Source organism: Novipirellula rosea, from assembly GCF_039541335.1.
In the GTDB taxonomy this organism is placed as follows: Bacteria; Planctomycetota; Planctomycetia; order Pirellulales; family Pirellulaceae; genus Novipirellula; species Novipirellula rosea.
On sequence record NZ_BAABGA010000050.1, the window covers coordinates 57,672 to 173,014 of the forward strand.

At 54.5% G+C, this 115,343-nt stretch carries 89 protein-coding genes (2 of these 89 cut by a window edge); 45 read left to right on the forward strand and 44 right to left on the reverse strand.

What is annotated here, in order from left to right:
• The 3 genes from ABD971_RS20510 to ABD971_RS20520 form a co-directional block, all read right to left on the reverse strand.
• On the reverse strand, nt 1–385 hold the beginning of the coding sequence (locus ABD971_RS20510) for an FAD/NAD(P)-binding protein (protein WP_345325134.1). 530 nt of this gene lie to the left of the window's left edge; 385 of the gene's 915 nt are visible here — the first part of the coding sequence; the start codon lies at nt 383–385; its stop codon lies beyond the left edge, outside the window.
• A gap of 201 nt (nt 386–586) precedes the next feature.
• Entirely contained in the window at nt 587–1,720 is a 1,134-nt protein-coding gene (locus tag ABD971_RS20515; protein WP_339942558.1) for a two-component system sensor histidine kinase NtrB, read from the reverse strand.
• Nucleotides 1,721–1,844: 124 nt separating this feature from the next.
• Nucleotides 1,845–3,359, reverse strand: coding sequence for an ATP-binding protein (locus ABD971_RS20520; RefSeq protein WP_339942557.1), 1,515 nt, complete (start codon nt 3,357–3,359; stop codon nt 1,845–1,847).
• Between the two features lie 302 nt (nt 3,360–3,661).
• On the opposite strand from ABD971_RS20520, the gene ABD971_RS20525 reads away from it, so the two are divergent.
• From ABD971_RS20525 to ABD971_RS20535, 3 genes are all read left to right on the forward strand, one after another.
• Nucleotides 3,662–4,759, forward strand: coding sequence for a sensor histidine kinase (locus ABD971_RS20525; RefSeq protein ID WP_345325137.1), 1,098 nt, complete (start codon nt 3,662–3,664; stop codon nt 4,757–4,759).
• Nucleotides 4,760–4,981: 222 nt separating this feature from the next.
• A complete protein-coding gene (locus tag ABD971_RS20530) occupies nt 4,982–6,415 on the forward strand; it encodes a sigma-54-dependent transcriptional regulator (protein ID WP_345325139.1) in 1,434 nt (477 codons plus the stop codon).
• A gap of 240 nt (nt 6,416–6,655) precedes the next feature.
• Nucleotides 6,656–7,609 (forward strand): universal stress protein, encoded by a 954-nt coding sequence (locus ABD971_RS20535; RefSeq protein WP_345325141.1) that lies wholly within the window; start codon nt 6,656–6,658, stop codon nt 7,607–7,609.
• Here ABD971_RS20535 and ABD971_RS20540 read toward each other — a convergent pair.
• The gene (locus ABD971_RS20540; RefSeq protein WP_339942553.1) at nt 7,544–8,032 is read right to left on the reverse strand and encodes a CBS domain-containing protein; all 489 of its coding nucleotides are present in this window, start codon (nt 8,030–8,032) and stop codon (nt 7,544–7,546) included. The two genes, ABD971_RS20535 and ABD971_RS20540, sit on opposite strands and share 66 nt — an antisense overlap.
• Before the next feature lie 483 nt (nt 8,033–8,515).
• Here ABD971_RS20540 and ABD971_RS20545 point away from each other — a divergent pair, with 483 nt between their 5' ends.
• Both ABD971_RS20545 and ABD971_RS20550 read left to right on the forward strand, forming a co-directional pair.
• Nucleotides 8,516–8,983: a cyclic nucleotide-binding domain-containing protein gene (locus tag ABD971_RS20545; protein WP_339942552.1), complete on the forward strand. Its 468-nt coding sequence runs from the start codon at nt 8,516–8,518 to the stop codon at nt 8,981–8,983.
• Nucleotides 8,980–10,119 (forward strand): 4Fe-4S dicluster domain-containing protein, encoded by a 1,140-nt coding sequence (locus ABD971_RS20550; protein ID WP_345325143.1) that lies wholly within the window; start codon nt 8,980–8,982, stop codon nt 10,117–10,119. The genes ABD971_RS20545 and ABD971_RS20550 overlap by 4 nt, the downstream gene beginning before the upstream one ends.
• Before the next feature lie 22 nt (nt 10,120–10,141).
• On the opposite strand, the gene ABD971_RS20555 is transcribed toward ABD971_RS20550, so the two are convergent.
• The 5 genes from ABD971_RS20555 to ABD971_RS20575 form a co-directional block, all read right to left on the reverse strand.
• A complete protein-coding gene (locus tag ABD971_RS20555; RefSeq protein ID WP_339942550.1) occupies nt 10,142–11,149 on the reverse strand; it encodes a beta/alpha barrel domain-containing protein in 1,008 nt (335 codons plus the stop codon).
• 122 nt (nt 11,150–11,271) lie between these two features.
• Nucleotides 11,272–12,213 (reverse strand): universal stress protein, encoded by a 942-nt coding sequence (locus tag ABD971_RS20560; protein WP_345325146.1) that lies wholly within the window; start codon nt 12,211–12,213, stop codon nt 11,272–11,274.
• Between the two features lie 38 nt (nt 12,214–12,251).
• Complete coding sequence (locus ABD971_RS20565) at nt 12,252–13,169, reverse strand: universal stress protein (RefSeq protein WP_345325148.1); 918 nt, start codon at nt 13,167–13,169, stop codon at nt 12,252–12,254.
• A gap of 210 nt (nt 13,170–13,379) precedes the next feature.
• Entirely contained in the window at nt 13,380–15,095 is a 1,716-nt protein-coding gene (locus ABD971_RS20570; protein ID WP_345325150.1) for an HDOD domain-containing protein, read from the reverse strand.
• 64 nt (nt 15,096–15,159) lie between these two features.
• Nucleotides 15,160–19,284, reverse strand: coding sequence for a PAS domain S-box protein (locus ABD971_RS20575; protein ID WP_345325152.1), 4,125 nt, complete (start codon nt 19,282–19,284; stop codon nt 15,160–15,162).
• Between the two features lie 884 nt (nt 19,285–20,168).
• On the opposite strand from ABD971_RS20575, the gene ABD971_RS20580 reads away from it, so the two are divergent.
• Entirely contained in the window at nt 20,169–21,251 is a 1,083-nt protein-coding gene (locus ABD971_RS20580) for a GGDEF domain-containing protein (RefSeq protein WP_339942545.1), read from the forward strand.
• A 32-nt stretch (nt 21,252–21,283) separates the two neighbouring features.
• Here the strand turns inward: ABD971_RS20580 and ABD971_RS20585 are convergent, their stop codons facing one another.
• Nucleotides 21,284–22,258, reverse strand: coding sequence for a PP2C family protein-serine/threonine phosphatase (locus ABD971_RS20585; RefSeq protein WP_345325154.1), 975 nt, complete (start codon nt 22,256–22,258; stop codon nt 21,284–21,286).
• A 256-nt stretch (nt 22,259–22,514) separates the two neighbouring features.
• Between ABD971_RS20585 and ABD971_RS20590 the strand changes: the two genes are divergently transcribed.
• Complete coding sequence (locus tag ABD971_RS20590; protein WP_345325156.1) at nt 22,515–22,775, forward strand: hypothetical protein; 261 nt, start codon at nt 22,515–22,517, stop codon at nt 22,773–22,775.
• A 42-nt stretch (nt 22,776–22,817) separates the two neighbouring features.
• Here the strand turns inward: ABD971_RS20590 and ABD971_RS20595 are convergent, their stop codons facing one another.
• The 18 genes from ABD971_RS20595 to ABD971_RS20680 form a co-directional block, all read right to left on the reverse strand.
• Nucleotides 22,818–24,176 (reverse strand): dihydrolipoyl dehydrogenase family protein, encoded by a 1,359-nt coding sequence (locus ABD971_RS20595; protein WP_345325158.1) that lies wholly within the window; start codon nt 24,174–24,176, stop codon nt 22,818–22,820.
• Nucleotides 24,173–24,688, reverse strand: coding sequence for a carboxymuconolactone decarboxylase family protein (locus ABD971_RS20600; protein ID WP_345325160.1), 516 nt, complete (start codon nt 24,686–24,688; stop codon nt 24,173–24,175). The genes ABD971_RS20595 and ABD971_RS20600 overlap by 4 nt, the downstream gene beginning before the upstream one ends.
• A gap of 327 nt (nt 24,689–25,015) precedes the next feature.
• On the reverse strand, nt 25,016–25,717 hold the full coding sequence (gene hypB / locus ABD971_RS20605; RefSeq protein WP_345325162.1) for a hydrogenase nickel incorporation protein HypB: 702 nt from the start codon (nt 25,715–25,717) through the stop codon (nt 25,016–25,018).
• Nucleotides 25,714–26,076 carry a hydrogenase maturation nickel metallochaperone HypA/HybF gene (locus tag ABD971_RS20610; RefSeq protein WP_339942539.1) on the reverse strand — a complete coding sequence of 121 codons (363 nt, stop codon included), beginning with the start codon at nt 26,074–26,076 and terminating at the stop codon, nt 25,714–25,716. Before ABD971_RS20610 ends, hypB begins: the two co-directional genes overlap by 4 nt.
• Nucleotides 26,077–26,152: 76 nt before the next feature.
• The gene (locus tag ABD971_RS20615; protein ID WP_345325164.1) at nt 26,153–26,458 is read right to left on the reverse strand and encodes a hypothetical protein; all 306 of its coding nucleotides are present in this window, start codon (nt 26,456–26,458) and stop codon (nt 26,153–26,155) included.
• 85 nt (nt 26,459–26,543) lie between these two features.
• Nucleotides 26,544–27,566: a hypothetical protein gene (locus ABD971_RS20620; RefSeq protein WP_345325166.1), complete on the reverse strand. Its 1,023-nt coding sequence runs from the start codon at nt 27,564–27,566 to the stop codon at nt 26,544–26,546.
• Nucleotides 27,567–27,836: 270 nt separating this feature from the next.
• Nucleotides 27,837–28,928 carry a hydrogenase expression/formation protein HypE gene (gene hypE / locus ABD971_RS20625; protein WP_345325168.1) on the reverse strand — a complete coding sequence of 364 codons (1,092 nt, stop codon included), beginning with the start codon at nt 28,926–28,928 and terminating at the stop codon, nt 27,837–27,839.
• Between the two features lie 6 nt (nt 28,929–28,934).
• Nucleotides 28,935–30,107 carry a hydrogenase formation protein HypD gene (gene hypD / locus ABD971_RS20630; protein ID WP_345325170.1) on the reverse strand — a complete coding sequence of 391 codons (1,173 nt, stop codon included), beginning with the start codon at nt 30,105–30,107 and terminating at the stop codon, nt 28,935–28,937.
• Nucleotides 30,104–30,397, reverse strand: coding sequence for a HypC/HybG/HupF family hydrogenase formation chaperone (locus ABD971_RS20635; RefSeq protein WP_345325172.1), 294 nt, complete (start codon nt 30,395–30,397; stop codon nt 30,104–30,106). Before ABD971_RS20635 ends, hypD begins: the two co-directional genes overlap by 4 nt.
• A gap of 102 nt (nt 30,398–30,499) precedes the next feature.
• Nucleotides 30,500–32,797, reverse strand: coding sequence for a carbamoyltransferase HypF (gene hypF, locus ABD971_RS20640; RefSeq protein WP_345325174.1), 2,298 nt, complete (start codon nt 32,795–32,797; stop codon nt 30,500–30,502).
• Nucleotides 32,798–32,824: 27 nt separating this feature from the next.
• Nucleotides 32,825–33,337 (reverse strand): ferritin, encoded by a 513-nt coding sequence (locus ABD971_RS20645; protein ID WP_339942531.1) that lies wholly within the window; start codon nt 33,335–33,337, stop codon nt 32,825–32,827.
• A 116-nt stretch (nt 33,338–33,453) separates the two neighbouring features.
• The gene (locus tag ABD971_RS20650; protein ID WP_345325177.1) at nt 33,454–33,663 is read right to left on the reverse strand and encodes a dodecin; all 210 of its coding nucleotides are present in this window, start codon (nt 33,661–33,663) and stop codon (nt 33,454–33,456) included.
• A 161-nt stretch (nt 33,664–33,824) separates the two neighbouring features.
• Nucleotides 33,825–34,193 carry a hypothetical protein gene (locus tag ABD971_RS20655; RefSeq protein ID WP_339942529.1) on the reverse strand — a complete coding sequence of 123 codons (369 nt, stop codon included), beginning with the start codon at nt 34,191–34,193 and terminating at the stop codon, nt 33,825–33,827.
• Between the two features lie 217 nt (nt 34,194–34,410).
• Nucleotides 34,411–34,614 (reverse strand): CsbD family protein, encoded by a 204-nt coding sequence (locus ABD971_RS20660; RefSeq protein ID WP_339942528.1) that lies wholly within the window; start codon nt 34,612–34,614, stop codon nt 34,411–34,413.
• Nucleotides 34,615–34,971: 357 nt separating this feature from the next.
• Nucleotides 34,972–35,151, reverse strand: a complete 180-nt coding sequence (locus ABD971_RS20665) for a hypothetical protein (RefSeq protein ID WP_339942527.1) — start codon at nt 35,149–35,151, stop codon at nt 34,972–34,974.
• Between the two features lie 64 nt (nt 35,152–35,215).
• Complete coding sequence (locus ABD971_RS20670) at nt 35,216–35,368, reverse strand: DUF3309 family protein (protein ID WP_339942526.1); 153 nt, start codon at nt 35,366–35,368, stop codon at nt 35,216–35,218.
• 121 nt (nt 35,369–35,489) lie between these two features.
• Complete coding sequence (locus tag ABD971_RS20675; protein WP_345325181.1) at nt 35,490–35,960, reverse strand: PA2169 family four-helix-bundle protein; 471 nt, start codon at nt 35,958–35,960, stop codon at nt 35,490–35,492.
• Nucleotides 35,929–36,240, reverse strand: a complete 312-nt coding sequence (locus ABD971_RS20680) for a hypothetical protein (protein WP_345325183.1) — start codon at nt 36,238–36,240, stop codon at nt 35,929–35,931. Before ABD971_RS20680 ends, ABD971_RS20675 begins: the two co-directional genes overlap by 32 nt.
• A 159-nt stretch (nt 36,241–36,399) precedes the next feature.
• Here ABD971_RS20680 and ABD971_RS20685 point away from each other — a divergent pair, with 159 nt between their 5' ends.
• The 6 genes from ABD971_RS20685 (at nt 36,400) to ABD971_RS20710 (ending at nt 49,876) form a co-directional block, all read left to right on the forward strand.
• Entirely contained in the window at nt 36,400–37,185 is a 786-nt protein-coding gene (locus ABD971_RS20685) for an N-formylglutamate amidohydrolase (RefSeq protein ID WP_345325185.1), read from the forward strand.
• Nucleotides 37,182–39,140, forward strand: coding sequence for a flavohemoglobin expression-modulating QEGLA motif protein (locus ABD971_RS20690; protein WP_345325187.1), 1,959 nt, complete (start codon nt 37,182–37,184; stop codon nt 39,138–39,140). Before ABD971_RS20685 ends, ABD971_RS20690 begins: the two co-directional genes overlap by 4 nt.
• A complete protein-coding gene (locus ABD971_RS20695) occupies nt 39,137–40,183 on the forward strand; it encodes a glutathione synthetase (protein ID WP_339942522.1) in 1,047 nt (348 codons plus the stop codon). The genes ABD971_RS20690 and ABD971_RS20695 overlap by 4 nt, the downstream gene beginning before the upstream one ends.
• 279 nt (nt 40,184–40,462) lie before the next feature.
• Nucleotides 40,463–40,678, forward strand: a complete 216-nt coding sequence (locus ABD971_RS20700) for a MerR family transcriptional regulator (RefSeq protein WP_339942521.1) — start codon at nt 40,463–40,465, stop codon at nt 40,676–40,678.
• Between the two features lie 139 nt (nt 40,679–40,817).
• On the forward strand, nt 40,818–49,409 hold the full coding sequence (locus ABD971_RS20705) for a PAS domain S-box protein (protein WP_345325191.1): 8,592 nt from the start codon (nt 40,818–40,820) through the stop codon (nt 49,407–49,409).
• A gap of 113 nt (nt 49,410–49,522) precedes the next feature.
• Complete coding sequence (locus ABD971_RS20710; RefSeq protein ID WP_339942519.1) at nt 49,523–49,876, forward strand: hypothetical protein; 354 nt, start codon at nt 49,523–49,525, stop codon at nt 49,874–49,876.
• On the opposite strand, the gene ABD971_RS20715 is transcribed toward ABD971_RS20710, so the two are convergent.
• The 3 genes from ABD971_RS20715 to ABD971_RS20725 form a co-directional block, all read right to left on the reverse strand.
• Nucleotides 49,877–51,040: a diadenylate cyclase gene (locus tag ABD971_RS20715; protein WP_345325193.1), complete on the reverse strand. Its 1,164-nt coding sequence runs from the start codon at nt 51,038–51,040 to the stop codon at nt 49,877–49,879.
• Between the two features lie 190 nt (nt 51,041–51,230).
• On the reverse strand, nt 51,231–51,527 hold the full coding sequence (locus ABD971_RS20720; protein WP_339942517.1) for a Rho termination factor N-terminal domain-containing protein: 297 nt from the start codon (nt 51,525–51,527) through the stop codon (nt 51,231–51,233).
• A 162-nt stretch (nt 51,528–51,689) separates the two neighbouring features.
• Nucleotides 51,690–51,857, reverse strand: a complete 168-nt coding sequence (locus ABD971_RS20725; RefSeq protein ID WP_339942516.1) for a DUF1328 domain-containing protein — start codon at nt 51,855–51,857, stop codon at nt 51,690–51,692.
• 585 nt (nt 51,858–52,442) lie between these two features.
• Between ABD971_RS20725 and ABD971_RS20730 the strand changes: the two genes are divergently transcribed.
• From ABD971_RS20730 to ABD971_RS20740, 3 genes are all read left to right on the forward strand, one after another.
• A complete protein-coding gene (locus ABD971_RS20730; RefSeq protein WP_339942515.1) occupies nt 52,443–52,664 on the forward strand; it encodes a carbon storage regulator in 222 nt (73 codons plus the stop codon).
• A 71-nt stretch (nt 52,665–52,735) separates the two neighbouring features.
• Nucleotides 52,736–53,311 carry a TIGR03067 domain-containing protein gene (locus ABD971_RS20735; RefSeq protein WP_345325197.1) on the forward strand — a complete coding sequence of 192 codons (576 nt, stop codon included), beginning with the start codon at nt 52,736–52,738 and terminating at the stop codon, nt 53,309–53,311.
• A gap of 320 nt (nt 53,312–53,631) precedes the next feature.
• On the forward strand, nt 53,632–54,123 hold the full coding sequence (locus ABD971_RS20740; protein ID WP_339942513.1) for a Dps family protein: 492 nt from the start codon (nt 53,632–53,634) through the stop codon (nt 54,121–54,123).
• 348 nt (nt 54,124–54,471) lie between these two features.
• Here ABD971_RS20740 and mdoH read toward each other — a convergent pair whose 3' ends face one another.
• Nucleotides 54,472–56,532 carry a glucans biosynthesis glucosyltransferase MdoH gene (mdoH, locus tag ABD971_RS20745; protein ID WP_345325199.1) on the reverse strand — a complete coding sequence of 687 codons (2,061 nt, stop codon included), beginning with the start codon at nt 56,530–56,532 and terminating at the stop codon, nt 54,472–54,474.
• Nucleotides 56,533–56,684: 152 nt separating this feature from the next.
• Nucleotides 56,685–57,143: a hypothetical protein gene (locus tag ABD971_RS20750; protein ID WP_345325201.1), complete on the reverse strand. Its 459-nt coding sequence runs from the start codon at nt 57,141–57,143 to the stop codon at nt 56,685–56,687.
• A gap of 459 nt (nt 57,144–57,602) precedes the next feature.
• Between ABD971_RS20750 and ABD971_RS20755 the strand changes: the two genes are divergently transcribed.
• The 4 genes from ABD971_RS20755 to ABD971_RS20770 all read left to right on the forward strand — a co-directional run bounded on the left by ABD971_RS20755 (nt 57,603) and on the right by ABD971_RS20770 (nt 61,776).
• Nucleotides 57,603–58,940, forward strand: a complete 1,338-nt coding sequence (locus ABD971_RS20755; RefSeq protein WP_345325203.1) for a glucoamylase family protein — start codon at nt 57,603–57,605, stop codon at nt 58,938–58,940.
• Nucleotides 58,941–59,026: 86 nt separating this feature from the next.
• The gene (locus ABD971_RS20760; protein WP_345325205.1) at nt 59,027–60,622 is read left to right on the forward strand and encodes a glucan biosynthesis protein; all 1,596 of its coding nucleotides are present in this window, start codon (nt 59,027–59,029) and stop codon (nt 60,620–60,622) included.
• A gap of 131 nt (nt 60,623–60,753) precedes the next feature.
• Nucleotides 60,754–61,236 (forward strand): hypothetical protein, encoded by a 483-nt coding sequence (locus tag ABD971_RS20765; RefSeq protein WP_339942508.1) that lies wholly within the window; start codon nt 60,754–60,756, stop codon nt 61,234–61,236.
• A gap of 36 nt (nt 61,237–61,272) precedes the next feature.
• Entirely contained in the window at nt 61,273–61,776 is a 504-nt protein-coding gene (locus ABD971_RS20770; RefSeq protein ID WP_345325207.1) for a hypothetical protein, read from the forward strand.
• A gap of 147 nt (nt 61,777–61,923) precedes the next feature.
• On the opposite strand, the gene ABD971_RS20775 is transcribed toward ABD971_RS20770, so the two are convergent.
• On the reverse strand, nt 61,924–62,826 hold the full coding sequence (locus ABD971_RS20775) for a diacylglycerol/lipid kinase family protein (protein WP_345325209.1): 903 nt from the start codon (nt 62,824–62,826) through the stop codon (nt 61,924–61,926).
• Between the two features lie 250 nt (nt 62,827–63,076).
• On the opposite strand from ABD971_RS20775, the gene tal reads away from it, so the two are divergent.
• Nucleotides 63,077–64,048, forward strand: a complete 972-nt coding sequence (tal, locus tag ABD971_RS20780) for a transaldolase (protein WP_345325212.1) — start codon at nt 63,077–63,079, stop codon at nt 64,046–64,048.
• A gap of 83 nt (nt 64,049–64,131) precedes the next feature.
• Nucleotides 64,132–64,827, forward strand: coding sequence for a hypothetical protein (locus ABD971_RS20785; RefSeq protein WP_345325214.1), 696 nt, complete (start codon nt 64,132–64,134; stop codon nt 64,825–64,827).
• Between the two features lie 124 nt (nt 64,828–64,951).
• Here ABD971_RS20785 and ABD971_RS20790 read toward each other — a convergent pair whose 3' ends face one another.
• On the reverse strand, nt 64,952–65,875 hold the full coding sequence (locus ABD971_RS20790) for a LysR family transcriptional regulator (protein ID WP_345325216.1): 924 nt from the start codon (nt 65,873–65,875) through the stop codon (nt 64,952–64,954).
• Between the two features lie 132 nt (nt 65,876–66,007).
• Between ABD971_RS20790 and ABD971_RS20795 the strand changes: the two genes are divergently transcribed.
• From ABD971_RS20795 to ABD971_RS20865, 15 genes are all read left to right on the forward strand, one after another.
• Nucleotides 66,008–67,393 (forward strand): MFS transporter, encoded by a 1,386-nt coding sequence (locus tag ABD971_RS20795; protein ID WP_345325218.1) that lies wholly within the window; start codon nt 66,008–66,010, stop codon nt 67,391–67,393.
• Nucleotides 67,394–67,399: 6 nt separating this feature from the next.
• Nucleotides 67,400–68,467 (forward strand): Gfo/Idh/MocA family protein, encoded by a 1,068-nt coding sequence (locus tag ABD971_RS20800; RefSeq protein WP_345325220.1) that lies wholly within the window; start codon nt 67,400–67,402, stop codon nt 68,465–68,467.
• Entirely contained in the window at nt 68,454–69,086 is a 633-nt protein-coding gene (locus ABD971_RS20805; protein ID WP_345325222.1) for a cyclase family protein, read from the forward strand. The genes ABD971_RS20800 and ABD971_RS20805 overlap by 14 nt, the downstream gene beginning before the upstream one ends.
• 3 nt (nt 69,087–69,089) lie before the next feature.
• A complete protein-coding gene (gene otnK / locus ABD971_RS20810; protein WP_345325224.1) occupies nt 69,090–70,391 on the forward strand; it encodes a 3-oxo-tetronate kinase in 1,302 nt (433 codons plus the stop codon).
• On the forward strand, nt 70,388–71,020 hold the full coding sequence (otnC, locus tag ABD971_RS20815) for a 3-oxo-tetronate 4-phosphate decarboxylase (protein ID WP_345325226.1): 633 nt from the start codon (nt 70,388–70,390) through the stop codon (nt 71,018–71,020). The genes otnK and otnC overlap by 4 nt, the downstream gene beginning before the upstream one ends.
• Before the next feature lie 16 nt (nt 71,021–71,036).
• Nucleotides 71,037–71,324, forward strand: a complete 288-nt coding sequence (locus ABD971_RS20820) for a putative quinol monooxygenase (RefSeq protein ID WP_345325228.1) — start codon at nt 71,037–71,039, stop codon at nt 71,322–71,324.
• A 48-nt stretch (nt 71,325–71,372) separates the two neighbouring features.
• On the forward strand, nt 71,373–72,485 hold the full coding sequence (locus ABD971_RS20825) for an isocitrate/isopropylmalate dehydrogenase family protein (protein ID WP_345325230.1): 1,113 nt from the start codon (nt 71,373–71,375) through the stop codon (nt 72,483–72,485).
• Nucleotides 72,486–72,619: 134 nt separating this feature from the next.
• A complete protein-coding gene (locus tag ABD971_RS20830; RefSeq protein WP_425571340.1) occupies nt 72,620–75,730 on the forward strand; it encodes a DUF5060 domain-containing protein in 3,111 nt (1,036 codons plus the stop codon).
• 222 nt (nt 75,731–75,952) lie between these two features.
• Entirely contained in the window at nt 75,953–76,114 is a 162-nt protein-coding gene (locus ABD971_RS20835) for a hypothetical protein (protein WP_345325232.1), read from the forward strand.
• A complete protein-coding gene (locus ABD971_RS20840) occupies nt 76,083–76,463 on the forward strand; it encodes a Kelch repeat-containing protein (protein WP_345325234.1) in 381 nt (126 codons plus the stop codon). The genes ABD971_RS20835 and ABD971_RS20840 overlap by 32 nt, the downstream gene beginning before the upstream one ends.
• Nucleotides 76,464–77,458: 995 nt before the next feature.
• On the forward strand, nt 77,459–78,613 hold the full coding sequence (locus ABD971_RS20845; RefSeq protein ID WP_345325236.1) for an ABC transporter permease: 1,155 nt from the start codon (nt 77,459–77,461) through the stop codon (nt 78,611–78,613).
• A gap of 38 nt (nt 78,614–78,651) precedes the next feature.
• The gene (locus ABD971_RS20850) at nt 78,652–79,164 is read left to right on the forward strand and encodes a hypothetical protein (protein ID WP_345325238.1); all 513 of its coding nucleotides are present in this window, start codon (nt 78,652–78,654) and stop codon (nt 79,162–79,164) included.
• Between the two features lie 57 nt (nt 79,165–79,221).
• The gene (locus ABD971_RS20855; protein ID WP_345325240.1) at nt 79,222–80,778 is read left to right on the forward strand and encodes an efflux RND transporter periplasmic adaptor subunit; all 1,557 of its coding nucleotides are present in this window, start codon (nt 79,222–79,224) and stop codon (nt 80,776–80,778) included.
• 34 nt (nt 80,779–80,812) lie between these two features.
• A complete protein-coding gene (locus ABD971_RS20860; RefSeq protein WP_339942489.1) occupies nt 80,813–81,502 on the forward strand; it encodes an ABC transporter ATP-binding protein in 690 nt (229 codons plus the stop codon).
• A gap of 14 nt (nt 81,503–81,516) precedes the next feature.
• Nucleotides 81,517–82,650, forward strand: coding sequence for an ABC transporter permease (locus ABD971_RS20865; RefSeq protein ID WP_345325243.1), 1,134 nt, complete (start codon nt 81,517–81,519; stop codon nt 82,648–82,650).
• A gap of 259 nt (nt 82,651–82,909) precedes the next feature.
• Here the strand turns inward: ABD971_RS20865 and ABD971_RS20870 are convergent, their stop codons facing one another.
• Together ABD971_RS20870 and ABD971_RS20875 are read right to left on the reverse strand one after the other, a co-directional pair.
• Entirely contained in the window at nt 82,910–84,055 is a 1,146-nt protein-coding gene (locus ABD971_RS20870; protein WP_345325245.1) for a hypothetical protein, read from the reverse strand.
• A gap of 130 nt (nt 84,056–84,185) precedes the next feature.
• Nucleotides 84,186–85,280 carry a hypothetical protein gene (locus ABD971_RS20875; RefSeq protein ID WP_345325247.1) on the reverse strand — a complete coding sequence of 365 codons (1,095 nt, stop codon included), beginning with the start codon at nt 85,278–85,280 and terminating at the stop codon, nt 84,186–84,188.
• Nucleotides 85,281–85,679: 399 nt separating this feature from the next.
• Between ABD971_RS20875 and ABD971_RS20880 the strand changes: the two genes are divergently transcribed.
• The 4 genes from ABD971_RS20880 to ABD971_RS20895 all read left to right on the forward strand — a co-directional run bounded on the left by ABD971_RS20880 (nt 85,680) and on the right by ABD971_RS20895 (nt 92,725).
• Nucleotides 85,680–88,100 (forward strand): protein kinase domain-containing protein, encoded by a 2,421-nt coding sequence (locus ABD971_RS20880; protein ID WP_345325249.1) that lies wholly within the window; start codon nt 85,680–85,682, stop codon nt 88,098–88,100.
• 63 nt (nt 88,101–88,163) lie between these two features.
• Nucleotides 88,164–89,258: a tetratricopeptide repeat protein gene (locus tag ABD971_RS20885; RefSeq protein WP_345325250.1), complete on the forward strand. Its 1,095-nt coding sequence runs from the start codon at nt 88,164–88,166 to the stop codon at nt 89,256–89,258.
• Nucleotides 89,255–92,347 (forward strand): CHAT domain-containing tetratricopeptide repeat protein, encoded by a 3,093-nt coding sequence (locus tag ABD971_RS20890; RefSeq protein WP_345325252.1) that lies wholly within the window; start codon nt 89,255–89,257, stop codon nt 92,345–92,347. Before ABD971_RS20885 ends, ABD971_RS20890 begins: the two co-directional genes overlap by 4 nt.
• 84 nt (nt 92,348–92,431) lie before the next feature.
• Nucleotides 92,432–92,725, forward strand: a complete 294-nt coding sequence (locus tag ABD971_RS20895; protein WP_339942482.1) for a hypothetical protein — start codon at nt 92,432–92,434, stop codon at nt 92,723–92,725.
• 151 nt (nt 92,726–92,876) lie between these two features.
• Here ABD971_RS20895 and ABD971_RS20900 read toward each other — a convergent pair whose 3' ends face one another.
• The gene (locus ABD971_RS20900) at nt 92,877–94,685 is read right to left on the reverse strand and encodes a FecR family protein (RefSeq protein WP_345325254.1); all 1,809 of its coding nucleotides are present in this window, start codon (nt 94,683–94,685) and stop codon (nt 92,877–92,879) included.
• A gap of 98 nt (nt 94,686–94,783) precedes the next feature.
• Nucleotides 94,784–96,433, reverse strand: a complete 1,650-nt coding sequence (locus ABD971_RS20905) for a hypothetical protein (protein ID WP_345325256.1) — start codon at nt 96,431–96,433, stop codon at nt 94,784–94,786.
• Between the two features lie 352 nt (nt 96,434–96,785).
• On the opposite strand from ABD971_RS20905, the gene ABD971_RS20910 reads away from it, so the two are divergent.
• On the forward strand, nt 96,786–102,167 hold the full coding sequence (locus tag ABD971_RS20910; RefSeq protein ID WP_345325258.1) for a dockerin type I domain-containing protein: 5,382 nt from the start codon (nt 96,786–96,788) through the stop codon (nt 102,165–102,167).
• Here ABD971_RS20910 and ABD971_RS20915 read toward each other — a convergent pair.
• Genes ABD971_RS20915 through ABD971_RS20935 form a run of 5 tightly spaced genes read right to left on the reverse strand, consistent with a single transcriptional unit; the run spans nt 102,164 to nt 110,301 of the window.
• Complete coding sequence (locus tag ABD971_RS20915; protein ID WP_345325260.1) at nt 102,164–104,692, reverse strand: cyclic nucleotide-binding domain-containing protein; 2,529 nt, start codon at nt 104,690–104,692, stop codon at nt 102,164–102,166. The genes ABD971_RS20910 and ABD971_RS20915 overlap by 4 nt on opposite strands.
• A complete protein-coding gene (locus tag ABD971_RS20920; protein WP_345325262.1) occupies nt 104,689–106,476 on the reverse strand; it encodes an NAD(P)H-dependent oxidoreductase subunit E in 1,788 nt (595 codons plus the stop codon). Before ABD971_RS20920 ends, ABD971_RS20915 begins: the two co-directional genes overlap by 4 nt.
• Before the next feature lie 9 nt (nt 106,477–106,485).
• Nucleotides 106,486–107,865 (reverse strand): multiheme c-type cytochrome, encoded by a 1,380-nt coding sequence (locus ABD971_RS20925; RefSeq protein ID WP_345325264.1) that lies wholly within the window; start codon nt 107,863–107,865, stop codon nt 106,486–106,488.
• Nucleotides 107,862–109,358, reverse strand: a complete 1,497-nt coding sequence (locus ABD971_RS20930) for a cytochrome c3 family protein (protein WP_345325266.1) — start codon at nt 109,356–109,358, stop codon at nt 107,862–107,864. Before ABD971_RS20930 ends, ABD971_RS20925 begins: the two co-directional genes overlap by 4 nt.
• A 10-nt stretch (nt 109,359–109,368) precedes the next feature.
• The gene (locus ABD971_RS20935; RefSeq protein WP_339942474.1) at nt 109,369–110,301 is read right to left on the reverse strand and encodes a hypothetical protein; all 933 of its coding nucleotides are present in this window, start codon (nt 110,299–110,301) and stop codon (nt 109,369–109,371) included.
• 326 nt (nt 110,302–110,627) lie between these two features.
• Here ABD971_RS20935 and ABD971_RS20940 point away from each other — a divergent pair, with 326 nt between their 5' ends.
• The 3 genes from ABD971_RS20940 to gdhA all read left to right on the forward strand — a co-directional run.
• Nucleotides 110,628–112,460 carry a hypothetical protein gene (locus ABD971_RS20940; protein ID WP_345325269.1) on the forward strand — a complete coding sequence of 611 codons (1,833 nt, stop codon included), beginning with the start codon at nt 110,628–110,630 and terminating at the stop codon, nt 112,458–112,460.
• A gap of 26 nt (nt 112,461–112,486) precedes the next feature.
• A complete protein-coding gene (locus ABD971_RS20945) occupies nt 112,487–114,271 on the forward strand; it encodes a multiheme c-type cytochrome (protein ID WP_345325271.1) in 1,785 nt (594 codons plus the stop codon).
• Between the two features lie 184 nt (nt 114,272–114,455).
• Nucleotides 114,456–115,343, forward strand: partial view of an NADP-specific glutamate dehydrogenase gene (gene gdhA / locus ABD971_RS20950; protein WP_339942471.1) — the 5' portion only. 465 nt of this gene lie beyond the right edge of the window; only the first 888 of its 1,353 coding nucleotides appear in the window; the start codon lies at nt 114,456–114,458; the stop codon falls past the right edge of the window.

Consider the following 115,343-nt stretch of genomic DNA (forward strand, 5'->3'; position numbering starts at 1 on the left):
CGGATCCAAACGGGCCTCGGACTCCGATCGTATCGCCCACCGCCAAGCGAAACATCGCGCCGGTCACATTGCCAACCTCGCGTATGGTGTGCACGACTTGGTCCGCTCGGATTTGCGAGTCGCTGACCGAGATTGCCACCTCACCGAGACCCGGCATATACAGCATGTTAAATTGGCCTGGCTGCGCTGCGACTCGCGAAGTCACGTTTTTGTCCACCCAAGCGAACTGAAACGTCGCCACGCCGGGCGTCTCGTCACGAATTTCAGTCACCACCGCCGCATCGACCTGCCATGGATTTCCACGGTTTTCCGGAACCGGAGCCTGAGTGACAGCCTTGGCTTGCTGCTTGATCGCAGACACGTCGTCAGACCCCGGTTCGCTCATCCGTCGTCCTTTAATCGATTTGTTTCGATGCGTTGACTCGTCGGATCGGGCGGATGTCAATCGAGTCGGTGCCACGGTTGGCAACCACGTTACTGCATCTGTGATGCCAAACCGACTTAAGATATCGATCTCATCAGATTGGCCTGAACGATTGGCTCAGGCGTGCTGTCGTGCTCATCACAAGTGTGCAGCCAGGAGCATTTAGGAGCGAAAATGCCGGGGCAAGTGAACGGCAAAGGTCGTCCCCACCCCAAGTTGGCTCTCGACTTCCATGTGCCCATGATTTTTATCAAGAATCGCCGCTGAGACGGCCAAGCCTAACCCCATGCCTTGCGCCTTGGTGGAATACAAGGGCTCGGTGATCCGTCGAATATGTTCGTCTCCGATCCCAACTCCGGTATCAATCACTTCAATGATTATCTGGCTTTCAATCACATTGGATGCAAGAGTGATCGTGCCTCCTTGGGGCATCGCGTCGCTGGCATTGCGTATCAGATTGTGGAACACGATCGAAATCTGATTGGGATCCACCATCGCGGTAGGCAGATCCGATGCGACGTCGTTTTGCATACGCACGTTATCTGCAATCGAGACTTCCGAGATAATGTCGTTAATCAATTCGCTGACATTGCATTTGCTCAGCCTTGGTTCGGGCAGCCGGACAAAATCGGAAAGTGCCTTAATGACTTTTTCGATCAACAAAACTTGGCGATCGATACGTTCAAGATGCTCGCTTGTCTTTTCAGGAGTCAGTTTTTTGGCGTTGCGAAGATAATAGGCTGACGTACGCACGGCATTAAGCGGATTACGAATTTCGTGGGCGATTCCTCCTGCGACCTGACCGAGCGTGGCTAATTTTCCGGCCTTTAACAATTCCGCTTGCGTCGCGTGCAATTCGCTGGTCCGTTCGCGGACGCGTTGTTCGAGTTGATCATTGATTTCGCTCAGTTGTTGCTGCGCATTTTTCAAGTCACTGATATCGCGAACGATCCCGGCAAACAATTTTTTATCGCCCAGTGGCACCTCACTGACGGCTAAGTGCATCGGGAAGGTGGTTTCATCTTTCCGTTTGCCCGTGACTTCGCGGCCAATGCCAATGATCTTGGCTCGTCCTGTTTCGTGATAGCTACGAAGATAGCCGTCATGCTCTTCACGATACGGCGTTGGCATTAGCAATTTCACGTTTTCCCCCACCATTTCGTCTTCGCTATAGCCGAACAATTTGGTGGTAGCGGGATTGACCGACTGCATGATCCCCCGATCATTGATCACGATGATCGCATCCACAGCAGTCCTCAACAACGCAGCGAGAAGGACTTGGTCTTGGTTGTGCATGGGTGAAAACCTGACATCGTTTATCGTCGAGAATCAAGCAATTGCGCAGCAAGGCTCAACGCAGAGCAAAAAGGGAAGTTCGCAGCCACACGTCTCTGCGCAGCGGCGACGGAGTGCCGCATGCTTATTCAAGCGAAGCGAGTTGAGAAGGGTGTGACATGTCATTGCAGGCACGACGTGGCATACGAATCACCACACATGCCCCTGAAGAACAGGGCTCCACCAGAATCGTCCCCCCATGAGCTTCGACAATGCGTTGGCAAATGGACATCCCCAGTCCCGTCCCCGTTCGCTTGGTTGTGTAGAACGGCTCGAACAACTTTTGCTCTTGTTCAACGTTAAAACCGGGACCGTTGTCAGTGATTTTGACTTCGACCTCGTCGTCCTCGCTACAGAAATCGATCTGGATTCGCACGGGATCCGAACAGGCGGCGAGCGAGTTTTCGAACAAGTTACGAAACACCTGTTCCATGCGGACCGTATCGATCTCGACCTCCAAATTCTCGGAATCACACGACGCGATCAACTCGGCGTCCCGACCTTTGCGAGTCGCGGCGATGTCGCCCCAGGCACGTTGCCAAACATGACCTAGCGAGGTGGTGTGATGATGCACCTGAATGGGTGCTGCAAAGGAACGTACCTCTTCGAGCAAACATTGCAAATCGCTGCTCGCGCGTTGAATGGCGTGCAGGTCGTCTTCGGCGTTTTTATTTCCAGCCACTTCCAACGAAAGCACGTCGGATGCGGCTTTGATTCGCTGCAACGCATTGCGACTTTCGTGACTCAGTGCCGTCATCGTTTGCCCGATCGCGGCAAGTCGCTCCGACTGCAGGGCGCGTGATTGAGCTTCGACCAGATCACTGACGTCCACCCCGACCGCTAAGACAGCCTCGGCCTCTCCATCGCCGTCTTTCAGTGTCGTATTGGACCAACGAATGCGGTGACGTCGCCCATCTTTGCCCGAGACATCGTTCACCACGCCACGGGTGTGTTCGTGATGTGACGTGGCAATAAAGACCTCTTTGACGCGAACTCGCTCGTGTTCAGGGATACAGCGTTCGAACCAATCCCGCCCCTTCAACTCGTCCTGCGTCCAGCCGGTCAGCTGGTGAAAAAAGGGGTTAAAGCGAATCACATGACCATCAAGATCAAGCACCAACACGATCGCTTCGACGGTCTTGAGCACCTCGTTGGTGAAATAATGCTCTTCGGCTAATTCTGCCTGGAGGAGTTTTTTTTCCGCAATTCGCTTGACGATCGAGCGGATGTCATCGGGGATGATCGGTTTGATCACATAGTCGGTCACTCCCAAACGCAGCGCCGCGATGGTGCTATGCATGTCGCCGAAACCGGTGACCACGATGATGTCGGCGTCTGCCGAGTTTTCTTTCACCTCGGGCAGAAACTCTTCGATCATTCCCTCCGGCAAACGTCGGTCGGTGATCACCAACCCAATCTTGGCCGTCTTGGCAATCTCCTTGGATTCACTGAACGAAGCCGCCACCACCACCTCGTGCCCGTCGAGCTCAAGAATGTCACGCAAATTGGCCCGCGTATCAGGATTGTCCTCGATGATGAGGATTCGAAACGGATGGTCCATCAAACGACGATCAAGCAATAGCGAAAAGGAGGCCGACACGCTGTCATTGCCTTTGGCACAATCATACCGAATCGCCGCGGCAAGGGTCTAGCCTTTCCCCCCCATGCCAAGGGAGAGGCAAAGAAAATTGTCACTTTTGGGGTCTCCGGGTGATTTCGACCTCTTTTGATGCAGATCTCGCTGACGACGCAGGCTCCGATTTAACGTTCTGCAATCTGCTCAACGCGAATCAGACGATGTCTCAAGGGGAGATTTGCCGAAAGAACTTTGCCCTGGCATCGCAACTCGGCATCACGGTTGCTGGTGAATACGGCTGTCCACTTACGAGGCGAGAGCAATTGATGACGAAAACCATATCCCAGCTGCTGACCGACGCACCGCTGGTTCGTCGGCTATTACAGACAACACCTGTCGCTGCTGCTGTGATCGATTGCGACGGAACGGTGCTTTTCGCAAACGAAAAACTGACGCAATTGCTGGGGTACCCCGATCATGCATTGGTGGGACAGTCTGCGAATACCCTTTTCGATGATGCGACATATTGCCTGTCTCGAGCACGCCCGGCGCGCTATGTGGCACAATCCGAGCATGAAACGCAGCACCATGAACAACCGGTCCTTGTCAAACGCAAGAATAATCAGGATCTACCCGTGAAATTAACACTCCAACAAATCACCGGTTCCAACGATTCCCCTTTTCTCGCGCACTTTGTCCAGGCTGACAAGACATCGGTGCCTGCTGACTTGCTGCAATCCGAACGACTCGCGGCAATCGCTCAAATGGCGAGTGGATTGGCTCATGAGAGCCGCAATGCGCTGCAACGTGCGATGGCATGCTTGGACCTGCTCGAACTCGACCTGCAAAACGATCCCGAGCAAATGAATCTGTCCCAAGGCATCCGCGATTCGCTCGCCGATCTGATGGGAAACTACGAAGAGGTCCGTCGCTACGCCGAACCGATCCGGCTGAACTCGCAACGCGTTCGACTGCTCCACCTTTGCCAGGTTGCGTTTGACGAAATCGCGGTCCAGCATGACGACTTTCGCCATCGCCTGCGATTCTCGCGTGACACCGAACAATCCGATGTGATCTATCTCGATCGTGAAAAAATGAAACTCGTTTGTCATCACCTGATCGAAAACGCACTCGATGCGTGCCACGATGTCGCAGAAATCGATGTCCACTGTGAACGGCTTCGACGACACGACAACGACGCGGTCCAAGTGACCATCCACGATCACGGTCATGGGTTCGCCCCTGAATCGTTACCCCTCGTTTTTGAACCCTTCTACACGACGAAACAGCATGGAACAGGGTTGGGGCTAGCGATTTGTCGACGTATCGTCGAAGCTCATCACGGCGAAATCGAGGCATTTAATCATGACGATGGGGGCGCGGTGATCCAGATGACGATCGCGGCCGCTGAGCATGCCGCCTAGCCGTATTCGGCATCGATTTTCTTGACGGCTTTCCAAGGGGCCTCTTCCCGAAAAAGCCAAAGCGCGACATAACGCACGACAATTGCGCGACGATTCGCACACTCTGTTGGTTCGAGATGCGGTTTTCTTCGTGAAACAGCAATTGGAACAATGTTCGCATGAATGACAGCGATGGATTTCCGCTTCCCGCTCGTTTCACCGCATTCTCTTGGGTATCAGATGATGTCGCACCCACCAATCAAGCTGCTATTGGTCGATGACGAAGATGATTATCGCCGTAGTTGTATGAAGTACATGGAGCGAAAGGGGCACATCGTTCAAGAGGCCGCCAGCGGGGCCCAGGCGATGATGTTGCTCGAGCGAGACACGTTTGACGTCGCGGTTTTAGATATCGACATGCCAGGGATGAACGGTCTGGAGTTGATGCAGCGAATTTGCGAAGCGAAAATTAATCTCGAGGTGGTCTTTCTAACGGGTCACGGCAGCATCGAGACAGCGGTTTCGGCGATGAAACTGGGGGCCTGTGATTATTTAACGAAACCTTGCTCGCTTGGCGATCTGGAGCACCGTTGTCTGCTCGCCCGTGATCGCAACCATCTTCGCAAAGAGAATATCCAGCTCAAAGAACTCGTGTCACGTTCGACGCCTAAACAGACCTTGGTTGGCGAATCGGCTGCGATGCGAGAAGTGGTGCGAATGGTTGAAAAAGTTGCACCAACGGGAAAGCCGGTATTGATCGAAGGCGAGAGCGGCACGGGCAAAGAGGTGGTTGCACGTTCGATTCAAGAGCGCAGCCTACTCGCGGACAAACCGTTTGTTACCATCAACTGTGCAGCCTTGCCAGAGAATCTTGTCGAGAGCGAACTGTTTGGCCATCAAAAAGGCTCGTTTACCGGCGCCTCATCCGAGAAACTCGGACTCTTTGAAATCGCTGACGGGGGCACGTTATTCATTGACGAAGTCGGCGAATTGCCACTGTCGTTGCAACCCAAACTACTGCGTGTTCTCGAAGATGGATCGCTGCGACGCATTGGATCCCATCGCGAACGAAAGGTCAAAGTTCGGCTGATTGCTGCGACCAATCGCGATCTAACGCAAGCGGTGAAAGAGGGTTCGTTTCGTGAAGATCTGTTCTACCGTATCAACGTGCTGTCACTCACCCTACCACCGCTACGCCAACGCGAAGGGGACGTGGGGCTGTTGGTCGACCACTTATTACCGCACGGATGGTCGATCGACTCGGATGCTCGCGATGTCTTGCTTCACTATTCATGGCCCGGCAATGTGCGTCAACTGATTAATGTGATCGAACGAGCCACGATCCTGGCCGACCACCATGAGATCACGCTTGATGATCTACCCAGTGAAATCACGCACCCCACAGGTCTGCAACAAGGCGCCTATGACGAACACGGTGGTGACACCAACGGATCGGGGCACACTCATTTTGTTGTCGGGTCACCGGACGTGAAAGTCGATGATTTGGTTAAAACCCATGTGCTGGAGGTGCTATCCAAAGAGAAAGGAAACAAGGCGCGGACGGCAAGAAAGCTGGGTATCCACCGCCGCAAACTGTATCGTTTGCTCGAGCGTTATACACACCCCACGGGTGCCGACGAAACGGAACCTTCCGAGAGCGAATCGATATTGAACTAGATTCCCGCAACGCGTGTCGCGAACACAAGAATCGAGAGAAGCGCGACCGCGATCACGACACTCCAGAAAATTTTTTCGTGCGGTGTGTCTTTCCATTTAATGCGGCGCATCGGACAGGCTCCGTCGGATTGAGCAAAAGGTTTGTTTGAATCCAACCAAAATGCACGTTATGTGCCAACGCATCCCGCAAGGGTTCCACGATCCACAACTAATTCCTTTTCAAACCGGGGAGAAGATTCGATGCGAGTTTTAGCGGCAGTGGACCGATCCGCTTATTCCAGCTACGCATTGGATTGTTTGAAGCGGATGCCTTGTCATGACGAAGTCGATTTGACGCTCGTGACGGTATCGCCCCGAGTCCCCGAGTACGATCTCAGCGGTACGATGTTTGCCATGGATGCGGCCAGTGTGATGCAACGGGAAATCGAGGCAATCCGGGAATCGTTGAACGAGATGGCCGCGTTTGCTCGCAGCGAATTCCGCTCGATCGAAACGCTATCGCCGATCGGTCCGCCGGGGCATGAAATCGTTCGCTTGGCGAATGAGAAACGTGTCGATTTGGTGTTAATGGGAGCCACTGGTCATTCCGCACTCGCCCGCGTGTTGTTGGGCAGCGTGTCGGACTACGTGGCAACGCACGCCGACTGTTCGACGCTGGTCGTTCGGCCACAGGGGAATCAAAAACCCGATCCCAACATCGCCTCGCCGGCGCCGTCACGTATTTTGCTCGCGATTAGCAATGCGGATAGCGACGTCGATTTAGCGACATGGATTAGCCGATTAGGTTTTTCGACGACGACCGAAATTCACTTGGTCTATGTCGAGCAAATCCTACATTTTTATGACCAAGAATTGTTCCATCAAGCATCGAAGTATCGCCAAGATCTGCAACCCATCGCCATCGAAACGATCGAAAAGATCAAGACGCAATTGCAATCACATGGCTTCACGACTCACTCGAAAACGCTCGAGTCGAATCATATCGGACACGGCATCGTGGAATATGCGGAACAGCAAAAGTGCGATTTGATCATTACCGGCGATCAGCGTGAAACGTTAATCCAGCGACTGTTTCTGGGCAGCAATTCACGTCACGTGCTAAGACATGCTCATTGCAGTGTGTTGATTTCACGGACGAGCGTTGCCGCTTCCACTGCCGTTGGCGACCAAGCGGACAAAGTCGCTAGCGGATAACATCCCCAGCAATTTTTTGTCCTTGGTCACCGCCAAGTGGTGGAAACCGTCGTCGACCATTTGTTTGGCCGCATCGTACATGGTGGTTTCCGGTTGTACCGACGCCACATTTTCACTCATCACCTCGGTGACTTTATCGGTGCCAAATCGTCGCTGGATCAACTCGACGGCCCACAAGCAGTCTTCGAAATGCGGGTAGTCGCTGTCGAGTAATTGATCGGTCGAAAGGACCACGCCAGCAAGGTCACTACGAGTGACGATCCCGACAACGTTTCCAGCAGCATCGACCACAGGGATCGAAGAAAAGTTTCCGGTTTTCATCAACTCTAAAACGTCGCGGACCGTCGAATCACGTTTAACGGACGAGATCGATTTTGACATCCAATCGCTCACCGCTTCGTCACAATTTGCGAATTTGGTCATCGCATGTTCCTTAGTTAAAGGGAATTCAACGGAGTGCGTCTGTAAGAGCGGGCCACAGTACAGCGAAAAGTCATTAAGCAAACCATTAGGCAAAGCCCGTACCATCACAGCAAAAGCGACTCGCGGATGAGTGCTCTGCGACACCTATCGGACGATCCAACGAGGTTCGTTGCCGCCGCGATGATTTCTTTGGCAAGACGGTTTGGGCATGACGATCTGGCACGACGTTGTGACGAAGTGCACACTCATCGCATCGGTCTGGAATCGAGAATCCCCGAGCCAACGGAATGAACCGATTGAATGAGCCGATCTACCGATCCGCCTTGTCGGCGAGTAATAGCTCTATTGTACAGTGGCGAGATCTTGAACGTTTGCATTTTAGCCTTCGCTTGCCCTTAGCGACCTGACTTGGCATTCGCTTTGCGTTGCCCCAACTTGTTGAGTTCCATTTCGCGAATCGCCGACTCACGGGGCCTTTATTCGATGAGCCAGAAACACCTCGACACGATCGGACTCGACAGCGGAGGCTCGCCTTTTTTAATTCAGCCGTTGGCAGATCTAGCATCGCTGGAGACGTACCCCGCTCAGCGGTTGCTCTTTCGTGAAGGCGAAGTCCACGCCAAGATCTACTGGATCAAAGAGGGCCGAGTGCGGTTGGAGATGTCAGGAACGCGAGCCGGCGCAAAGGCGATGTTAACAGCTGGCCCTGGCGATTTGTTGGGATGGTCCGCCGTGCTGGGCGATCAACGGATGACCGCCACGGCAATGGCCACGCTCGAAACAACTTTGATTTCATTTGATGCGGCCGCGCTTTCACAGCTTTGCGAACAAAACCACGACATTGGTTACAAGGTGATGTACACGATCGCCAAATCACTTTCAAAACGATTGGTGGCGACTCGCCTGCAACTACTCGACTTGTTCTACCAACCGCAAGGTACTTCGGAATGAACCAGCCCGCCCAACGCGAAATGTGGTGGTTGCCGCGAGGCGAGTTACAACAACTGATCGATGCATTGCATCGCCGGGGATACCGAGTGGTCGGTCCCACGGTGCGAAACGGTGCAATAATTTACGACACCCTGACCCAAGTCGACCAGTTGCCCACGGGATGGACCGACACCCAATCGCCCGCCACCTACCAGATTCAAAACACGCATCACCAGCGGCAATTCTATTTTAACGCGAGTCCCGATTCGTGGAAAAAATTCCTTTACCCCGCTCGCCAAGAACTCAGCGGTGCGAAGCTGACTGCTGACGGCTGGCAATTTACCGATAAGGTCGAGGATCCCGAGAGTGTCGCGTTGTTCGGCGTACGGGGTTGCGATCTGAGGGCGATTGAAATCCAGGACCGTGTGTTTCTGCGTGGAGAGTTCGTGGATCCGATTTATTTGCGGCGACGCGAATCGGCACTGATCATCGCGGTGCAATGTTCCACTGCTGCTGCGACATGCTTTTGCACCTCGATGAACAGTGGCCCAGACTGCACGAGCGGATTCGACATCGCCCTTACCGAAACTGAAGCGGGGTACTGTGTCGAAACGGGAAGTGAAAGGGGCGAAAATATCGTTGCCGAACTCGGACTGAACACGGCGGACGCAGCGCAAAGAAAACTTGCCGCTGCCGAGCTAGAAAATGCGAAGCAAGCGATCACGAAACGACTCGACACCACGAACCTTCATGACGATCTACTCGACAACCTGGAACACTCGCACTGGGATGAAGTTTCCCGCCGTTGTTTGTCATGCGCCAACTGCACCATGGTTTGCCCGACTTGTTTTTGCTCAACCGTCAACGAAGTCAGCGACTTGGACCAGAGCGATGTGACACGCGTCCGCCAATGGGATTCGTGTTTCAATCTCGACTTCAGCTACACCGCCGGCGGCACGGTTCGCAACGACGTTCGCAGCCGTTATCGGCAATGGCTGACGCACAAGCTTGCGACTTGGCAAGATCAATTTGACACGACCGGCTGCACGGGCTGCGGACGATGCATCACGTGGTGCCCGGTGGGCATTGATTTGACCGCAGAAGTCGCCGCGATTCGCGAACCTCAATCGGAGAACACCGACACAGCACTGCAATGAACGATGCGATCAAATGCGGACATTAGTCACCGACCGGAGGGACGATATTGAGTCTTGCCGAGAGCGCAGCGACGTAGTGAACACGTTCTTCCTCGTGAGCGAATTCGATCGGTCGACGCATCTGAAGATCCGTGAGCGAATCGAATTGATGCTGTTTTAGAAACTCAGCCAGCCCGTCCAGTAGTTTCCCAATCACATCGGGTCCTGACCGATACAACTCACTTGTCACCATCGCAACATCGGCTCCCGCCAATAGTACCTTGATCACATCCTCGCTGCTGGCGACTCCACCACTCGCGGCAATCGACATCGCGGGGCAATGAGAATGGACTCGCATGATCGGATCGATCAATTGGATTGCGGATCCCGGCGAGGTCAGACTCCAAGTCGATTTCAGCTTCAAACTGTCGAGACAGATATCGGTATCGGGCCCGCGGCCGTACAATACGAAACCACTTGCCCCCGAACAGACGCGTCGAGCAAGGTGAGGCAAGCTGACGCCAACACGCTCGATCTTGATAAACAACGGGATCGAAATTGCTTGATCAATCTCTTCGATGGCGGCGACAATCGACTCTTCGATTTCACCTGATCCAGCGTGCTCATTCAAAGGTGGGTGATGAACGTTCAATTCGATGGCCGCCGCATCCGCTTCTTGCAATTCGCCCGCGTAGTCGAGCCAACCGTTAGCCGCGTAACCGTTCATACTGGCGATCACAGGTATGTCCAACTGCGAACTTGCTCGTTTCAGCAACGCCAAATAACTCTCTGCATCTCTGCAAGCAGACCGGATTCGCAACCGCTCGCTGCGTGCGAGTAACGCTTTTTCACGGTAGGTGATCGGACGTCCCATTTTCTGAGTCCATTCGATCACCTGTTCTTCAAAAACGGAGGGTAACACGATGGCGCCGGCCCCCGCCGTTTGCAGCCTCGCCCGCATGTGATCATCGGTCAACAACGGGCATGCCCCCACGACAATCGGAGTCCGTAACATAAGCCCGCCATAGTGGGTCGATAGATCAATACTCATGGAAGCACTCGATTGATAAACAGGGAAAGGATAAACAGAGGGAAGAGAATGATTAGAGGAAGAGAAAGCTGATTAGAGGGCCCCGCCCACGACCGTCGCGTGCGGCAGGGGTGCAAGCGTTTTCAAACACGGGCAGCTACCTGGACCGGCGAAACGAATCCCGAAGGTTTGATGGCAAGCATCGAACAGCTGAGTTCGGAAAAGATAGAATCCGCCGTACTACCGACTAAGGCTCCCGATACTCCGGTACGACACACCGTTCCCATCACCATCAAATCGGCTTCGATCGTATCGGCTACACTGCGAATGACTTCGGACGGATCGCCGCGATGCAAATGGATTTGAATGCGATTATTGTCCGACGATCCGGCTGGCAGCAATTCATCGAGCGCACGACGCACCTTGACCTGCTGAAGTTCCACCATTTGATCGATGGTTTCGTCGCCCATTCGCTTTCGCAATGGACCTTCCATCCACAAGCCCCAAGCGGCGACAAGATGCAATTGAGCTTGCTCGGCTCGTGCGATCGACAAAGCGAGTTCGAGAATATTGCGATTGAGTTGCTGATGGATATCGTCGTCGGCATCTAAATCAACCGCAGCCAGGACGCGATCAAATTGCCCATGTATTTCAGGTTTAAGGAGCCATACTGGACACGGACACATCCGCAGCAACGACCGTGCGACACTTCCAAACGCACCCCCGGGAGCCGAAAGACCGTCGGCGTTTTTGATCACCAAGTCGATATCTGCCAAAATCACTTGGCGGATAATTTCGGTCGCAGGATCGCCGGTGGCTACCACCAATTCAATCGGCACGGCCGTGTCGGCATATTCCGCCAACCTCGCCAATAACGCGTGTTCATGGTCATTGACCATGATGTTTTGTAGTTCCTCCGAATCGGTCGCGTCGCCGACCATGACAATCCCTTTGGGGATGGGCTTGATCACGTCCATGATCGTTAACGATGCTTCGTTACGGATCGCCAAACTCACCGCTCTGGAAAGAGCCGCTTCGTTAGAATCCGTTCCGATGTAACACAAGATTCGCTTGAAACGCTTCATAAAGACCGCTCCGGTCGAAGTTGAATCGTGACCGTCGTTTACGCTAATATCGTCGGAGACTTTTCTAGCAGAGGCTCGTCTTCCCGCACTTGATGGTTGCGAGCAATCCAGACACTACATTCCGCATGACGCAAGACATAACGCGAGGTGCTGCCCAGCAAAAAGCGACTCACCCCGCTACGTGACTTTTCGCCCACGACCACCATGTCAATCGCATTCCGTTCCGCAAATGTCACGATGCCTTCACCGACATGTTCATTCTCGATTAGGTGAGTTTGCGTTTGGGACGAGACGGTGAGCAGTTGATCATGGGCTTGACTCAAATTCTCGTGGTACTGCCGAACAATCTGAGAATCTTCTGGCAACACCCCAAAGAAGTCATGCAAGTACGAAGCGATCGACAACACATGAAAAACCGTATCGCTGCGCCATGCAATCTCGGTCATCTCGCGCAGCGCGGCTTGCGCCGGAGCATCCACGCCAAACGCCAAGCAAACTCGAAACCCTTCCTCGTATTCATGTCGCCCCGCACTCCGCACCACTAAAACGCTGCAGTGAGCATGCGTTGCAACGTGATCACTTACACTGCCCAACAACATGCGACTGATTTGTGAACGTCCTTTGGCACCGACGACAATCAAATCCGCCGCCATCGCCTTCGCGGTGTCGACAATCGTTTCGTTCGGAGATCCTGATTCGATTCGATGACGAACCGAGACACTCGTGCCATCGAAGAGCGTCGAAATTTTGTCATAATGGGCTACGGCATCCTTGCGGTCTTGATCACACGCCTTCTCATAGACATTCAGTAGCGGATCATCATCGTGCACCAACGGACGCTGAACCACACTTAGAATGGTCAGATCCCAGTGATTACGGTGTGGCAACGTCGAAACCCAGCGGGCGGCTTCGTCTGAAATGCTCGAACCATCTACAGCGAGCAGCACCTTATGCATCGGCGATCTCCTTAACTTGACTTGGCTCCATTTAGCAAGCAACTAGAGTGCCAACCTACGTCGCGAAACGCCGCGCTCGCTCGGATGCGTCCGAGTCGCTTCGGCGTTGATCTGGACCGCCCCGAAGCGTGCGAACTGGCACGTTTCAGTGAGCCATAGCGGACACCTCGGGTGTCCGTTCCTGCGCCGCGCGGGACGCATCGGCACGTCTTAAGACAACATTTTCGACACGGATATCGAAGGGTGTGGAATCGCCTCCGCTAAGCTTGCAAAACTGCAGGGCAACGTGTGGACCGTACGATTCGGCTGTACACGAACCGCCTGACCGCTGCGAGCCAAAACCAAGCCACGGCGGGTTTCGAGCGTAGAGACATGTTTCGAGAGTTGACGTCTCGTCACGTCCAAAGCATTCACCACCATCATTGCACTTTCGGGTGCCGCGGATGCGGATGGCATGAACCCCATCGCCGGCAACAGCAACTGCACGATATCAAAGTCACTTTCCCCCACGCAGTGATAGCAGCAGGGATTTCGTGCGTCAGATGCATCGAACAAGCCGTCGGGATCACCGAATTCAGCCATCATCTCTGACAATGCATCGCGTGTTCGGGTAACGATTCCAGCAACCGATCCGCCACAATATTGTTGCAGAACACTAACGGGCGGAATCTCGATAAGATCCCAAGATTCCCATTTGCCCACGGCAAGCCATCCCATCAAGACGGCGACTTTTACGAGTTCCGCCCCTTCACGATCCGCCGGATCGAGCGACTCGAGCTGTCGGTAGGACATGTCGATAAATTGCAGTGGACCGATAATGTCCTTGGGAATCTGGCATTGATTCAACAATCTCGCCAGCGACTCGGACTGCGTCACCGCAAGCGTCCGATGTTCTAACGTCGCTAAGGCTTCGCCGGAAACATTGGCGTGATCGATCAAAGCCGCCATATCATCGGGAAAGGCCTTCGCCAGCACCATCCGGCCGAGTGAATGCATCGCAGCACTGAGCAATATCCCTGCATTGGCACTGGAGTTCTTTTTTAACGAGATCAGAATTTTTGCAGCCGCGCGGGCAGCAAGACTTCGTTGCCAAGCGAGTGGTACATTCATCGAAGTCACCGCCATATCACGAATCGATGAACTGGCGTTTAACGCCAACGCTAATTCCCCCACATGACGTCGCCCGATGCGTACGACAATCTCTTCCAATCGCAGATTCGATCCCGACCGGTTATAGAAGCTGCTGTTTCCCAAGCGAGTTAGTTCGGCACTTAAATTCGGCTCGCGGCCTATCGCGGCCGCAATGTCACCGATTTCCGAATTGGGGTTACATGCGAGTCGACACGCTTCGATCACATCCGCGGAAAACGGCAGCGATTCGACCCCCAGTGCATTGACCGACCGAGCAGTCATCGGTTTCACCGGAGCTGAAGGAGAGGAAGATTTGATTTTAAGGCCGTCCAAATCAGATGCGCCCCACTGTTTTGAATCTGCCCTCGTAGACGCTTTCTCTTGTGTCAACATCTCTTTTGCATCACGACGGCTGATTCGCCTCTGTACCATCGCGACCATCTTGGCAGCAAACGCTGCGTAATTGGTGGGTTTATAGACAATATCATCCACCCCTCGATTCATTAAATCTTTGACGATACGCGGCTCGATCACCGAAGTATGAATAGCAATGGTCGGACGGTTTTCGAGTTTCAACAGTTCAACCGTCAGTGCATGTCCGTTTTTGTGCGGCATCGCCAAATCGGTGACGACGAGATCGTAATCGCCGCTTGCGATCAACTGCATCGCCTCGTGCCCATCACTTGCCTGATCGCACTGAAACCCTTCATGCTGAAGAGCAAACATCATCATTTTTCGAGCGATCGCTTCATCATCGACGACAATAGCTAAACGCTTCGCTTTTTGCTCACTCACGTAATTGCCCCTGTTACGTTTGATTTGCTATAGAATTTTCAGATTAAAAGTACGAGGAAATCGCTTAATGCTCGGTCCATAGCGTGGTCCTCTTTTTTACGATGGGGACGTAGCTGAGGCATTCGTCCACCACATTCTTCAGATCATCCACCAAGCGATGCAGCACCTCTATTTCTCCCGACTTTCCCGCGGATTCGATGCGGGCGGAAAGGCACTGGATGTCCTGCGCGGCGACAATGCCAGCGATGCCTTTGAGCGAGTGAGCCACTTTGGAAACTCCCGCTGTGTCACCGTGATCGGTCAATCGAACAATCTGGTTCATTCGATCACGACCATCTTCGGCAAAGGAATCGAGTAGCGACGCCGCAAAGCTGGCATCGCCCATACACCGGTTGTAGAGCGAATCGAAATCAATCGGCGGCAAATCGGACCGACACGTCACCGTCGAATCCGCCTGGACGCCGCCGGGATTTATGGACTCTCTCTGATCCCCGTTCAAAAATGCCCGAACCATTGTGACGAGATGGCTAGGGTTAAACGGTTTGGGCATATAATCATCCATGCCCGCATCCAAACAAAGCTCGCGATCACCTTTGATCGCATTGGCGGTCAGCGCCAAAATGGGTCGATGTCCTTTCAACCGTCCTTCGGATTCCTGTTTTCGAATCTGGCGAGTGGCTTCATAACCATCCACCTCGGGCATTTGGCAGTCCATTAGGATCAGGTCGTAATCCTCGGCTGCGACGGCCTTGATCGCTTCGCTTCCGTTTTTGACGATGTCACAGTGCCATCCTTCACGCATCAAGATTTCTTCGACATACAGTTGGTTGGTCAGATTGTCTTCGGCCACCAAAATCCGGACGTCGGTGGTGAAACCATCGTGATCGAAAGTTTCATCCGACGTCACCGGTGGTACGCCCCGAGGCTTTTTGCAGCAGGAATCAACGATCGTATCGAGCAACAACGATTGTCCTACCGGCTTCGTCAGAAAATGGTCAAACACGACGCTGGATTGGGGAAAATCGGCATCCATCGGAGCCATCAAGAACAGCAACAGATCATCAAAGGCCAAATCCTCGCGTAATCGCCGCCCCAATTCGATCCCATCCTGGCCAGGCAAAGTCTTGTTGATCAAACAGATATCAAACGGTGCCCCCTTCGCGCGTGATTTCGTTAACAACTGCACGGCATCGTCTGCGTTTTCAACGCACTGGACCTTGATCTGCCAACCCTGCAACATGCTTTGGAGCGTACGCCGACACTCGTCGTTATCTTCGACCACAAGCACTTGCAAATCATGAATTTGCTCGTTGGTCACTCGTTCCGCGGTAATCCGTTCGCGAGAATTCACGACATGAATTCGTTTGAATGTCAGGGTAAACCAAAACTCCGATCCAACCTCTTCTTCGCTTTGAACCCCAATGCTTCCGCCCATCAATTCGACAAGCCCTTTGCTGATCGAAAGTCCCAGACCCGTACCGCCATATTGGCGACTGGTCGAACTGTCCATTTGCGAGAATGCTTGAAACAAGCGATGGACGCGGTCCTTTGGAATTCCGATCCCGGTATCCGTAATCGAAAACCGGATGGTCGCCTCACTTTCGGTCAACCGTTGTGGCACGGCAAGCAGCGTGACTTCACCTTTCTCGGTGAATTTGATCGCGTTACCAATCAGATTGATCAGAACTTGGCGTAGACGATTGCTGTCGCCCAACAACGTCAAGGTCGAAGGGTGATCGAGATGGTAAAGCAATTCGATCTGCTTGCCTTCCAGTCGAACGGGCATCGAGGTCATGACATCGTCGAGCAGTTCCAGTAGATCGAATCGATGTTCGTCCATATCAAGATGTCCTGCCTCGATTTTTGAAAAATCCAAGATGTCATTAATTAGCGTCATCAACGCTTTGCCGCTCGATTGGCAAGCGCCGACAAACCGTTTCTGCCGAGCATCAAGTCCTGTTTCGGAAAGCAACTCGGTCATTCCAATCACTCCGTTTAACGGGGTGCGTAGCTCATGACTCATCGAGGCAAGAAACTCACTTTTGGCCAAGTTGGCTTTTTCCGCAATGCGTCTTGCGGATTGCAATTTTTCTTGGGCTTCCTTTTGCGAGGTGGCATCCAACACGAAACAGAGTGTCAGGTCGTCTTCGTCATCAAGATGGGTGGCACCAATCACAATCGGCACACGCGTTCCGTCTTGACGAAACAACTCTTTCTCGTAGGGTTTGACAGCGCCTGTCGCCAGCAGTTCCGTCATCGCCTGTTCGTCAATCGGCAAGTATTCATCGGGGGTCATTTCTCGCCAATCCAATACCTCCTTTTCAAATTCAGCACGAGTGAAATCGACGATGCGGAGCATTTCATCATTGGCTTGAACGACTTCGCCACTCAAACGAATCATGGCAATACCGACAATGTCCGATCGCAAGAATCGCTCGAAACGTTTTTGCTGCTGCCGCATGGCGATTTCGGCATTCTTTCGCTCCGTGACATTGACTTGCGTTCCAATAAACTGAGTCAATTCGCCTTGGTCGTCAAAGACGGGATCGATCTTCAAATCAATCCAATATTTCTCACCCGACTTGTTGTAGTTCAGAATTTCCACCGCAACGCTTTCAGCGCGTTGCACTGATTCGGTGATCAAGCGAATCGTATTGGCATCGGTCTCGGGGCCTGCCAACAGGTCGTTAGGGTATTCCCCCAGCACTTCGCGAGTCGTGTATCCGGTCAGATGTGTAAATGCATCGTTGACCCACTCAATTCGTCCTTCGGCGTCACAAATCACGACCGAATGTTTCGTTTTGCTCGCCACCAGCGAGAGCTTGCGAATTTGCGATGTGTATTCACGTAGTTTTGCGTCAGCGTCCTTTCGTTGCTGAATATCCTCGACCACCGCAATAAAGTGTTTGGGGTTGCCGGTCACGTCACGCACTAACGACACCGTCAATTTTCCCCAAACCTGACTCCCGTCTTTGCGGAGATAGCGTTTTTCCATTGAATAGGAATCAATCCGTCCATCGAGTAGAAACTGGACGCTGTCCAAGTCGGTATTGAGGTCATCCGGGTGCGTGAGATCTTGAAACGTGGACTGCAGCAATTCCTCGGCGCTGTATCCCAGGATCTCACAAAGCCCTTTATTCACACGTAGCCATTTACCGATCGGAGAGACATGGGCGATGCCCATCGCAACCTGCTCGAATGTGCTTTGAAAATTGTTCTGACTCTCCCAAACAGCGTCATCCTGAAGTTGCTGTTGTGTAAAGTCGAGACAAACGCCGATAAAACGATCCGGCTTTGCGTTGGCACCAAAAACAACCTTTCCCTTGGCGCGTACATAATGAGTGGTCCCATCGGGATGCAGCACGCGATATTGGGTGTCGTAGCGACATCCGGTTCGAATACTCTCGTCGACAAGTTTCGTCACCCGTTCGCGATCGTCGGGATGAAGTGCCGCAGCAAATAACTCAAAATCGATGACGACATGGGGATCAATCCCCAATATCTGGCGAGTGGTACTGTCCCATGTGAAGGTGTTGGTATTCAGTTCCCATTCCCAAACTCCGACACGCCCTGCTTCCAGGGCTAAACTGAGACGCTCTTTTCCCTGCTGCAACTGTTTAGTAAGCAGTGCGGCCGAGGGAATTCTTAAAGCAGCCGGCGTCACACGAACGAGCATGATGACGGTTGCCCAAGAGATCACCGCCGAGCAAGCTTTCATCAATCCTGACAACCGATAGACCGGCCACCAAAAGATTCCTGCTTCGATCAGATGCGTGATTCCACAAGAAAGAATAAACGCCGCAAACAACCAAATCACTCGGGGAAAGGGTAAGTCGCGACGGTGAAGCAAGAATCCCATCAATACGAGCGGGATGGCAAAGTAGGCGCCGAAAATCGCGACATCGGAAACGATATGTAACCACCCCACATCGGATGACCATGTGCCGCAGTACCAACGCGCTGGAAAATCGGTGGTGTCCACCAATTTCGAGAAAAAGGTAGTAACGCCTTCGGCGTGAAATTCCCGTTCGCTGCCTGCAGCGATGGCGACCGCTGAACAACCACCATCGCCGCAGCAACTCGCGAGTGAATCAACAGAACGAGAAGACAGGGGGGTATCCGCAGCACTCACATGCGTGGCTAGCAACAATGGGATGCAGATCGCTCCGACCCATAGGTTCGAATTCAATATGCAGCGATCTTGATTTGATTTGACGATGCCAAATCGCAGATACGAACTCACAGCTTGCCCCCCGCGAGATTTATAAAAACATTGACACGCCCCCCGCTTAGCGAGCTAGGGAACGCTAAAAAACCTTAGGTCACAGTTTGCAAAGACCCATGAAACAGGCGGGTATCCGCACTAAATCACCGCAGAAAACAAGGTATTTCGGCCCACCCCCCTTCGGTTTCACGCAAACAGTTACGGCTGAAGAAAAAGCTTAGGGACAGCGATGCGATCAAGTGTGGCATTCAGGGTGACATCCACGCTTTGACGCATGCAGTGACGCGGACGGTGCAGTGTTGTGACTCAGGTTCGCTGTGAACCACAAACGTCACTCCCGCGTTAACCGGATCAATCATCGTGTCGATTCGATCGTCAGCCCCGCAGGCAGCGAGATCAAGCGAGATTACGATCACCCCATAACACCGGGGGACACCCAACCCTCCCCAGGTGATTTCTTCATGAAAAATTCATCGACCAGACCATCCCCACTTTCACAGGATGTATGATTCTTCCGATGATGTCGTCGCGGACGGTTTCTTAGGAGCGAGGATCCCGTCACAGACGACAATTTGTAAAGCAAAGCGAGTCACGAGGCGATCATCGCGGCAACGGCAGTTCGGATCCAGCAATCGCCACTCTCGTCTCCGGCAATCCGACTTAGTGTTGTTGTCCCTTTAAACTCTAGATGATCAAATACGGCACACCTTCATAGGCGGATGAGTGTGCGCTGCCGACACGGGCTGACAACTCCGGCGATCGTCGGTGTGTCGACTTGGCGTCGACCGCTGCAGTGAAATTTCGACTGAAGACTTTAGCAACATGTTTATTTCTAGGAGTTTTATTGCGTGACCTCCGAATCACCCGCCACTGACTCCCCCCCCAACTTTGACTACGCGTTTACGATTGCAAAAAAAGCCTTGCAATTTGTGGGACGATTCCGCACTCCGCCAACGCCCAAAGTCTATGAAGTTTGGTATCGATACGCCGAAGGACGGAGTCCCGAGATTTGTGAGCAGTTAAGTTGCGCCGTGGATGAGGCCAATAGTGTCACGACGCAGCAGCTCGAGGCGTTGCATCACCAGTTTTGCCAACCATCCGGCGCAGAACTGAGCACACAGATCAGCACCAAATTGGGAGCAGAACTGCAAGAATTAGTGCTGGCGATCGATCGTCAGATGCATGCCGGGGAAGAACTCGGAAACTCCATCGACCATGCAAATCGTGATTTGACGGCAGCGAATATCACTCCGGAAAAAGTGAAAGCCTGTGTGGCTGAAATCATCGCGAGCAATGCGGCGATGCAGTCTCAATTGGATTCAATGAAAGACCAATTGAAACTGTCGCAGGGGCAAATCAGTCATCTACAAGAAGAGCTCGTCGCATCTCAGCGGTCGACGATGATCGACCCGCTAACTGGTGTCGGCAATCGTCGATGTTTCGATGCCTTGATGGAAACCGCAATCCGAGGTCGCCACTTGGATTCCGCAGATGATGCGGTGTTGATCCTAGTCGATCTCGATGGTTTTAAACAGGTCAACGACCAACTCGGCCATGCGGTGGGCGACAGTCTACTAAAGTTCATTGCGGCAAAAATCCAGTCGGTTAATGGGAATGCCACAGTGGCTCGCTATGGCGGCGACGAATTTGGCGTTTTTATGCGTGTCACGTCCGCGAGTGACGCGTTGCAGTACGCCGAAGAAATCCGCAGCTCGCTGGCAACCCACCGATTCAAGCATCAAGCGAGCGGACAATCCTTGCACCAGATTACAGCGTCGATCGGTGTCGCCATTTTGCGAAACGATGACTCGCAAAAGAGTTGGTTTGACCGTGCGGACAAACTGCTTTACTGCGCCAAGGAAAATGGCCGCAACTGCATTCGTGCCGAACGCCAACTCAATCGTGTGTCGCTGGCCCATGACGATGCATAAGTGATCCGAAAATAGCCGCGTGAGGGTGCTTCTTATCTTACCGGATCCGTCTCACTTACCAGCTCCGTCTGACTCACCAGCTCCGTCTCACTCACCGGCACCGCTTTGTCGTCGATGTCATCCGCCTCGGGTATCAACACATCAATGGCCTCTTCGCTTTCCTGGATCGGACGCGACTTGCGAAATCGGCACGCGACGATCGTAAGGTTATCGCTGCCGCCGGCATCGTTGGCTTCCTGAATCGCTTGGTTGCATGCGTTCTCTAAAGAACGGTCGCTTCCAATCAGTTCCGCAATACGTTTGCGACAGAGATGCTTCGTTAGCCCATCGGTGCACAACACTAACGCATCTCCGATTTGCAAATGGTAGGAAGCTGCATCGGGATGCGGTTCATCTTTTCCTCCCAGCACGTTCCACAACATGTTCGTCAACGGACCTTCGCGATCCGGTTCGGACTCTTTGGATTCGCGGTGCCCCAACACAGCTTCGGCCATGGTATGGTCACGCGTCAATTGTTTGATCTCGCCGTCACGCAGCAAATAACAGCGGCTGTCCCCCACATGAACGACAAACATTCGTGGCCATGCGATATAGGCCATCGTTAGAGTCGATCCCATGCCTTGCCGCTGAGGAGCCAAGGCAATATCACGCTCGATCATTTGTTGGCAGTTCAACAATCCCGCCTTCAAGTGCTTCTGAAATTCCTCGTCCTCGTGGATATCGTCATGCAGCAAATACCAGCTGAGCGAATTGAGCACGTAGTCGACGATCCCGTCCAATGCCAATTGACTTGCGCGTTCACCGGAGTCGTGTCCTCCCATCCCATCGGCGACCAACAGAAGTCGCCCCTGCGTTTCACCAAACAAACGCGTGCGATGATCCAATGCCAAACTTGTTGAATGGACCCGCATCGATTTGCACAGATCCGAAATCATAAAGTGATCTTCGTTTGTGTTGCGTTTGCGACCAATATCGCTCGTCCCAAAGATCTCCATCTGTCCGTGCATTGTGCGGCTCCAATTTCGCGCGAGCGAGGTCCGTTATGAAAACAATGTGAAATTAATAATCGCCAAGAGAGAACAAAATGGCCAATTCATCGCTGATTTTTATTGAATTGACGTTCCCTTTGGCTAAGCAAAGTCTGTGCCAGAGCCTCTGGTGTCGGCATGACAATTGCAACGCATCAGCACAGATTCAAGATTCTGCCGAGTGCAAACCGACGGTGTTTGCGGGTAGCAAAGTTCGATGATAGGAGAGGACGTTATGCGTGTCGTAATCGCGGTAGTCGTTGTTGTGTTGATCATGGCTCTCGTTGGCTGGCTACGGTTCAGTTCCCCGGCGGGCAACCCGACGATCCAAGTGGACACCGAGAAGGTAAAAGAAGACACATCGATATTGGTTGAGAAGTCGAAACAGGTAGTGGACCAGGCAGCCGAGAAGGTGGACGCCAGTATCGAGCGTGATCCGGTTGAGCGTAATCCGGTTGAGCCGGAACCAGTTGAACGCGAACCAGTTGAGCAGTAGGGTCCACTGCGAGCGATAATCGCCCGCCAACAACAACGATCCTCACACCATTTTGCGTACGTCCGATGCAAATGTGGGAAAGACAAACAACGTTGATTTGACGTTGGTTGCGGTCAATCCAAACTTCATTGCCAAGGCAAACAGATTAATCGTTTCCTCGGATGCAGGACCTAGCAAGTGAGCGCCGAGGATCAAATCGGTCTTTTTGTCAATGAGAATCTTGTAGCCCGCGCATCGCTGGCCCGTTTTACGAACCGATCCCCAGGTCGAGGTGTCTTCGTGGTGAACGTCCACGTCATGGGATTGACGTGCCTGGGTTTCGGACATGCCCACCGCGGCGATCGAGGGGACTGTAAACGCGACGCGTGGAATGACGTCGTATTCGGGTTGCTGCATTGAATTTGACGTGAAAAGATTCTTGACCACAACACGGGCTTCTTCATTTGCCGTGGGTGTCAACTGCGGTTTGCCGGTGTCGGCGCAATCACCTGCGGCGAAAACGCGAGGGTTGCTAACACTTCGCAAAAACGCATCCACCTTGATTCCCTTGTCACCAAATTCCACCTCACCCGCCTGCAGATCAAGGCCCTCAAGATTCGGCACGCGGCCCGCGCCATGGACCACTAAATCGGCGTTCACGGAAAGGGTTTTCCCTTCCTTTTTATAATTCACCTCGAACGATTGATCACCGCATTGGTTGACTGCGGTCACTTCGGATTGGGTGTAAATCTTGACACCGTGCTTCGCACAATATTCGCTCAATTGCGAAACGAGATCTGTGTCAAAGGAGTTCAAAATCTGATCGCCGTGCTGTAACACCGTTACGTGGGAACCGTAGCGAGCCACAACACAAGCAAACTCCATCGAAATGTAACCACCTCCGATAAACACCACGCGGCTAGGCATGTCGGGTAGTTCAAGAAAATCATCACTTTGCACGACATGCTTCTCGCCCGGGATATCGAGTGGACGCGGACGTGCTCCGGCACCAATAAAGACCCGCTCCGCCGTAAGCGTGTGGTTTCCGACACGAATCGTGTCGGGAGCGGCGAAGGAAGCAGTGCCCGAAAAAGTTTCGATCCCTTTTTTACGGTACGACGCTTCGCTTTTTTCAATCACGGGTTCGGTGAAGGTCTGCTTGAATTGCAGTAATTGTTGCCAATCGATTTTAACCTTCTGGTAATCGAGAAGTTTCCCCCGTCCGCCAACAACCCGATCGATCAAGTCGGCCGCATTGACATAAACCTTTTTGGGGTTACATCCACGCAGGGCACACGTACCACCAAATTCCCGTTCCTCGATCACGGCCACTCGCTTTCCCTCGCCGCGAGATTTCTTGGCGACAGTCGAAGCGGACGGTCCTGTACCGATCACGATCAGGCCGAAATGAGTTTCACTCATGGCAGCTGAATATCCAATCCATGATTAAAACGATTGGTAAAGTTCGCTAGCGCCACGGTCGCAGCGAGAGTGACCAATTGCGTCTCGTCCAAGAACTCTTTCAGTTTTGCGACGGTTCCGGGGTCCACCTGAGCTGTCTTGGTAAGCTGCTCGGCATAAAACAGCACCGCCTTCTCTTGATCATCAAACGCTTCGCTCGTCTGATAGTTGTCGATATCCTTGATCTGCGCATCCGATGCACCGGCTTTCTTCGCTGCTTGCTTGTGATAGTGCGAACAATACTCGCACCCGTTGACTTGTGACGACTTGAAATAGGCGAGCTCGCGAAGTTTCCCTGGCAAATCGTTCTGAATTCCATCGTTGATTTGAGTGACTCCGCCGAGCACATCCGGTTGATAGGCCAACGTGTTAAAGATATTCAGCGATTGACCAAACTTTTTCTCGATCGCTTTCAGGATGGGCTGAGCATCCGCAGGGGCGTTGGATTGATCAAGCGGTTTAACGTGTGGCATGGGTGGTCCCTCGAGAGTAGCAATGCAAATGGATGAGCAGCGGGATGACCTCCCGCTTGCACCGCTGTACACAGGGCAATTGATGTGCCAAGGTTTCCGGTCGGCTTGCATCCCCATTGGATCGATTCTGCAGCAAACCATTGATCGCTGTGGCACCACGCTGAGCCGCAAACGATCAACGCCGACACAGAACCCTGGGCTTTTCCTAGCGGAGCGGGGCAAGCCGCCCGGTCTAATCGCCCGGTCTAATTCACCCGGTCTAATTCGCACCTTTTGATTCGCTGCAACCGGACGGCTGGCGGCGTGCCGCTATCAAAATGATTGGCATCAAGCCGACTTGGTGCGGCGTGCTTCCAAGCAACCGAGCAAGCTGTCCATTTGGGTCCCCGACTTGGCCGACACTTGCAAAACCTGCATCCCGGGACGCACCGCTTGGATATTTTGGTGAGCCGCGGCGGCGTCAAACTCAACCACTTCGGCCAAATCCATTTTGGTGATCACGGCAATGTCGGCCGTGTTAAAGATGGTGGGATATTTCAGCGGTTTGTCTTCGCCCTCGGTGGTGGAAAACAGCACCAAGCGAAGATGTTCTCCGAGGTCATAGGTAGCGGGACACACCAAGTTGCCAACATTCTCGATAAACAGATAGTCGAGCTCATCGAGCTGCCAACCTTCGATTGCCTTTTCCACCATATCGGCTTCTAGATGACAAACCGTACCGGTGGTGATTTGCCGCACGGGAACTTCGGCCCGCGCCAAACGCGCGGCGTCGTTTTCGGTCGCCAAATCACCGACAAGTGCAGCCACGCGAACGCCACGCTGCCGCATCGTCGTTAGCGTTCGCTCTAAGAACATGGTTTTTCCCGATCCGGGACTAGAAACCAAACTGACGACAAATACCTGCTGATCGTGAAAGCGTTGTCGGAGCCGCCGCGCCGCGACATCGTTTTGTTTCAGTATTTTGGTACGGACCTGGACGAGTCTTGTCACCGCAGCGTCGGGGGGATGTTGGATGCGTTGTTCGGTCATTGCGTCAGCTTCGAAGTTTCCAATTCCATCGCGACCACTTCTAACTCGCAGCCTTGCGTGATTTCCGGCGAAAGCGTTCCGCATACACTGCAGCACAGACACTGGATGGAATCCGCCAACTGATCGCATTCGCACTTGGGACAACGCACTTTCACCGGCACGTCCTGGATCTTCAATTCCGCATTTGCCAGCAGCGTTTCTTCGCGAGCGATTTCGAACGCGGACAACAACGCTTCGATCACGACGCCCGACATGCGGCCGATCTTCAGATGCACCGCGATCACATTGGCATCAGCTCGATCCCGCGATTCTTCGCTGGCGATATCGATGATGCTCATTGCGATAGATAATTCGTGCATGGCTGGCCGCGTCACGTGTTCTGTGGATTCGCGATTCCATCCCTGTGTTGGCTGGGGTGGATCTCCGCCGCTGCTTTTAGTTCGGATCCAAGGGTTCAACCTCTTCGAGATGGTAAAAGAAGCGATGTCCCGGTTGACGCTTCGCATCAGGTTCACTGTGGGGACCATCATCCATTACCAACGCGAGGTGCACCTTGTTTTCATTGTCTTGCTCGATATCTTCGATGATCGCGATTTTTCCTGCCAAGATGATATCCGTACTGTCGCCACTTTTTTTGGGCCACACGCGAACACGATCCCCGACACGCAAATCGCGGCCACAGAAACTGACACATTTAGGGTGGGGCTGGCCTTCGAGTCGATTCCAATCTTCTTCTTTCATCACATCTTCCGTTTAATAAATGGGTGAGATAAAGATCCAACTTGTCGCTTTTTTTAATTCAGAGCCATCCTTGCTGGCGGTAAACTCAAGTCTCTTTGGATGATCGATGCAAAGCTTTCCTTTGTTCCAAAGAGATCGATTCGTTTCGTTGCAAATTCTGCCACGCTGGCTCATCCGTGCTTCGCAATTCCTGTTTTTCTTGATCGGTCATCGTCATCACTCGCATCGCTAACATCTCGTCGATCTCGGTCTCGTCAAAACAGTCAACGGAACTTTGCGATGCGATTTGTGGATAGTCGTGCCGAATGCTGGGGGTGGCTAGCATGCAGTGGCGATCCGGTGGATCCCCCGCCAAAACCGGCCACAGTTTTTGGTTTTGGCACGTCGCTGCGAGCACTGCCCATTCCGGCGGCGGGTTGATCGTAGAAACAAATTCGCCCTCTTCGACGCCGAGAATCAGATGTGCCGAGGCAAAAACTTGATCTAAACGTCCCTCGCGGTGGCACGCTGGCAGATCGGACAGGTTAGAGGTGTTTCGCAACGTCACCGTCAATTTAAACACATGATCATCGATCACTTCGCCTGTCATCTCGACATCACCGGTGATGCTCAATTGGCTGCGTTGCACAACGGCGATGCAGCGACCATGGTCCTCGATCGGCTCGACATCGGAGGCCAAACTGAACGAAAATGCATCATGCTGGGCATTCCCCACCATTTCCTGGAGCGATTGCGTCGATGGGCGGATCTCGCGCTGGACCGCTTCTTGCGAAGCCTGATAAAGCATTTCGCCGATCTCAATTGAAATGACTGGCGTGGCTTGCTGCGGCCAATCCCAAGGAAGGGTATCTGCGGGGGAATCGAGTTCAAAAATGTCACGATTCAGCAGATGCAAAAAACGCGCAGCAATGCTAATTCTCGGTGCTTCGCCGACCACCAAACACTGCACCTGCATCCGATCGGGTTCCCCCAACGCGTTGCCTGCCGGATGGAGCGTGCCCAAAACGCTCCGTTTGTTTTTTATGATCGCCGAGCCCCGATAGGGATACAGCATGTAGCCCTGGTACAACAATGCATCGGCAATCTTCTTCACTCGCTCAAAAATCATACCGCTGTCCCCCGGAATGCATCTTTTATGCAACCGCTTTAACGTTTGCAGAAAAGTCGCAGTGAGCTTTCTCGTTTATAACGCTGCAACCACTCGCATGCATCCCATTGCAAACCGATCCATGCAGAAATTCGGATAATAATATTCTCGTCTCTTGTTCCAAACCGCGACCGGCATTCGCTATCGTCCCGTTTCGCGATTCGTTGGTGATTCGTTGGTGATTCGTGTTGGGGCGGTGACTCGGCCACGTTGCGGGGCATTCGCGGTACATCAGCAAATCCTCGGCAATTGCTCGCCGGCCAACATCGTCACGACGCGTTGGCCACCGATCAGACTTCGCATCACCACCATGCCCGTATGATCCGCGACCACACTTCCAATCACCGCCGCATCTCGGCCACGCGAATGCTGTTTCATTACTGTTAAAAGTGATTGGCAATCCTGTTCAGGGACCACCACAATCAATTTGCCTTCATTGGCCACATACATCGGGTCCAATCCGAGCATCTCACATGCCGAATGAACCTCGGCCCGCACCGGGATCGAAGCTTCGTCGAGTGAAATCCCGACTTTCGATGCCGTCGCCAATTCATTCAGCGTGCTCGAGACGCCGCCACGAGTCGGATCACGCATCACGCGGATCGAGGGACATGCGTCCAACATCACTCGCGTTAAATCATTCAGCGGCGCCGTATCGCTTTCTAGCGCCGTTTCAAACTCAATCCCCTCACGAGTCGACATGATCGTCATCCCGTGATCGCCAATGGTTCCGGAAACGATAATTTGATCCCCAGGCCGAGCGTTGCGAATCGACAATTCACGGTTTGCCGCGTGCAGCCCGATTCCTGTTGTCGTAATAAAGACCTCGTCGCCTTTGCCGCGGTCGACCACTTTGGTATCGCCGGTGACCAACGTCACCCCGGCTTCATCGCACGCTTGACGCATCGAGACCACGATCCGCTGTAACGATTCGATCGCAAAGCCTTCTTCTAAAATAAAGGCAGCCGAAAGGTACAGCGGTGTCGCGCCGGCGACCGCTAAATCGTTAACCGTTCCGTGAACCGCAAGTTTGCCGATATCACCACCGGGAAAGAACAGCGGTTTGACCACAAACGAATCGGTCGTAAAGGCAATTCGCGGTCCCGAATTTCGATGATTCGGCAGATTGGTTTGTGAATCAAGCGAGAGCGTTGCGGAATCTTCGAGCGACGAGAGCACCTCGTTGCCGAGTTCTGCGAGAAAGACACGCTGGATTAGATCCGCACTTAACTTGCCACCGCTGCCATGCCCTAGAAGCACACGCTCGTATTGGCTACGAGGTGTCGGGCATGTCATTTGGTCAAAATCAGCAACGTGCGTCATGGTTTCTCAATCTGACGGTATCGGAACGTTTTTCGGTTCCAAGGGCACATCGTCCATAGGTACATCCGCCGTCGCAGCCGCCGAATGGTTTTGCAAAAAGCGTCCGTAGTTATAGTACGCCGCGCAGGCTCCTTCGGACGACACCATCGTCGCCCCCAAGGGATGCTCGGGCGCACACTGCTTGCCGAACGCCGGACAGTCGTGGGGTTTACGGATGCCTTGCAAAACCAGTCCGCTGATGCATTTGCTCGATTCCAACACTTGCATGTGGCTGACGGCAAATCGCTGTTCGGCGTCAAAGCGTTCGTATTCGGCTCGCAACCGATAGCCACTGCGGGGGATTGTGCCGATGCCACGCCACTTGCGATCGGTCACCTCGAACACCTCATCGATCAACCCCTGTGCCGCGCGACTTCCCTGACGCTGAACGGCTCGCGAGTATTGATTGTCGACACCGATTTTGCCTTGTTCGAGCATTCGCACACAGCGATAGATGCCTTCCAACAAATCGACTGGCTCGAATCCCGTCACGACAATGGGAATCTGATAGCGATCAGCCAACGGTTCGTATTCTTCGTAGCCCATCACCGAGCAGACATGTCCGGCGCCCAGGAAACCTTGAACACGATTGGTGGGAGACGACAAAATTGTTTCCATCGCCGGCGGCACCAAAACGTGCGACACAAGCACCGCAAAGTTATCGATCCTTCGCTTTCTGGCTTGCCAAACGGCCATCGCGTTGGCGGGCGAGGTCGTTTCGAATCCGACCGCAAAAAAGACGACCGTTCGATCAGGATTTTTCTCGGCGATCTTCAAGCAATCCAGCGGCGAATAGATGATCCGCACGTCGCCGCCGCGAGCTTTGATGTTCAACAGATCGCTTCGGCTGCCGGGGACACGTAGCATGTCGCCGAACGAACAAAAAATAACGTCATCGCGTGAAGCAATTTCAATCGCCTTGTCGATCAATTCCAACGGAGTGACGCAAACGGGACAGCCCGGACCGTGAACCAACTCGACTTTTTGGGGCAGCAATTCATCAATGCCATAGCGAACGATCGTGTGCGTTTGTCCGCCACAAACCTCCATGATCGTCCAAGGCTTGGTGACGACTTCACCGATCGCTCGCAGCAACTTCTTGGCTGCTGCGGCGTCTCGATACTCGTGCTGGAACTTCACGGCACGATCTCCACACGCGTCTCGTCCCCGTCTGACGCTAACTCCCCGTCTGCCGCTAACTCCTGCAGGTCATCCATCTGCTTGAGAAACTCAAACACCTTTTCCGCTTCCGCTTCATCGATCACTTGCAGGGCAAAACCGACGTGCACGATGACATACTTGCCGACTTCCGCATCCGGAGTCAGATTCAGACAGACCTGTTTGAAGATGCCGCCAAAATCAACCTTTCCCATCAAGACATCATGCTCGATGAAAGTTGCGACGACCTTTCCAGGGATACCAAGACACATCGACACGCTCGGGTTGATGAACACTTGAGTGAGGAAGCATCGTCTAACGTATCACCTCGCAGTCAAAATTGCGTGATGTTAAATCCTGATTTTGCTGCATTTTCAACGCGATTTCAACGCAATGTTTCCGGACTGTAACGCATGGGCTGCGATCGCAAGTTGCCCTAATGCGATGCCGCCGTCGTTTGCTGGCACACGCTGGTGTGTAAAGACATTGAGCCCCTTGGCTTCTAACTGTTCGGAAATAAGGGTGGCCAAAAGCGTATTCATAAAAACGCCACCACTGAGCACGATTCGATCTATCGAAGCTGATTTCGCAAGTTGGATGCACGTCTGCACTGTGATCGCCGCCAACGTGTTATGGAATCGACGTGCAATCAACGTCGTGTCGACTTTGTTTTTACAATCGGCAACCACGCCGCGTATCAGGGGACGCGTATCGACCGGATCGGTCATATTCAGCGCGTACGTTTGGGCACAGTCGGATTGTAACGCGAGCGTTTCAAGCTCCATTGCGGCCTGTCCCTCGAAGTGGACAGTTTGCCGGACACCGGTGATCGCTGCGACCGCGTCAAAAAGTCGGCCAGCGCTCGATGTCCAGGGCGAGTTGAATCCGCGATCGATCATTTGCTGTACGATTCGCACTGCGTTGGGGCCGATCGCTTGGTCGATTCCGCTCCGCCATCCTTCGGCGTCACAGCTCGCCATCGTCAAATAGCTCAGCGCCACTCGCCATGGTTCCTTGGTCGCCTTGTCACCACCGGGCAGCCGGACGGGGCGCAAATGGGCAGCACGCTTGAATGATCGGTAACCCCCGATCAAAAACTCGCCACCCCAAACCGCCTCATCGCCACCAAACCCGCTGCCGTCAAAAACCACCCCAATTACGTCACTTTCGATCCCATGTTCGGCCATACAGCTAGCTAGATGCGAGTGGTGATGCTGGATCGCAAATGCTAGCAGGGACTCTCGCTTGGCACGTTGGATCGCGTAGCTGGTCGAGGCGTAATCAGGATGCAAGTCGTGGACGAGCACCCGGGGTGTGATTCCGAACAACTGCTCATAGAGTCCGATATCACGCTGAAACGAGTCTAGCGCGGACAAGTCATCCAAATCGCCAATGTGATGACTCAAAAACGCATGAGTTCCAGTGGCGAGTGCGAACACGTTCTTGCGCTGCCCGCCGACCGCCAGCACCGGTTGCGGGCAATGGAACGGCAGCGTGATTGGCATCGGCGCCGCCCCTCGCGAGCGACGAATCGGCGATTCGCGGCCTGCGATCACGCGGGTGACGGAGTCGTCACAGCGGACACGAATCGGTCGATCGTGAACCAAGAATCGATCCGCGATCCCCCGAAGTCGTTCCGCAGCATCAGCGTCCTGGTACGCAATCGGTTCGTCGCTACGATTACCGCTAGTCATCACCAAAGGATCGTCCCCCACGCAATCCAACAACAATTCATGCAGCGGGCTGTAAGGCAGCATCACGCCAAGGAACGCATTGCCCGGCGCGATCGCGTCGCTAATTCCGACGGCCTCGTTTCGTTTCCGCAAGCAGACGATCGGTCGCTGCGGCGACAGCAACCGCTGTTGTTCCGCAGCGTCGATCCGACACCACTTTGCCGCCTGTGTGCAGTCGCGAACCATGATGGCGAACGGTTTCTGCTGGCGATGTTTACGTTGACGGAGTCGATTTACGACCGCATCGTCATTGGCCAGACAAACCAGATGGTAACCGCCGATCCCTTTCAGGGCGCCGATCTTGCCTTGCTTGATTTCCGCAACAAAGCTCGCCAATGGATCCGCCGATTCGATTGGCACAGCGATCTCGTCGAGCAACTGCAAACGAGGCCCACAAGCCGGGCATGCAATCGGTTGGGCGTGGAAACGCCGATCCATTGGGTTTTCATACTCGGCACGACATGCCGCGCACATTTCAAACGCAGCCATCGTCGTATTCACCCGATCGTACGGCGCACGATGGATGATCGTCAGCCGTGGGCCACACTGGGTGCAGTTCAGAAACGGATAGCGGTAGCGGCGGTCCGCAGGATCAAAGAGTTCACGTCGACAATCGGCACACATCGCCATGTCGGGCGAGACAAAGACGTCGGCGGCCAGCGTGGTCTCGCTGGCCAAAATCTGAAAGTGATTCTCGTGACGCACCGGAATCGAGTGCGAGCTCAGACGGTCAATCCTCGCTAACGCAGGAGCCTTTGACCGCAGCTGCTCCGTGAAATGATCCAGTGCGGTGAGACTTCCTTCGGCTTCGATTGAGACTTGGCCCGATCGGTTCTGGACGAAGCCAACAAGTTTCAACTGCGATGCAAGCGAGTAGACAAAGGGACGAAAGCCCACACCTTGGACGATGCCCGATACGGTGATCGTTCGCCGCTGCATGAGAGCCTCGTTTAACACCGAACGTCTTTAGTGAGCTGTGGTGTCCAGCGGCGGGTTACGTTCGCCAAGCATGTTGTCGAAATCGAGGATCGCTGCGGGATCGTTGGCAACCATCTTGATGCGAGCCAGGTTAGCGCGAGCCGATTGCTCTTCTTCGACTTGCTCGGTGATGAACCATTGCAGTTCTACCAAGGACGCAAACGCCTTTTGTTCCATCGCAAGTTGGAACAGGGCGTCGATACGCTGGGTGTTCTCTTTCTCTTGCTTGAGTGCCCACTCAAAAATCTCGACGATATTGGCAAATTCTTGACGCGGTGGATCAACTTGAGTCAGGTTCACCTCGACATCGCGGGCGAGCAAGAAGTCATAGATCTTCATTGCATGGGTGTACTCTTCTTGAGCTTGAGCACGGAGCCAGCCGGCGCATCCGGTCAACTGTTGGCGGTCGCACCAGGCGCTCATGGCTAAATAGGAATACCATGATCCCAACTCGCAGGAAAGTTGTTCGTTCAGGGCGTCGGTAACTTGATGATTGGACATAGGGACTTCACTTCAAAAATGAATAGGGATCGGTTCGGACTTTGCCGTTTCAACCCGCATCCTAACGCGCGACTTCGTGATTGGACTAGCTGGCTATCGCTCAATACCGACGGGCATTACTCGTCCAGCGTGAACCCGACCTTGATTGTCACCTGCCAATGCGAGACCTTGCCATCGGCGATGTCGCCTCGCGTCTCGATCACCTCGAACCAGCGAAGCCCTTTGACGGTCTTTGCGGCACGGGAGATCGCGTTGTTCACAGCGTCCTCGATCGAGGAGGTGGATGTCCCCGTAAGTTCGATCTTTTTGTAGATATGGTTCGACATGACGATTACTCCGAGTGAGATTGCGAGACCATCGCACCCCCTGTGCGATGGAACCGAGTATAGCGTATTTCGAACCGGGAAATTCACCCAAATCCGCGTGCGTTCGCAGCCTCAAAGGCTGACCTGAGTAGGGAAACAGGCACGTCAACCTGGATCCATTTCTAGGCATCGGTTGCCGAGCTGATATTGGCAGGCTTGGATGGCGAAGCGTCGCTAGGACTTCTCGATTCCCAGCGAGCAAGATCTGCGAATTTCTTAGCCAGTTTCTCCGAAATCGATGACAGCGCACCGCCGCGGTGCATCGCACAATCCCGGCACTGCTCTTTGACTCGGTTTTCCAGATCGACCTGAAATGAACGGTTCTTTTTTCCGACGTAGCCGCTCATCAACAGCGACTTCAACAGATTCTCGCTGCGGTCCATTCCCGCATCACTTTCGCCCGCCAAGGATCGGCAACAAATTTTGGCGAGTTCATTGAGATCGGCTTCAATTTCAGGATTGGTATCTTCGTTAATTTTTGTCTCGTTCATCTTCATTTCTCATAGCGAGCATGGTGGTATTTATCTTTCACGCGGGATCAATGGTCCCCATTCACGGTGCGAACATCGACACACTTCCTCCGTCATCCTTTGTTGTCATTGCGTCTCCTTTTTCTCTCACGCCCCAAAACGCTCCGTCGACATCGCACTGCGGACGGACCGCAGCCGAAAATCGAGGGAGCGTCGCACTCGCTAGACAGACTTGCCATTAGCAATTGCAAGATGATTCAAACTGTTGCACTTGCCGTTCCGCCTCTTCTCGGGCGATGCCATAGCGTTCTTGCACGCGGCCTACCAATTCTTCGCGTTTTCCATCGACACGATCCAGATCATCGTCGGTGAGATCGCCCCACTGCTGTTTGACCTGTCCCTTGGCTTGCTTCCACTTGCCTTGAATTTGGTCCCAATTCATCTCAATATCTCCCGCATGTGAAGTTGCACAAAAATCAGCCCGACTCGGGCGTATCCATTAGCCAATACAAGTGCATTTGCTGGGCCAAACACCGTCACGATCCGCTCGATCCTGCATCAACGACAATCACGAAAAATCCTTGAATCCCTATCACCCCCAAGGTGAACTCGAACGCGGTGAAGCATTTTCTCGTAGCCACCCCTTCGCCAGCAGGTGGTGATTCGCATTTGCGCGGCAACCATCCACGCTACAAAACGCAAATGCCGTATGCAAAAAAAAACAGGCAGCATCCCTGTCTCGGGTTGCTGCCTGATAGGCTTTTTTTTAACCGCTTGCGAGCGTGGCCCCGGTTGCTCTTTATTCGTCCACGTCAACAGTGATCTCGCCTGTATCGAGAGACCGCTCCACTTCGACGCCCCCGTCGGGTGTTTCGACGTCTAACAGCGTTTCTTTGTTATCACAGCCGACGATCGCGAATCCAACAAAAAGCGTCGCGATAGCAAACAGCGACCGCATTGATCGGAGAAATGAATTCATAATGAACCTGCAAATTTGATTTTCAAAGGAAGTAAAACTCGATATGGCCACTAACCGATGGCCATTAGACGTATCCCATCAACACCAGCACCAACACGATAACGACAATGACCGTCAGCGCTCCACTAGGGGCGTACCCCCAACTTCGGGAGTGTGGCCACGCAGGCAACGCTCCGACAAGTAACAAGATCAAAAGGATGAGCAAGAGGGTGTACATCACGATTCTCCGCTTGGCACTGCGGCCAAAGTGCTGAACAGCAGGCTCCGCTGTTCCTGAGACAAATAGAGTTGAAACACAAACCGGACAACGGAGCCGTTACCCAAGCGGACAAGATCGCTTACTTATTCTTGTACGCGTCCCGCAGATCGCGAACCTTGTCATGGCCTGCTTTGACCACCGCGTATTGCGACAACAACACATCGTTCATCGCGCTTCCCGCCGTATCCTTAAGCACCTCTTCATAGGCATTCTTGATATGGTCTTCGCCGCGTTCGGCTTCGATCAGAACGACGTAGGGATCGCCTCCATTCAGCTTGCTACGGACATTGATCCACGCTCGATGCACACCGGCGCTGGCCGAACCATCGTCTTCCGCCTCTTCGCCATTCCACTGAACATAATTTTGCAACTCCGTTGCGAGCGCCGACCGCTCGTTGGCAATCTCGCGGAACAGCGTCGCGAGCTTCTTATCACTCAGCTCTTCGGCCGACTCGCGAAATCCATCATAGGAGTCAATATTGGCACGGATCAGCTTCTGAAGTTTCTTGACAGTGGCTTCACTGAGGCTTTGCTTTGTTTCGAGACTCATAGCAGACTCCGGTTAGAGGTTGTTTTTTACGGATTGACGCATCGATTGGCGAAGCGTCGTGCGGGTAAAGCATCGTGGTTGCAATGGCCACAGCAGCGACCAGGAATTGCGTATTGACAACGCCACCACGACAACCCACCACGACCAACAAAGGCAAACGGTGTGCCGACGCCGCATTTGTCTCTAAACCGAGCGGACGATCACACTTTTTGACCGCAAAGCGGCCAACTTGATTTAACAGCAGACAGCGGAGTCGTTCAAAGCAAGACGAAATGCTCACGAAACTGATTGATGCCGATTCCCGGCCGGATCACGTTGCTGGAGATTTTCGAGACTGGTACACGATTTGCCATTTTCGTTCTTACGAACATTCGTAGTGGTTCCTCGTTTCTGTGTTCTGTGTTTCTTGTTCCTCGTCAAAGCAAAGGGAGCTCCCCACGTGGCACTTCACCCTCATTGCATCTTTCAACGAGGATCTAGCCCCATCGTTGCCGCGGCGGTTCACAACGGGCACGACACCCGCCGCAGTGTCGAGCAGCGTTTGGCGATTGACGAAGACGAACAGCAACGAGAAGAAGATCCGATCACGGGCGAATGGACCCAAATCGCCAAGACACAGATTGTCGGTCTACGATCGCGTTTCGAAGTGGACCTGAACCGACCGCGTGACAAGGCGGTTTACGAAACGCCTGCCGATGCATGGGGCATGGAAGTCTGGGACACGCCACCGGACCCAAAAATGATCGAAGCGTCGCTGCGTGAATACGACGAATTCTATGAAGATGTCGAAGCCTTGCTGCGCGAATTGATCGAAGAACATGGCCGCGTCGTCGTTTATGACTTGCACACCTACAACCACCGTCGCGAAGGAGCGGATGCCCCGCCCGCCGACCCACGCAAAAATCCCGAAGTCAACATCGGCACTGGGACGATGGATCGCAAATTCTGGGCCCCCGTCGTCGACCGGTTTATCACCGAACTGCGAGAGTATGACTTTCACGGACGCAAATTGGATGTTCGCGAAAACGTCAAGTTTCAAGGTGGCTATTTCGGCGAGTGGATCCACACCACGTTTCCTGAACAAGCTTGCGCGATTGCGATCGAGTTCAAGAAATTTTTCATGGATGAATGGGAAGGCGAAGCCAACCCCGACGAGGTGGATTGTATTTACAAGGCGTTAGAGTCGACATTGCCGGGCGTCCAAACAGCATTGAGACAACTGTGAACCCCAACAGCACGCCGCCGCAACCGAGACGCGATCCAATCGAATCGGAGTTCGACGCGATTACCGATGCCGCATGCGCTCGGTTGTCAAAAAACGAACGGGTGCGACGGACGTTGCCAGGGGATGGCCGCTTAAAATTTGATCGTCAGCTTCCCTTTCTGTGTGTTTATCGCGCGCCGGTCGATCACGAAGACGCCGGCACGCGTGAATTGGTAACTACCGAGGCGGCCTATTTGTTTGCTTCGGCTGATCCGCAATACCATTCGGGGCTAACGACATTGACGACGGCCGTTCGCGGCATCATGCAGGAACATTTTGGCACATTCCTGTTCGTTGAAATATGGAGTTCCGACGCTGCGAGCCCCCCACAACCTTCGCGGCCGGGATTCGAAATCGTCTCACCTGACTTGGACGCGTTGCCGTCGACCATCGAAGTCCTGCGAAATTCGCTCAAAGAAATTTCGGTCCACGGACGCCGCGGCACCGTCACAGAGCGAAGCGACGCTAGCGTCGGACCACCCCAAATCGAACCACTCGCCCCGCAGTGTTCGGGCGATGCCAATGCAGGCTGCTGCACGATCGGGATCGCGGTAAAACCGGTGTATCGCGATTCCCGCAATGGATCGCTCTACCCCGTCGTGTTGCAATCGTTTCGCCGTCAATTGGCAACCGCTCTTCGCAAGACGATTGCGGAATTCACGGGCAGCCAAGACCAATCAACCAAGGTGCACTTCGAATCACTGGGGCCCTCGTCACTGGTCAAAGCCACTCGCTTGATCGACCAACAGCTGTGCAGCGTATCGGAATCGTTCGACTTCCTGCTGCAAGTCACGCCGACCAATGCGGACGAAGCTTGGCAACAGTTTCGTGACAGTCGTTATCGCGAGTTACCCACGCTGTATTATCGCCCGCTGCCGTACCACCCCAACGTGCTCAAACGCCGCCTGTTCGATATTGAAATTGAACGTGTCGAAGATCCCACTCTGGCGCATCTGTTTTGGGAAAAGCAAAACGAGGTGGATCGGCAATTGACTGCATTACGAGATCTTGACCAACCCGAAACGTCAAAGCCATCCTCGCATCCTTCGCCCTTTTTGAGCACTAGCCTGCAATTGCATGGTCGCCCCGAAGACGCCCTTGTCACGCTGGCCAAAGACATCCTACGAACGATTCACCCCAACCCGAAACGCAAATCGAAATCGGCTCGCTGCATCGCCAGCAGCGAAATCATTCAGCGAGCGCATGATGAAATCGACTACTATCACACCAAGATGAACGAGTTCACCGCGACCGTGCAGGTATCCGATTCCATCGCTTCGGGAATCATGGTCTCGCAAGGCCGGTTGCTGATCTCGAGCAAGATTAAACTCGCGGAAAAACGTGTCGAATCGTTGTTGCATCACGAGATCGGCACCCATTTGTTGACGTATTTCAACGGTCGCTGCCAACCATTCCAACAACTGTACGCGGGTTTGGCAGGCTACGAAGAGCTGCAAGAAGGTTTGGCAGTACTGGCTGAATACTTGTGCGGCGGATTGACAAAGCGTCGTTTGCGGACGCTGGCCGCTCGCGTCATTGCGGTTGATTCGATGGTCACCGGAAACTCGTTCGTGGAAACGTTTCGCTTGCTACACAAGAAGCATCACTTTGCGCCGCATACCGCGTTCACTACCACGCTGCGAGTGTACCGCGGGGGCGGCTACAGCAAGGATCTGATCTATCTGCGTGGGCTGCGTGATTTACTCGAATATTTGGCAGCGGGGCACGAGATTGAACCGTTGTATGTGGGCAAGATTGGATTGCAGCATGTGCCGTACGTGCAAGAGTTGCGGCGGCGCGGAATCATTACTCCTCCACGTGTTTTACCTCGTTTCTGGAACGACCCTCGAATCCGTGACCGGCTCGAAGTCTGTCGGGGCAAGTCGGTCCTTGATCTTATGGAGACCGACCGATGAAGATTGGATTTGTCGTCAACGACGTCTTGACCGAACAAGCTGCCTACACGACGACGCGGCTCGCGATGACCGCCGTGAACATGGGGCATCAAGCCTACACACTCGGCGTAGGTGATTTTGTCTACGCACCTGATGGAGCCATTCATGCGTCCGCACGAACGGTCAATGGCGAGCATTATGAATCGCTGGAAAACTTTATCGGTGAACTTCAGGACAAAGAATCCGGCAGCGTGAGAATATCGCTTGACGACCTCGACGTTTTACTGCTTCGCAACGATCCATCGGACGACGCGGCAGAGCGTCCTTGGGCTCAAACCAGTGGCATTTTGTTTGGACAACTCGCTGCGGCGCGAGGTGTGATCGTCTTGAACGATCCTGAGAATCTAGCCAATGCCATCAACAAAACTTATTTCCAACACTTTCCCGAAGAAGTCCGCCCTAAAACCTGTATCAGTCGTGACATCAAGCAGATCAATTCGTTTATCGAATCACAAAATGGCAAAGTGGTGATCAAACCGCTGCAGGGGTCCGGCGGTCAAAGCGTGTTTTTGATCAATGAAGACGAAAAAGCAAACCGCAACCAAATGATCGAAGCGGTGCTGCGTGACGGTTACTGTATCGTCCAAGAGTATTTGCCCGCCGCCGTCGATGGCGATGTCCGATTGTTTGTCATGAATGGACGACCGCTGTGGCACGAAGGGGCCTATGCCGCGTTTCGCCGAGTCAACAAAACGGGCGATGCGAGAAGCAATATGCATTCGGGGGGCAAGAGCGAGGCGGCCGAGGTGACCGACCAAATGCTTCAATTGGTCGAAATGGTGCGTCCGAAACTCGTCCGCGATGGCATGTTCCTAGTCGGGCTGGATATCGTCGATGACAAGTTGATGGAAATCAATGTATTTAGCCCCGGCGGACTCGGCAGCAGCCAACAGTTGACCGGCGTCGACTTTACCACTGCGATCATTCGCGATTTACAACGCAAAGTTCGCTACAAGCAGTATTACGGATCTCGCATCCGTAACGTGGATCTTGCCACGCTGTAGAGGGCGTGTGTTCGTCTCGCCGTGAACGATTCCCTAGTGGCTACCTTCGCTAGAAGCTGGTGATTCACAACGGACACCCACGATCCACGCTCTGGCGAGCGTAGCGATTAAAAGTTCACGGCGCTAAAGAATTGGCTGGGAATTCAATGAATTCAGCCGAGCGTGATCGGTGGCGGCCAGTGAAAAGAGTCGAAAAAAACAGGGGGAATTGACGAAAACGCCTTCACCGTCTTCAATTTGACATCGTTTCAACGTTTGTAAGGTTTGGAAGGTGCTGCGATGGGTGTCAAATCAATGGTGGGCAAGCTGGATGGGATGCTTCGGGTGGGCGAAGCGGCAGAGTACTTAAGCGTGACCACGGAAACGCTACGGAACTGGGATAAATCGGGACGACTTGTTCCCACGCGTCATCCGGTAACCGGGTATCGCTATTACCGGCAAGAGGACCTCGACGCGTTCCTCGCGGCCATCGTCGCCAAACGCGAGCACGCGTGAACTTCATCAGTGAATGCATCATCGGGTGGCATGCGACGGCGGAGTCGCAAAACGCCAGCGAGATCACAGGGGATATTCTGGGGAATCAAGAGCCGGATGCGGCAGTGGCGCGATGCGTCCGCTGGCAAGGTAAAAGCGTATGAATCGTGACAAAAAATCGGAGCAAAATCGCGTCGGCGATGCCTCGCCACTGATCGTCGGCGTGGGCGCATCGGCCGGTGGACTCGAAGCATTCCAGGAACTGTTGAAAGCGCTCGGCGATGCACCGGGGATGGCCATCGTGTTCATCCAACATCTGGATCCTCAAAGCAAATCGCTGTTGGTCGAATTATTATCAAAATCGACCTCGATGCCGGTGGTTGAATTAACCGATCGCACAGCGCTGATTGGGGACAGGGTTTACATCTGCCCCCCGCAAACGTTGCTGGAATTACACAATGGTTCGGTCCGCATCGTCCAACCAGAGGATGAGATTCGCCGCACATCGACGATTGACCATTTCTTGCATTCGCTTGCCCAAGACCAACAAGAGCGTGGTCTCGGCGTGATCCTGTCGGGCACCGGCAGCGATGGAACGTTGGGACTCAAAGCGATCAGCGACCGCGGCGGCTTGACGTTTGCGCAAGACCCGGTGTCTGCCAAATACGACTCGATGCCTCGTAGCGCTGCAACGACGGGAGTCGCGGATCACGTGATCCCGCCCCGCGAGATTGCTGGCGAACTGCTACGTTATGCCCGTCATTTGTCGGATCAAGCCGCTTCGGTTTCTTCCCATCATTTGGGGCAGCAGATCGAAGAAGCGATTCCAGTAATCGCGGAAAAGCTGATGAAGGTCACTTCGCATAATTTCCAGCATTACAAGTCCAGTACGCTGCAGCGGCGTATCCAACGGCGAATGCAGGTGCGGAAAATCGCTTCGGTTAACCAATATATCGAACACCTCACGCAAAATGATGACGAGATCCAAGCTCTCTTTCGAGACTTGTTGATCGGGGTCACCGCGTTCTTTCGAGATCCCGAGGCCTTCGAAGCTCTGCGTAATCAAGTGTTGCCGAAGATCTTCGAAAACCGTGACCCCAACGACAATGTGCGTATTTGGGTTGCCGGCTGCGCCAACGGGGCGGAAGCGTACACGATGGCGATATTGTGTCGCGAAGTGATGGACAACCTCCCCACTGCGCCCAAGGTCCAGATCTTTGCGACGGACATCGACGAGCGTTCCTTAGCGATTGCCCGCCGTGGCACGTATCCGCTGGGGATCCGCGACCACATTAGCCCCAAGCGATTGAAACGGTTCTTCGTCAAACAGGGGACGAAATATCACGTCGCGAAAGAGATTCGCGAGCTGGTGCTGTTTTCGAATCACAATTTGATCAGCGACCCTCCGTTCTCGCGACTCGATCTGATCTCGTGTCGCAATCTATTGATCTACCTCGGACCACACCTGCAAAAGAAATTAATTCCGCTGTTTCATTATGCGTTAAGTCCCGCGGGTTACCTCTTTCTAGGCCCCAGCGAAAGCATTGCCTCGCACGGGGAACTGTTTCGCCCCCTCGATGCCAAGTCCCGCATTTCGCAGCGGAAAGGGACCGCGATCGGATCGGCAACGCCAACGGGTTTCCTGCCGCGAGCCGCGACATCCCCTCGATCGGCCATCGCCCCAGACTCATCAGTCGATTTGACAGACATGATGCAGCGGATTGTGCTCGACGAATTCACTCCGAAAACGGCGGTCATTGATGAATCAGGCCAAGTGCTAACGTCATCGCCAAATATCAAAAAGTATCTCAACCTGACCGCAGGACCGTTTGAAAACAACATCGTCAAAATGGCGGCAAGTGGCTTGCAAATTGGTTTGCGTGCCGCGATTGCGGAAGCCAAAAGAACGAGCCGCCGAGTCCAGCACGAAAACTTGTCGCTGCGTGACGGCGACCAAGTCCAACGGGTCATGTTGACCGTCCAACCGATGCCCCGTTTGGGCGAAGACGCTCCGTTATTTTTGGTCGTCTTTCACGATGTCGGCTTACCCATCCAACGTGACGAGAGCGACGGACTCACCCAGCCTCCGCACCCCGACACCGACTCGCTGATCATTCAGATTGAACGCGAACTCGAGACCACTCGCAGCGATCTTGAACAGACGATGCAGGACATGGAAGCGACTAATGAAGAGTTGAAATCGTCTAACGAAGAATTGTTGTCGATGAACGAAGAGTTGCATTCGGCAAACGAGGAATTGGAAACGTCACGTGAAGAGATCCGTGCTAGCCGAGACGCGATCGCCAACATCAATACCGATCTCGAGAACCTGTTCCGCAGCACCCAAATTGCAACGATTTGTTTAGATGCAAACCAAAACACGATCTGGTACTCGCCTGCCGCCTCGCAAATCTATCGGTTGATCGCCAGCGATATTGGACGTCCGCTGGGTGACATCTCGCATGACGCCGTCAAAATGCCGGCGCTCCCCAGCGTCGAAGAGCTATCGGCCAGCAACGAGCGACTTGAACATGAGATCGAAACGAACGACGGACGCTGGTTCCTCCGCCGCGTGCTGCCATACATGCGTGGCGACAAAGCGGACGGATTAATTTTAACCTTCATCGACATCACGCTGCAAAAGCAATCGACAATTCGGATGACAACGGAACATCAAGTCATCCGTTTGCTCGCCGATGCGAAGTCGTTTGACTCGGCGGTTCCTAAGGTTTTGAAGGCGATTCGAGAATCGCTGGGAGCCGATATCTGCGCCATTTGGCTACCCGATGCTCAGCACCAATTGCTGCGATGCACCGACGTCTCGGTAGGGCCAAACGATCCCGAGATGGAGCAAGTTGCTGCCAAAAATCAGGAATTTGAATTTAGCAAAGGGCGAGGGCTACCCGGCCGCGTCTGGCAGTCGTTGGCCGCACATTCAATCGAAAAGCTATCCGCAGACTCGAATTTTTCTCGCACGCATACCATTGCAGCGGGGCTGACCCAAGCGATGGCGATGCCGATCGTAGTGGGTACGGACTTCTTTGGTGTGATCGAAGTTTTCTCACGACGCTCAGGCAAATATGAGCAGCCGTTTTTGGCAATGTTGCAATCGATCGGCATTGAATTGGGACAATTCATTCGTCATACCCAAGCCGATGCGAATTTGCGTGACGAAGAAGCTCGCAAGTCTGCGATTTTGGCCTCGGCACTCGACTCGATCATCACAATGGACGTCGATGGACGGATCGTGGATTTTAACCCTGCTGCAGAGCAGACGTTTGGCTACAAACAAGATGAAGTGAGGGGGCGTTTATTAGCCGACACAATTGTTCCCGAAGAATTTCGTGACGCGCACACGCGTGGACTCAAACGCTACTTGGCCTCGGGCGAATCCACGGTGATCGGTCGCCGAATTGAATTGACGGCCCTGCGATCCAACGGCGAACATTTCCCCGTCGAGCTTGCCATCAACGCAACAAAGACTCGTGACGGGTCTCCCTTTTTCACTGCGTATCTGCGTGATATCACCGAGCACAAACAATTTGTGCAAACGATCTTTGAGCGGGATGAGCGAATCGTCGCCTTGCTAAACTCGACTGCCGAAGGCATCTACGGCATCGACCCCGAAGGCATCTGCACGTTTGCCAATGCGTCGTGCGCCGAATTGCTGGGTTATGCAGATCCCGAAGAACTTGTCGGCAAACAGATGCATCAACTGATCCATCACACGCGTCGTGATGGCCGCGATTGTCCGAATGATGAATGTCAGATCTACGAAGCATTCCGTGTCGGTGCACAAGTCCATATTGACGACGAGATATTTTGGCGAGCCGACGGCACACCCTTTGATGTCGAGTACTGGTCCTATCCGATGATCCGCGAGGGTCAAACGATCGGCTGTGTGGTGACATTTTTAGATGTGACTGATCGCAAAGAAGCCGAGCGAGTGGTAGTCAAGCAGCGTGAGGACCTTGATCTTGCCTTTCGTGCCGGCCGCCTAGGATCATGGCACTGGAAGATGTCCGAGAATCAGGTCACATGGTCGGACCACTTGTACGAGTTACTCGGCTACAAGAAAGATCAATTCGTAGCGACGGCCGAAGGATTTCTGCAGATCATTCACCCCGATGATCGCGACTATGTTCAGGGCCGTCTTGACGCAGCGTACAGCGGCAGATGTGAAGAATTCGAGATGGATTTCCGGGTCATCCGGGGCGATGATCAGCAAATCATCTGGACTTACGGCCGCGGTGTAATCCAGCGTGATTCGCAGGGCAACCCACTGTCGATCACCGCGGTGGCGAGCGACGTCAGCGCTCGCAAAAAAGCGGAACTCGACATGATCCAGCGAGAGCGAACGCTCTCGCTAGCCCTGGATGCCGGCCGCATGGGCAGCTGGGTTTGGAACATCCCCAAGAACAAGATCACTTGGTCCGATCGTCTGCATTCGATGTACGGCTATGACAAACAAGAATTCAAGGGTACCCCCGAGGGATTCTTGGAAATTGTCATTCCCGAAGATCACGCCGTGGTGCAGCAGGTGATTGACTCGGTGCTGCATTCGAATTCCGAGCGTGAAGAATTCGAGTGTCGTTGCATTCGCGGTACCGATGGGCGAACGATCTGGTCTCAGGTGCATGGCGTCGTCGACCGCGACGAGCAAGGCAACGCTTTACAGATTACGGGGTTTGCCGTCGATATCACCGAACGCAAGTCACGCGAATTGAACCTAGCATTTCTAGCGGACTTGCAATCCGCATTCGTCAATCCGTTGTCGGCCGACGAGATCATTCAGCAGGCATGTACCCGAATCACCGAGTACATGAATTTGTCGCGATGCACGCTGTCCGAAATCAACGAACACGACGAAACGGCGAACGTGTTTTATGAACATCTCACCAAGCCTGGTCTTGCCAGTCTGCGCGGAGTCCATAGCCTCGCCGAGTTCCACGAAGATCCCGAGCGAGCGGCTCTGTTGGCTGGCCACCCGCTCGCGATTGATGACTGTCAAAATGCATCACGTTCTGCCGCCTCGGCCGATCGTTTTACTGCCTTGGAAATCGGTTCGATGTTCACCGCAACCTACATCAGCGACCGACGTTTGAAGTTTGTGTTGGCCGCTATTCGCAGCGAACCGCACCGTTGGCAAGCGGACGAGAAAGAGTTTTTACAAGAGTTCACGACTCGTGTTTACGCGCGTCTCGAAAGAGCCCGCGCCGAAGACGCACTGCGTGAAAGCGAAGAATTCAATCGCACGATTATCGAAAGTAGCCCCGACTGTATCAAAGTCCTCGACTTGGACGGTCGCATGTTAACGATGAACTCCGCCGGGATCGCCTCGTTTGAAATCGCTGATTTCGAGACATTCCGAGCCGAGCCCTGGGAAACGTTATGGCCCGCCGAAAGTCAGTCGAGCGTTCGCCAAGCGCTGCGTGAGGCGATTGCCGGGGGAACCGGCAGCTTCCAAGCGTTTTGCCCCACCGCCAATGCCACGCCCAAATGGTGGGACGTGATCGTCACCTCGGTGCGCGGGGTGTCGGAGCAGATCAAATTTCTGGTGGCGGTTTCCCGAGACATTACCGAACGAAAACGCTGGGAATTGGAACTCGCCGACCGCGAAGCTCACCTGCGTCGTGTAATCAACAATCAATTGGGACTCGTCGGAGTGATCGGAAGCGACGGCAAATTACTCGAGGTCGACGATCGTTCGATGAGTATCGCAGGCCTGAGTCGCGACGATGTGATTGGAAAACACTTTGCCGAATGCGCGTGGTGGACTTACGATGACGCGGTCGCCAACCAAATGCGAGACGCAATGGATCGCGCCTTTGCCGGTGAAACGGTGCGGTTCGACGTCGGATTGTATTCCAAGGCAGGCAATCCGCTGATGATCGATTTCATGATGGCACCGGTCCGGGATGCCAACGGCAATATCGAATACCTGATCCCCTCGGGCGTTGACATTAGTGATCGCTATGCCGCTCAGATGCGATTAATCGAAAACGAACGCCGCATTTCGATGGCGCTCAAGGCAGGTGCAATGTCAGCCTGGGAGTGGAGCGAGGAAAGAAGCGTCTGGGAAGAATCTCTATTCCAACTACTGGGTATCCCTTGGCAAGAGAACCCCTCATCCGAATTGTTCTTTCAGAGCGTCCATCCCGATGACCTTCCTTCGCTTAAATCTGTGTGGAAGCAGGCGACCGAAAATGGCGATAACTATGAAACCGAATTCCGCATCATTCGTCCTGATGGCCAAGTAATCTGGCTGGCTTCGGTTGGCACCATCCTGCGTGACGAACAAGGCAAGATTACACGGATCCATGGGCTGAACTGGGACGTCACCGCCGCGAAGGAATCCGAGCGTCGCATTCTGGCCAGCGAAGAGCGGCTGCGTTTGGCACTCAGTGCTGCGGAGTTGAAACTTTGGCAATGGCACGTCAATGCCGACCAATTCTATCGCTCCGGTGAATTGAGCAAACAATCGGGAATCGAGTCCGCCCAACCGATCGGAGGCCTCGCGGAGTTTCTTGATCTGGTCCATCCCGATGACCGAGATCATGTCGAGCAGACCTTGCGTCAAAGCTTGGAAGAGGGTACGCCGTATCGCTGTGAATATCGCATCCGGCGTTCATCCAAAGCCTACCGCTGGGTGATGTCGCTAGCCCATCTTTCCATCAAAGACAGCGATTCACCGCTGCAGATGATCGGGGTCGAGTTGGATATCACCACTCGGCGTGAATCGGAAGAAGCAATCAAATCAGCATTGGAAAATTACGAAAGCAGCAATACAAAACTGCAAGGTATTTTCGATGTCACCTTGATCTTTGTCGGCGTGATCGACCTGGATGGTCACGTCAGCGAAGTCAACGAAACAGCCACCACGGGGTGTGGATACACGCGGGACCAGATCATTGGAAAAAAATTCTGGGAGTGTCCATGGTGGCGTCGATCGGCGAAGGTGCAGTCTTCAATCCGAGAATCCTTTCAACGTGCTGCTGCGGGGGAAAGCTTCGAAATGGAACTGGATTACTGGATCGCCGACGGCTCAAAACGCTCGCTTCAATACAGGATTGCCCCGGCTCGAAACGAAAAAGGCGAGGTCGCATTTGTGGTGCCTAGCGGCGTGGACATCACCGAACGAAAGCGAAATGAACGAGAGATCCGGCTCAGTGCCCAACGCTTGAGCGTTGCCGCCAAAGCGGCCGGTTTTGGCATGTTGCATGTCGATTTACGATCTCAAAAAGTGATGTTTTCACCGGAGTTCAAACGAATCGTTGGCTATCCCGAAGATTACACGTTCCAGATCGAGATGAGCCAAACTCCCTCGTTTGTCTACCCCGATGATGTGGATGCGTACCAACAGTATTTTCAGAAAGCCGCCCAGACGCGGCGGAAACTGATGACGCCACTTGACCTTCGCATCACGCGACTTGACGGCCAAATCCGCTGGGTGCGGTTGCAAACCAAAACGCTGTGGAGCAAAGGTAGCGAAGGCCAAAAACGCCCCTCTCAAATTATCGGCACGCTGCTGGACATTACGAATCAACATGAATTCGAACAGTCGCTCAAAGAAGCACGTGAACAGGCGGTCGCGGCGAACGAATCCAAGAGTGCGTTTTTAGCGAACATGAGTCACGAAATCCGCACCCCGATGACCGCAATCCTGGGCTATGCCGACTTGATTGCCGAAAAGGTCAACGATGACGAAACGCTTTCGCACGTTCGCACGATCCGGCACAACGGTGGTTTTCTGCTGGATATCATTAATGACATTCTTGACTTGTCAAAAATCGAAGCCGGCAAATTTGAAATCAGCCAACAACGGTTCGCGCCCAGCCATTTAGTCGAAGACGTTCGCTCGATCATGGAAGTCCGTGCGACTGAGAGCAACCTTGAACTCGATGTCGAATACCACGGTAAAATTCCTGCGGAAATCACCTCGGATCCCAAACGTTTGAAACAAGTCCTGATTAACTTGGTTGGTAACGCAATTAAATTCACCCCCACCGGCATGGTGAAAATCATCGTGCGTTATGTGAATCAGCAACACGACCATGGGATACTGCAATTCGAAATTGTCGACTCCGGAATCGGAATGAGCAAACAACAACAGCGGCGGTTGTTCCAACCATTTTCACAAGGGGACGGCAATGTCAATCGCGAATTCGGCGGCACAGGACTCGGGTTGGCGATCAGTAAACGGTTGACCGAGATGTTGGGCGGAGAAATTTCGGTCGAGAGCGAACTGAGTAAAGGCAGCAAATTTACGGTCTCGATTTCCACAGGCGATATTGACGACGTGCAAATGATCCAGCCCAAATTGACGATCGAACCGCCGCCAAGCACCGTGCCCGCCGAAACGATCACCTTGGACTGTCATGTCTTGGTTGTCGACGACCGCCGCGACATCCGCTTTCTCAGTAAATCGTTGCTCAAAAAAGCGGGAGCGACAGTCAACGAAGCCGAAGACGGCGAAGTTGCGATCCAAATGGTCGAAGAGATGATCCGGCAAGGCCGTTCCTATGATTTGATTCTGCTGGATATGCAAATGCCCCGGCTCGATGGATACCAAACCGCTGAACAGCTCCGTAAACTCGGTTTTGACGGTCCCATCATCGCGCTGACCGCCGACGCGATGCAAGGCGACATGACTCGCTGTATCGAAAGCGGGTGCAACGATTACCTGAGCAAACCGATCAACGTCGAACGGTTGACCCAAATGGTGCACCGCTTCACCAGCGAAGCCCGCTAAAGACTTTGACCTGCGGCACACGGAATGCAGCAGGGGTGAAACGCGAAACTCACCAACTATACTGAAGCTCTTCACAATCCAATGGCCGTTTCAAGCCGTAAGCGAATTAGGCGATGCTGACACCCGAACAAAAACTACGATTTCAAGAAGCGATCGACCGTGTGGGTGGCGACTGCGACTTGCTTGTCACGATGGCAACGCTGGTCAGCGAGGATGCGCCGCAATTAGTCAACGACTTGGAGCTTCAATTCGAGAACAACCAACTGCAGGACGCTGCTGCCACCGGGCATAGTTTAAAAGGATTGTTGAGCACTTTCGAAACGGGGTCCCCCGTCAAAGAGCTGCAAACGGTGATCGACGCAGCACGTGCGGGAAATCGTGACCGGGGCAGCGCATTGTGGTTAGCCTGCAAACCCGCGATCGCAGCCCTGACCGCCTCGATCACAGAACTAGCCGTTAGCGGCTAATCATTTTTGGCGAACCACCACATTGACCCAGCGAGGGACGATTTCGTTGACACTCAATTCGCTCGGAACATTGGTCAAGGCTTGTTCGGTGGACAACCGCTTTGGAGTCCCCAGCTGCATATCCTTGAGTTCCAGCGAGACGGCGATGGCCGAGACATCGAGGATTTTGAAAGCCTTGTCCGATCCCACCAAGGTCACTTCGGCATAACTTGATCTCGGTTCCGCGACCACCCAATCTTCGGCCAAATTGCGATATTCGATCGGCACAATGATCGTTCGCTGTAGCGTGGCGGTTTGATAGGCGAACAAGAACCAAAGCAAAATTGCCAGCGAAAAAGCTGCGAATCTCATGCACCAGCGGTCCCACCCGCTTTCACCACGCAAATTACTCGTCACCGTCTGGCTGGCCAAAAACTGCTCGAGCCGCTGGGCGAGCCCTGCCGGATCCAGCTCCGTCAATTCTCCGTTGTGAGCGATCGTGATCGTGCCGCGTTCTTCGGAAACGACCACCACCAAGGCATCACAACATTCCGATAACCCGAGCGCGGCGGTATGGCGAGTTCCACTGCCTTGCACTTTCATCAGATTGGACGACAGCGGCAAATGGAGACTGAGTTGCTGAATTCGCGAGTCTTCGATCAGCACTGCGCCGTCATGCCCCGGCGATTTGGGATGAAAAATACTCAGCAACAGCGGTTCACTGATCTCGGCATCCACCAACACGCCACCACGCACGTGCCGGGTCAGCGGCTCGCGGCCTGGGAACACAATCAGGGCGCCGATCTGATCACGAGCAAGCACCGCAACGGTTTCGACAATCGTATCAATGATGCCCGAATCGGCGGAATCATGTTTGCTTTGGCGCAGCCACCGCGATGAAACAAGCCGCTCGATGCCGTGGCGAATATCTTGCTGAAAAATCACGATAATGGAAAAGATCACCGCGATGATTCCGTATTGGAAAACCATCGTGGTCAGGTACATTTCCAACCATCCCGCCAAAACATAGAGCGCGGCTAACAGCACGATCACAACGCCAAGCGACTGAGTCGACCGATGTCGCAGCCAAACCAGGCCGACATAGATCAATAGCGTCACGATTCCGATGTCCAGTGCATCGGCCAAACGAATCTGCTCGATCAATTCATTCAAATAACTCGGCATTGATCTTCACTTCGCGCGTTCGCGGTCTAGATCTTTGTTCGTGTTTGAGGTTGAGAGCGGGGGCGAGGTCGAGAGCGACACTCGCCAAGACTTTCAGCGTTGACAATGCTGACCGAAACTCTTGGCGAGCTTCGCTACTCCGAATTTGTATTTATAGCGGTACGGCGATCTGAAAGTCGTCGGTATTGGACTAACGCTGCTTTCGGATCGCGGCAATCAAGTCGGCCTTGTTCATCTTACTGCGTCCCGAGATGTTTAAATCCGCAGCCAGGTTTTGAAGTTCGTCGACCGTCCGTTCTTCGAGACGAGTGTTGGGGTTCCCCGTACCTTGAGTCGTTTTGTTCGGAGTTCGACCTTCGTGACGGCGTTGTTTATTCACCGTACGTGCTGCTACCTCTTCGGCATCGTCTTCCGACTTGCCGCGTTCCAGCTGACTCTCTTTGATGTGATCGAACTGTCGCTCGTCCTTTTTAGACCATTTCACCATGATCGCCCTTCCTGCTAACGCTTATTTTCTTTCGAACGCAAGGGTTAAGTCGAACGCAAGGTTAAGCGACGCGACAGTGTTGCACGTCGTTTAACCTTGCATGAAATGAACATTGCATCGACTCAACGACACAATGATGCACTGAGATGGTCATGCCACCGATCACGCGACCGGGCCGCGTCGTCCCATCACCAAACTGATGACGAACAACACCAAGAACACAACAAACAAAATTTTCGCGATACTCGCTGCGGTTCCAGCGACAACGCCGAAACCAAGTGCCGCCGCAATCAACGCGATCACCAAAAAAGTTAATGCCCAACCTAACATCGTAAGCTCCTTAGTTCTTGAAGTGGTGAAAGTGGCAATGAATGCTTCATGCCACCAACAAACCGCAAGACGCATTTCGTGTGCCATGTGATGGCGAGCTGTGGAAAATTAGCGAGAGACGTATGAAAGTTCGCGGCAACACAGGCGTCATCTGCTCGGGCACAACCTCTCGTTGCGCGAAAGCAGCTCAGGATGAGTGTTTTGGTAGCATCGCCCACAACCGACAACTCGTGACGGCCGGCGCCCGGTCCAATGCCACCTGCTTTGGTTTGCGCCTTGCCGCTACCCAAAGTAGATGGCACTGAGCGTAGATGGCACCGAGCGACCGCCTTTGCATTGATGCCACATCAACCAGGCTGGCAGAACACCACGATGCTTACCATCGAAGCCGACCGAGAGGCGGAGGACAAAAACCTAACAAAACCCGTAAAATCACCGCGTTTCACGGCGAAACGCCGGTTTACAGTGTCCACAAAATCCGAATGCGGCACGCCAAGTGCTAAATCGTGATGCACTGGGCTCTAAGCCATCTCGCTGGGCTCAAAATGGAATATCGGTGACTCAAAACCCCTCAAGGATGAAATCATGTTGGTACTTAGCCGCAAATCAGGTGAATCGATTCGACTTGGCGACGACATTGTTCTGACCGTTACCCGGACCAAGGGCAATCGCGTCCAACTCGCAATCGAAGCCCCACGCGACATTCCGATTCGACGCGCAGAACTCGATTCGAAACCCGAGCCTAACTCTGCGAAGCGAAGTGTTTCTGTGAACCGTTTGCAAGACTACCTGCGGCGATCGGCCTAAACCGCTGCAACAACACGAACCTCAATAGCACTGTTTCAAATAAAGCACTGTTTCTAAAAAACGAGAGAACCATGCGTTACACACTGTTGATCGCTGCCGCGATCGTTCTGGGCACCTCTGTTTCGTCGATTGCCTCTTTTTCGTCGACTGCCCGTGCGGATGACAAATCCAGCGACACGGCAAACGAACGAATGCAGGGTCGATGGCAAATCGTCGATGGCGTCAACCAAGGACGCGAATTGTCCAAACTAGAACTTGACGGCAGCACCGTGTCGGTGACAGCCAACTTGATCGTGACCTACGACCGAGACCAACAACAACGGTTTCAAGCGGTCTTTACCGTCGACGATTCACAGGACCCGATGCAGATCACGATGACCTCCGTTCCGGAGACGGCACGACCGAGTGAAGTCGCTCGCGAAAAGCAGGATGGAAGCTCCGAACAAGCTCAAAAAATGACCGCATCGGGAATCCTCAAATTTGATGGCAAAAACCGATGGGTGTTGTGTTACGCACTGCCTGGGGCCGAGCGACCGAGAGAATTCAAGTCGCCCAAGGGCAGCAAAATCATGCTCTTTACGCTGCAAAAAGACCAGGGCGACCCGATACCCGGACTTGGCAAAACGATCGAAAGCGAAAAAGAGTAGGGGCGGAGAATCGCCAGGCGTAGCTCGCTGCCAGCAACCGAGTCCAATGCGGCAAGGCATTGGCTGAGCGGTTTACGTCCAGCCTGGTGAATTCGCTTCCACCCCGCCTGAACAGCAAAGTAAATTGTGCAAAAAAGGCGGGTAAAAAAAGGGAATGCGACCAGCCGATCACGCGGGCGTTTCGCCTTCCCTCGCCACACGTGTTTTGGTCCATCGTTTGCTTTAAAATTGTGTTGTTCACACTGGTGTGAATCGCCAGAGCTGGGGGACTGCCCCCGGCCGGGCGTTCCATTCAAAACACAATCAACTTAGAAGCAACCATGGCCACTGACACTCAATCCGTTTTCAAACGTGACATTCTTAGCAACAAGAACAACGACAAAGTTTCTGGCTTGTTGCAGCAAAACTTGGTCAACTTGATCGATCTTGCTCTACTGCTGAAACAAGCCCACTGGAACGTCGTGGGCCCTAATTTCCGCAGCATCCATCTTCAACTCGATGAGATCATTGCGACGGTTCGCGACGCCAGTGACGAGGTCGCCGAACGCATCAGCACGCTGGGCGTTGTCCCGGACGGTCGTGCCGCCACCGTGGCTGAATCGAGCGAATTGGCCGCGTACCCCCGCGAGTTCGTCAAAGTTAGCGAGACGGTGACGTTGTCAGCCGACGCCATGAAAACGACGATCGATTCGCTACGCAGTGCGATCGAAAAGCTCGGCGATCTCGACCCGATCAGCGAAGATATGTGCATTGGCATCTGTGCACCGCTGGAAAAACACCTCTGGATGCTGCAAACCCAAGAAGTGGTCTAGAAATGATCGCGGCCGCTTCGGCCCATTTGCGCTCGCGTCGCGAGTGCGAGGTCATCCACTTTAGTAATCGGTGCGGCGCTAGCCGCCCAGTTGAATCGTGACGCCCCCGTGGCTATCGCTAAAACGCAGCGCGGTGAAGCATTTCGTAGCGGAACTCGTGCAAGAGTTTCGGCGGGCATACGCCAGTCGAACGAAAACCGTTAACGGCTTGTTGATTTATTGAGCCGTGACGCGTCAGCGGCCGGGTCCCACGCGGTACCCGGTGCCTTACGGCCCACGGCTCACCATTGCAATTCGCATTTGGAATAAATCAACAAGCCGTTGACGACTTCCGCTACGCAAATTTAGTCACTTTGTTTGTGACTCGAGATGCAGTGCCATCAACGTGTCGGCATCCGCCAACAGTGCCGCACGTGACTCTTCGGGGATCCCCGCCGTGCCACTGGCACTCCACGCTGCCTCGATCGCTTTTCGCTGGTTGGTCGGCATCGCGATATTCGCATCGCTAGCCAACTGGATGCGACGATGCAGCAAAAAGAATTGAGGATCAAAAATGACTTGTTCAAATAACGACTCACAGAATAGGGGCGTCGCAGCGGATCGAGTCAGCGCATCCTCGTGATCCTGTTTCAGCCGACTGGGCGATGTCTCTTCAGGAATCAACAATATCCGGTGCTGCCGCAGCAGGCTGCCAAGCCACTGGCTTCCCATCGCCACGTCGATCGGAATGGATAGGATCAAACCAGCCAGCAACGGCGAGAACCAAATTAGAAACGTCGGGGCGTACAACGCCAATGCAACCGCCACTGCGATGCTGAGCGTGGTGACAAAGCCAAAACGTTTGGCCGCGTCTCGCCACGCGACTCCCTGTTCATCACGCGTCTGCGCGGACCATTTAACGTTGGTGCCTCGTAGTGTGGCCAACACAAACCGGCTGTGGTAAATCGCCATGATCGGCGACAACAACACCGAAGCCACGACTTCGATCATCACGCTGGCAACCAGCCGCAACCGGCCGCCAAGCAATCCTGTGTTTTGCGGGCTTCGGACCGCGATCAGCAAACTCCCCAACTTGGGCAACAACAACAGCGACATCGAAACGACAAACAGGATTAAGGCTCCCGAATCGAATTGTGGCCCCCGAATCCCCGGCTCTGCGATGCGATCGAGGATCGTTCCGATCACGCACAGCATGGTGAACAGGATCCAAATCGGCGAGGCAACGTACGACATCACTCCCGAAGCAAAATGCAATCGGCTGAGCGGCCGAAACCCCTCGCTGATCAACAATTGTAAATGCTGAAGATTTCCCTGACACCATCGTTGATCACGTTGGGCATAGTCGGCAATTGTGGTCGGACACTCTTCAAAGCTGCCGCCCAGATCGGTCGCTAACTGCACTTTCCAACCGGCACGCAGCATCAACGCGGCTTCGACGAAATCATGGCTTAGGATCTCGCCTCCAAGTGGTGCTTTGCCAGGCAGCACGGGAAGGCCGCAGTACCTCAGAAACGGCTTGATGCGAATGATCGCATTGTGCCCCCAGTAGTTCCCTTCGTCGCCTGCCCACTTGGCAAATCCGGCGACAAAAATGGGCCCGTATACGTGGGCAGAGAATTGTTGCAATCGTGCAAACAGTGAACTTCGTCCCACCGGGGTCGGAGGCACCTGCAGGATCCCCAACTGGTCGTCAGCTTCCATCCGCCGTACCAATTCCACCATCGTTGACGCGTCCACCAAACTGTCCGCGTCCAGCACGATCATGTAGCGGTATCGGCTGCCCCAGCGACCACAAAAATCGGCGATGTTGCCCGCTTTGCGTGCAGTGTTTTTGGGTCGGTGGCGATAGTAAACGTTCACGTCGTCGCCATGCTTTCGCAGCAGCTCCGACCATGCTCGTTCCTCTTGAAGCCAAATTTCGTGATTAGTCGAATCGCTCAGAATATAGAAGTCGAACTGGTCAATCGCGTCAATCGATTTGAGTGACGAAAGCATCGCTTCGATCCCCGCGAACACACGATGAGGCGACTCGTTGTAAACCGGCATCAGGATCGCCGTGCGAGCCGCGAAGCGATCGTCGCCCGGCGGAATCGACTCGTCGGTGGACGTTGACAGATCACTGGGCGAGTGATGGTTGGGCGAGCGACGCCACAAGCAGACAAACCCCAACGACGCGAGTGAAAACGAAAACACGATCCAACCAAACAGCAACGCGAAGAGCGGCAAGCTCAGCAGCTCGAACAGGTTCAGATGATTCCCACCTGCGATCACCCAATAATAGGTCGCGGTGGCGATCACGGTTCCGATCAACGTCACAACGAATACGCCTCGACGAATCCATTTCGTTGTACGAGTGGGATCGGTGCGAGTGGGATCGGACGGAAGGGGACGTGAACTCGGACTTTGCATAACGGTAGCCTCGCCCATCATTTTCGGACAGGCAAAAAAGAAGAAGAGAAATGGGTGATCATGCCCGCCAACCGCCAAACCGATCGCATGATCGATGCCGTTAAGCGTGTGAAATGATTTGACTCGACCTGCTTAACGCTCTGGAGCATTCGTTAGTTCTGCTGTTCGGCGTATCGTCGGCGTCCTTTCAGGACCGCAATCCGATTGCCGCCCAATAACTGTCCCACCCACCAATCGATTCTTAGCGGCGCAGCGCGGCGAACAGGACTCGCGTTCCACATCGGACGATCAATCGACGCGGGAATCACCTCGCGAGTCGATTGGGATGGTACAGGCATCCGCGTCAATTCTTCGATCGCCAATAACATCGAGACCCGAGTGAGATCGGCGTTTTTGCCTGTCGCGGATTGTGACGAGTTTCCGGTCGCTGCCTGTCTCACGATTCGATCGCTTTCTGCCTCGGCTCGCTCGTCGCAAACACCACACTTTTGCAAGTAAGATTTCACTTGTTGACGTGAGCGATCGAGATCGGTTGGATAGGATGTTGCAGTGGATGTGCTAAACGAAGCACCCGTGCTGTTGACCGTGAACGTTGTTGCTGAAACAGACATGAAATTGATCCTTGGATAAGCTGATGAGTTGAGCGGGAACCGCTCCGTCGTCCCTACTGTTTTCGATGTAAGTACAAACGTTGTGCCACAACATCGTCCACGCCGACGCGAATTCTTTGGCCACCCACTCGCGGAGTGAGTTGAAACACGCCCGGCCTTTAACTAGGGGGGTAAGGTTCACATAGAATCGCTGTGCGGGAACATTTTGCCATTAACGCCGTAGGAAAGATTATTTAGCATTTCGATTGTGAAGTTTTCGCTGGCTCCGGTAATGTCCTCCGAACCGTCAAGGTCACCCAATCATCCACGGTTTGCTGCTCAATTTGCGACCAACGGGTTGCTAAACAGCAAAGCAGACCGCATGCGTGGTTAGGTTTTTGGCGTTTTCGACACGGCATTCTCACGGAAGCAACAAAACCACAATCCCCGCTTCCCCACCCCCCCATCAACAGGCTCGCAATGAAGCGACGCACCTTTTTGGCGACGGGACTGTCGCTTTCAATGGCTCCCTCGAATTTGCTGTCAAAGGCAAATGCTGTCGAATCTCAGCTCGTGTCCTCACTTCGGCGAGAACCTGCGGCGATGGAACAAAGCGACCACAGCTTTCTGCGTGACCTGCAACAACGTTGCTATCAGTATTTTGTCGATGCAGCGCATCCCAACACAGGCTTCGTTTCGGACCGCGGGGCCACCGATGGATCGTGGTTCAGTGTTCATGCGAGCTCGGCAGCGTGTGGATTTGGCTTAGCGGCTCATAGCGTGGCCGCCCAATCCGAGTGGATTCCTCGCCAACTTGCGGCCGCTCGGACTCGCCAATTGCTGCATTCGTTGGTGACGCTGGCCAATCACAAAAAAGGATTTGTCTATCATTTTTTCGACGCCGCCAGCGGCAAGCGATCGCGGGGGGCCGAAGCATCGTCAATCGACACGGCACTGCTGATAACCGGTGCAATGACCGCCGCGACGACGTTCTCAGATGATTTAGAAATTGTCCAATTGGCCGACGAGCTTTACCGCCGTGTGGATTGGCAGTGGATGCTCGGCGCAAACGATTTGATGCACATGGGATGGACGCCGGAATCGGGTATGATCCCGCATCAATGGGACAGCTTCAGTGAACTCATCGTGCTGGTGCTGTTGGCAATTGGGGCACCAAATTCGCCCATCCCGCCACGATGTTGGCAAGCTTGGCGACGCTCGCCCGTGTTGCAACACGATGGCGAAGACTTCATCAGCTATCCACCGCTGTTTGTACACCAGTATCCGATGGCGTTTTTCGATTTCCGCAAAGTCCGATCCGCCAGTGGCCGAAGTTATTGGGACAATTCCGTCCGAGCTCACCATGCTCAAATTGCGTTTATGACCGAGCTGGGCAACCGCTACCCCGCGCAAATGCGACATTACGGCAACGACCTGTGGGGGTTGACCAGCAGCGATAGCGCCGGCGGGTATCGCGATTGGGGCGGCCCTTATGAAAACGGTCGCTGCGAACCCGACCGTGATATCGATGGCACGATTGTCCCCAGTGCTGCAGCGGGCGGATTGGCGATCGTTCCCAACGAAGCTCTACACACCCTTCGTTATCAAAAACAACACTTCGGCGACAAAATTTTCTCTCGTTATGGGTTCGTGAACGCCTACAATCCGGCGACTCAGTGGGTCGGCCGCGATGTGATTGGGATCGATACCGGCATCACGCTGGTGATGGCTGAAAACCTGTTGACCGGTGGGGTCTGGGAAGCATTCATGCGACATCCAGCAGCAAATCGAGCTTTGCAGCTTGCCGGTTTCGCGTAGCACGCCGACCACCGACTCAAGTGGCACACTTGTTGCTTTCGAATCCATCCCGCTTGGTTCACTCTCTTCACCACGGGATTCCCTTTATGTTGCGACTCTTTACAGCATTATCGCTGCTACTTGCTCTATTCGATGGCATCACTTCGGCTGATTCTCCGCGACGTCAGGTAATTCGTTCACAAAGCCAATCATCGGGTGCGGCGACGTCGATCACCAGTTTTGCGGAACTCAAGACGTTGGCCGCGGCGACCGCCAAGGAAAAATTCCAGCCACGTGCGGAACCGCCTGCGGCACTCGCTCAAATGAGCTACGAGCAATATCGCGATATTAGCTACCGGCCTGAGAAGGCGGTGTGGTGGAAAGACGGACTTCCGTTTTGGCTCGAGACGTTTCATCGCGGCTTCGTTCAACGCGATCGCGTTTCGCTGTACACCATGGAAAAAGGGGTGACGCGAGAAATCCCTTTTTCCTCAAGTAACTTTCGGTATCGCACCCCCATTGCCGAGAAAGTGGTTCGCGATTCGGGACATGCGGGCATCAAGATCGCGGGCCGTTTCCCAGGCCAGAGCGATGGACAAGAGATGTTGACGTTCCTCGGTTCGAGCTACTTTCGTGGGCGAAGCGCCGATACGGTCTATGGCACCTCGGCACGCGGGCTGGCAGTGGATGTAGCGCTCCCTCGCGACGAAGAGTTTCCATTCTTCAAATCGTTTTGGGTCCAGCGTCCTAAGACAAGTGATGAAGAACTCTCGATTCTGGCGTTAATGGACAGCCCTTCGGTGAGCGGTGCGTACCAATTCACGCTGACCCCGGGGACAACGGAAACCATCGTCGATGTTCGATGCTCGTTGTACTTTCGTTCGCTGCCCGAAAAGATCGGCTTGGCGCCGCTGACCAGTATGTGGATGTGGGGCGATGGGCTGATGGGACCGCCGCTGGACAATCGCCCCGCCGTCCACGATTCGGATGGACTGTTGATTCAATCCGCAGACGATGGATGGACATGGCGTGCGTTTGCTCGCCAAAGCTATCCTTCGGTCAGTCAGTTTCGCGTTGGCAAATTAAAAGGGTTCGGTGTATTGCAGCGCAACCGAGCTTTCTATCACTTTGACGACCATAACGCTCAGTACCATAAACGGCCCAGCGTTTGGGTGCGACCGGCCCGAGGGTGGGAAAACGGCGTGGTCGAACTGCTCGAACTGCCCGGCGCTCACGAAGGGATCGACAACATCGCTGCCTATTGGATTCCGGATGCGAAGCCGACGCTCGATTCCCCGCTAGAACTCGATTACCAAGTTTCCTTTTTCCCTGGCGATCGCAGCAATCAAACCTACGTCGCCAGGGCGACCTATTTCGATGTGCAGCGGCAAGACGAGTTTGTCGCCTTGGATATCCGCTTTGCCGGCGAAACGATTGCGAAGCGCAAGCAGGGAACCGTCAACGTTGATGTTGCAACCATTCGCGGCGAAGTCATTTCCGCATCCGCCGATCGCACCGACACAGGCGACTGGATCGCCCATCTCCTCGTGCGTCCTACCGAGGATGCTCCTGTGGAACTAAGCGTCACGCTGATCGATGCCAAGATTGATGCAAAGCGAAAACTGTCGGAACGATTCGTCTATTTGTGCCCCGACAAAGAGCCGACGTTTAAGTATCCGCAGGTGTATACACGAAAGGAATAAGTCGATCGTGTGCACGGGGTTAGGCACAGCAATTGCGTTGTTCTGATTGGGTACAGCGGGAATACGTGGCGACCGGTCGACTTCCGACCCGCACGCTTCCCAGCCCAATACCAGCAACAGGGACGCAAACAATGCCAACCCATACGACAACCTCAAATAACCGTCTAACCGACTCGGATTCGAACCCACAATCCGCTACCGATCCGTGGGACCAAGTCTTTACCGCGATCAACATTCGTTGGCCGCAAATCAATCAAGACGAACTGAAACAGTGCGATCGATCGGTGGATGATCTCACCGAATTCGTCGCCTCGCGAGTGGACACCCAGCGAGACGAGATTGAATCCGTCGTCTCGGAATTTGCTCCGGCTCACGAGTCTCCGCTTCGATCGTTCGTCGATCAAGCACACCGGGCTGGCGAGCAAGTCAGCAATTCGGTGCATTCGGCGGTCGAGCGAATGCAGTACGAAATGGACGAACTGCCTGTCAAAACGTCGCTCACCAACCTTGCGATCGGCTTTGGCCTAGGCGTACTGGCCACCACGATGTACTTCAACTCGCGTCGCCAACGAACCACGTGGCAACAGATCCGATCCAACCGTTTGTTTCAATAACTTCAAATAACAATCAACTCCTACAGGAACTCTATTATGATTGCCCTTCGATACCTCAGCTTGGCCGCAGCGGCCGCAACGTTGATGTGGACCGCTGACCCCACCACGGCGGATGCCCAAGTCGTCGTTCAATATGGCAACTCGGGATCTTATTACCAACGCAGCTATCCGACGTACTCTCAACCCTCGTACTCGGTCCAGCGTTATCCGAGCCAATCGTATAATCAACCCTATTCGTACTCGGTCCCTTCGTATAGTTACCGGCAATCGACGCCTCAGTACTATACGCCAAACGGACGATACAGCAGCGGCTATCGCGGCAGCAATTCGCTGCCCTATCAATCGTACAGCCCAACCACCAACGGACGTTACTACAACAACGGCTCGTACTATGGAAACAATGTGTACGGAAACGGCTACTATGGAACCCAGTCGCAGCAGCGGGGCGCCGCCATCGGTGGTGCGATCGGAGATGCCATCGGTGGGCAGCGTGCCGGCAACATCGGTGCTGCCATTGGCAGTGCGATCGGTAACGATTAAGTGCAGCAGGTTAGTGGGAAAGGCTTCTAGCCTGTCATCTTCCTAAGCCTTCAATACACAGCAACTGCTAAACGAACTCAGGCCTGATGAATCATCAGGCCTGAGTTTGTTTCGTCTCTGCCCAAACATTTACGTCTAGTAAAACCTTTACGCCTGGCCAAACTCAGGACCACAAAACATTCGAATGGCTCCGGGGATGCATTCAAATTCGACCGGTTCTTCATCCACCACTTCGCCATCGAGCGTGAATCGCATCGGCGGATCGGAATAAAGTTTCAGCCGTCGAGCTTGCCGATAAATGACCTGCTCACACTCGAGAAAGTTGCCAAGCAGGTTACCGGCAACAATCTCGACCATGTCCATCACATCACCGTCTTTGATCAGCACCACGTCGAGCAGTCCATCGACCGGCGAAGCTTCGGGAGCCACTTCGATGCGTCCCGCGTTTGTTTTCCCATTGGCCACGAGTACGGCCCAGCTATCAAAATCACTAATTTTCTGGCCGTCCATTTCCGCATGAACACGAAAACTTTTCATATCCGCCAACACCCCTACGGCACCGCGGAGATAGCTGAACGCTCCCCAACGTGATTTGATGTCGTCAGTCAGTTCTTCGGAAACACGGACACAGTTACCGCCCGCCGCAACGTTGGCGTAATAACGCTCGAATCCGCTGCCGGCGATCCGGACCACATCCATGGGAATCGGCTGGCGATCGCGATGTAGTGCCACCGCCTCTTCGATCTCGTCTGGAATTGCGAGCGTACCAGCAAAATCATTGGCGGTCCCCAGCGGAATGACCGCCATGCTGGGGCGGCGAGCACTGTCGATTTTCATTAATGCGTTGACGACGGCATTGACGGTTCCATCCCCGCCGGCGGCGAATACGACGTCGCACTCACACTCGAGTTGCTGTTCGATCGTTTCCCGCAGATCCACGTCGCGAGAGATTTGCACCCACGTGGTCGTCGCGGACGGCAACGCCGCGCGAAGCCGTTCGACTTGCTCGGATTTGCCCGAGCCACGGTTCCAGAAAACGAGGTTGGTCATGGTTCGTTTTTTAATATCCGAATGATTTTTTCAGGGTTACTTGCGGGTGCTGTCACTTACGGGGCATTTCACAGACGCTGCGACACACCGCCGGAGCGGTGTACTGCATTTCTTGCGCCCGCGGTTTGCTTTGGCTTGATGAAATCTGCAATCCTCGAGAGTCTGTTTCGGAGCGTGATTCTCAGAGACACCTCGGATCTGTTAGAATGCAAAAAACATTTCACAACACGCTCCCAATCAGGGCCGACCCATGAGTTCGTTAGATCAACTAAAAAAACATACCGTCGTGGTTGCAGACACCGGCGATATTGATGCGATCGCTAAGCACAAACCACAAGACGCGACGACCAATCCGTCATTGCTGTACAAAGCGGCTCAGATGCCACAATACCAATCGTTGCTTGATGAAGCGATTGCCTACGGCCAATCCAAGTCCAGCAGCGAAGAAGGGCTGCTCGATGCCATCATCGACAAATTGTCGGTCACATTCGGTTGCCGCATTTTGGAACTGATCCCAGGCCGCGTCTCGACCGAAGTCGATGCACGACTTAGCTTCGATACCGAAGGGACGATCAACAAAGCACGCGAATTGATCGAACTGTACAAGGAAGCCGGAATCTCGAAAGACCGCATCCTGATCAAGATGGCGAGCACATGGGAAGGCGTCCGCGCCGCCGAGCAACTCGAGAAAGAGGGCATTCACTGCAACCTGACTCTCTTGTTCGGATTCGGTCAAGCGATCGCGTGTGCCGAAGCCGGGGTGACGCTGATCAGCCCGTTTGTGGGCCGCATCTACGACTGGTACAAGAACAAGCGAGGTGTCGATTCGATTCCGGTGTCCGAAGATCCCGGTGTGGAATCAGTCACCACGATTTTCAACTACTACAAGAAGCACGGCTACAAGACCGAGGTGATGGGAGCGAGCTTCCGCACCAAGGAACAAGTGATGGCGCTTTGCGGCAGCGACTTGTTAACGATCTCGCCCGATTTGCTTGGCCAGCTTGCCGACATCGACACTGACGTTCCGAAGTCACTCGACGCAGACGCAGCGGCGAAGATGGACATCGAAAAAATCGAGATGAATGAAGCGACCTTCCGCTGGATGCTAAACGAAGACGCGATGGCCACAGAAAAATTGGCCGAAGGCATCCGCGGCTTCGCAGCCGACCTCGACAAACTGCGAAGCTACCTCGCCCAACGAATGGAAACCGCCTCGGTGTAAGTGGGTGTGGGATAGGCTTCCAGCCTGTCATCGGTTTTATCCACCCCGACGTTTCATCTTGTCATCTCCCAGGGGACGAGGCGATGAACGAAGCAGGAATATTTAGGCGGCGCAAGCTGCCGCATATCGATGTCGAAGGCAAACCGTATTTTATTACGGGATGCCTTGCGGGAAGCCTGTCGGCCGCAGGAATGAAGCGGATCAAAACACGGCGCGACGAATTGGATATGCGACCAAAGCCGAGCGACTTATCGGACCAAGAGTGGGAGATAAAGAAGCACAAATTGGTGTTCAAGCTGGTCGACACCTTACTTGATGGTGATACTCCCGTTCGACACTTTGACGACGATAACGCAGCAGAAATAGTTCAAAACGCTTTTCTACATTTCGCAGACGAACGCTATCGTTTGTTGGCCTTCGTTGTGATGCCAAGCCATCACCATTGGTTGTTCTTGCCAGACGAACATTGGGCTGCAGAGCAACTGGCTGCTTCAAGTAGCAATCACACGCCACGAGAAATCATCTCGCACAGTGTCCAAAGTTTCACGGCAACCCAATGCAATCGAGTGCTAGCACGATCAGGAACATTTTGGCAGGGCGAGACGTTTGATCATTACGCTCGAGACGAAGCTGAAATGCTTCGCATTATTGAATACATCGAACAGAATCCGGTTGCTGCAGGTCTTGCACAGCGGCCTGAAGACTACAAGTGGTCGTCCGCACGCATCCGCTTCAAACTGGGATTGCCGCAAGGCGATCCGATCCCCAAACCGACTTAGGCTTCGAGGCTGACATGTGAAACAGGTTTCTAGCTGTCATTAAGCATTGCAACAAATGGCTGATAACAGGAAGGAGAAGAAGAGATAATGCCGAAGACAGGCTGGAAGCCTATCCCACATTTGCCTATCCCACATTACATCGTTTGATGGTGTCGACGAGGCTTAGGATCGGAGGACTTAACAGACGTCCCTTCCTCCACATGAATACGATTTGTCGTTCGCCCAAATGCCGACGCAATGACGTAACGACCAGTCTTCGGCACAATTCGCCTTGGGGACGACCTGCCAACACGCCGACTCCCAAGCCTGCGCGGACGCATGCGATTGTAAACCCGCTGTTGTCAGTTTCTGCGACAACGTTTGCCGTCAAACGTTCACGGTGCAGCGTGTGATCCAGTGCATCGCGTCCGTGCGTTCCTGGCCGAGTGACGACGAGATCGTGTTTGACCAGTTCACGCAGGGTGCTGTTGGCCGCAACGGCAAAGGGATGCCCCTTTTTACAGATCGCCAGAAACTCGACTAAATAAGCCGGCTCGAACTGAATCAACGGCGATGCGTTTTCGTTCTCTGGCTCAAGGGTCAATGCGAGGTCGGCTTCTCCTGACAATATTAATTCTTCGGCAACCTGGTTGTTGCCCTCTCGGAGCACCAACGGGTTGTTCCAAGTCTGGCGAAATTGCTGCAGCGGACTCGCGATCTCCTCCATCATCATTCGCACGCCAGCCACAATCGTGATCGGACGCGAATCACTCTCTTTATCCTCGGCGAGATCAAAGGTCGAATCCAAACCGGCCAACAACTCGGTGACCTGCGCGTACAACTTCGCTGCCATCGCTGTCGCCACCACGCCGCGTCCTGACTTCTCGAACAAATCCGTTCGATACAAACGCTGCAACGTTTGAATATGCTGCCACACTGTGGGTACCGAAAGATCCATCTCTCGAGCCGCCGCGGCGTACCCGCCCCGCTCATAAACACACTGGAACGTCTGCAATTGCTGGACGCTCAATTCACTGGCACGCGACGGGGAACCGGTGGATTGCTTCATCACGCCAACCATTAGCTAAATATAAACGATCGTTTTGAAGTATTTTATTTTAACGAACGCAGCCTTCCATTAGAATCCCATAACGTCAAGGAAACACCCCTCGAGACGCCAAGTCCGCACCCTGGATATCCCATGACCGAGCCCGTCGCCACGCGACAACGATTCCTGTTAGTGCTGTTACTGTTTTTGCATACAGTGAACACCTATATGGATCGCGTCTGTATCTCCGCAGCGAAGGGGCCGATGCAATCGGACATCAGCGGTTTGTCGGACCAGATGATGGGCTATGTGTTTGGCATTTTTGCGATCGGTTACGCTCTGTTCCAAATTCCCGCAGGCATGTTTAGCGATCGCGCGGGACCGCGGTTGGCACTGACCATTGTGGTAGTCATCTGGAGCGTGTTTACGGCGCTGACCGGAGCGGTGTTTACCGCGATCAGCTTGCTGGTGGTTCGTTTTCTATTTGGCATGGGCGAAGCGGGTGCTTACCCCGGCGCCACCCGTGCGCTGTACAAATGGCTGCCTGCGAAAGAGCGAGGCATCGGTCAAGGGATCTTCCATTCCGGCGCACGTGTCGGAGCCGCACTCTCTCTGGTCGTGATGCCCGCTTTGATTTCGTGGATCGGATGGCGATGGACGTTTGTTGCCAACGGTTTGGTGGGGCTGGTTTGGGGCGGCGTTTGGTGGTTTTGGTATCGAGATTCGCCTAGCGAACACTCGGGCACCAACGACGCCGAGGTCGAGCTGATCGCGACCGGCATCGCGGAGCAACAATCTACACCGCTAAGCATTCCCTACATCCAAATCGTGACATCCGCGAACGTGTTGTTGGCGATGTTTCAGTACGCTGCGAGTAATATTACATTTTTCATCAGTATCACGTGGTTGCGTCCTTATATCGAAGAACGTTGGGGCAGCCAGGCCGCCAATTTGTCGGCGCTTCCGCTATTGATCGGTGCCGTCGCTCTCTGGTTGTCGGGCACCTTGGTGACGCTGCTGCACAAGCAAGGCATGCCCGTGCTGTCGCGGCGAATCCCCGCGATGGTTGGTTTCGCTTTGGGCGCCATCGGGCTGTTGATGTGCACACAAACCGCTGATTCGGAAACCGTTTGGCCGCTGATCATCTGTTTTTCGATCGCGTTGTTCGGAGTCGAGATGACGCTCAGCCCAAGTTGGGCTCTTTGTATGGATATCGGTGGAGACCGTAGCGGTGCCGTCTCGGGTGCGATGAACATGGTCGGCAATATGGGCGCGGCCTTGAGCGCCGTGGTGTTCCCGTACTTCGTCGCCAATGTAACGTTGCCTTATTTTGCCGTAGAAACAGGAACCGCAAATTCATTCTTTGTTTTTGCCGCGACGATCAACGCGTTGGCGCTAGTGGCTTGGTTGTTTATGAATCCGCTGCGACAACTACGCGAACTCTCTGCCGGTCAATTACGAGTGCGGCTGGCGAGTTTCGCGGTCATGATCGTGGTGGTGATCGCTGCCTTGGTCTACACCAATTTTTTGATGCGGTAAGGGAACATGGCAGATTCAAACAAACCGAAACGCGGAGTCGCAGTGGGAGCAGGCTACTTTAGCCACTTCCATTTTGACGCCTGGAATCGCATCCCAGGAGCGGAACTCGTTGCAATTTGTGATGTCGATCGCGAGAAAGCAAACGTGGTCGCTCGCAAGTACGAGATCGCTAACGTCTACGATGACGTGGAAGCGATGCTACGTGCCGAAGAGCCCGATTTTATCGATATCATCACGCGGCCGGATTCTCATTTGGACCTCGTTCGCATCGCCGCCGAGGCCGGCGTCGACGTGATCTGCCAAAAACCACTCGCACCGACCATTGACGAAGCGGCCGAATTAGTCAACGTCGCTAGCGCCGCGGGCATTCGGCTAATGGTTCACGAAAACTTTCGCTTTCAACCTTGGTATCGCGAAATGCGGGGTCTGATGCAACGCGGTGCCATGGGCGAAACGCTCCACTCGCTCAGCGTGCGAACTCGGATGGGCGACGGATGGCAAGCGGATGCCTATCAAGCTCGCCAACCCTATTTTGCCACGATGCCACAATTGCTGGTTTTCGAAACGGGCGTACACTTCATCGACACATTTCGATTTTTAGCAGGCGAGATCGATGGCGTCTTTGCATCGCTGCGTCGGTTGAACCCCAACATCGCCGGCGAAGACACTGGGATGATCGTGTTCGAATTCGAGGGCGGTGCACGGGGCCTCTGGGACGCCAGCCGCTACCATGAATCCGAAGCCAAAGATCCACGCTACACCTTTGGTGAATGTCTGCTGGAGACCGACGGCGGATCGATTCGATTAGACAGCGACGGGCAGATCACGACCCAGAAACTTGGCCATCCCGTACAGTCTCACCCTTACGAGCATCATCGCCGTGGCTTCGCAGGCGACTGCGTTTACTTTACGCAAAAACATTTCATCGACTCGCTATGCAATGAAACGCCGTTTGAAACCAGTGGCGAAGAGTATTTAAAAACCTTGCGAGTCCAAGCGGCAATCTACCAGTCCGCGGAAACCGGAATGCCAGTCCGTGGACTCGCTACAGGAGACGGTCATGCGAATCATTGATCTGACATTGCCGATCAACAACGACATGCCCGGCGTCGATGTTTCCCCCGCGAAACGGATCGCAACGCATGGCTGGAATGCAACCACACTAACGCTGTATTCACACTGCGGCACCCACATGGATGCGCCATGTCACTTTCTAGACGGCGGACGAACGATCGACCAACAAGACCTTAGCGTTGTGATGGGCCCAGCAATCGTGGTCGACTTGTCCCCGGCAACTCCCAAGCAGCTGTTGACCGTTGACAACTTTGCCAGCGTTGCAAACCAAGTCACCCCAGGCTGCCGGTTGTTGTTGCGAACCGATTGGCACAAGCGATTCGGAACGATGGAGTATCGCAATGAATTGCCACGAATATCGATCGAGTTGGCTCGTTGGTTTGTCGAACGCGAAGTGGGCTTGATCGGAGTCGAGCCGCCATCGGTTGCCGACGTCAACAATATTGACGAGGTCACCGAAGTCCATCAAACACTCTTCCGAGGAGGAGTTGTCATTCTCGAAGGACTCGCCAATCTGGACCAATTGACTCAAGAGATCGTTCAATTGGTCGCGTTGCCACTGAAAGTCATCGGCGGCGACGGCACTCCCGTGCGCGCGATCGCGATGGAGGAGACTTGAGTGATGACAAACAAAATCAATACGACCGCCGCATCTGCAGTGCTTGGCTGTGTTGCCGACGATGTGACCGGAGCAACCGATCTTGCGATTAATTTGGCGCAAGGTGGAATGCGAGTCATTCAGTGGCTGGAAATTCCGACACTTGATGATTTGCAAGTCCACGCGGTCGATGCCGTCGTGGTGGCGCTCAAGACGCGTTCGATCGCCCCATCTGACGCAATCTCGCAATCGATGGCGGCCATCGAGGTGCTGCGTGACCATGGCTGCCAGCGGTTCTATTTCAAATACTGCTCGACATTTGACTCGACCGAGCAAGGCAACATCGGTCCCGTCGCCGAAGCGATGATGGACGCGTTGGATGTCAAACAAACGATCTTTTGCCCCGCGTTTCCCCGAGCGGGACGGACGGTGTACCAAGGCCATTTGTTCGTAGGCGACGCGCTGCTCAACGAATCGGGAATGCAGAATCACCCGCTCAATCCGATGCAGGACGCCAACTTGGTGCGATTCCTAACGCATCAAGTCACGCGTCCCGTGGGGCGGCTTTCTTATCGCGATCTCGCCGACGTCGGCCGCGCCACCGAGTCACTGCAAACCCAACAACTCGATGGCATTGCTCATGTTGTGGTCGATTGTGTCGACGATTCGCAATTGCAAACGATCGCTGCGGCGGTCAGCGACATGCCGCTAGTAACTGGCGGATCAGGTCTGGCACGTTATCTAGGCGAGGCATATCGAAAATCCGGATTGGTCGACGAACATCGTGCGGCGAGCAAGTTGCCATCGATCCCAGGTCGCAGCTTGATTTTGTCGGGCAGTTGTTCGCAGGCAACCAACCGACAAGTGGCCAAGGCAAAATCATTTTGCAGTACTTGGCAGCTTGATGTGCTTGAGATTGCTCGCGATCCCAGCGGGTACCAACGACGACTCGCGGCATGGGCCGAGGCCTGTGATCCCCGTCGTCCTCTATTGATTTATTCGACCGACGATCCCGAAGGCGTCCGCAGTGTCCAGCAGGCTCTGGGGCAAACCGAAGCGGCGCAAGTGATCGAATCATTTTTAGGCAAAGTCGCAATGGATTTGACGACCGATGTCGGTGTACGGCGGTTAGTGGTTGCCGGCGGCGAAACGTCGGGCGCAGTGGTTCGTGATCTGGGCATTCGTGCCCTGAAAATTGGCCCTGAAATATGTGCCGGTGTTCCTTGGACCCAATCGATTGGCACGCAACCGCTGGCGATCGCACTCAAATCAGGCAACTTTGGTGATGATAACTTCTTTCACACCGCACTGGAGATGTTGGCATGAGCGAACGAGAATTGCGCGAGCGAATCGCCATGCACGGCCAATCGCTGTTTGATCGCGGATTTACGTGTGGCAGCAGCGGAAATATTAGCGTCCGCTTGCCGGATGGTATTTTGGTTACGCCCACGAATGTCTGCTTGGGCCGGCTCGATCCCGACCGCATTTCTAAAGTGAAATGGGACGGTTCGCTGGTGGCCGGAGACAAACCGTCCAAGGAAGCGGTGCTGCATTTATCGATGTACCGTTCGCGTGAGCAGGACGATGCGATCGTACATTTGCACTCGACATATTCGGTTGCTGTGTCGTGTCTACCGGACATTGATTCGGCGAATGTACTTCCGGCGTTGACGGCCTACTATGTAATGCGTGTCGGCACGCTTCCGATGCTGCCCTATTTTCCGCCGGGGGCTGAAGAACTCGCCGCCGAGGTAGAACGAGCTGCGGTGGGTGCGAGAGCCATATTATTGGCCAATCACGGACCGATCGTGGCCGCGTCCGACCTTGATAAAGCGGTCTATGCGACCGAAGAACTCGAAGAGACCGCCAAGCTTTATTTACTGCTGCGTGACCGCCACCCTCGTTGTTTGACCGACGAGCAGTGTCGCGACTTGCACGAACGATTCCCTTCCTAATAAAAGTAAAACCACCATGTTTGTTGTCGCCGTCCAATTCACGATCAAACCCGAATTCGCCGACGCGTTCCGCGAGCGAGTTTTGCAACAAGCGAACGATTCGCTGGCCAACGAAGATGCATGTCAGCAATTCGAAGTCAGCGTCGATCCTGACGATGCGAGCCAATTTTTCTTGTACGAAATCTACGACGATGCAGCGGCGTTTGACCAACACCGCGCGGCCGACTATTTCCACGATTTCTCGGCAAGCGTCGGACCATGGGTGGAAAGCAAGTCACTGAAAACATGGCACCGGATCTCGTAGCAAACGCTCCACCTTTTCACTTTTTCATCTAAACATAAGAAACAACAGATGACTTCCTATCGGATCGCACTTTTGCCGGGCGATGGTATTGGCCCGGAAACCATGGCAGCGACTCAGATCGTGCTCGATCGCGTTGTCGCGGAATTCCCCGATATCCAACTCGATTGCCAATCGCATCGTGCGGGCGCGGAACTCTATCGCGAGACTGGCGAGACGTTGCCGAAAAACGTTTTGGATGCTTGTTTGGCTGCCGACGCGGTACTGTTGTCGGCAATCGGACTGCCCGATGTGCGACAACCCGATGGGACGGAAGTCCAGCCGACGATGATGGTGGGACTGCGTCGTGCACTCAATCTGCACTCGGCAGTACGTCCAGTGAAATTGTATCCGGGGGCTCCGTGTCCACTGAAAGACACCGGAGCGGGAATCGATTTTGTGATCATCCGTGAAAACCTCGAAGGCCTGTTCGCTTCGTTTGGCGGCGGCAGCATGGTGGGCGACGAAGTGGCCACCGACACGTTGGTAATCACCCGTGCGGGGACATCCAAAGTCGTCGATTATGCGTTCCAGTTGGCGTCACGCCGCAGCGGTCGTCCGCGTGATGGCCAACGCAAAGTCACCTGCGTCGACAAGGCAAATGTGTTTCGCAGCATGGCGTTCTTTCGCAAGATTTTTCATGACGTCGCTGCGAAGTACCCCGAAATTGAGCACGACGCGGTCTATGTCGATGCGATGAGTTTGTACATGGTGCAGAACCCATCCGATTTCGATGTGGTCGTGATGGAGAACCAATTTGGTGACATCCTGTCGGATTTGGGTGCCGGAATCGTCGGCGGTCTTGGCTTAGGACCATCGGCTGAAATTGGCGATAAACACGCGTTGTTTCAACCGTCCCACGGCACCGCCCCCCAACTCGCTGGCAAGAATGTCGCCAACCCTCTCGCCACGATTCTGTCGGCCGGCATGATGTTGGATTGGCTCGGTCAAACCCACCAAGATGCAAATTGCATCGCGGCAGCGGTCGCTGTGGAAAATGCAGTTGCTGAAGTACTATCGCAAGGCCAAGTGCGAACACCCGATATCGGCGGATCGTCGTCGACGACCGACGTCGCTCACGCAGTCGCCGGTGCGATTCATGCTGCGGTTGCCAGCGACGCGTAAGAAAATGTCTGGGTTCGATTGACAAACCCGCGTTTTGATCGCAGAGCGATCAACGACGATAAAAACAATGCTAACGACAGGCTAGAAGCCTATCTCACTCTCCTGATTCCGTTCCCACCCACGAGGATTTGTCCATGAGTCGCAGTTTCTCAGTGCAGCTTACACGTTGCATGTCGGTCTTGCTGATAGCCTGTTCGCCATCGTTAGGATTAGCCGCTGACCCTGTGTTCAAAGAAGCCGACGGACTCGTCGCGGTTGAAGCGGAACACTACGTCGAGCAATCTTCGACGGACAAGCGAGCTTGGCACCTGACCTCGTCCGAGACCACTCCCGACATCACTCCCGATGGTGATCCACCGCATGTCGCCGGAGCAAGTGGTGATGCTTATCTTGAAGTCCTGCCCGATACGCGGCGGACTCATGGCGACAAGTTGATTCGGGGGACGAACTTCGCTCCCGAAGCTGGTGAGATGGCGGTGCTGAGTTACAAAGTTTATTTCACAACGCCAGGCAAATATTACGTTTGGGTGCGTGCTTATTCCACTGGCAGCGAAGACAATGGGCTGCACGTGGGGATCGATGGCCAGTGGCCTGATTCCGGTCAACGATTGCAATGGTGCCAGGGTAAAAACGAATGGCGTTGGGAGAGCAAACAACGCACCGAAGAGCAACATTGTGGCGAGCCCTACAAGATTTTCCTTGATGTCCCGACGGCAGGCGAACATACGATTTCGTTCTCGATGCGTGAAGATGGGTTCGAGTTTGACAAGTGGATCATGACCACCGACCGCGACTTCACTCGCCCCGAGGATGCTGGTCCGACCTCGAAACTTCACTCGGGCAGCATTCCAGCGACACCTCCGGCTCCGAAGGCATCACAAAAACCCGAACAAGTCGCCCAGACAGCAACCGACGCTGGACTTTTCCTGACAGCCAAAGAATTCGACGTCAAGAACGAGGCATTCTATATCGATCGCGGCCAATGGCTGGCCATCAATCCCGATCAACACAAACAAGCGACGGCGGATACCACATTTCAGTTCCCCACGGGTACGTACGACGTGACGCTGCATGCGATCGGCGAAAACGATGGCATGTCGACTTACACGGTCAACATCGACGACAAACCGTTGGGTGAATTCAAGTCGCCGCTAAGCAAACAAACTGCCGAAGATGCGGCCAAGTATCGCAAAACTTGGAAAAACATTGCGATCACCGACGGCGCCATCGTGACAGTCAAAGCGGCCACAGGTAGCGAAGACGGCGAAGAGTTTTCACGAGCTCGTTGGGCCGGGATCACCTTCACCCCCGCTGACGCAACGACTCGCAAAGAAGCGAAACCGTACCTCGTCAAGCAAGCGTCGAAACCGAAACAGCAAACCGTCGCGGCAAAAGCAAGCCCCACCAAACCGGTCAGCAATTTGCCCTTGATGTTGCCTCGCAGGGCCAATGGTGACGGCAGCGTGAACGTTTCGGGCGAAACGAAACAGTGGCACAAGGTCACTTTGAACCTCCGCGGCCCATACGCTCATGAGCAAGACAACTCGCCAAATCCGTTCACCGATTATGCGATGACCGTTGCGTTCAAACACAGCGACGGCACGACTTACACCGTCCCCGGTTATTTTGCCGCTGATGGTAACGCGGGTGACACTTCGGCTGAAGCGGGAACGACATGGCGAGCTCATTTTGCCCCCGACCGCACTGGCGAGTGGACCTACACTGTTTCGTTCCGGCAAGGCCCGTTGGCGGCACTGGACACCAACCCAACCGGCGTTGCCCTGGCTCCGTTTGACGGCAAGTCGGGCAAATTCAGTGTTTCCCATAGCGATAAACAGGGCCGCGATCTACGGGCCGTCGGTCGATTGCAATACGTCGGAAAGCACTACCTGCAGTTTGCGTCGAGCAAACAGTACTTTTTGAAAGCAGGTGCTGACGCTCCAGAAACGCTACTCGGCTATGCCGACTTTGATGCCACTGTGGCGGGCAAACCGAGCAAGGTGCCACTAAAAACGTGGGCTCCTCACATCAAGGACTGGACATCGGGCGACCCGACCTGGCAAAACGGCAAGGGCAAGGGATTGATCGGTGCGATCAACTACCTTTCCGGAAAAGGTTGTAATGCATTTTCGTTCCTGACGTACAACGCGGGCGGTGACGGCGACAACGTTTGGCCCTTCATCCAACGCAACGACAAGTTGCACTACGACTGCAGCAAGCTCGATCAATGGGGTATCGTGTTTGATCACGGCACGGCCAAAGGCATGTACTTGCATTTCAAAATGCAAGAAACAGAAAACGACGACAAGGTTCCCACCTCGCTCGACGGAGGCGACCTTGGTGTTCAGCGAAAGCTTTATTGTCGCGAGTTGATTGCCCGCTTTGCGCACAACTTGGCTCTCAATTGGAACCTGGGCGAAGAGAACACGCAGTCGACCGAGCAGCTGAAAGCAATGTTGGCGTACATCGATGCGTTTGACGCCTACGACCACAACCGCGTGTTGCATACATTCCCGGGCCAACAGGATTCTCAGTACGAACCACTGCTGGGGGACAAATCGGCCCTGACGGGAGTGTCACTGCAAAATAGCGGGATTCACGATACGCATTGGCAAACCGTCAAATGGGTCGAGAAATCGAAAGCTGCCGGAAAACCTTGGGTCGTCGCGTTTGACGAGTCGGGAACGGCGGCCCATGGCCAATGCCCCGACCTTGGTTACCGTGGTTTTGATGGTCACGACAGCAAGGGCAATATGACGTACACCCAACACGAAGTCCGCAAACAAACGTTGTGGGGAACGCTGATGGGCGGCGGGGCAGGCGTTGAGTATTACTTTGGTTACGCCTACGCCGAGAACGACTTGGTGTGCGAAGATTGGCGAAGCCGTGATCAGAGCTGGGACTACTGTCGTATCGCCCTCAATTTCTTTCACGACAACGAGATCCCATTCTGGGAAATGACGCCTCAAGACGCCTTGGTTGGCAACGAGAAACAAAAGAACACGACGTTCTGTTTGGCCAAACCCGGACATTCCTACGTGGTCTATCTCTGTGATGGTGGCACAGCCGAGCTAGATCTCAGCAATGTCAAAGGCGACTTTTCGGTCCAGTGGTTTAATCCACGCAGTGGCGGTTCATTGCAAAACGGATCGGTCAAAAAAGTGAGCGGCGGCAGCAAAGTCAATCTTGGTCAAGCGCCGAGCGATCATGACCAAGACTGGACCGTCGTCGTGCAGAAGCAATAAGCGGGTTAGGCGACCCGGAATGTCATTGGAGCAATCAAACTCGATGGCAACTCTATCGATCTCCCCGTGATCCAAACGGCCTTCACGGGGAGATCACGATCGTAACCCGAAGCGTCGGCAAGAGAATATCGATCTTGACGCGGTCCCTCGCTGACGCTTCGGGTTATGAATTCGCCGGGAAAAACGACAAAAACGCAACTTCAAAACAACGAAGAGACTGAAATGAAACGCGTCTTACGGCTCACGATTCTGTTCTGTCTCTTCAATTTCTCGATTGCCAACGGACAATCGTGGCAATGGGAAACACTCGAGTCGACTGGTGCGCCGACGGCGCGTCACGAGGCGACATTGGTTGCGTTTGAAGACAACGGGACAAGTTTTTGACTTAACCGTTAAACCGATCGACGTCTACGATTTTGCAACCGATCAGTGGTTGCCGGAATCGGCATCGCCAATGTTGCCAACCCCGCGAGCCGGCAACATGGTAATGGCGTGGGGCGAGGAAATTGTGATCGGCGGCCGCGAATCGACTCAAAAAACGGCGCACGATCAAGTCGAAGCGTACAACGTCAAAACCGGTCAGTGGCGAGATTGGCCGTCGCTCGAGCGAGGCCGACATGGTTCAGGATTCGCGATCGTCGGAGACCATGTCTACACCGCATCGGGATCGGGCGGACGCGGCGGAAGCCCCGGACTAACGTCAATCGAACGTCTGAAGTTGATAACCGAGTAGCCGGCGTGCGCCGATCGCTAGGCTGACTGCTCTTGCTCTCGCGAAAACGCGAGACTAGACTGAATTGTATGAAGAGCCCCCTTTTTGCCTTACTGTTGATCGCCCTTTTGATGGCGTGTCCAGTGCGTTGCCTTTCGTGTGAAGCGAATGCAGCGGGGGGCAACCAATCTGCAACGCCCGTGTGCTGTTGCTGTTCTGATTGTGAGAACGCACCCACTTCGCAGCCCTCCGAGCAACCGTCCGAGAGTGAATGCAATTGCCAAAATTGCATCTGCGAAGGCGCGGTACTCGAATCAGGTGTGGAATTGCCCGACACTGCAAGCATGATCGTGGATTGGATTCCGGTACTGCAAGTCATCGTCGCAGCACCGAGCCGCTTTGACGCCGTGATGCGTCAAACGCCGTGCAAACACTCTCCCTACGGGCGCGATGCGCGGATTGCGCACCAATCTTGGTTGATTTGATTCAACCCTCTTTTTAATAGCGCCTGCGGCAAGAAATGGGGCTCGCGTAGCTTCCATTGACGTCTGCTGCAGGAATCTTCGCTAGCTCGATGACATAGTCATTGGCACGAAATGCGTTGGTTTTGTAGCGGTGCGGCGAAAGTCTGGACTGCTAAAAGTTTTGGGTTGACATCGTACATTGGGGTAACTTTTTCTTCGGGCCCTTGCTGCAGTTACCTCTCCACCGACGAAGTCGGGGGAGAGGTCGAGCACGCCCTTTAGGCGTTGCTCGGGTGAGGGGGCGACCGCGCTATCATCCGAGCAATTCCGGTGCAAACGGCGTTCTCGTCGGTTACCGAGTTGCTCGGTCAGCCCCCTCACCCGAATGTCGCTGAAGGCTCCATTCGACCTCTCCCCCAACGAAGTTGGGGGAGAGGTGGCAGAAAACTAACGCAACCAAAAATCACAGAAACTCCAAAAGTTTTAGCTGTTCTGACTCGCGCCGCGAGCGTTAGAACGACACAATCTTCCATCACTCCAACACGTTCAATCATGCTTCTTCCTTGGGAATACGGCGTTCGCAATCTGGCTCGACGGCCGCTGCGTACCGCACTGACGCTCGTTGCTCTGGCAACGGTCGTGATGTTGGTGTTTGTCGTCGTGGGATTCATTCGTGGACTGGAACAATCGCTCGAGGTCAGCGGCGATCCTGACGTGGTGTTGGTGTACTCCGTGAACTCGGAAGAGAACATTGAAAACTCTTCGATTGCCGCTCGCACCCCATCACTGCTGGTCGCCAGTTTGGACGGAGCCGCAAAACGGTTTGGAGTGACATGCGTTTCACCGGAGCTCTATTTGGGCACACGTGTCAAAACCGAGGATGGAGCGGGCGGGTTGGGATTGGTTCGCGGCGTCAAATTAACCGCACCACTGGTGCGACGATCCGTGAAATTGATCCAAGGCGATTGGCCCGAGCAAGGGGAAGTGATCGTGGGGCGGTTGGCCACTGCAAAACTTGGCAGTTCCGAAACGGCGTTGAGCATTGGAAAGAACATTGAATTTGAAGGGAGATCTTGGCGAATTAGCGGCCAATTCGCTGCCGCAGGTGCCGCGTACGAATCCGAGATTTGGTGCCCGTTGGAAGATTTCCAAATCGCAACCAAACGCCAAGACTTGAGCCTGGTTGCGATGCTGCTTGCCCCGGGGTCTTCCGCAGCCGAAGTCGAGCTGTTCTGTAAAGAACGCACCGATTTGGAACTGCGTGCGATCCGCGAAACCGATTACTACGCAACGCTACAACAACATTACAAACCGGTCCGTTTGCTGGCGTGGTTCGTGGTTGTACTGGTTTCTGCCGCAGGAATTTTTGCAGGGTTGAACATGATGTATGGCGCCGTGGCGGGCCGAGTCCGAGAATTGGCGACTCTGCAAGCGATCGGATTTCGGCGACGTGCGATTTTGATCAGTCTGATTCAAGAAGGCGTACTGCTGGCCGCGTCGGGCTCGCTGCTGGCAGGTGCCGTTGCTCTGACGATGCTCAACGGCATGGCAGTGCGATTCACGATGGGAGCGTTCACGCTGCGAATCGATAGCGTGGCCATCCTGATCGGATGCGGGGTGGGGCTGTTGTTAGGCGTGCTCGGAGCGTTGCCGCCCGCGATCAAGGCACTGAAGGCCGAGGTCGCGACAAGTTTAAAGTCCATTTAACAAGTGTTTGTTTTTTCAAAGAGATTGAAAGGTTTGAAATGAAATTGATGTTTAGTTTGGTAGGTCTGTGTTTGCTCGTCGCTGGTTGCAATCCTGCAGCCGAAACTGCAGCACAACCCGATGCGAATGCAGCGGGCAATTCACAATACATCAGCACCACGGAACCTGAGGGTGCGATGGCGGTCGGCGATGCTCGGCAAAGTGTGAAAGACGAGGAATCGGTCACGCTGGTGGGACTGATCGGCGGCTCGAGTAAACCCTTCGTCGAGGGTCTGGCCGCGTTCACGATTGTCGATGCCAAAGTGCCTTATTGTGCACCCGACGAAGGTTGTCCAACCCCGTGGGATTACTGCTGTGAAACCGACGCCGTCAAAGACAACATCGCAACGGTGAAAGTGGTGGACGAGAACGGCAAACCGGTCGCCAGCGATGCAAGAGAGCTGTTGAACGTGAAAGAGCTTTCCACCGTCGTCGTGCAAGGCACTGCGAAGCGAGATGATCAAGGAAACTTGACCGTCGCGGCAAGCAAGGTCTTCGTCCGCACTGAGTAGAAAGAGGGGGAAGCAGCAAACTCCCCTATTCTCATCTCTCCTAACAATCGATGCCAAATGAACCACAGCCAACTTGATCTCAGCCAACTCGCGATGGATCGTTCGCCTAACCGTGAAACGAAACCAGTCCGGCCGCAGCGAAAACGCTGGGTGTCGCGATACGTCGTGCCGATTGGGATTCTTGTTGGCTTCGTGATGCTGCTCGGAGCAGCTGCCGGACGACGGCTGTTGCCTCGACAATCGGTCACGGTCGTGCCGGTGATCGTGAAGCGGGCCGAGCTGCAACCGTCGGGAACACCACTGTTTCAGGCGGCGGGCTGGATCGAACCGCGACCGACCGCGATCCGTGTTGCCGCATTGGCATCAGGGGTAATCGAAGAATTATTAGTGGTCGAAGGGCAAAGCGTCACCAAGGGGGAACCGATCGCGAGTTTAATCGCGATCGATGCGGAGCTGGACGTCGAGCAAGCGAAGAACTCGCTCGCCATCCGCGAAGGGGAGCTCAATCGTGCGATTGCCGAGCGGGATGCCGCAAAGATTCGTTTAAAGAACCCGGTTCATTTGCAAGTTCCCTTGGCAGAAGCTCAAAGCCGGTTGGCCAATGCAAAAACCGAGCTCGCAAAATTGCCCTTCCTGATCGAAGCGGCCCAAGCTCAAGTCGAATACTCGCATAGCAGTATGCAGGGAAAGCAAGCAGCCGAAGCGGCGATTGCAGGGCGTATTGTCCGGCAATCCGAGAGCGAATACACAGCAGCAAACGCCAACCTGCAAGAGCTTCAGCAGCGAGGCCCTCACATCCAGCGTGAAGTCAAAGCGTTGCAGGGAAAGGTCGATGCATTGCAGCAACAACTTGAATTGTTGGTCGAAGAAACGCGGCAGATGCAGGAGGCCGAAGCCAAGGTCGCCTCGGCAATCGGACTGCGAAACGAAGCAAAACTGAAACTGCGACAAGCCGAATTGACTCTGCAGCGAAACACGGTGCTTGCCCCGATGGACGGGCGTATCCTCAGCCTGATCGCCTCGCCTGGTACCCGGGTCACCGGAATTGATGGTCCGTCGGGACAAGGATCCAGCACAGTCGTCGAGATGTACGATCCCGAGCGGCTACAGGTACGGGCCGACGTGCGACTCGAAGATGTCCCAATGGTGATTCGTGGCCAAAGCGTCGAAATCAAAACAGCTTCCTCCGACGCCGTGATCCACGGGCGGGTGCTGCAGACGACAAGTTCGGCAAATATCCAAAAGAACACATTGGAGGTGAAGGTCGAACTGATCGATCCTCCGCCAACCGTCAGCCCCGAGATGTTAGTCACGGCAACGTTCCTGGCACCGACGGTTGCTGAAACAACGGACGATCGGATGCAGAGCGAACGTTTGTTTGTCCCCAAACAACTGATCCAATCGGGCGACACGGGTTCGTTTGTCTGGATCGTCGATTTTAATCAGCGTGCCCTGCAGCGCAGTGTCGATGTCGGTCCCCCAAGTGCCGAAGGCTTGATTGAAATTCAGTCGGGATTGAACGTGACCGACAAACTGATTGCCTCGGGACTGGATGGCTTGCAACCGGGCAACCATGTGACCGTCACAGGCGAAGAGCAAACGATCGGAAAGTAACGCGAACGCGACACGTATAATTGCGGAGAACGAGATGGCATTATTGGAACTACGAGGCGTTTGCAAGAGCTTTCGCAAAGGGGATGAGACGATCACCCCGCTTGACGATATTGATTTGGATATCCAGTCGGGCGAGTTCGTTTCGCTGATGGGACCGAGCGGGACCGGCAAAAGCACGCTTTTAAATTTGGTCAGTGGCATCGACAGCCCGGATTCCGGAACCATCGTGGTCGATGGGACGGAGATCACAAAATTGTCTCGCAGTAAACTTGCGGATTGGCGTGCTGCTAACCTGGGTTACATCTTCCAAACTCACAATTTGATTCCCGTATTAACGGCGTACGAGAACGTCGAACTGCCAACGCTGCTACTAAAACTGACGTCGTCCCAGCGTCGCCAACGAGTCAATTTGGCATTAGAAGCGGTGGGGTTGAGCGATCGAGCGGACCACTATCCACGTCAACTCTCCGGCGGTCAAGAACAACGGGTCGGCATCGCGCGTGCGATCGTCGCGCACCCGAAAGTTGTCGTTGCCGATGAACCGACTGGCAGTCTGGACACCGAAACCAGCGAGCAGGTCCAAGTCTTGCTGCAACGACTGAACAAAGAACTCGACATCACGATGTTGATGGTCACTCACGATACCGATGCAGCGAAAATTGCATCGCGGCAACTCGTTTTAGATCGTGGCAAATTCCTGGAAAGTGCCTCCACAAGCTCCTAACCAACTTTCGCCTTATGACTTCTTACATTCTAAAAACGCTATGGCGTCATCGCACGCGGACGCTGTTGACCGTCACCGGCGCCGCCGTGGCGATGTTCGTGTTCTGTTTCGTGGGCTCGGTGCAAGAAGGTTTGCGGCGATTGACCAGCGGTGCTGATGCCGACCGCAGCTTGATCGTGTTCCAAGAAAACCGGTTTTGTCCCACCACGAGCCGATTGCCCGAGGACTATTCAAGCAAGATCAAAGAAATCTCAGGCGTCCGCGATGTGATGCCGATCCAAGTGTGGACCAACAATTGCCGAGCGAGTTTGGACATTGTCGTTTTCAACGGAGCCGATCCTGAGCAGATTCAAGCCACTCGTCCTCTGTCATTGATCGAAGGCAATTGGCAGCAATTTGCGTCGCAACGCGATGCTGCGATCGTCGGTCGCAATGTTGCACAGCGTCGCGGATTAAAGACCGGCGACCAGTTCTCGATCGGTGACATCTCGGTCAAGGTGGCGGGTATCTTCGCGTCGACCGTCCCTTCGGAAGAGAACTTGATCTACACCAGTTTGGCGTTCCTGCAGTACACCCGCGGACTGGACGCTGCCGGATTGGTCACGCAGCACGAAGTTTTGTTAAGCGACGATGCTGACCCCGACCGCGTTGCTGCGGAAATTGACGAAACGCTTCGCGCCGGATCGGTTGCGACAAAGACACGTCGCAAGGGTGCGTTCCAAGCAAGCACGTTGTCGGATCTGGTTGATTTGATCGGCTTCGCCCACTGGTTGGGTTACGCTTGTGTCGGATTAGTGCTGTCGTTGGTCGCGACCACGACCGTGATGAGTGTTCAGGACCGCATCAAAGAGTACGCGGTGTTGCAAACGATCGGTGTGCGTCCGCTACGAGCAATGCGTTTGGTGCTGGCCGAAAGCACACTTCTGTGTCTTGTCGGTGGGATTGCCGGCACGACGTTGGCGCTGGCCGCATTGGGGTTAGGCGGATTCGCGATTGGAGCCGAGGGAGCCACGATCGCATTTCGGCCCTCGCTTAGCCTTGCCATTTCGGGAACCCTCACCTCGCTCGTCGTCGGCGTGGTTGCCGGGTTTGCTCCGGCCGTCCAAGCCGCCACCGTGCCCATCGTCAACGCATTACGGGAAGCCTAATATGGGATGGAGTAAAAGTGACTTTGCGATGTGCTAGCTTGCCAAAGATCTCGTAACGTAGCCTAGGCTTCCAGCCTGGGAACCACAGCAACCCCAGACTGGAAGCCCAGGCTACGCAATCCGGCCTTGCATCTGTTACTACTTAAGCAAATTCCTGCGGAGGATCATCCATTATCTTGGGAATGCAACGAACGCGGTCGCCGCTAAAAGCAGCCACCGCGTTCGCGAAAAACTCAATTGAGATCCCAGCGGTTCTGGGCTATTGCTGTGAACCAAATTGGGTGGGCTGGATATTGAAAGTCTCGCCGCCGATTCGCACCTGCTCGGCTAAGATCACTCGATGCTCTTGAGCACGCACAGGCACGCCTCGCAACGTAACTTTTGTCGAGGGTTGGAGTTTGACTTTGTAAGTCGTGGTGGGGCCAAAATCGACGAGTTGACGCTCGCCATCGATCGACACCACGGCAATGTAATGATCGGTCGAACCGATCGGGGTGCTCTTGATGTCAACAATTTCACCGGTCAAATTTAAGCCGGCAGCACGATCAACCTCGATACTTTGCCCACCTTCGATACGAAAACTGTCGGCGAGAAGCAGCTGTTTTTCACCAATCGTTTCGTAGACTCCGACAGCGGTGATCGTATTACCGACCTCGACATGTTGACCGCGAAGCGAATCGACCGGGCCAAGGTCAATAGCGAGCGTGGTTTCGTTCTCGTCATTGATCCCCACCAGTAGGTTATCGCTGCCATTGACCTTCGCTTTTTTCGTAAACGCGATTTCGCCTTGAACATTATGGCGACGAGCATCCTCGGGTCCGCGATAGGTGTCGCGGGCATCCGTATTATGTGGCTCGTTCCCAGCAGTTGAATTTACTTCGACTTGGACCTTCGCTTCGCTATTTCCATCGTTATAGAAATCGTAGCGATCATATTCGTCGTAGCGTCCATCTTCATCGCTGTCGCGGTAATAGGATCGCGAATCGTATACACCGTCACTGTCCGCATCGAAATACCGGATCGCTCCGGCATAACGGTCGTCACTTCGCTGGGTGTAGTAGGTGGGTGTATAGGTGTAGTAGTCGTAGAACCAAGTGTTTTGAGCCGATTTGTCTCGATACCCAAATTGGCCATCTCCGATCCGAGTGGCGGCGTCCACAGTTTGGCCGATCGCGTTGGCAGCGCGTGCCAACGGGGCAACACCATTTTCTCGAATCCACGGATTGAGATTTTGCCACGTTCCGGGCGAATAGTAGTCGGCTCGGTTGGCTTGTCGTTGCAATTGCCGAGCGTTGCGTTCGGCGCGACGTTCGAGCGCCCGTTGCGTTTGAGCTTGCACGGGCATGGTCGTCAGCGCTGTCGTGATCGCAGCGCCCAACAATAGAGTTCGTTTAAGTGTCTTCATTCGTTGTTACCTTGTTGATTGTGTTGCTAAGTTATTGAAGAAGAGAAAACCAAATTCTCAAAAAAAACGTCCACACCCCCTTCGGTGAAGGCAGTGCGGACGTTGATCGAGTTACGTTTTAGATTTGCGACTATTCTTGAGTCGCATTGTTTTTGGCGGCAGCTTGGACTCCGGTTTCAACCTCAGCCGAACCGTCTTGGCCAACGCCAGCTGCGTTTGCACTTTCCGCGTTCAAATCACCAGCGTTTACATTGCCGGCATCGACGTTGCCATTCACCGAAGCATCCGCTCCGGCTTGAACGTTAGCGTCGGTGTTTTGATCCGCCGAAGGAAGAGCCGGTGCCGAGAATTCTTCTTCTTGGTTACCGGTTGCATTGTTTTGCATGCTTTCGTTTTGCATGGCTTCGGGGGTGTTCACCGCTTCGCCACTTTGGTCGTAGCTTCCATAGCCAGCTTGGTAGCTGTCGTTTTGGGTAGCGACATTATCAAAATAGACACGTTGTCCACCGACACAGATATATTCGCGACCGCTGGCATCGTGACGCAGCGTGTGAACGACACCGCTACCGGAGTGACCGCCCACGTAAGAGCCGGTACCTGCATAACCGCTCGAGTAGGCAGTTCCGCCGTACGACGAGCCATACTGGTTTCCATAAACTTGGCCACCATGGTAGCCGTACGATTGGCCGCCATAACCATATCCTTGGTTATAGCTATGACCTTGACCGTGGAAACCTTGTTGGTTTTGACCGTGGTAATAAGCACCTTGGCCGTTGACGCCAACCGAGTTTTGGACGTTGCCGTTCACTCCGGCTCGGTTCTGTGCGTTAAGCGATTGCGACGATTGAACGTTCGCATTGACTCCGTTTTGGCTGTTTACGTTGGCTTGGCCATTCACATTTGCTTGGCCATCGACGCCGACTTGACCATTGGTGACACCTCGCTGAGTGCCTCCGTTGTTCCAACCATCGGTCGTCGCACCTTGAATACGATCGACTTGGTTGCCAGCTTGCGAGGCGGCGGAGTTCGCTTGATTGCGAACACCATTGACAGCATTTTGAGTTGCGTCTTGAGCTCGTCCGGCCGCGTTTTGTGCTTGTCCAGCAGCACGGTCCAACGCGCCGCCGACTTGTGAAGCGGCATTGCCTGCGATGTCTTGTGCTCCGACGACGGCACCGGCGGCAAGGGCGCCCAAACAAGCTGCGGCAGTAAGTAGTTGTCTCATGTTAGTTTTACCTGAGTTGATAGAAGGGGAGGGGGGGAGAAAAGCAGGGACACCACACGCGTTCTCCTGCTTTGATCGATCACTTGTACGAGGAACAGCGAAAATGCAACTCGCGCGCCGAACCTGGTCGTGATCACCTCGAAATGTGCCTCGCGGTTCGTATTTCCCGCTCTCAGTTTGCTTGTCAGCTGAAACGGAGGAAATAAACCTACCAACGACAAACGGCGTGATCGATTTGAGACCACTGCCGCAACGCAAATTGATTGATCGTCAATCGAACCGAGCGGGGAATCATGGCAATCACGGCGACGACCGGTCGCCACGGCGAAACTGAAAATCATGTACAATCGGCCGATACAAGATGGGCGGTTTCGTCGCCCGCCATGTTCACCCCCTTCAATGTCTGTATCCGTTGTGAACGCTGAAACGATGGACGGAGAAGACCCGTTCCAAACCCAGCCGAGTCAAACTCAGCCCGAACAGCGGGGTCGCTATCAATTTCGCCGAGCGCTTGCGGTCGGTGGACTCGGGGTCGTTTCAATCTACTTTGACACCGAACTGAATCGCGAAGTCGCGCTCAAAGAAATTCGCGACCAATGCGCTGACGACCCTCGGCATCGCGACAGCTTTTGTGCAGAGGCCGAAGTCACCGGACTGCTAGAACATCCCGGCGTGGTCCCGATCTACAGCATGGGCACCGGAGTGAACGGACGCCCGTATTACGCGATGCGGTTGATCACCGGCAGCGAACTGCGGAATCACATCAAACAATTTCACGAAGCGGTCGCTGCGGGAAAAGAATCGTTTGTCGGGCCGCGGCTGCGTCAACTTTTGCAGCGGTTGATCGACGTTTGCAACGTGCTGCACTATGCCCACAGCCGCGGCGTATTGCACCGCGATTTGAAATCCAACAACGTGATGCTGGGCCGCTACGGTGAAACGTTGGTCATCGATTGGGGTTTGGCAAAAACCACGGGCAGCAGTGAAGTCGAATATCCATCGACGATTGCCGCAACCGAATCCTTGCTCGAGTCGCCCGTGTCCGTCAGCAGTTCAAAGTTGGACGATACGCGAGTCGGCACCGCGATGGGGACGATCGCCTACGCGCCACCCGAGCAGCTCAACGGACGAACGCAAGACATCGACAGTCGTTCAGATTTGTACAGTATCGGGGCGATGTTGTACGAAATCCTGACCGGCGATCCGCCTTGCAAGGGCATGAGTCTGACTCAAGCACTCAAAGCCATCGAGTCGAGATCAATCCCCCCGGCCATCGAAGTACAGAAAACGACTCCGCGCTCGCTAAACGCAATTGCAGCCAAGTCGATTTCACGATTGCGAGAGGATCGCTATCAAAGCGCAGCGGAGTTGCGAGACGACCTGCAGCGATGGCTCGATGACGAACCGGTGTTGGCTTATCAAGAGTCGAGGCTAGAACGTCTGTACCGCTGGAAACGACAACACGAAACGTTTGTGCGATGGGCAACCGTTTCGCTGATCCTGTTAACGTTGACCAGTTTGTTCGCGGTACACCGCATCAACCAAGCACGCAAACAACAACAGCAAGCCCGCGGCGAAGCGACCCAGCTATACAAATTGGCTCGCCAAGCGACCGACCGTTTATTAACCGGAGCGAGCGAACGGCTCAAAGAGGTCCCCGATGCGACCGATGTCCGTGAACAACTGCTCACCGATGCCGCGGAATCGTATCAACGCATGGCAGAGTTCCCGTCGCATGAACCCGAATTGCGACGTGAATCTGCCGCCGTCTCATTCGAGCTTGCCAAAGTGCAACGCGAACTAGGCCTGATTCCCGGTGCCCTCGCTTCGCTCGCCAACGCCAGCAAAGTCCTACGTGAATTGGACACCAAAGAAGACCACAGGATGCTGGCGCGGGTGATGATCGAAAGCAGTCGTTTGTATGGCGACCAGAGCGACACGGCTGCGGCGACTGCGAGTTTGAAACAAGCGATGCCGATTGTGGATCAGGTCGTTGTCGATTCACGCACGTCGGCCGAAGCATTGTTATTGCGAGGACAAGCGATGATTCAAAAAGGGGTGATCGCGTTTGACGAGCAGCGATGGTTGCCCGCGGTCGAATCGTTCGAATCGGCAACTCGGTCACTGCGGGATGCGATGGACAAGTCGATCGAGCCTGGATTGACGCGTGACATTCGATTTGAATTAACACGGGCGTTGAACAATGAGGCGTTAGCGAGATTGGAATTGATGTGGGTCAACCAAACCACCGACAAACGGATCGCCGATCGCTATCAAGATGCAATCGAGCAAGCACGTTGGCTGGTGACCCGCGATCCAAACGATGTTGCAGCAGCAAAAGAATACGCGTTGTTGCTGCGAAACTATGCCGAGCATCTTCAATTGGACGTGCAAGACATCGACGGAGCGAAATCGCTGTTCTCCGAATCGATTAAATTCTTTTCGGGCATGGTGGAAAAATATCCTGCGATCCCACAACTCAAAGAACGACAAGTGTTGGCGTTAACGGGACTGGGTAATTTGCTAATCGACCAAGGTGACCTGGACGCTGCGATTTCACAGTACGAACATGCCGTCAAGTTAGCCGACCAAATGTTACTGCAAAACTCAGTGCAGCTTTCGTTTCGCCGTTGTGCCGCGCAAGCGCATCTTGCCTTGGGAACATCGCTCCTCAGCAGCAAACCGGCCGCAGCGGCGGCGAGTTTACGCAAAGCAATCGAAACGCTGCCCAAGACCAACGAAACACTCGATTGGGCTGAGGAAATTCGCCAGAATGCAGAGCAGGCACTGCAGGGTTTGGATACGATAGAAACGTCCTGACTTGCTGGCGCCGTTGCGTTACCCAACACGATCCCTCCTCCCTTCATGCTTGGACCTATTGCAATGTTTTTTCATCAATTGATGATTGCCGCCACAATTGCCAGCACGATGATCACTCCGTCGGTCAGCCCCAGCCGCCCTCGCACTGCCCGTTTAAGTCGCGGACCGGTGTGGACCGATTTCCGCTCGTTGGCAATGAGCGAAGAAGCCAAAACCAATGCCCAAATGTTGCTCGCGGGTAAAAAGCGGATCGCCGTGGTGGTGCTTGCCGCCTCGCAAGACCCGTCTAGTGATGTCGGCGTATTTGGAACCTTGGTACGCGAAGGGATGCGGTTTTCCGAGCAACTTGTGTTGGTCGACACCCACACCACCGATCGCTTGTTCGCCGACTGCACGACGGTGGTCGAGGCACGATCGGTCGCGAAGAAACATGAGATCGAACTGCTTGTTTTTTGCCAATCACGCGAGCCATCAGCGATCGAGATGGTGCTAGTCCAAGACGATGCCGCCGCTGAACCCACCGTTGTTTCGCTTGACGATGCTGCCAATGCCGTGATCACCGCAGCGATGAAGACGCGAACCAAAGTAATGAACACCTTTGACGCGTTGCCAGAGAAGAACCGAAATGCAATCGAGTCGGCTCCCAACGCGTCGATCGCAGCGATCAAGCAATGGACCCGTGCGGCGGAACAACTGCGAAACGTCGTCACGATCCAAGATGCCGCGAAGCGAAAAGAAATCTGCAAAGCAATCCTAGCTGCCGCAGATCACGCGATTGCCGATTCGCCGGGTTTCCTTGAAGCCTATCTTTTGAAGGCAAGCTGTTATGACGAACTCGGCGATGAGGAAAGACTCAAACAAACGCTAAGTGACGCCTACGCCAAACGTGATCCCAAGCGAGATTCGCCACTGACCATTGATGAATTGGCGGGCGACCACGCACGCTTTGTTCGATCCGATCCCATCACCGCAATGGATTCGTACTTGGCAATCCTCGACCAAAATCCAACGGACTTGACCGCTCTGTGGTCGCTGATTGATATCTTACTCTCAGGCGACACCGACAAAGAGTCGCTTGCCGAAGCATCAGAGTTAGCGGCACTGTTGGTCACCAGCCATCCCGATAGCAACGTCGCCATCGCGATCCAAACGCAATGAGTTTGCCTTGTCACCTATTGTCGTTGATCGCTCCGCGATCATTGCGCAAGTTCGCGGAGCGAATAACGACACTACTACTTGCACTCACGTTTTGCAGCAGTCTGAATGCCGAGGTACCGACCGATCGTTTGACCGAGTTACGTGACCAAGCGATGCAGTCACTATCCGCCAACGACCGTGAAGCCGCAGCAAAAGCGACCGAACAGATTTTGGAACTCTGTAAAGTCAGTGAGGACGTTGCCGTCGACGATCCCGAGCGGATTCGTTACCTGATCATTGCTGCCCAAATCGACTTTGACGCGGGGCAACCCGACCGAGCGATTCAAACGCTCTCGGATGCGGCTCGCGATGCCGCCCCCGGCTCGGCGGGCCGTGTCACTTCGATGGCCTACTTGGTGCGGATCGATGCGATTAAGCAGCAAATAAATTTGCAGCGAGCGGTCGAGACGCTTGCCGAATCAATCGGACTGACCGATGAGCAGCGTGCGCTTTACGACGAAGTTCAATCGTTGGTGATCGACGCGTTGGCATTCTCGCAACTCGCGAACCTGGAACCAAAAAATTCGGTCCAACAGAACTTCACGCTGCTGCAAGAGCGGCTCGCCGAAGTCGAACAGACAATGACGTCCGCTGAAATCCCGGTCGGCGTTACCCGTCTCGTTCGGCTGGCGCTCGCAGAGTATTGCATGCGAGTCGGCATGGATGATTCGCTCGAAACCGTGCTCCGCGAGCTTCGCAGTGTCATTGATGACGATCAGGTCGCGGCGCAGTGGCGAGCCAAATATTGGAGTTTGGTGGTCACGCTGCGTTTAAAACGCCGACAACTCGCCGAAGCCTACGACGCTGCGAGAGAGTTTTCACGGCAAGCGAAACGAACCGGGCGTCCCGACTTGCCGATGATTGCCAATGACATGTTAGCGCTCGTGGCGCTGCAGATGGGCGATTATCGCGAGGCCCGCAAACTGCTGGAATCCTCACGTGCGTTTCAGCAACAGAACCCTGATCTGCGATCCGCCACCGATTGGCGAATCAATTTGGCCAAGGCGATCGAAGGGGACCGCGATTTCATTATTGCTCGCAATGAATTGATCGACGCGCAAAAGACGCTCCAGACCAACAAGAATATCGATCCGCTTCGTGCCGCCAACGTCGCCAACAACTTGGGGATCAATTATTACTTGACAGGCGATTTTGACAAAGCCGCGGAGTTGACGCAGTCGGCAAAGCAAATCTACCAAGCGAACGTGGACCCCGCTGATTTGAAGATTGGAGAATCGTCAATCAATCTGGGTTGGATCGCGATGGCACAGGAGAATCTACCGCAAGCCGCAGAACACTTCTCGGAGGCTGCAAAACATTTCAAAACGCACTATTCGGTTCACCACCCTCGCTACAGCGAAGCAATTGCGTGCCAAGCCCGCGTGGCGTGCTTGCAAGGCGATTTGGCTGCCGCCAGTCAGTGGGTCATCCAAGCGGAGGACTTGGCCTATCAAGGAGTTTGCCAGGCGTTGGCGAAATCACCGTCCGCTCGCGATCGACTCGCACTGATCCAAGAAGCTCGCGTGCATCCCGAAAGCGTGGCCTGGCCTGGGACGCTGGACACGTTCTTGGAACTCGCTCCGCAATTGCAGATTCCCGACGCCGATCAATACAACGTCGTGCTGCGATGGAAGGGACTTGCCGACCGATACGATCAGGCATTCAAGGAATCGACCGATGCTGGAATCATGCAGCGTGAGCAAGCGTTGATGCAGCAATTGCATCAAGCCTACTTTCGGCGTGTCTCGCTGCTTCGCCGCCGCGGCTTGTTAAAAGAGATTGCAGATCTTGAAGATCAACTTCAAGAAATTCGGCGGAGCGTTTCGCACAAGAAAGTTCAGCCACGCGATCAGCAACCGACCGTTGATACGATTGCGTTGCAACTTTCCAAAGACGAATTGATGCTGGACATTCTGCAGACTCGTGTATTTGTCACTCCAACCCGAGGAGGCTGGATCGGTGCTGGGTCTTACTATGTCGCGTTTGTGATGGACCATCGCGGCCGTGTCAAACGTGTCTCCTTTGGTGATGCCAAAAACATTGATGCTGCGATCGTGCGTTGGCGTAAGACGATCATCGAACAACTGCCCGATAGAGACGTCGCTGCCGGTACCGTCGCCCGACTGGTTCAACAACCGTTGCTGGATTGCGAGATGCCGTTTTCGAAACTTCGCGTTCGCGGCGATTCGATGTTCTACCTGGTTCCATGGGCCGCGCTTCCGGCTGTCAATCGTGATGGTTACTGGATCGAACAGGTCGCGATCGAATTGGCCAGCGATGTAGAGCGTGCAAACATCACCGCAGAGGCACACCAGGATGCGAATAAGTCGCTGCTAGTCGCCGGCGGGATTGATTACGGTCCCCTTACACGTCAATGGCCAGCACTGCCAGGGTCACTAACCGAAGCAAAACAAGTCGAAGCGTTGTTTCACCAACAATTCCCATCGGCTCGTGTCATGCGACTGTCCGACACCAAGGCTACCGAAGCGGCATTGGCCAGTGCGATGGTCGGCCAGGAATTTATCCATTTAGCCACGCACGGATTTTTTCGACGCGAGAACACGGCCGACGCCTTCGCGATCAGTGGCGCTACCACGCTGCTGAGCACCGGATTGATTGTGGCTCCGGCGACGACGGAGGACGGGAAAACCGCCAGCGAAGAGGATCAGTACATGACCGCCGCGGAGATCCGACAACTGAATCTGTCGCGAACCTCGTTAGTAATGCTCAGTGCGTGTGAATCAGGACTGGGACAGGCTCAGGCGGGACAGGGGATGGCGGGCATGTTCAGCAGTTTCCACGCCGCCGGGGCTGAAAACGTGATCGGAACGCTGTGGCCGGTGGATGATGCCGCCACCGTCGCGTTCGTAGAGCGTTTTTACGACCATCTGTGGCGACAAGGAAAATCGGTCACTGAGGCGATTCGCGGGGCTCAGATCGACATGCTGTCGTCAGCGGATTCGGGACTTCGCAGCCATCCCTACGCCTGGGCCGCATTTGTTTGCAGTTCTCGCGGACGAAACAGTGGCATTGCCGCGATAGGCAAATAGACTAGAGAGCAATCCTTCCGAGGCACCGTATGGCCCCCCGGGACACCATCCCGCGTCCCTCAACACGAAACCGAGCAATTCCTCATGAAGCCGCTACGAATCGCTGCGTTGATTTGCACCTCCCTCTTGTTCGCCAGTGCTGGCGAAGTTCAAGCCGAGGGTCTTTTTAGCCGCTTGCGATCGGCCAACCAACGCTCGTCGATGTCGACGCAAGGTTGGTTCTCGCCGTCGAATTCACGCTCGATGATGGGCAGCTATCCGACTCGAAATTTGAATAGCCGAGCGACACGATTACCTTCGGGACGCAGCTATTATCAAGGCCGCTATTACGGCAATTTCAATAACCGTTTCTACGGACCGCAGTACGGTTATTTTTAGGGCTCGGTCGGAGTCGTCTTAGAAGAACCGCTTCTTCGACGAATGAGATTCAAGGACTCGTTGCCTCGTCACCGCTAGTATTCGGGGACTCGTTGCCTCGTCCACTACCGGTATGCAAGGACTCGTTGCCTCGTCCACTACGGACGCTCGCTTATCGGGTCGGTTGGTAGCCGGAGATGTCGATGATCTTGCCGTCGACGACAAATCGGGTTTGACCAGTCCGTCGTGAGTAGTCTTGCAGTTGATCGGCCACCAGCGTGGTGAAGGCGGCACGACGCATGAAGTTCAACTCGTTGACGCCCGTGCCGGTTTGGCTTAACGAATTACCTGCTTTGACAGTAGGCGACTGAGGCAAGAAGCGTGGATCGGATGTGTCCGCAAACTTAGCGTCGGGATTGGGCTGAACCAGATCGTTAGCATCGTTTCCACCAGGGTCTTTGACGATCAAGCGGTCTTGGTCGCTGCGACGGATCGTGAAGGTGATGCCATTGCTTCCATCACTGGTCACCAAGAATTCTCCCAACGCGAAGGTCGCACCTGAGTTGAACTGGGCTCGCTCATCCACCAGCGGCGTGTCACCGACCACGGTGGGGCCTGTTGGATTGGCGCCAACCAAACCGGTCAACCCAATGGTACTGTCGAGTGCTCCCTGAGCAGGATCGGGAATGGCGTATTGATCAAGCTGGACTAAATGTGCGTTGAATCCTGGGATATCGATCACGGTAGGGGTCGCTCCGGTCCCCGTGAGAAAGTTCGTAAAAACTTGCCCACTTGGTGCGGCACCGGTTCCAATCGAATAGAACTTGTCGGCTGCGCCCGTGAACAGAGTCGAAAACTCGGTCGCAGAGAGCTGCACGCCGCTGAATGGTAATCGATTTTCCGCAGTCACGAGATGGATCGCGCCTGGGAAGGGATCTCCCTCGGCAAACGGTCCGGTTTCCGAAAGTGGTTTGATATCGTAGTCGACTTGCCCTTGGAACGTTTGTTGATTAGCGTCGCCAAAGATACCGCCCGAGGCAAACGTTCCGGTCGCACTGGACAGCGACCCCAGACTCAGCGAGCTGCTGCCCGCGAACGTGTTGGTGCTCGCTCCGATTCCCATCTCGGCATTACCACCATCGTCAAATCCACCACGCGTGCCCGCAGGTGCTTGATCGGGCGTTAATGGATCCTGGGCGAAACGAGGATCGTCGTCGTCGTCTTCATCGGGGAACAGGTTCTCATCGGGGGACAGCGGATTGGTTGGCGGCAATCCGTCGGCCGCTGGAAATGCATCCGAGGGCGATCCGGGTGCACCGTCAGGCGACGAGGTTGCCGGGGGCTGCAACATTGGACTGGTTTGCAATGCCGATGCCAAGCGGATTTGTTCGGCTTGAAAGTTCCAAGCGATTTGTGACGTGGCTTCGATCGGGCCGTCCGCTTGAACCTGAAACGAACCTCGCTGCGAGTTACGTCCCATCGATTCTGCATCGATCCGGTGTAGCACCGAACCGGCGAGCAATTCATACCGCAGCGTCCGCTCCGTTTGATCGACTTGCACGATGCCGCGTTCGAGCCACATCTCTGCATCGGGGCTAGTCAAACGCAGCTCGGATTCACCATCGTGCACCAAGCGAGCTTGACCACGATCCAGATCCACTAACCATTGATTGCCCGATCGATTGAGCGTCACTATCGCTCCCCCGCCCATCGTGATCGCAGGGCCTTGCTGGGTCGCCAGCGTCAGCTTCGCCGCCGCCGACGTTTCGAGCGTGTCGCCCAAACGCAATCCCGCGCCACGGACAACTTGGTAGGCATCGTCGCCTCGATACAACGTCGCGTCGCCATCACAGAGGGTCACGGTTCCGATCCAGCGAGTAGCGGACTCGGTATTTGATGTGTCGTTCGACTGCGCCACAACATTCGACGTTGCCAACGCAAACACACAGACCATTACGGCCTGGAATCGGATAAAACTCATCATGAATCCTTTCATCTCTGTCACAGCCAATGTCGCTGATTTTTGCGTTTGTTTGGATCGTGTTGCCGTTTTGATCGCCGAGCAATCAACGACGATGGTTAAAGCGAGAAAATGAGCTGCGTGCTGACAATGTGTCGGTCGTAGTCGTAGAAACGCACGCCAAACAGGTTTGCGGTGTTCGAATCGTTGTTGATGTAGGTGTAATCGAATCGCAAACTAACGGGGGCCGCAAAGTTCTTTTGCAACCCGCTGCGAACTTCCACGCGTTCGTCATCACGTGCCCGATCGTAGAAATCCAAACTGTTGGGGTTGGCATAGTCATCCCACACATAGCGAACATCCAAATCAGCAATCCAACCTCGCGGCAGGGGGCGTTCGATTCGTCCGGTGACCATGTGGGTCGTACGATCAAAGTCCGCCCCGACAGCATGCCCCTCGGCGTATTGATAACCACCATAGACACGCCCTTCACCGCCAAACGTATACAGAGCTTGGGTGATCCCGGTGCGATGAATGTCGGTCGATTGGTTCTGCGCCGGAATCAGCATGGGAGCACGACTGTTGATCGGATTGAATTCGTAAAACAGCGTCGTGTGTCCACGAGATCCAAGCCAAGTCAATGACGGAGTCAAACGATGCTCGTCCGCGAATCGGTCGCTATCGACGAGCGTATGATGGTACTCGTAGCGTAGCGAACCGACTAAATCTTCGGTCAACAAGGCGTTGGTGTACGCCCCGCCCATGTAGTCTTGGATATTAAATTCGTTGGCATCGACCTGGAACGTGTTATACGTGCTGCCGACGAGTCCTAGGTTGAACTGTTCGGTCGTCATCAACTGCAGATCCAAGAACGAAGCCATCAAGAAGCGATAGTCGTCGTGATCGATGTTCGAACCGAGGCCAGAGAATCGTGGTTGCAGCGGCACATTGCTGTCGTATTCGCCGGCAAACAAGATTGTGACGTTGTACGGTTTGTTTTGGGCTTGGCCACCACCGAGCGAATCACATCCGTCATCGTAACGAGATCGATTTTGAATGCCTGTGATCGGTTCCCCAATCGTCAACCGGCGCTGCATCACATCGACTGGCACCTGCATCGCCACAGTTTGGATCTGAGCCACGTCGTCCTCGTCGTAGCCTGCTTGGCGTAGCGAGTCGTGAGCTCGCACGGGATCATCTTGTCGCAGGATTGCGAGCCCGCGGACGTAATGCGTGTAGGCATCATTCTGGTTCGTATCGAGATAGATATCGGCGGCAGCCTCGGCCGCTTGCGGTTGATCGAGATGCAGGTGCCCGACGGCCAAGAATTTGTGGATTTCGGGTGGTGCATTGTCGCGATCCGCGATCGAGCGTAGCGTCTGCATCCCCTCGGCGACGTTGCCGTTTTGCATCATCCACATCGCCGAAGCGTAGAGCGCCGCGGTGTCATTGCTGGCGGGGTCACCAAGCGAGTCGATCGCCTTTTGGTTATCGCCATGCAGTGAATCGGCGATCGCACGCTGCAACCGCAGTTCGCGCTCGACCGGATCAACGTCCCCGGCCAGACCGGATGACGGATCGGCCGATTCCGAGCCTGCCGTTTCGTCGATCAGCGAGGGCAGGGAAACCTGCGATGCCTGGAGCTCGTCGGTGGGAATCCAGCGAGGATCCTCCGCAAACCCGCCAGAGGATCCTAACAACAACGTAGCCAGTGCCACCGAGCCGCGCCAGCTGCGGAATTTTGAGTGGGTTGACGTGCATCTCTTCATCACGATTTCCGTTGTCGGTTCCAATCTTGATTCGAGGAATCGCGACAGAACGTACTGTTTTGCTGATTTTGCGACCCTTCGTGGTGAATCCGATTGCAGGGATTGCACCTAAAGATTGTTTCGGAAGAGTTAGAGAGGTTTCATTACCAAATTGAGGGGGCAAGTAGCCAGGGCACCCCCAAAAGATCGCCAAACTCAACAAGCCGGACCTTTCAGGGGGTTTAGGCAAGCACGAGAAGGCTGCTTTTTTGGTAAATTTGGGTATGGTTCCACCCCCAACAGGACTCCCTCGTAATTAGATTGGGGTGGATTTAGCAGTCATTCCGATTTTGATGTTGACCCTCTGAGCACCATGATGTCCCCACGCCCGTCCAAGAAGAAATTCACTCGCAAGCGAAATCGACGTCAAACACTGGTCTTAGAACAACTCGAAGACCGCCGGCTGCTGGCATGTGCCATCGGAGTGACAACCAAGTCGACGCCTCAAGGAGCCCACTCGGGCGGCGAAACGACATTCAATATGAATTCGGTGGACCAGGGTGTAGCAAACACATCCCCCTGCGTCATCAATATCGCATCCGCCAGTGGATCAAGTGCCTACGTCTTTCGCGGATCGGTGACCGATGCTGACGGCACCGCGATCCCTGGTTCTCACACTCTCGTTGCAAAGTTGGTAAGAAATGGAACAACGATCGGAGATGGTTCCGTTCTAGCCAACGGAAACTTCGAAATTGACGTCCCCACAAACAATCTTCCCAATGCGACACATAACTTGAGTTTGTCGGTGGAAAGGCCGGCTAGTTCCGTTACGGTCCCGAATCAAACTCCGTTCACATTGATCGTCGACACGACACGTCCCACCGTGACCATCGACACCGCAATCAGCACGCCTCGCAACACCGCGGTTGATCAAGTCGAAGTCACGTTTTCCGAGAACATTCAGAACGCCACCTTTACGCGAAACGACTTGACGCTGACGCGTGACGGAGGTGCCAACCTGATCACCAATGCCGTCAACGTTTCACTCAAAAGCGGAACCACAAAAACGTTTGTCGTTAGTGGTCTCGGAGGACTTACCAACGTTGACGGTGATTACTCACTCAGCGTCAATGCCGCCGGGGTTTCCGATCTTGCTGGGAATTCGGGGACCGGATCCGCCAACCGCCAGTGGGAACTGGATACAACGCCGCCCACAGCGGACGATCCGCCGCAACTAAAATCCGAAGACGATTCGGGGCGTTCCTCAAACGATGCGATCACGAACGTTAACCAAAGGTTGACCTTCACCACGATCGTCGACGGAGCGCTGTCGGTGAAATTTCAAATCCGTGACGAGTCAGGGACAACGGTCGCGGAAACACCAGGCACATTATCAGGAACCAATTCTTACGAAGCCACGTTCGCTAACGTGCTTGCCGACGGAAATTACCAAGTCGTGGCGGTATCGACCGACGGTGTGAACCCTGAAACCACGTCGCCGGCGTTGACACTCGTGATCGATACCGCGTCACCGGCTGCTCCAGTGCTATCGCCGGGAATCAACGGAGCGATCGTGCCAAGTGCCCCAAACGAAATTGCAATCGCCGGCGCGGAAATGAATGCCGAAATCGCATTGAGTCGAAACGCCGAAGGAGTAGTGATCACGCGGATCCCCGCTGCTGGGCAAGCCATCACAAATCTAAGCGACGATCCTGTTGTCGATCCGAACGGCGAAACCTTTCAATACACCGCGGTTCAGACCGATATCGCTGGAAACACAAGCCCCAGTTCGCTGCCTTACATCGCAGTGGTTGATCCGATCCAGCCGTCACTTTCAAAATTTGCACTGGCCGCGGCAGACCGCTCACTAGTGACAAGTGCCTTACCGGTTCCGATGACAAGATCGACGCGCCCTCAATTCGAAATCCAAGTGGTCGATCAACAATATGGTCAAATCGAGAACACCGTCACAGTTTCCCTTTTTGCAAACAACGACTTGATAGCCCCTATTGGTTCAGGCGTCGCTGTGTTTGCTCCGCGAACATCAACAAGCGTGGGCGCAAACACAAACGCGTCCCAAACGGTACAAGTCACGCTATTGCCAGGAGTCGAGCTCGATGCAGGCGAGCAATATGAACTGACATTCATCGCAACCGACTCGGCGGGCAAAATGGGCCAACTCGTCAAGCAAGTGTTTGTGTTACCTCAATCCGAAGCGACCCAAAATGCACCGAGCACGCCGGTGTTTACCGAATCCTTCTTCATTGGTGCGAGCGTGGTCGAAGTTCGATCGAGCGTGAATCAAATTGTGATCGACCAGGAAATCCCTGTCGGCTATGCCATCAATCTTGCAGCCTCCTCGGCACCAATCCGAATTGTTGGTTCCACGACCGATGACGCGACGGGTTTGACAACGCTAACACTTAATCTCGCCACGACTGAAACGCTCGAAAAGGTCAACATCAACGACAAGGTGGCTTGGCTGCGGCCTTGGCAAATGTCGTTTGACAAAACCACCCAAACCGTTTGGTTCACGATGGAGGACGGCCATCATCTGGGACAGTTTGATCCTGCGACGGGCGCCGTCGAAATTCATGACGTCAGCATTCCATCGTCGGTGGTTCGCAACGCGGACGGTGTGTTGGTGCCAGCGGCCGACGCTAAACCCACTGCATTTGATCCCCATGGAACGTTTTTCGACTTCAACACTCACCTAACGCCTCGCGTTTGGTTTGTTTACCGAAATGAAATCGAAGGGGGCGTCGCGATCGATGATGCTCCGGAAGACTCGGTTAACAATGAAATCTTGCGTGTCTCGTACTATGACCTCGCACAGAAAAAACTGTTTACGTTCGATTTCGATGAAATCACCGGCGTGTTTGACATCGAAGACCATCACGATGATGAAACCACATCAGGTGGTGGCAGCGGCACGGGCGGAGGCACTGGGGGTGGCGGTGGAAATGGAGGCGGAACGACGACGCAAGCCGAACCGGAATCGACCGACGAAGCCGTGTCACTGAAAGTTGGCCACGCGGTATTTGTCGACACCAAAGGCACGGTCTGGATCACCGCCGAAGATTCGGGCACCATCGTTGAACTTGACTTTGACAATCCACCTGGCGGCAAACGTCCTGCCACGCTCGATACAATGTCGGCCAAAACAACGGCCCATGTGATTCCCAAATCGTTCGGCAGCGATAAGTCGACGAGCGCCGACTTCCATGTCCACGGCGTCCAAGCCATCGTCGACGATCGAGACGGATCGACGTACGTTTGGATGCTCAATGGAAACGAACGAGGCGGTGAAGCGATTCAGCGTTTAGCCCTTCTGGTTCCGGGTGACAACAACGATCAATGGTACGAATTTGCCATCCCTCGCAGCACCGACGGGGGCGCTCACCTTCTGTTCACTGCGTTTGATGACAACGAAACGCCCGGAATCCCCGAAGACGATCAACTCATATTCACCGACAGCGGTTTCGGGTTCACCACGAGCGGTGATGGCATCGTGGCAACAATGGATGTCAGCGAAATCATTCGAACCATCCAACAAGGTGGTGACCCATCGGCGCTGTCGCCCGAAGTGCGCTCGATTCAAATCCCCAAAATCCCGGGTGCCGCTGCCGGATCGACCTTTTCGGCCCCTAACCAAGTCTTTGTTGATCGAGGTGGGACCACGTTCGTGATTGACCCTCAGGGTGGTTTGGCCCGAGTAAACTTAAATGATTTCAGTGGAGCCAGCGTTTTCACCACGAATGCAACGGTATCGGCCCAATCCGTCGTTCCGCAACACACTCGAATCACGTTACAGGAAGCCGCTACTACGACAACAATCGTAAACGCGAAACTTGACCCGATTTCCGGCAGCGATCCGACACGCTCGCAGGACCGCAGCCAAATGGACGGCGTGGACCAGTACGAGGTTGCGTCGGAGGCACTGCGTCGCGGGAATGGTCAAGGCCCGTTTCGCGGTGCTCTTAATGCCGCGAACACGCTGTATGGGTCGATCTCGCAAAGCGACCACCTCAGCACAACCATCTTTGCCGAATCGGCGCGGCGTCAGATGAGTGCGGTGCCTAGTCCGCTGCCATCGCCGGCGGGGGCAATCACGCAAGCTCGGATGGCGTTCCAAGTCTTGCGAAACGGCAGCTTGGTGCTGACCGCTCGCGGCGATGCGACGATCGCAGATGACCAAATCAACTTACTAGCCAAGATCGTTGACGACAAGCAAATCCCTGCATCCGAGGCCACCAAGTTATTGATCACAGGCGAAGCCAGCGCCGTGACGACGCCCGATGGCAGCGTGCATGTGATGGGACGTTCAACGCAAGGTGGCGTGGTCCAGTACACCTTCACCCCCGATGGCAACGACTGGGCCCATGACGACTTGTTTAACACCGCCAACTGGACGGTCGCTCACCGCCCGATCCCCGGCGTCATCCTGGCCGAAGACACAGTACCTGCGGGGCCACTGGGCTTCTCGGCGACAACCACCGATGGACACTGGATCGCCATCCCGATCGATCCGAGTGCGGCAACGACCGACCTCACGCTCGCGAGCGGAAACGTCGATGCATCGCGAGTCTATTCCGCCGTTGCGGTCACCCCCGGTGACAACCAGATCCTGTACGGTTACGGCACCAACCAGACTGGCAATCTAATTGAATATCGCATCGAAGGCAGCTCTGTGAGCACTCGCCAAATTGATGCCGCCAGTCGCGAGACTCGGGTGATGCGGAATGTTCGTGCGCTAACCATGCCAAACGGAGTTCGCCATGTGTTTGCGACCGATGGGACGTCGCGATTGGTCCACTATACGATCGATTCGTCTACCGTGCTGCAGGAAAACATCAGCCAACAAACGGCGGACAACGGTCAGAACTTTGGCTATTTCCCCTTCCAACAACCGTTTACCGGTCGCGTCTACACCTATGTCGCGCCGCTTGTCGAAGACGATGGCACCATTCGTGTCTATGGAACCAACGGGGGCGACTTGATCGAGTTCACACTGCCTTCCGGGGGACAGTGGCGGGTTGCCAATTTGACCAACGATACCAATGGCACCTACGGCGCCGACGGTCCAGGGTACCGCGTCCCCGCCAATGCGGTCTTTGGCGGGCCAACCGCCTACAAGGATTCCAATGGAGGACGTCACATTCTGCAGATCAATGGCGAAGGCGAAGTGGTCGAGTACTTTACGTACGGCGAAAAACTGTTCCCCAACGCCGCCGACGCGGACCGCATCAACAGCCAAAACGTCAACTTTTTCAGCGGTCAGTCGACCACCGCATTGGCGGCGGCACTTCCCGAGAGTGTGCTGAACGCATTGGTCAATTCCCCCAACACGCTTCCCGCCCCAAAAACAAACGAGACGCTGACAACGGAAAGCCCGTCCAACACAACTCCCGACACATCGTCAGAACGTATTGCGGCGGCCGAGGACGTTAACCGAGACGGCGCAGTCACTGCTCACGACGCGTTATTGATCATCAACCATCTGCCGCGGACGGTCGCCGCATCCGCCGAGCAAACCACCAACAGTCCGTACAACTTGGATGTTAACGGCGACACGCAAGTGACCGCATTGGATGCACTTCGCGTGATCAACTATTTGAACAACGGCAGCTCGCAAGGCCAATCAGAATCGACGGCCCTAAACATTGGACTTGACCTAAGCGATGACGATTCGCAGCGATGGCAGAGTGAAGTGGATGGCGTGATGGGTGACATCGAAGAGAGCCAACTATTTTAACCCGCCGCATCGCCCCGTTTGGTGATCTCCAACAATTCCGGACCGGTCATCCGGAATGCGGCCTCGTGCGGACACGCGTACACGCAGCTCGGTTTTCCATCGACGCTGCGGCACAAATCACAGGTCGTCGCTCGCTGCTGGACCACCGGCATCTTCTTGCCTTCGACCTCTTGATAGACCGTCTTCAGTTTTCCCGATGCATCGACCTCCTGCTTTGGAAAGCCGTGCATGTTGATGTTGCCGTACGGGCAATTGTCGGCACACAATCCACAACCGATGCAGTAGTCTTCGATTGCGATCTCGAGTGAATCCCCGTCGCGGTGAATTGCATCAACCGGACATCCGACCAAACAGTACGGATCCATGCACGACCGGCAACTGCTGGCGACCAGGAACTTGTCAAACCGCAATCCGTCGCGAACCAAACGGGTCACGCCTTCATGCGTGTCGGCACACGCCTTGGTGCATTCGTCACATCGAGTGCATCGTTCGAGGTCCAAGACCAACAAACTTTGCGCTAAATACAGTCCTTGATCCAGAAAGTCTTCCGATTCGACCGCTTGCAGCCGACTGCGAGCCTCCTGGTCTTTCTCGAGAATCACTTTCGCTTTGGCGGCAAGCGAGTCCTTGAGTTCGGGAAACTGGGCGAGCAGGTTACGGAAATCTTCGCCACGAATTCGGATCAATTCCACATGGTCCAGTGCCGAACAGGTCGCCGTACGAACGCCGGGGCGAACCGTTCCACCTAGAGATTCGGAAAGTGTATCGCCAATACTCGAGAGCAACCCAATTTCGCCAAATCCGTTGCCAGGCCCCAGATAGCTGAGCACTCGCTCGTCGCGGCCGTATTTTTGCGTAACCTTTACGAAGCCAAGTTTATTGACGTAATAATTGTCAGCTTGATCGCCTTGAGCAAAGATAACTTGGCCTGGATCGACCGAGATCAGATCGGCTTTGTCCCGAAGAAATTCGGCGGCTTGTTTTCGTTCACTCTCACCGAGCGAATCAAAAATCGGCAGCGATTCAATTTGGCCTGTCAGCGAATACTTGCGATAGGCGCGATCCAAGATTTCGCGGCTCACTTCGTTTCGCTGCAACATGTACAACACATTGCGTTTGATCTCGAGCACTTCAGCGTCCTGGGTCGCAACCACCGTTGCGCTTCGTGGATAACGGTTCATACACGTCATCTCGCCCAAGATCACGTCATCACTGTTACGCAAAATCCGTTGATCTTCAGAGAGTTGGGCGGCGCTGACATCGGCCAACTTCGCTCGTCCGCCCACTTTTTCGACCACGGTTTTTAAACCGCCCAGCCATCCGAACAATCCGCCTGCGGAACGGTTGCGAACCGCACCGCGTGTGGTTGCTAGAAAGATTTCAAACTCACCACTGAGGATGATAAACGCGGTCGAGCCGTATTCGCCTTCGCGGCACAACACGTCGCCTTCTTTCAAAATACGACGAACAACCGCGGCCCCGTTGAACTGCAAAAATTTGTACGGAATGCCGGAAAACAGCGGATAATGAATCAGCTCGTCGGCCGTCACGATGTCGCCATCTTTATTCTCAGCGACCATGTCATCACGAACCCGTTTGATCTGGGTTTCGATGAACGATGGCTGGAACTGCAGGGCACCGGTCGGACAACTGACCGCGCATTCCCCGCACGAAACGCAGGTGCTTTGCCCCATCGGATCTTCGAGATCAAAGGCGATGTGCGACTCGTATCCTTTGCCGCCACGGCCGATCACGTTATTGCCTTTGATCCAATTGCATCCCCGCTGACAGCGACCGCACATGATGCATTGATCGTGATCCACCGCGATCATTTTGCTGCTGTCGTCGTGACCTCGCTCGAGCGAACGGGGGGCAAAACGAGATTCCTTGATCTCCATCCGCCGAGCGATCGAGGCCAACTCGTTGCCAGGTGCTGACCACTGTGAACTTGGCAGATGGTCTGCAATCAGCAACTCGACCACGGTTTGGCTGGCGGCTTTCACACGCACCGCGGCGTCTTTGTCGGTTTCGCTCTTGATCGTGTTGACGATCATGCCGTTGGAAACTCGCTGGACACAGGACGGCACCAATTGTTTCCGAGGTCCGCGCCGAGTCATCTCGGTCGCCTCGACAAGACAAACACGGCACACCCCGACGGGCGGCAGATGTTCTTTGTGACAAAGCGTTGGGATCGGATGCTCGTCGCCGGGTTCGCGGACAAACACCTCGCTCGTCGCGTCAAAGATCGTGGTGTAACGCGGTTTCGGTGCCCCGGTCGCATCACGAATGATGTTGCCTTGGCTATCTCGCGTTGGTACCGCTTTTTTGACCGTAACTTCGCGACCATCAATCGTCAACGTGACATCTTCGTCCAACTCCGAAGCGGACGCTTTATGAACACGGACCAATTGACCGTCGACGTCACGTGCAAACAGACCTTCCTGTTCCGCAACGACTTGTCCCGGCAGATCACTGATATCAAAGTTGACGCTTGCGACGTCTTTGGGATCGATTTCGTTGCTCATGATTTCGCTACTTCCGACGGTTTGTTACGACACGCTTGGCGAGCCAAATCAGGAAAGAATTTCAGAAACGTTTGCAGCGGATTACTGGCCACTTGCCCGAGTCCACAGATGCTAGTCGCTTGCATCACTCCGCTCAGTCCCAACGCGATCGGTTCGAACGTATCGAACTCTTCGCGAGTCACGTCACCGGCAAGTAACCGCTCGCCCATCTCGGTGACTTTCTCGGACCCGATGCGACAGGGGACACATTTGCCACAGGTTTCGTTTCGATAAAAACGGCTGTTAGCGACCGCTTCGGCTAACACATTGCAACCTTCGCCATAGATCACGATGCCGGCTCCGAGCATGTAGCCCACCGCTCGTGACACGTTGATATCCAGCGGTAAATCACGGATATCGATCTCCGTGACCCCCTCGGGGACGTTCGCATCGACAAATCGGCGGCTGAGGAATTTGACCGGAATTTTGGGCGGCAGTAATCCGCCCGAGGGACCGCTGAGCGCGACCGCGGCGATCGCTTTGCCGTCTTTCATCCCTCCGCAATGAACGTCGATCAGTTCGCCGAGCGTCGTGCCGGTGGGAACTTCATAGACGCCCGGTTGGTTCAAATCACCGCTGATCGAAAACAGTCGTTTGCCTTTCATCGCCGGGCTCGATCCGACGGTCAACGGTCCTTCTTTGACGCCTTGGCTGGCGAACCAGTCGCCGCCGTCCTTCAAGATTGCGGGTGCCCAGGCAAACGTTTCCACGTTGGAGAGCAGAGTCGGTTGATCGTACAAACCGTTGGTCATCAATTCCGGAGGCCGGTTCCGCGGTTCGGCCCGTTTGTCTTCCATCGCTTCGATCAACGCGGTTTGCTCGCCACAGATGTAACCGCCAGGACTGGGGAAGACATCGAGTTCGAACGAGCGACTGCTGCCGAAAATGTTGCGACCGCAGGCACCAAGTTTGACGGCGCGAGAAATTTCATCGCGGCATTTTTCGATCTGTTCCGGATACTCGTGCCGAATATAGATCCAACCGCGAGTCGCCCCGACCACCAAGGCGGCCAGAATCATGCCTTCGATCGTCAGGTAGGGAGCGGCCAACAAGATCTCGCGATCTTTGAATGTTCCCGGTTCACTTTCGTCGGCATTACAGACAATAAATTTTTCGCCCGTCGTGCCTTCGGCACGCATCACGTCGCCCCATTTCAAGTAGGCTCGGCCACCGGCGCCCCCCATCCCCAGTAGGCCCGCGTTCTCGAGCGCCTTGAGCACTTTGTCGGGATCGCCACCGCCCGTGATGTACTCGCGAATTCGCTCGTACCGACCGCTGCCGCCGTAAATATCCATGTCCCACTTGCCGACCTTCGCTTTGGCAAGTTCCCAATCCGAATTAAATTCGGGTTGTTGCCCCTGCATCAGCGCGTCGATCGATTGCTGGATCGCCGCTTCGCTACTACAAGCAACCAGTTGTTCATTGATCATCGCAGCCGGCGGACGATCGCAACGTCCCAGACACGACACGCCACAGACTTCGACGTCGTGGCCATACTTTTTCTCGGCCCAATCGGCCACGCGTTCGATCATCGGGACCGAGCCATTTAAATGGCAACTCATATCGCGACAAACGTGTACTTCGACCTTCGGTGGCGGATCGGTGCGAAAGTGCGGAAAAAACGTGACCAACGCATTGACGCGGTGCATCGGAATGCCCAATTCCTCTGCCACCGACTCCATATCCGCATGCGTCAGGTATCCGCCACGTTTGGATTGCCGTTCGTGTAAAGCTGGGATGATCATCGTGGTTACTTACTCGGAGTTCGCTTGGCTGAGGGTCGACGCCAATTGCGATTGCAAGATACGCAGAATCGTTTGACGAAATTTTGCAGAGTCAAAATCGGCCGGGGAATGCAGCGATACGTTTGTGTCTGGACGAGGTTCAAGTTGAAATCGCAGCGAATGCTCGAGCTCGTTCAACGAACCGGGAGCTTGCGACGCATTTAAATCACGCAGCAACGCGTCGAGTTCCAAGTACTCAATCGCCGCTTGATGCCAATCCACCGGAGGCGGTTGATCCTGAAGTCGCTCCTGCATCGATTGCAACTCTTGCCGCGGATCGATTGTCTCGGTGGCAAGCTGCTGGGCAAGTTTGCGATACTTGACCGACAACGACTGACCACTGGCGGCAATCTGTTTCGGATCACTGCGGTGGGGCGAAAGCTTTTCGAGCAATGCCACATTATCGCGAAGTTCCAACTGGTTCACACTGTGCCATGAATTCCAGACCGGCAATCCATCGCTGACGTGCAGCGGCGATTTCTTTTTGCTGGACGGTGGCACTTGAAAATCGCGGATCGACAAACTTTGGTGACAAGCGAAGCAATCGTAATCCGACAATTCCGGCCACGGCACCGTCGGGTCTTGCAAATGGTCACGGGCTCGTTCGGAGGACAGCTTTGCTGCCGCGGCAAGATTGATCGCCCGCCCTACGGCGCGAAGTCGAACGTGGGAAGCGTCAAGTTCGCGATCACGACGGGAATCCCAGTGGGCCGGCAAATTCGCCAGATAGATCGGCAAATCAAACCGCAACGCCGGATGTCCTGCCGCGATCAAATCGTGATTCATATCACGGACCAAGCCGTCCTCGGTTCGTGATCCAATATGGCATCGAACACACGTTTCGCCGCGTCCGATGATCGAATCCATTTCACGCATCGATTCGTTCGTCGCGGGATCCCAATCGGCATGAGTATGCGAAACAAGCCAGGACTCGGCCGCTCCGTGGCACGATTCACAGGTAACACCGGCGGCCAGAAACTCGACTGACAATCTCCCGCTTGCCGCAGTTTGTGATGTAGTTGCAGTCGTATGACAACTGATACAACGCTGTCGCAGCACCGCGTCGTAGGCTTCGCGTGAGCCCGAAGCAGAACGATCCAGCCGGCTGACGATCGCTTGCGAATCACGATCATACAGCAACCGTCCAGCATTGGCGTGTGGGTCGTTGGCAAGCCACGTCGACAGCGAATGGTTCCAGGCCGGACCGCGACCGATCGCGCCACCGTGGCAAGTCGATGTCGCACACGACGCATTTCCAACAAAGGGTGATGGCTCGGCAGCCATCACGTTGTCGAGGCCCGCAAAACCAATTAGCCCTAACCAAATCAGAACGCTGCGTGCGAGTTTCATCGCTCCACCTTCGTCACCGCGCCCGGCGGATGATAACGATGGCAAAGCGTGCAGCGATCCGACGCCCAAGTCGGTTGGCCACCCAATAACGAGACCGTTTCGGACGACGCAAGCGAAGCGGGAGTCGGCAACTCGGAATCACGATGACAGCCAGTGCACGACTGAATCCCAGCGATCATCACGACGTCTTGATCGGTGGCCGGTTTCGCCGCCGTGTCGCTGTTGTAGGCCGCCTCGTGACAATATTTGCAATCGATTCGGCGATGTGCCGCATGATCGTAGATCCCATGCTCGAACCACCGCGACGGGATCATCTGGGCACTTTGATTCCCAAGCGATCCACGGATAGCTTCGTCTGTGATCGAGGCCTGATCATGACACTTCAAACACTGTGACTGCACTCGTTCTCTTGCCAAGCGAACATCCACAATCGAAGAGACCGATTCCCCCGTTGCGGGTTTGCCAAGTCCTTCACCCGGCACCGCGACCGTTCGTTTGTCGCCGCGGGGCGATCTCGCCTGACCGGTTGCTCGCACCCCGTCAATGGTCGCGGCCAACAACAAATCGACTTTGGACCAAGGTACCGCGTGAGGGATCGGCGTCGTATCGGCCGTCGCGGCACCCGAGTTCATCGAGTGACATGCCGAGCAATGTTGTTCGAAAGAAACCGGCGCCATGTAGCGGCCCAACTCGCCGTCGGACGCCATCGTGTCAGCACCGCTGGGGTTGCCCGCCATCTGATGACAACTGCCACAATCCAACTGCACCGCCGCGGAATCGTCTTGGCCGTCGATCCGGTACCGATCTCGCAACGATTCATCGAGCATCGCCAACGTCATCTCGCCGCGTTGTCCGGCATCGACTTGTCCGGGCCGCATGTGTTGAGCGTGATCAAATTTCACGATGCCTGGGTCAGGCTTCTGCAGCGAAGCAAAGTCCCCGTGATCCGCTTTCGTAAACGCGACGACATTGGCATTGACCGACGGTGCGGCGGAACACACTGAACTGAGATTGGCGTGACACGAAGCACAGCGTTCGTTGGCGACGAGGCTGAGATTATGATCGCGGCCCTGATGATCCACATGGCAGCCCGCACAATTCTGATCGACTAATTTTGCCTCGGGCCGCATCGTTTCGCGGTAGTGGTTGCCGACTTGGTGACACGACTGGCACGCGGTTTCAATATGCTGAATCGATTTCGTCGCATTCACTCCGATCGGTTTTATGTCCAACGAGGATGCATCGGAGCTGATCGGGGTAAAGTTTTGATGACAGAGTTTGCAATCGTTTTCAAAGGATGCATGGGCCATCGCCACCGGCCCCGTGCTGAGATGCGATTTGCCAGCTGACCCCGCCAACACGAAGCATGCGTAGAGCACGGCAACGATACCGCCCACCGCGATACAGAGGGTGCGAAACCGATGCAGTCCACCGCGATGACGGTAGTAATCGATTTGAATTCGCTGAGATCTTTGCTTTCCCGTTTCACGCATTGTCGATCATTTACCAATACTTTAGCGCAGTCCAAACATGGGCTGCTAACAAAACGGTCACAGCAACGGACAATCCAATATGAATGGGAATCCACGCATGCAGCCAACGATGAACGGTTGATTGGGTATCAAATTGGCGACGTTGATCACAAAAGCTTTCGAGGATGTTCACGATCGATCCACTTTCTTCGCCGCATGCACTGCGCAGCCGATCAAACCACACGCTGGCACGTTGTCGATCGTTTACCGGCGTATTCGCTTGATGGCCGTGAAGCAGAAACGGTTGAATTTCGTCTAGCGCATTCCACAGCGCCGGGCCGTCGGTATTGGTCGACGCAAATTGACGTGTTTCCAGCACCCGACCTCGTGTTTTGCCCGATTGACGCACCGCACCGACAACAATCGCTCCTGCTTTGACCGCTTCGAATTCGCGTTCTTCCTCAGCGTCATCGGGGCCTCCGACTCGACGCCCACATGCACTCAATAATAATCGGCGAGCATCTTCGACGGTTTGCTTCGAGACATAGTCGATTTGACTGTAGATCGTTTCGCCTGGCAAATTACGCAGCATCCAGCGTGGCAGAATGTTCTGCACCGCTAATCCATAGATTCCGCTGAGGATGCACAATACAAACAGCACCATGAAGGTGGCAGGCAACCATCCGCCCAAGTGAAATCCACAGTGTGCGATCGCCAATGGCAGCGAAGCCAAGCCAAACCACAGATGGGCAGCCATCCAGTATTTGGCTGGAATCAACCGCAAGCGACGCAGCGCTTTTCGCGGCCATAGCAACATCTCGAATACGATGATCGAACCGGCTGCGATTCCGCACAACAATCCAGCACGACTGCCGCCGCCAACCCAACGGTTCGCCTGAGAGGACTCGAGCCAATAGTAGATGAGGCAACCGAGGGTCACGACCAACGTCGGAATCACGAACATCAGATGCAATCTTGTTTGGCTGCGATTCAATAGCACGTCAAGTAGCACCCAAGAGTAAGTGACCAGAAAGCCCGTCGGCAGGATCGATACATCCCGCGGAGAGCAACCATATTAAACCCCCGTGATGGGTAGTCGTCAATCTTCGCACCCCCACAGCATAAAATGTCGAGAGAACGCTGTTGTTTTGCCGATCAACGATTATCGTACTAATGTGAAGGTAATTTGGGGGGTATCCATTAACGCCTTTTCCACCTAACCCAAGTCGCGTGATGTCGCATCGAATCAGACCGAGCGTTTGCACTTTCCTGTGGATCGGGATGGTCTTCGTGTCGACTCTCGCGCGTGCTCAAGAACCGATTCCAACGCCGCAGGGGACATCGACGCAGGGGACATCGACGCCGGGGACATCGACGCCGGGGATGCTTTTTTCCCCAGGGACGCTCGATCGGCTGCACTCTCCCATCCTTCGCCAAGATCTAATGGTCAACGGGGCCGCCTCGTGTGCAACATCCAATTGCCATGCGGGTCCGCGACCTGGGGTCACCCAAGCTACGGTGCGCCGTGGAGCGGAATACCAACTGTGGCTCGACAATGACCCGCACGCGCAGAGCTGGAAGACGATCTGCAGTGACGAAAGCGTCGCGATGATGCAGCGTCTGAAGATTATGGATGGCGACCAAATCATTGACCAAGTCGGCTTCGACAACTGCATGGCGTGCCACAATTCGACGCGTCGGTACAACGAACCTCGCACGAATCGCGATACGTACGCGGGCCCGAGCGATGCGGTCCACATGACACAGTTCGCTCCTCGTCACAATCAACCCCGTCCCAACGACGTCAACACATTCCAGCGAGAAGGGGTGGGATGTTCGGCGTGTCACGGGCCGAGCGAGCGATGGATCGGCACACACTTTCAACACCAATGGTCGTCATCATTCGCCAGCGACGACGGATTTGTCGATGCGGCAGACCTGTACGTACGTGCGCGGATGTGTGCATCGTGCCATGTTGGTGACAAGGATCGTGACATGAATCACGACATCATCGCAGCCGGACATCCGGCACTTCGCTATGAATTAGCGACCTTTCATGCATGGCAACCCAAACACTGGCGCGATGCCGAGGCGAAAGACCGCACCTATTACGAGGCCCAGTTGTGGTTGGCCGGACAAATTGCGGCGACCGATGCCTCGCTGGCTCTACTGGAAACGCGAGCCGCCAAATCGCACTCGGTCAGCCAATGGCCCGAGTTTGCGTCGTACGATTGTGCATCGTGTCACCATAATCTTGGGCTACAAAACTCGCGAACGGCGATCACCGACGATCGGAAAGCGGTGGCGCTCTATTCATCGTGGAACGACGCCGGTCTTCGCTGGCTCGTCCAGTACCGCATCGAAACGGGAGCGGCGACGTCAGACGATTTCGAATTACTTGAATCGCTAGACCGAGTGAAGTTGCAGATGGAATCGCAACCGAAGGCGGATCCGGGATTTGTCGCCGAGTTGGCACTGCAGGCTCGCACCTCACTTGCCCAATGGTTTGACGGTCCCGCTGGCCAATCCGAACGAGCCCAGTTCCGCAGCGATCGCTTGGGGAACCTCGTCGCTGCCGCGGCCGGAAAACGTCAAACTTGGCAGACCTGGGAATCGGCGGTGCAGTTCTATTTGGCCGCCGTCGCCGCTCGCGAAAGCTGGCCAGGCGGATGGCATGGCCCCGTCCACAATCTGGCTCAACCGCTGCGTGTCGGTTTACGCTATCCTGAGATGATTGACGTCAGCCGTTATTCCAAACGCAATGAAAGCGGCCCGACGCTGAATCGCGGCGAAGCAACGAAGTTGGGTATCGAGATGGCCGGTTGGCTGGGCCCGATTTACCAACCCGAATCCAGTGACGAACTGCAAGACGACGAAGCGGAAACGCAAGCACTGCAAAACGAACTGCAAGAGATGATCCAGAGGATCAATGAACGCTGGAAACGCTTGAACCAACAACGTATCGAGCAAGCCAAACAAGCCGAGTCAACGGATAACAAGATCGACGATGGCACGCCCGACATGCCGGCGAAACCTGAGCGAAAACCGAAAACACGTGACCAGCTACTCGAAGAACTACGTCAAATGCAAGAAGCTCGCACGTCCGACGAATCAGACAATTGATTCTTTTGATTAAACAGATTGACAAAATGGTATCCACTCCCTTCTTCGCAAGACAGATTCCCACCGGGATCGCGATTGTCCTGTTCGCAGTGACCGGTGCGGTCGGTTGGGCACAAACCGCTTCGGACACCCTGTCGCGTGAAGAAAAGCTGAGCGATCCGGTCTACATGTCTTGGGTTGCGTCGGAACCCGTAGGCAAATGCGTCAGTTGTCATGTGATGGGACCGACCGATGCCGAAATCGATAGTGGCCGCTCAGGAGATTTGACCTCGTTTAGCCGCCGCAGCGAAATGATGCATTGGCTGCAAAAAGACAAACACACGATCGCCCGCCGACGAGTCGAACCCTTCGCCGCCGAACAGAGCGAAGACGAACTTCTAAAGCTATACGACCGACTTGATACTCAGATCGAAAAAGCGATCGAAGGATACAAGAAACGCGGCGAAACGATTGATCGCAGCAAGGTCGGACTCGAAAGCATTCCCGAAGAGTGGATCGGGCAAAGCAATCTGCTTAGCCGCCGCATTTGTGACAAACTATGGGGTTCGGGCTCGGTCACGACCGAAGCGGGCTACGCCAAGTTTCGCGACCACTGTTTGACCTGTCATGGCGGCTATCACGCCGGGGCCAGCGGGTTCGATTTGGCGGATCTCGATAACGCTCAATTGGGAATCGATTGTTTGTACTGTCACCAGCAGGACGACAACGATCAATGGATCACGCCGCATCAAGTGCCCGAAAAGTGGCGACTAAAATCACCTGGTGAAAAATCGGCGGCCGGTTTACGAAACCTGGTCGATACGTCCAACCAAGCCCAACTGTGCTTCGATTGTCATGTCGGCAACCGCTCGAAAAACATGTTTGTGTCGCACGAAATGTATGCAGCCGGACATCCTCCGATTCCCTCGATCGAGCTCCAGCAGTTCTGTGCCGAGATGCCACAACATTGGCAAACGCCAGCACAACTGTACGATTCACTGGCGGATTACCCGCAGCGAAACGACTATTTCAATCTGAACTATCCCGGACTGCTCGGTTCGACCAACGCGGGTGCGGTTTTCTGGAACACCCGCAAAATGCTGATCGGATCCCTGGTCGCTCGGCAACAGATGCTCGAACTGTATATCCAATCGGGATCGGATTCGGCGCAGGACTGGGCAGACTACTCATTGTATGATTGCGCGGCGTGTCATCACGAATTGCGATCCAACTCTGTTCGCCAACAACGCGGCTATGTCGGTGCCCCTGGACGTCCACGGCAATATGAATGGCCCGACGCGATTTTGACGATTGCGTATCTGTTCTATGGCAAGGAAACGTTAGCGCAATCGCGAAGTCTGGAAAGCGAGATCGAGCAGCTCTTTAGCGAGCAACCCTTTGGTGACCCTCACCGCGTTGCCGCAGCTGCCACACAGCTGCGTGATCACATCACTGCGGCGATTGATGCGGTAGAGCAAAAACCGGTCGATGCTCGAATCGCATTGGCGGTACTGCGAGGCTTGGCGACGACGCCGAAGTCCAGATTGGTGACGTACGATGCGGCTCGACAAGTCATCTGGGCGATGCAGACGATCGCGACCGAGCTAGAACTCGAAGGCAAACCACTCGCTCCGGAACTGCACCAGCGGATACGCCAACTCGGCACCCCGGAAACGACCGGAATCGCATCCGATTTGCCATCGGGTCGCAAACAGTTCATTTACCCCGATCGTTTAGAGATGGATTTGCGTCTACGTGCCCAGTACGATCCATCGCGTTTGGTCGCTCAGTTGAAAAGTTTACGAGCGGACTTGGATCAAGCCGCCAAGTAAATCCTAGGGTAGGCTTCCAGCCTGTCGATCGTAGAACAGCCTTCCAGCCTGTTATTGCCCAATCAACAGGTTGAAAACCTATTCCACGTTGATCGCGGCGCGATCAGCGACATCGCACAACCGTGCATCGCTCCCGTCGCTTAGAATAGGGCTGGTCACTCACCCCACAACGACGAGGTTCATCATGCTCAAGTTCGTACGCGAAGAAGTGGAATCGTTCATGCAGGGCCTCGTCAAACGGAACCCGGGTGAAGACGAATTTCACCAGGCGGTTCGCGAGGTCACCGAATCGCTGATGCCGTTCATCTTGCAGCATCCGCGATACAAGCAAGCTCAATTGCTCGAGCGTTTGACCGAACCCGACCGCATCATCATCTTTCGCGTGACCTGGGAAGACGACGAAGGCAACTTTCGGGCGAACCGCGCCTGGCGAGTCCAATTCAATAACTCGATTGGCCCTTACAAAGGTGGTCTGCGTTTCCATCCCTCGGTGACCCAAAGCGTTTTGAAATTCCTAGGCTTTGAACAGATTTTCAAAAACAGCTTGACGGGATTGCCGATGGGCGGCGCCAAAGGTGGATCCAATTTCAACCCCAAGGGAAAAAGTGAGCACGAAGTGATGCGGTTCTGTCACTCGATGATGATTGAACTGCATCGACATATCGGCGAGAACACTGACATTCCCGCAGGTGACATCGGAGTCGGCGGTCGCGAGATCAGCTATCTGTTTGGTCAATACAAGCGATTATCCAATACGTTTGTCGGGACGCTGACGGGCAAGGGGTTGTCATTTGGCGGCAGTCTGGTGCGAACCGAAGCGACAGGATACGGCTGTGTCTACTTTTGCGAAAACATGCTCAATCGTCTCGATGATTCGATCAAAGGAAAATCGGTCTGCATTTCCGGCAGCGGTAATGTAGCGATCTACGCTGCCGAGATGGCGGGCAAATTGGGGGGCAAAGTACTGACATTGTCGGATTCCGGCGGGGTCATTCACGATCCGGACGGGATTGACGAAGAAAAATTGGCGTATGTCAAAGAATTAAAAGAAAAGCAGCGTGGACGGATCTCG

Bases quoted from the DNA above. Each gene is read 5' to 3' on its own strand.
- ABD971_RS20515 (WP_339942558.1), bottom strand. From the start codon at position 1,720: ATGCACAACCAAGACCAAGTCCTTCTCGCTGCGTTGTTGAGGACTGCT.
- ABD971_RS20525 (WP_345325137.1), top strand. From the start codon at position 3,662: ATGACGAAAACCATATCCCAGCTGCTGACCGACGCACCGCTGGTTCGT.
- ABD971_RS20530 (WP_345325139.1), top strand. From the start codon at position 4,982: ATGTCGCACCCACCAATCAAGCTGCTATTGGTCGATGACGAAGATGAT.
- ABD971_RS20535 (WP_345325141.1), top strand. From the start codon at position 6,656: ATGCGAGTTTTAGCGGCAGTGGACCGATCCGCTTATTCCAGCTACGCA.
- ABD971_RS20540 (WP_339942553.1), bottom strand. From the start codon at position 8,032: ATGACCAAATTCGCAAATTGTGACGAAGCGGTGAGCGATTGGATGTCA.
- ABD971_RS20545 (WP_339942552.1), top strand. From the start codon at position 8,516: ATGAGCCAGAAACACCTCGACACGATCGGACTCGACAGCGGAGGCTCG.
- ABD971_RS20550 (WP_345325143.1), top strand. From the start codon at position 8,980: ATGAACCAGCCCGCCCAACGCGAAATGTGGTGGTTGCCGCGAGGCGAG.
- ABD971_RS20555 (WP_339942550.1), bottom strand. From the start codon at position 11,149: ATGAGTATTGATCTATCGACCCACTATGGCGGGCTTATGTTACGGACT.
- ABD971_RS20560 (WP_345325146.1), bottom strand. From the start codon at position 12,213: ATGAAGCGTTTCAAGCGAATCTTGTGTTACATCGGAACGGATTCTAAC.
- ABD971_RS20565 (WP_345325148.1), bottom strand. From the start codon at position 13,169: ATGCATAAGGTGCTGCTCGCTGTAGATGGTTCGAGCATTTCAGACGAA.
- ABD971_RS20585 (WP_345325154.1), bottom strand. From the start codon at position 22,258: ATGCACGGACAGATGGAGATCTTTGGGACGAGCGATATTGGTCGCAAA.
- ABD971_RS20590 (WP_345325156.1), top strand. From the start codon at position 22,515: ATGCGTGTCGTAATCGCGGTAGTCGTTGTTGTGTTGATCATGGCTCTC.
- ABD971_RS20595 (WP_345325158.1), bottom strand. From the start codon at position 24,176: ATGAGTGAAACTCATTTCGGCCTGATCGTGATCGGTACAGGACCGTCC.
- ABD971_RS20600 (WP_345325160.1), bottom strand. From the start codon at position 24,688: ATGCCACACGTTAAACCGCTTGATCAATCCAACGCCCCTGCGGATGCT.
- hypB (WP_345325162.1), bottom strand. From the start codon at position 25,717: ATGACCGAACAACGCATCCAACATCCCCCCGACGCTGCGGTGACAAGA.
- ABD971_RS20610 (WP_339942539.1), bottom strand. From the start codon at position 26,076: ATGCACGAATTATCTATCGCAATGAGCATCATCGATATCGCCAGCGAA.
- ABD971_RS20615 (WP_345325164.1), bottom strand. From the start codon at position 26,458: ATGAAAGAAGAAGATTGGAATCGACTCGAAGGCCAGCCCCACCCTAAA.
- ABD971_RS20620 (WP_345325166.1), bottom strand. From the start codon at position 27,566: ATGATTTTTGAGCGAGTGAAGAAGATTGCCGATGCATTGTTGTACCAG.
- hypE (WP_345325168.1), bottom strand. From the start codon at position 28,928: ATGACGCACGTTGCTGATTTTGACCAAATGACATGCCCGACACCTCGT.
- ABD971_RS20635 (WP_345325172.1), bottom strand. From the start codon at position 30,397: ATGTGTCTTGGTATCCCTGGAAAGGTCGTCGCAACTTTCATCGAGCAT.
- hypF (WP_345325174.1), bottom strand. From the start codon at position 32,797: ATGCAGCGGCGAACGATCACCGTATCGGGCATCGTCCAAGGTGTGGGC.
- ABD971_RS20645 (WP_339942531.1), bottom strand. From the start codon at position 33,337: ATGTCCAATCATCAAGTTACCGACGCCCTGAACGAACAACTTTCCTGC.
- ABD971_RS20650 (WP_345325177.1), bottom strand. From the start codon at position 33,663: ATGTCGAACCATATCTACAAAAAGATCGAACTTACGGGGACATCCACC.
- ABD971_RS20655 (WP_339942529.1), bottom strand. From the start codon at position 34,193: ATGAACGAGACAAAAATTAACGAAGATACCAATCCTGAAATTGAAGCC.
- ABD971_RS20660 (WP_339942528.1), bottom strand. From the start codon at position 34,614: ATGAATTGGGACCAAATTCAAGGCAAGTGGAAGCAAGCCAAGGGACAG.
- ABD971_RS20665 (WP_339942527.1), bottom strand. From the start codon at position 35,151: ATGAATTCATTTCTCCGATCAATGCGGTCGCTGTTTGCTATCGCGACG.
- ABD971_RS20670 (WP_339942526.1), bottom strand. From the start codon at position 35,368: ATGTACACCCTCTTGCTCATCCTTTTGATCTTGTTACTTGTCGGAGCG.
- ABD971_RS20675 (WP_345325181.1), bottom strand. From the start codon at position 35,960: ATGAGTCTCGAAACAAAGCAAAGCCTCAGTGAAGCCACTGTCAAGAAA.
- ABD971_RS20695 (WP_339942522.1), top strand. From the start codon at position 39,137: ATGAAGATTGGATTTGTCGTCAACGACGTCTTGACCGAACAAGCTGCC.
- ABD971_RS20700 (WP_339942521.1), top strand. From the start codon at position 40,463: ATGGGTGTCAAATCAATGGTGGGCAAGCTGGATGGGATGCTTCGGGTG.
- ABD971_RS20705 (WP_345325191.1), top strand. From the start codon at position 40,818: ATGAATCGTGACAAAAAATCGGAGCAAAATCGCGTCGGCGATGCCTCG.
- ABD971_RS20710 (WP_339942519.1), top strand. From the start codon at position 49,523: ATGCTGACACCCGAACAAAAACTACGATTTCAAGAAGCGATCGACCGT.
- ABD971_RS20715 (WP_345325193.1), bottom strand. From the start codon at position 51,040: ATGCCGAGTTATTTGAATGAATTGATCGAGCAGATTCGTTTGGCCGAT.
- ABD971_RS20720 (WP_339942517.1), bottom strand. From the start codon at position 51,527: ATGGTGAAATGGTCTAAAAAGGACGAGCGACAGTTCGATCACATCAAA.
- ABD971_RS20725 (WP_339942516.1), bottom strand. From the start codon at position 51,857: ATGTTAGGTTGGGCATTAACTTTTTTGGTGATCGCGTTGATTGCGGCG.
- ABD971_RS20730 (WP_339942515.1), top strand. From the start codon at position 52,443: ATGTTGGTACTTAGCCGCAAATCAGGTGAATCGATTCGACTTGGCGAC.
- ABD971_RS20735 (WP_345325197.1), top strand. From the start codon at position 52,736: ATGCGTTACACACTGTTGATCGCTGCCGCGATCGTTCTGGGCACCTCT.
- ABD971_RS20740 (WP_339942513.1), top strand. From the start codon at position 53,632: ATGGCCACTGACACTCAATCCGTTTTCAAACGTGACATTCTTAGCAAC.
- mdoH (WP_345325199.1), bottom strand. From the start codon at position 56,532: ATGCAAAGTCCGAGTTCACGTCCCCTTCCGTCCGATCCCACTCGCACC.
- ABD971_RS20750 (WP_345325201.1), bottom strand. From the start codon at position 57,143: ATGTCTGTTTCAGCAACAACGTTCACGGTCAACAGCACGGGTGCTTCG.
- ABD971_RS20755 (WP_345325203.1), top strand. From the start codon at position 57,603: ATGAAGCGACGCACCTTTTTGGCGACGGGACTGTCGCTTTCAATGGCT.
- ABD971_RS20760 (WP_345325205.1), top strand. From the start codon at position 59,027: ATGTTGCGACTCTTTACAGCATTATCGCTGCTACTTGCTCTATTCGAT.
- ABD971_RS20765 (WP_339942508.1), top strand. From the start codon at position 60,754: ATGCCAACCCATACGACAACCTCAAATAACCGTCTAACCGACTCGGAT.
- ABD971_RS20770 (WP_345325207.1), top strand. From the start codon at position 61,273: ATGATTGCCCTTCGATACCTCAGCTTGGCCGCAGCGGCCGCAACGTTG.
- ABD971_RS20775 (WP_345325209.1), bottom strand. From the start codon at position 62,826: ATGACCAACCTCGTTTTCTGGAACCGTGGCTCGGGCAAATCCGAGCAA.
- tal (WP_345325212.1), top strand. From the start codon at position 63,077: ATGAGTTCGTTAGATCAACTAAAAAAACATACCGTCGTGGTTGCAGAC.
- ABD971_RS20785 (WP_345325214.1), top strand. From the start codon at position 64,132: ATGAACGAAGCAGGAATATTTAGGCGGCGCAAGCTGCCGCATATCGAT.
- ABD971_RS20790 (WP_345325216.1), bottom strand. From the start codon at position 65,875: ATGAAGCAATCCACCGGTTCCCCGTCGCGTGCCAGTGAATTGAGCGTC.
- ABD971_RS20795 (WP_345325218.1), top strand. From the start codon at position 66,008: ATGACCGAGCCCGTCGCCACGCGACAACGATTCCTGTTAGTGCTGTTA.
- ABD971_RS20800 (WP_345325220.1), top strand. From the start codon at position 67,400: ATGGCAGATTCAAACAAACCGAAACGCGGAGTCGCAGTGGGAGCAGGC.
- ABD971_RS20805 (WP_345325222.1), top strand. From the start codon at position 68,454: ATGCGAATCATTGATCTGACATTGCCGATCAACAACGACATGCCCGGC.
- otnK (WP_345325224.1), top strand. From the start codon at position 69,090: ATGACAAACAAAATCAATACGACCGCCGCATCTGCAGTGCTTGGCTGT.
- otnC (WP_345325226.1), top strand. From the start codon at position 70,388: ATGAGCGAACGAGAATTGCGCGAGCGAATCGCCATGCACGGCCAATCG.
- ABD971_RS20820 (WP_345325228.1), top strand. From the start codon at position 71,037: ATGTTTGTTGTCGCCGTCCAATTCACGATCAAACCCGAATTCGCCGAC.
- ABD971_RS20825 (WP_345325230.1), top strand. From the start codon at position 71,373: ATGACTTCCTATCGGATCGCACTTTTGCCGGGCGATGGTATTGGCCCG.
- ABD971_RS20830 (WP_425571340.1), top strand. From the start codon at position 72,620: ATGAGTCGCAGTTTCTCAGTGCAGCTTACACGTTGCATGTCGGTCTTG.
- ABD971_RS20835 (WP_345325232.1), top strand. From the start codon at position 75,953: ATGAAACGCGTCTTACGGCTCACGATTCTGTTCTGTCTCTTCAATTTC.
- ABD971_RS20845 (WP_345325236.1), top strand. From the start codon at position 77,459: ATGCTTCTTCCTTGGGAATACGGCGTTCGCAATCTGGCTCGACGGCCG.
- ABD971_RS20850 (WP_345325238.1), top strand. From the start codon at position 78,652: ATGAAATTGATGTTTAGTTTGGTAGGTCTGTGTTTGCTCGTCGCTGGT.
- ABD971_RS20855 (WP_345325240.1), top strand. From the start codon at position 79,222: ATGAACCACAGCCAACTTGATCTCAGCCAACTCGCGATGGATCGTTCG.
- ABD971_RS20860 (WP_339942489.1), top strand. From the start codon at position 80,813: ATGGCATTATTGGAACTACGAGGCGTTTGCAAGAGCTTTCGCAAAGGG.
- ABD971_RS20865 (WP_345325243.1), top strand. From the start codon at position 81,517: ATGACTTCTTACATTCTAAAAACGCTATGGCGTCATCGCACGCGGACG.
- ABD971_RS20870 (WP_345325245.1), bottom strand. From the start codon at position 84,055: ATGAAGACACTTAAACGAACTCTATTGTTGGGCGCTGCGATCACGACA.
- ABD971_RS20875 (WP_345325247.1), bottom strand. From the start codon at position 85,280: ATGAGACAACTACTTACTGCCGCAGCTTGTTTGGGCGCCCTTGCCGCC.
- ABD971_RS20880 (WP_345325249.1), top strand. From the start codon at position 85,680: ATGTCTGTATCCGTTGTGAACGCTGAAACGATGGACGGAGAAGACCCG.
- ABD971_RS20885 (WP_345325250.1), top strand. From the start codon at position 88,164: ATGTTTTTTCATCAATTGATGATTGCCGCCACAATTGCCAGCACGATG.
- ABD971_RS20890 (WP_345325252.1), top strand. From the start codon at position 89,255: ATGAGTTTGCCTTGTCACCTATTGTCGTTGATCGCTCCGCGATCATTG.
- ABD971_RS20895 (WP_339942482.1), top strand. From the start codon at position 92,432: ATGAAGCCGCTACGAATCGCTGCGTTGATTTGCACCTCCCTCTTGTTC.
- ABD971_RS20900 (WP_345325254.1), bottom strand. From the start codon at position 94,685: ATGAGTTTTATCCGATTCCAGGCCGTAATGGTCTGTGTGTTTGCGTTG.
- ABD971_RS20905 (WP_345325256.1), bottom strand. From the start codon at position 96,433: ATGAAGAGATGCACGTCAACCCACTCAAAATTCCGCAGCTGGCGCGGC.
- ABD971_RS20910 (WP_345325258.1), top strand. From the start codon at position 96,786: ATGATGTCCCCACGCCCGTCCAAGAAGAAATTCACTCGCAAGCGAAAT.
- ABD971_RS20915 (WP_345325260.1), bottom strand. From the start codon at position 104,692: ATGAGCAACGAAATCGATCCCAAAGACGTCGCAAGCGTCAACTTTGAT.
- ABD971_RS20920 (WP_345325262.1), bottom strand. From the start codon at position 106,476: ATGATCATCCCAGCTTTACACGAACGGCAATCCAAACGTGGCGGATAC.
- ABD971_RS20925 (WP_345325264.1), bottom strand. From the start codon at position 107,865: ATGAAACTCGCACGCAGCGTTCTGATTTGGTTAGGGCTAATTGGTTTT.
- ABD971_RS20930 (WP_345325266.1), bottom strand. From the start codon at position 109,358: ATGCGTGAAACGGGAAAGCAAAGATCTCAGCGAATTCAAATCGATTAC.
- ABD971_RS20935 (WP_339942474.1), bottom strand. From the start codon at position 110,301: ATGTTCGTGATTCCGACGTTGGTCGTGACCCTCGGTTGCCTCATCTAC.
- ABD971_RS20945 (WP_345325271.1), top strand. From the start codon at position 112,487: ATGGTATCCACTCCCTTCTTCGCAAGACAGATTCCCACCGGGATCGCG.